The sequence below is a fragment of the Janthinobacterium sp. LPB2021202312-11-4 genome, from assembly GCF_037049705.1.
In the GTDB taxonomy this organism is placed as follows: Bacteria; Pseudomonadota; Gammaproteobacteria; order Pseudomonadales; family Pseudomonadaceae; genus Aquipseudomonas.
Genome location: NZ_JBAGKV010000002.1, coordinates 346,029 through 449,287 on the forward strand (window position 1 = coordinate 346,029; position 103,259 = coordinate 449,287).

Here is a 103,259-nt window from a genome sequence, read left to right on the forward strand (position 1 = left end):
CATTGACCGAAATCGCCTTGGTCTTGGCTTCGGACAGCGACACCGAGGCGCTGGCCTTCGGCAGGTTGATCTGGATGCCCGAGACTTGGGCCGTGGCGGTGAGGATGAACATCACCAGCACCACCATCAGCACGTCCACCAGGGGCGTGATGTTGATCGTATCCACCGCTGCGTCGTCATCGTCGTCGTGGGAGGCATTTACGGAAGCCATTGTTTTGCTCCTCAGGCCGGGACGGACGCGTTGGTGTGATTGCCACGGCGATGGGCCGCCTCACTGAACTGGCTCTCGCCATGCATCTCCGCCAGACGCGTGATGAACTCGTCGACGAACACCCGCATGTCGGCGCTGACTTCCTTGTTACGGGTGATCAGGCGGTTGTAGCCAAACAGCGCCGGGATCGCGACGAACAGGCCCATGGCCGTGGCCAGCAACGCGGCGGCCATGCCCGGGGCAATGGCGTTGATATTCACGTCGCCGGCCATCGCCGTGCCGAGGAACACCACCATGATCCCCAGCACCGTGCCGAGCAGGCCGATGTAAGGGCCGCCGGCAATGGCGTTGGACAAGGTCGAGAGTTTCGAGCTGAGGGCCTGGTTTTCCCGGGTGCGCACACCGTCCATGGAGCAGCGGATCGCTTCGATGGTTGCCGCCGACACCGAGGACGTATCAGCGCCCTGCTCGCGGCGAGTGCGGATTTCTTTCACCGCGACCATGTACAGGCGCCACAGCGAGGAATACTGCAAACGCTGGGCGAGTTCCTGGTCGTCGGCGAACATTTCCAGGCGTGTGCCGACCGTGGCGAACTGTTCGCGAAAGCCTTCATTGGCGGCGCTGACGCGGCTGACCATGCGGTTCTTGCGGATCATGATCACCCACGATTGCAACATCATCAGCACCAGCACGGCGATGATCACCCAGGCGTCCAGCGGCACGGCATTCAGCAGGAAACCCAGGCTGCCGAAGCCGTAACCCGACTGTTCTTCATCGACACCATAAGCCACCAGTTTCGACTCGGCACCTTGGGAATTGGCGTCGGCCAGCAACAGGGCCGCCGGACGTGCAACTTTGGACAGGCGCAGTTCATCCATGGCCCCGGTGAACGGCAAGTAGGCGCTGGCAGACAAGTCAGCACCGATGGCCATGACCGAGTTGAACGCGGGCATCGCCACCGCCAGGCTCGCGGTTTCCCGGCCGTTGACGTACAGCGAGACTTTGCTGCCCTCGGCGGTGAGCGCCAGGTGCTGCCATTGGCCGGGGTTCAGCGGTTGTGTGGACACGGCGCGCTGACCGTCGATTTCCACAAACGGCAGGCCCTGGTTCAGGCCCAGCAGCAGGCTGTTCGCGCCTTCACGGCGGGCGAGTACAAGTTGCTCGCCATTGGCCTGATCCAGACGCAACCAGGCACTGAAGGTGAACGCGCTGCCGCTGTTGTGTTGCAGCGAAGGACTGCCCGGCAGCAGCAGCGGTTGGCCGTTGAACTGCAACGCCCGACCGATCACGCCGTCGATGCTCGCACCGGTCGCACTTTGCGCGGTGTTGCCGTATGCGGTGGTGTCTTTGGCCGGGGTGCCATTGGCGCCGTCGAAGTGGTAGAGCGCGGTGTAATTCGGGTCGAAGGTCAACTGACCGTTGCCCGTGGCCGGGGCTTTCGGGTTGCCGTAGTACATCCAGATGTCCTGACGCTGGCCGCCCTCCACTTTTGGTACATCGACCCAGATCAGCGCCATGCCCATCAACGGATCGAAGCTTTCGATCTGGTGGTTGAGCACGGTTTTGTCATCGGCGGCGACGAAGCGCAGGTCCGAACCGTCCTCCTTGACCCCGTCGAAGGTGAAGTTGCCGGTGTGCAGGCGCACCAGCAGCGCCGTACGGCCGAGGGCTTCGTTGATCGCCGCGCCTTGGGGCGTGGTGTCCACGGCAATCTGCTTGCGGTAATGCCAGTCGTCCTGCCACCAGGCCTGGGCGGTGGCCGGGAGCACGAAGCCCAGGCAGATCAGGAAAGCGATGAGTAGGCGCTGCATGAAAATGCTCCTTTTAGAATGTGGCCTGAAGATTGAAATGCAGGCGCGAATCGTGTTTTTGCGTGTTCGGCCCATCCAGCAGCGGATAGCCCCAATCCAGGCTGCCGGACAGCCACTTGCTCAGGCTCGCGCGGGTGCCCAGGCCAACACTGGCCAAGGCGTAATCGGCGTCCTGATCGGGCAGTTCGTCGCGCAGGTACAACTGGGCGCCCTCGGCGAAGGCGTAGAAGCGCCAGTCTTGAACGTAAGGGCCGAGGTACTTGGCCAGGGACGGCGTGCGCAGTTCCTGGCTCAGCAGCACACCGTCGTCGCCGGTGCGTTCGGCCGCGAGGTAACCGCGCACCGAGGTCGCGCCGCCGGCAGCGAATTGTTCGTTGGAAACCAGCGGCCCGGACGCCAATTGGAACGCGGCTTTGCTTGCGGCCTGCCAGTCGCTGGCGAAGGTGTAGGTGTAATTCGTGTCGCCCTTGAGCACGGCAAAACTGGGGCTGGCGCGGTAGCGTTTGTAGTCGAAGTCTTCGTCGGAACTGCCGTAGCCAAACAGGCTGCGGGTGCCGGCCACCAGGCTCAGGCCGAGGCCCAACTGGCTGCTTTCGGTGTAGCGAAAACCGTTGTAGGCGAAGGTGAACGGCGCGTATTTGAGCGGGACTTTGTCGCTGTCGCCGCCGAGGCTCAGTTGTTCGTCAAAGTCCTTGAAGTCGATGCCGGCGGACAACGAATTGGACCAATTACCGCTGGACGGCAACGTGTAAATCGCCGAGACCCCATAGGAATGGCCCTTGCCCAACACGTTGCTGCCGCCAATGGTCGCGACGTTGCTGTCGGACTGGTAACCGGAGAACTGCACGCTCCAGCGCTCGTTCAGCGGCGCGGTGTACGAGCCGGACCAGACCTTGGCGTTGTCGGTGTCTTGCGGCGCGGTGAAGAAGGTCAGGGAAATGCTGTGACCCAGTTGCCAGAGGTTGTTGTAACCGAGGCTGGTGACCGTGCGCAGTTTCTCGGTGTCGGCGCTGTAGTCGTTGTTCAGCCCGACACTGGCCTGCCACGGGTTCTGGTCCTCGACCTGCAAATCCACGTCCATGGTGCCGGGGCGCTGGCCTTCGCGTACCAGCGGCATCACTTGGCGGCCGGGGGTTTTGTTCAGTTGTGCCAGTTGCCCCTGGACCTTGCTGAAGTCCGGCACTTCGCCTTCTTTGAGCGCCGGGACGTCTTCCCGGATGTCCAGCGGCGAGTAGTGCTTGGCCCCGACCACCCGCACCCGGCCGACCTTGGTTTCGCTGACTTGCAGGTAGACGATGCCGTCCTCGACCTTCTGCTCCGGCAACTCGACGAACACCGATTGATAGCCCCGCGCCTGATAAGCCTTTTGCAAGGCTTCGCGGGCGCCTTCGATATCGGTCAGGGCTTTTTGCGGACCGAGAAACGGGTACACCGCTTCTTCGATGGCCCGGGCATCCAGCACCGTGTTGCCGCGCACGAAGTACTCGTTCACATCGACCAGTTTGGCCGGCACCGCGTCCTCGGCCCATGCCGATTGCCCGCTCGCGGTCACCAGCAGCCAGCCCCACAGCGCCAGCCGCGTCTTGAAAAGATGCTCCACACCACCCCCTGAATTCGAAATGACCGTCGCCGTTGGCCCGGCGTTTGGCCCACTCAATTGCTTGCTGTCGATGTCGCGGCGTGTTTGCCCAGCCAGGTGTGCAACAGCGCGAAGTTCAAGGAGAACTCGGGCATTTGCAGCAAGGCACCGCAGAACACTTCGCCAATGATTTTCTGGATCAATTGCACCGCCCGCGGGTTGTTCAGCAGGGTGGCGATGTCGCGACTGAGGACGTTGAAGCTCCAGACCTTTTGATTCAGGTCCAGGCCGACGAACCAGCGGAACAGCAGGTTGTAATTGAGTTGCTCGTAGAGTTGCTGCTCGCTGGGCACCGAATAGAGCAGTTGCAGCAGCAGGATGTGCATGACCGTTTGCGGGGCGATGAGCATGCCGGGCTCGGCGTTGAGGCCGGCCAGGATGTCGCGGTGCTCGTCGAGCAGGTCATCGATTTGCGGGCGCAGCGCCACCAGCGAATGCCCCGGCGGAATGTAGCTGGACACTTCTTTGAGCGCGCCCTGCCAATCATCCTGCGACACGATCCAGACCCACGGCGCGCCGTAGCGATACACCGAAACCGGCTTCTTGCGCGCCGCTTCGACGATCTTCGACAAGCGTTGATCGAGCTCTTGCATGCCCACTTTCGAGTAGCGTTCCATAGTCCCCATTGCCTCACTCCCGGCGTCCCGCCTCGGCTTAAAAAAGTGGCCCTTGGGCCCCCTCAAGCGCGTCACATAGGCATGACCGGACTGGCGAAGTGCTACCGAACTTTTGTCATGAAAGCTTCATGTCGGATGATCGCCGCCCCGCAGACCCGGTAGGAGCTGCCGCAGGCTGCGATCTTTTGATCTTGATCTTTTTAAAAGCAAGATCAAAAGATCGCAGCCTTCGGCAGCTCCTACGGGGATCGCGTTAAGTCGAGGGTCGGCGTAGGAGCGGCCGCAAAACCAGACGGCGCGGGATTGATCCCGGCGTTCCGACAAGCCCTCGCGCCACAGAGTTGTAATCACGACCTCACACAGAAAATGAAAACCGAGCCCCCCCCGTAGGAGCTGCCGCAGGCTGCGATCTTTTGACCTTGCCTTTCACAATCAAGATCACAACACCAATCCAGTACCCCTCGACGCCTCTTTTGAACTTGCCCCCCAGAAACTGAAAGAGGCGGCCGACCGCGCGCTCAACTTCTACCTCAACCCCGGGGCCCTGAAAGAGCCGATATCGCCCCGCAGACCCGGCACCAACTTCATCGTTAACCCCGCAGCCGATGATGAAACATTGCTCGTCGACGCCAGCGAGTCGTTGGCATCAGCCCGCGAGAAGCTCCCCCATCCCCCGCGCCTCAATCAACTGTTCCCGATGATGAACTGTGCGGACGTCAGACAGCTGCTAATCGGCGTGACGGAAAAATCGGCTTGCTCAATACATATGGATATCCGTATATTCGGATTTCCACACCTGCAAGGCACCCCGATGCTCAGTCCTCCAGCCGTCTATAAATGCCTGTCCGACGAGACCCGCGCCCGCGCCACCCTGCTGATTACCCGTGAAGGCGAGTTGTGCGTTTGCGAGTTGGTCTGCGCACTGGACGACAGTCAGCCGAAGATCTCTCGTCACCTGGCACAACTTCGGGCGTGCGGTTTGCTGCTTGATCGACGCCAGGGGCAATGGGTGTATTACCGGCTCAATCCGGAACTGCCGGCCTGGGTTCGCGCTGTTCTGGAAACCACGCTGCACGCCAATGCCGACTGGCTTGAAGAGAACAGCGCACGGCTCAAACAAATGGGCGACCGCCCGCTCAATACCGCAGTGTGCTGCTAAGCACCGGCCCAAAAGGAGTTTTTATGCGCGTCCTGTTCATGTGCACCGCCAATAGCTGCCGCAGCATTCTGTCCGAAGCGATGTTCAATCATCTGGCGCCGCAAGGCTTCGAAGCGGTCAGCGCCGGCAGTTTTCCCAAGGGCCAGGTGTTGCCGCGCAGCCTGACCACGCTGCAAGAAGCCGGGATCGCCATTGATGGCTTGAGCAGTAAAGGCAACGACGCCTTCGAGGGCAACCCGCCGGACATCGTCATCACCGTTTGCGACAAGGCCGCCGGTGAAGCCTGCCCCGTGTATTTCGGCCCGGCGCTGAAAGCCCACTGGGGGCTTGAAGATCCGTCGGAGGTCGCGGGGGACGAGGCTGCCGTATCCGGCGCTTTCCATTCGACCCTGGCACGCATCGAAACCCGTTGCCGGGCGTTTCTGGCGCTGCCTTTCGCCGAACTTGATCGCGATGCCTTGAAGCGTGAACTCGACCGCATCAGCACCCTGTAACTGGAGCCCTCCATGACTCATCCCCTGCCCAACCTCGACACGTCATTGATCGCGCACCGCGAAAATGACGAGCAGCACAAACCGCGAATCTTGCTGTTGTACGGCTCGACCCGCGCCCGTTCATTCAGTCGGTTACTGGTCGAGGAGGCGGCGCGTTTGCTTGAGCACTTCGGCGCCGAGACTCGGATTTTCAATCCATCCGGTTTGCCACTGCCCGACGACGCACCGAACGATCACCCGAAAGTCCAGGAACTGCTGGCGCTGATGCAATGGTCCGAAGGCCAGGTCTGGTGTTCGCCGGAACGCCACGGTTCGATGTCGGCGGTGTTCAAGGCGCAAATAGACTGGGTGCCGCTGGCCATCGGCGCGATTCGCCCGACCCAGGGCAAAACCCTGGCGGTGATGCAGGTGTGTGGTGGCTCGCAATCCTTCAACGTGGTCAATCAACTGCGCGTTCTGGGGCGCTGGATGCGGATGTTCACCATCCCCAATCAATCCTCCGTGCCCAAGGCCTTTCTGGAGTTTGACGACGCCAACCGCATGAAACCCTCGGCGCTGTATGACCGGGTCGTGGACGTGATGGAGGAACTGGTGAAGTTCACGCTGTTGCTGCGCGAACGTCCGGACCTGGTAGACCGCTACTCGGAACGCAAGGAGTCGGCCGAAGAACTGACTCGGCGCGTCAATCAGGCTGCCATTTGATCAAGCAACCGTGCAGCCATCGCCTTGGGCTGGTGCAAGCAACGGCGGATCGCAATATAAAAGTGCACGTCACCGCGCACACCTGCGCCCTCACCGGCCTGTAACACCCGACCCAGCCGCGTCCAGCCGGTTCTGGCCCGCTGTTTGCAGACACCTGACACGCAGTCAACGTTGATTGCACATATACGACAAAGGCGCCGTGTAACCCCCGTTTTTTTACGGAGGGTCACATGGCGCCTTTTTTGTTTCCGGGCCGGTCAGGTGCTTGCAAGAGAGTCAGGATGGCAAACAAAACCGTACGCAGTGTTTGTCCCTATTGTGGCGTTGGCTGCGGCATCGTCATGCAGGTCGAAAACAACCGCGTGATCAAGGTCAGCGGCGACAAGAGCCATCCGACCAACGCCGGCCGCCTCTGCACCAAGGGCAACACCTGCGGCCAGGCCATCGCCGATTCGGGCCGGATGGAACACGCTTTCTTGCGTCAGGAGCGCCAGCGCGACCCGGTGCGAGTGGCGATGGACCACGCCATCAGCGAGACCGCCAGGCGCCTGCGCGCCATCCTCGATACCCACGGCCCCGACGCCCTCTCCTTCTACGTGTCCGGGCAAATGTCGCTGGAGGCCCAATACCTGGCCAACAAACTGGCCAAGGGGTTTGTGCGCACCAGTAATATCGAATCCAACTCGCGCCTGTGCATGGCCAGCGCCGGCAGCGGCTACAAACTGTCCCTCGGCTCCGATGGACCGCCGGGGTCCTATGAGGATTTCGATCGGGCCGATCTGTTCTTTGTGATCGGCGCCAACATGGCTGACTGTCACCCGATTTTGTTCCTGCGCATGATGGACCGGGTCAAGGCCGGGGCGAAGCTGATCGTGGTCGATCCACGGCGCAGCGCCACGGCGGACAAGGCCGGTCTGTTCCTGCCGATCAAACCCGGCACTGATTTGGCGTTGCTCAATGGTTTGCTGCACCTGCTGGTGAAAAACGGCCACACCGACCCAGCCTTCATTGCCTCGTTCACTGAAGGCTGGGAGGCCATGCCGGAGTTCCTGGAGGAATACTCCCCGGAAAAAGTCGCCGAACTCACCGGCCTGCCGGAAGCGGATATTCGCCAGGCAGCGGAATGGATCGGCCAAGCCGCCGAATGGATGAGTTGCTGGACCATGGGCCTCAATCAAAGCACCCACGGCACCTGGAATACCAACGCCCTGTGCAATTTGCACCTGGCCACGGGCGCGATCTGCCGGCCGGGCAGCGGGCCGTTTTCCCTGACCGGGCAACCGAATGCCATGGGTGGTCGCGAAATGGGCTACATGGGGCCCGGCCTGCCGGGTCAGCGTTCGGTGCTGGTCGAGGCTGATCGGCTGTTCATCGAAGACTTGTGGGGCATCCCCCACGACAGCCTGCCGCGCGAAGTCGGCGCTGGTACCGTGGCGATGTTCGAGCAGATGAGCGCCGGCCAGATCAAGGCCTGCTGGATCATCTGCACCAACCCGGTCGCCTCGGCCCCCAACCGCCAGAAAGTGATCGAAGGCCTGCAGACCGCCGAGCTGGTGATCACCCAGGACGCCTTCCTCGACACCGAGACCAACCGCTACGCCGACATCCTCCTGCCCGGTGCGCTGTGGGCCGAGGCCGAAGGGGTGATGATCAACTCCGAACGCAATTTGACGCTGATGCAAAAAGCCGTGGAGCCCCCCGGCGAGACGTTGCCCGACTGGCAGATCATCGCCCGGGTTGCCTGCGAAATGGGCTTCGCCGAGGCCTTCACCTACACCTGTGCATCCGAGGTGTTTGAAGAGATCAAACGCGCCTGGAACCCCAAAACTGGCTACGACATTCGCGGTACCAGTTATGCGCGGTTGCGGGGCACCCCATTGCAATGGCCCTGCGCTTCGGACGATGGCGCCGACCGAAATCCGATCCGCTATTTGAACAACGGTGTCAGTCAGACACTCAAGGTCGAGGCCGACGGCAGCCAACCCGCCATCGTGTTCGCCACCGAGCGCGGCAAGGGCATCTTCCTCCCCCGCCCACACCTGCCGCCCGCCGAAATGCCGGATGAAAGCTTCCCCTTCGTGCTCAACACCGGGCGTTTGCAACACCAGTGGCACACCCTGACCAAGACCGGCAAAGTCGCGACGCTGAACAAACTAAATCCCGGGCCGTTCATTGAAATTCATCCCGAAGATGCCGCCCGTTTCAGTATCAAGGACAAAGACCCTGTCGAGATTCGCTCGCGACGCGGCCGTGCCGTGTTGCCCGCCGTCGTGACCGACCGGGTGCGCCAGGGCAATTGCTTTGCGCCCTTTCACTGGAACGATGTCTTTGGCGAAAACCTGGCGATCAATGCCGTCACCCACGACGCCGTTGACCCGATTTCGCTACAGCCCGAATTCAAGTTCTGCGCCGTCGCCCTGCAACGGGTCGAGCTGATCGAGCATGCCTTTCTCGACGTGCCCGCGCCCGCCGTCACCGACCTTCCCCCCGCTTCGCCTTTGAAAGAGGAACTTCCCATGTCGTGCATCGAGGCCTTCGCCGATCTCGCCGGCATCAGTCGCTTGCCTTCTCCGCCCCTGAACGACAATGAACGCACCTACCTCGCCGGTTTTCTCAGTGGCCTGCAGTCCACGGCCGGGCGTCAGGCCGGCGGCGTCCCGACCCTGCCCGCCAACGCGCCGCTGGCCACCGACACACGGTTATGGCTGGACGGTTTGCTGGGCGGGTTGTTCAGTCGCATTCAGTCAGACACGGCGCCCTTGAGCCTCTCGGCCCCCGCGACCGACGACAACACCCCCAGCGTGACCTTGTTGTGGGCCTCGCAAACCGGCAACGCCGAGGCCCTGGCCGAACGGTTTGCCGCGCACTTGCGCGAGGGCGGAATCGACGTGGAGCTGAGCGCGATGGCGGACTTTCCGGCGAGCAAACTGGCCAGCACGCAGAACCTGGCCCTGATCAGCAGCACTTTCGGCGACGGCGATCCGCCGGACAACGGCGAAGGCTTCTGGCACACCCTCAAATCCGCCGAGACTCGCCTGGAATCCCTGCGCTTTGCGGTCCTGGCTTTGGGTGACCCGAATTACGACCAGTTCTGCCAGCACGGCAAGCAACTCGATCAGCGCCTTCAGGAACTGGGCGCCACCCGGTTGCTTGAGCGCGTGGACTGCGACACGGAATTCGAAGAGCGCGCACAGACCTGGCTGACGCACTTCCAGCAAACGCTGAAACCGACCGTCGAGCCGATCAAGAGTGTCGCCGCCAGCCCGGTCGAGGCACCGAGCAAAGCCAAGCCTTATGCCTCACGACTGCTGACCAACCTGCACCTGAACCCGCAGAGTGCCAACAAGGAAACCCGGATGTTTTCCCTCGACCTGGCGGATTCCGGGCTGAGCTACGAGGCCGGCGATGCTTTGGGCGTGCGGCCGCGCAACTGCCCGGAACTGGTCAGCGAATTGCTCGACCTGACGCGCCTCGGTGCCGACACCCCTGTGAACCTGGACAAACTCGGCGACGTCCCGCTGCACCAGGCGCTGACCGAGCACTTTGAAATAGCCCGGCCCAACACTGAAACCCTGGCGTTTATCGCTGAACGCAGCGCTAACCCGGAACTGAAAAGGCTGCTGGGCAGCAAGGCTGAATTGAAAGACTGGTTGTGGGGCCGGCAATTGGCGGATGTGTTGCAGCAATTCCCGGTCGATTGCTCCGCCGGGGAATTGCTGGGCACGCTCAAACGCCTGCAACCGCGTTTGTACTCCATTGCCTCAAGCCCCAAGGCGCATCCGCAGGAAGTGCATCTGACGGTGGCCGCCGTGCGCTACGGTAAACGCAAAGGCGTGTCCTCGACCTTCCTCGCCGACCGCGTGGACAGCGGCGAAGTCCCGATTTTCGTCCAGCCCTCAAAGCACTTCCGCGCACCGGCCGACGGCGATGTGCCGATGATCATGATTGGCCCAGGCACCGGCGTCGCGCCGTTTCGGGGTTTTCTGCAAGAACGTCGAGCTCGGGGGGATGCGGGGCGCAACTGGCTGTTTTTTGGTGAGCAACACGCCGAGACCGATTTCTACTACCGCGATGAGCTGGAGGGGATGCAGCGCGAGGGTCTGTTGACTCAACTCAGCCTGGCTTTTTCTCGCGATCAGGCACAGAAGATCTACGTGCAGGACCGTATCCGCGAACAAGGGGCCGAACTGTGGCGCTGGCTACAGGAAGGCGCGCAGTTGTACATCTGCGGGGATGCCAGCCAGATGGCCAAAGATGTCGACCAGGCCTTGCGCCAGATTGCGCAACGCCATGGCGGACTCAGCCCGGACAACGCCGCCGATTACTGGCGGCAATTGAGCGAGCAGAAACGTTACTTGCGCGATGTCTATTGACGGGCCGGGGCTGGCTGCACGGCGTGCAGCCAGTTGTCTCAGGCCGGCACGCCCAGAATGATGTGGGACGCCTTGATCACGGCGGTGGCGCTGACGCCCGGCGCCAGGCCCAATTCGGCGACGGCATCACGGGTCACGATCGAATACACCTTCGAACCGCCGGGCAGTTCAATCACCACCTCGGCATTGACCGCGCCATCGTTGACGCTCAGCACCTTGCCTTCCAGGCAGTTGCGCGCCGACAGGCGAATGTCGCTGGACTCGGTCATCAGCATCACCCAAGGCGCCTTGATCAGGGCCACGGCTTCTTTGCCGACGGCAATGCCGAGGTTGCGGATGCTTTCCATGGTGACGACAGCCACCAGTTGCTCGCCGCCCGGCAGGGTCAACACCACTTCTGCGTTGACCGCGCCGTCTTGTACCTGGCTGACCTGACCTTTGAATACGTTGCGTGCACTGACTTTCATGAGACGAGCCCTTTTGTTGACTTTAGAGTTAGGAATGCCGCACATCATCAAGGTTAGCGTTGTGTAGAAACAACTATAGCGCTCGATTGCATCGAGACAGGCAGCGCCGGTTGAGCGGCGCTGCCGTTCAACCTCAGGCGCGGGTGGAGAACCCTGGCAGATTCAACACGCGTTCGGCGGCCCAGCCAAAGGCCAGGCCGACGGTGGTCCAGAGCACCCACTGGATACCCAGCGAGGCCACGCGAAACTTCCACAGCAGCACGGCGGAGAAGGTTTGCGGGACTTCATCGATCACCGGAAACAGGTAGCCCGCCACCGCCATGATCACCCCGTACAGCAGCACCGCGAGCGTCGAGCCGCTCCAGATGCCCAGTGCGGGGATCAGTTTGCGCGCAGCGTTGATGGCAATCACCGCCGCGATCACCGACACCAGCAACATCAGGAAAAACAGCTTGGTGCGCTGTTTGATGGTGTCAGGATCGCCAATCGACGGCGGATTGGCCGGGTATTTCAGCCCCGGCACCAGAATCAGCGTGACAAACGCCGCCAAGGCCAACAGCGCCGCCAGACCCCGAGGGCCGATCTTGCCGACGCGGCCCAGCGAGTAGGCAAACACCAGCGCAAAGATCCCGCCCAGCGAAACGCTGTAGGTCACGATGCCGGTGAACAGCCCGAACGTGCTTTGTACCTCGCGGCTGACCAACTCTTCTTCCGGCGCATCGCCATGCATTTGCGCCATTTAATCTTCAAAGGCAATGGCTTTGTCGATCTGCGGCTCACCGAACACTTTTGCGAAACCAAAGGCAAGAATGCCGGCGAGTAAACCCACCAGCATGCCGCGAACCAATAAACGACCGGTCATGTTGCGTTCCTCGAATCAGTGGCAAGGGAAGCCAAGCAAGTGGCGGCCGTCGTGCACGAATTCGTGAACATACATGCCCTTGACCAACGCAGTGGCGCCCTGCTCCGCGCCGACGAAATAGATCGCCAGCATCAATAACAGTCCGCCAAAAATGGCCCAGGGAAGAATGTCGCCCAACGGAATCGTGGGCAGCGAAACATCAGTCTGCGTAGCAGCGCTATAAGCCATGTGAACCTCCAGGGATGACGCGTCCCGGTACGGATTGCAGGTAGGGGGAAACAGGGTCTGGCTGACGGCAAATAGCCGAATACAGTGGCGCGACCGCGCCGGATTTTCACCGGCTGCCTGTTTCAGAAGGCGTTGCAGAATTTCGTGAAACAAAATGATACAACTTGGCGAGTCTACGCCTTCGGCGGGGGGGCGGCAAAGGTACGTGAAGGGTTGGAACTGGCCTGATCACCTGGCGAAAAAACCTTGCTGACGACAAAGATCAGGATCGCGCTTAAGAGCGAAGTACCCCAATCGCCCGCCGATACTTCTCAACCCGCTCCAAATCGTCCCAGGACGGCTGGGCAATCCGCGATAAATCGCTGTTCTCTTCCAGATCCGCGAGTTTGACCACCCGCCCTATCGGATTCAGCGCCGCGCGCTCGACGAACGCCTCATAGGTTTCACCCGGCACCTTGGTGACCGACTCAATCGCCGCCAGCACCGTTTCGCTGAAACCTTCCTGGCGTAGCGCTTCGAGGCTGATACCGGTGTCTTCAACCACGTCGTGCAGCACCGCGACGATGCGCTCCTCCAGGGTCGTCACCCGCAACATGACTTTCAGCGGATGCAGGATGTAAGGCGCGCCGCCCTTGTCGACTTGCCCCGCATGGGCGGTTGCGGCGATGGCAATGGCGCGTTCCAGTGTCTGGCTCATCTTGGTTCTCCAGGGTTAAACGCCGTAGCGGCCGCCCAGCCTACAGCTTGTAAGTCACATACCGCCCGCGCCCGGTTTTCTTGGCTTGGTACATCACCCGGTCGGCGGCCAGCAGCAGGGTATCGGCAGAGCTCTGGCCGTTGCCCAAGGCAATGCCAATCGAAACACCAACGACGCACACCGTGCCGGAAATAAAAAACGGTGTGGTCAGGGCATCGATGCATTGGGTGGCCACGCGGCTCAACGTCTCTTCGGCGTTGTCGCCGAGTTCATTCAGCAGCACGACAAACTCGTCACCGCCGATGCGCGCCAACGTATCGCTCACCCGCACCACCGACGAAAAACGCCGCGCCACCTGGCGCAGCACCTCATCACCGGCCTCGTGTCCCAGGGAGTCGTTGATGTGCTTGAAGCCATCCAGGTCCATAAACAATATGCCCACTTGCGTCTGGGTGCGCTGGGCCTGGGCCAACACTTGCCGAAGCCGCCCGGAGAGGTGATGCCGGTTGGTCAAACCGGTCAACGTGTCGTGATGGGCAATCTTTTTCAGCTCATCCTGCTTGTCATTCAACTTGAGCAGCAGCCGGTTGAACGCCGAGATCAAATGCCCGACTTCATCATTTCGAACCACCGCCAATGGCGCGTGCGGCAGTTCATCCCCGGTCATGCGATCAGCCTGGGCGGCGGCTTGAAAGAGGTGCCGGAAGACAAAGTACAACCCGATGGAGGCGAATGTAGCGAAGAACAAAATCGATAAAATCGCGCCCCGGATCAAAAAGTGCTGGGTTCGATCCACGGTGGCAAACGCCTCGCGGGCCGGCAAACGGGCGACGATGAACCAGCCGGCGCTGGGCACAGACGCCATCGCCGCGACCTCCTCGACACCCTCGGCATTACGCGTCACCCCGGCCCCGCGAAACCCTGCCATGGCCTGATCTTGCAGCGTATTGACGCCAGGAGGCGACGTTGGCTTGAGCTGCACATCCCACTGCGAGGAATCGACGAACAATTGACTGTCCGGGAACACCAGCAGGAAATCACCGGCGGCATCCTCCACGCGGCTCAGCAATAACGAATCCAGCAGCCCGGAAGCGCCGAGGGCCGTGACGCCCACCAGCACAGCCTGAACCTCACCGCTGGCATTTTTGATCGGTACGGACATGGGCAGTATCGGCTTTTTGGTCGCCCCGCTCACCTGCGGCTGACCGATAAACGAACGCCCCGCCAGACCGGCCTGAATCTCATCACGCCCGGCGTAATCGGTATCGCGCGCGGGGTAGCTCGCGATTAAAAGCCCGTGGGTGTTCACGATGAACAAGCCAGCCGTGAACATCGTCTGGTAGTCGTAATGCGCTTTGAGCCACGCTTGCAGCTGCTCGGGTTGAGTCAGGAGCTCAGCGGGGACGCCGGCGGCGAGTTGATCGAGCAAGCGCTGACGTTGAACAACCTTGTGATCGATATCGCGGGCGACATACGTGGCCAGCGTCAATTGCTGGCCCTCCACCACGGCGCTTAAATCTTCACGCAGGAAGTGGGTCAAGACGAAATACCGGATCACCGCGCCGGAAACGACAATGCACAACGCCAAAATCAGCAGTCGCGTGACGATGCTGTTGGCGATCCGGGCGAAATCGATTGAGTGATGATGTTTTGGCATCATCGGAGTGTATCCGAATATGACTGCACGATCCCTGTACGAACTGCCGAAGCCTTCGATCTTTTGATTTGGCCGCCGTTAACCGACAAACCTGGCGAGATCGCGGTTTTTGGCGATACTCCACGCTGCTCGAGGGTAATTCCAACCTTAAACGCAGTGTTAGCCTCTGCCACAACAATAAAAACCGGAGTTGTACATGTCTGAACTGAACCTGCACCCCAACGCCGCCGAGTCTTTGAAGCAGTGGCATCAGATGATCACCACCGGCAACCTGAAGGCCCTGACCGGGTTGCTGGCCCCGCAAGCGGTATTCCGCTCACCCATGGCGCACACGCCTTATCCGGGCGCCAACGTCGTCGCGATGATTCTCAACACGGTGTTCGACGTGTTCGAGGATTTTAAATACCACCGCGAATTGACGACGGCGGATGGGTTGAATGTCGTGCTGGAATTCAGCGCCAAAGTCGGCGGGAAGGACTTGAAAGGGATCGACATGATCCGCTTCGACGAGCAGGGAAAAATCGTTGAGTTTGAAGTGATGGTGCGTCCGCTCAGTGGCTTGCAGGCATTGGGCGCAGAAATGGGACAGCGCCTGGGCGCTTACCTGGCCGCCGCTAAATCCTGACCAGCGGCACCGCCCCTGTAGCTGCTCGCGCAACCAGCGGCTACAGGGTCCGGAAGATGCTTTGGATTTGCGGCGCTGCATCCGTTATTTATGCTCAATCCAAAGCTTAATAATATTTTACCGATACCAGGGTGAACCCTAGTCTTGACCCCAAGCGATGGCAGGCCATAACCGACCTGACTCCCACTTCGAAGGGTAGAGAAATGACCACAGAAACAATAAAAACAGACACGCTGATCGTTGGCGCCGGTCAGGCTGGCGTGGCCATGAGTGAGCATCTGAGCAAACTCGGGGTGCCGCACCTGGTGCTGGAGCGCAATCGCATTGCCGAGCGCTGGCGCACTGGCCGCTGGGATTCGTTGGTGGCCAACGGCCCGGCCTGGCACGACCGGTTTCCCGGTATGGCATTCGACGATCTGAGCCCCGACGGCTTCGCCCCGAAAGAGCGGGTGGCCGATTATTTCGAAGCCTACGCCAAGAAATTCAACGCGCCGATCCGCACCGGCGTGGACGTGTTGAAGGTCGAGCGCAATGTCGGCCGCCCAGGCTTCACCATCGAAACCTCCGAAGGCGTGATCGAGGCCAACCGCGTGGTCGCCGCCACCGGACCGTTCCAGCGCCCGGTGATCCCGCCGATTGCGCCGAAAGACGCGCCGTTCATCCAGATTCATTCCGCTGACTACCGCAATCCGCAACAACTGCCCGAAGGCGCGGTGCTGGTGGTCGGTGCCGGGTCGTCGGGCGTACAGATTGCCGATGAATTGCAGCGCTCCGGCAAGCAGGTGTACCTCTCGGTCGGCGCCCACGACCGCCCTCCTCGCGCCTATCGCAACCGGGATTTCTGCTGGTGGCTGGGGGTGCTCGGCGAATGGGACCAAGCGGCCATGAAACCCGGCCGGGAACACGTGACGATCGCCGTCAGCGGCGCCCATGGCGGCCGCACCGTGGACTTCCGGGGCCTGGCCCATCGCGGCATGACCCTGGTCGGCCTGACCCAATCGTTCAATGGCAGCGTCGCGACGTTCCAGCCAAACCTGGCCGAGAACCTGGCACGTGGCGATGAGAACTACCTGACGCTGCTCAATGCCGCCGACGCCTACATCGAGCGCAATGGCCTGGACCTGCCGGAAGAACCTGAAGCCCGGCAGACCTTCCCCGAGCCTGAATGCGTGAGCCACCCGATTCTGGAACTCGACCTGGCCAAGGCCGGCGTGACCTCGATCATCTGGGCCACCGGGTTTTCTACCGATTACAGCTGGCTGAAGGTCGACGCCTTCGACGACAACGGCAAGCCGAAACATCAGCGCGGTGTGTCGAGCGAGCCGGGTGTGTATTTCCTCGGCCTGCCATGGCAGTCCCGTCGCGGTTCTTCGTTTATCTGGGGGGTCTGGCACGACGCCAAGTACGTGGCAGACCACATCGCCATCCAGCGTTCGTACCTCGAATACCGCGATGCCGAGCAACGCGAAGCCGAAGCCGAAGCCGCCTCCGCCTCCGCCGCGCCTAAAACCAGCGTCAGCGCTTAATTCTTGTTCAGGAGCTTCACATGTCCACGCCTACCCACACCCGTATTCGCATGTTCAACACCAAGGAAACCTACCCGAACCAGAGCCTGGACAACGACCTGTGCCAAGCCGTGCGCGCCGGCAACACGGTGTATGTTCGCGGCCAGGTCGGCACCGATTTCGACGGTAACTTGGTGGGCCTCGGCGACCCGCGTGCGCAAGCCGAGCAAGCCATGCGCAACGTCAAACAGTTGCTGGAAGAAGCCGGCAGTGACCTCAGCCATATTGTGAAAACCACGACTTACCTGATCGATCCGCGTTATCGCGAGCCGGTGTACCAGGAAGTCGGCAAGTGGCTCAAAGGCGTGTTCCCGATCTCCACCGGGTTGGTGGTGTCGGCGCTGGGGCAGCCGCAGTGGTTGATGGAGATTGATGTGATTGCGGTGATTCCTGAGTAAGGAAGTAGACCGAAGTGCGGCCTTCGCGGGCAAGCCTCGCTCCTACATTTGGAATGCGTTCCCCCTGTAGGAGCGAGGCTTGCCCGCGAAGACGCCCGCCCAGACATCCCTTTTGCCAAGGCTGAACAAGGAGCAAAACCCATGACCTTCTCCATCGCCGCCCGCTGCCCCGACACCGGTAAGCTCGGCATCGCCATCAGTTCCTCCAGCATCGCCGTCGGTGCCCGTTGTCCGTGGCTGCTGCCGGGTGTCGGCGCGGTCTCGACGCAAAACATCACCTTGCCGTCCCTCGGCCCGGAAACCCTGGCCCTGATGGAACAGGGCGTTGCCCCCGCCGAGGCGCTGGACAAGGTGCTGACCCGCAACGGCTACAGCCAGTACCGACAGATCACCGCGATTGACCACCTCGGCCGCACCGCGCATTTCAGCGGTTCGCAAACCTTGGGCAACCACAACGCCGTATCCGGCGAACACTGCGTCGCCGCCGGCAACATGCTGGCGGATCGTTTGGTGATCGAGGCCATGGTCCGGGCGTTCGAACATGGCGAAGGCCAATTGGCCGATCGCTTGCTGGCCGCGATGAAAGCCGCGATCGTCGCCGGCGGCGAAGCCGGCCCGGTGCATTCGGCGGCGATGGTGGTGGTCGGCGAACTGACGTGGCCGATCATCAACCTGCGGGTCGATTGGGCCGATGAAAACCCGATTGGCCAGTTAGAACAATTGTGGGACGCCTATCGCCCACAGGTTCAGGACTACATAGACCGCGCCCTGGCCCCGGACAAATCCCCAGGCTACGGCGTGGCCGGAGACGACCGATGAGCAGCAGTCGCGATGTGCTCAAGCAGTTGGTGGCGTTCGACACCACGAGCCGCGAATCCAACCTGCACCTGATCGAGTTTGTCCGCGACTACCTCGCCGGTTTCGATGTGCCCTGCGAACTGGTCTACAACGAGCCGCGCAGCAAAGCCAATCTGTTCGCCACCATTGGCCCGGCGGATGTGCCGGGCATCGTGCTGTCGGGGCACACCGACGTGGTGCCGGTCGATAGCCAGCCCTGGACGGTGCCGCCGTTCGAACTCACGGAGCGCGACGGCAAGCTCTACGGACGCGGCACCGCCGACATGAAAGGCTACATCGCCTGCGTCCTCGCCCTGGTGCCGTCATTGGTGAAGGCTTCGCTGAAACGGCCGGTGCACATCGCCCTGTCCTACGATGAGGAAGTCGGCTGTCTCGGCGTTCGTTCGCTGCTCAAAGCCCTGGAGCTGCGCCCGGTCAAACCGAAACTCTGCATCATCGGCGAGCCGACCGAACTCAAACCGGTGCTCGGCCACAAGGGCAAACTGGCAATGCGTTGCGACATCCACGGTGAAGCCTGCCATTCGGCGTATGCGCCGCTGGGGGTCAACGCCATTGAATACGCCGCCGAACTGATCGGTGAACTGGGGCGCATCGGCCAGCGGCTCAAAGCGCCGGAGCATCACGACGGGCGATTCGATCCACCGTTCAGCACGGTGCAAACCGGCGTGATCAGCGGCGGCAAAGCGTTAAACATCGTCCCCGCCGATTGCCGTTTCGACTTTGAAATCCGCGCCCTGCCCTCACACGATCCCAGCGATGTCGCACAGGAATTGAAAATCTACGCCGAGCAACAGGTGTTGCCGCGCATGCGCGCCGTGAGTGATCAGAGTGACATTCGTTTCAGCGAGTTGTCGGCGTATCCCGGTCTGGCCACCGATGCGCACGGCGAAGCGGCCGAGTTGATCGCGGCGTTCTCGGGTTCTCGGGAGTTCGGCACGGTAGCGTTCGGCACCGAGGGCGGATTGTTTGATGCTGTAGGCATTCCGACGGTGGTGTGCGGTCCGGGCAGCATGGACCAAGGCCACAAGCCGGACGAGTTTGTCAGCCTGGCGCAATTGAATGGCTGCGATGAAATGCTGCAACGGCTGCTGTTATCGATCAGCTAATGAATGGCCCGACGCTCAGGTATAGAGTCGGGCCAGTTCTTCCTGGCAATAATCCACGAACAGCTGCACCGGTTTGGTCAACTGCGACCTTCTCAACCATGCCGCCGATAATCCCGAGCCGGTGACGGTTTCCGCCAGCGGTACGCAAACCACTTTCTGCCCGTCGTAGGTGTAGGGCGAGAACGGTTTGGTCACCAGAATCGAAAAGCCGAAACCGCGCCCGACCATGCCACGCACCATCTCGATCGAAGGCGAACTGAACACGATGTTTGGGGTCAATCCGCGCTCTTCGAAAATACTCACGAAGTAGGTTCGGCTGGGCACCACGTCGAGCAAAATCATCGGTTCCAGCACCAGGTCATCCAGCGAGACTCTGGCTTGTTGCGCGAAGCGATGGTCCGCCGGCAACAACGCATAAGGTTGCTGCGGCGGCATCAGCGGCACGGTTTCAATCGTGCTGTCCAGATCGTGTTCGAACAGCATCGCCACATCGATGCTACCGGCGGTCAGGGCCTGCACCAGTTCTTGCTGCTCACCGTCGCGGATGCGAATTTCCACCCCCGGCCAGCGCTCCTTGAAACCGGCGATCAGGCGCGGCAGGTACAGCGGCGCCACCGTTTCAAAGCAGCCGATGTCGATCTGCCCGGCGACCACGTCATTGTCCGCCAACGCGTTCTGCTCGAACTCGTGGGCCACCCGCAGCAACTCCAGCGCCTTGCGGTAAAACCGCGAACCGCTCGGCGTCAGCGACACGCCCTGGGCGTGATGGCGGATGAACAACTGCACGCCAAAGCTTTCTTCCAGGTGTTTGATCGCCGTCGAGACTGACGGCTGGGCGATGTAGAGCTTGCGCGACGCCTCCGCCACGCTGCCGCACTCGGCGGTGGTGACGAAATAGCGAAGCTGACGCAAGTTGTAAGCGGCCATGCAGTCCTCCAGAAAAACACACCATCAGGATCAAAACGCAATTGCCGGAGCCACACACAATCCCCGTAGGAGCTGCCGAAGGCTGCGATCTTTTGACTTTGTTTTTTAAGATCAAGATCAAAAGATCGCAGCCTTCGGCAGCTCCTACGGGGATCGGGGTGCGCCGTTTACGGGATATCGGAGAGGCCCGCGATCAACCTTGAACATACCGGACCCACCCAAACCCCGGGCATATTTTTTTTAAGGCCTGAGGCAACAAACTTACTAATTTATCTATCCCGGTGCTTTGCACATCATCACTCCAACAAGAAAAGCGTCGTTCGCGCGGCGCTCACCGAAGTACGTCCACGTACTCATTTTTGCCTTGGAGTTCGTCATGGTCACCTCTGCAACAACCTCCGCCCCGCTCATCGAAAAGCACACCATCGGATACGTGCCCCCGCAAGATCGCCATGGAAAGGTAAGAGACCTGTTCACCCTCTGGTTCGGCGGTAACATCGCGCCGTTGCCCATCGTCACCGGCGCCCTGGGCGTGCAAATGTTTCACCTGAATCTGGTGTGGGGCATCGTCGCCATTCTCGTCGGGCACCTGGTCGGTGGCATGCTGATGGCGCTGCACTCGGCGCAAGGCCCGCAGATGGGCATTCCGCAAATGATCCAGAGCCGCGCCCAGTTCGGCTCCCTCGGCGCGCTGCTGGTGGTGCTGATCGCCGGCATCATGTACATCGGCTTCTTCGCCTCCAACATCGTGCTCGCCGGCAAATCCTTGCACGGTGTGGTCGACAGCATTCCGGTGCCGGTGGGCATCGTCATCGGTGCGCTCGGTTCGGGGATCATCGGCATCATCGGTTACCGCTTTATCCACGTGCTCAACCGCATCGGCACCTGGGTGCTGGGCGCCGGGATCGTGCTGGGTTTCGGCTATATCTTCACCCATGTGCAAACCGCTGATTTCTTGACTCGCGGCAGCTTCAACATCTCCGGTTGGCTGGCCACCGTATCCCTGGCGGCGCTTTGGCAGATTGCCTTCGCGCCTTACGTCTCCGACTACTCGCGTTACTTGCCGGCGGATGTGCCCGTGGCCTCGACGTTCTGGACCACGTACCTGGGCACCGTGCTCGGTTCCAGCCTTTCGTTCATCTTCGGCGCCGTCGCAGTGCTCGCCACGCCCGTGGGCATGGACACCATGGACGCGGTCAAACTCGCCACCGGCTCCATCGGCCCGTTGATGCTGGTGCTGTTCCTGCTCAGCGTCATCAGCCACAACGCCCTCAACCTCTACGGCGCGGTGCTGTCGCTGATCACTTTGGTGCAGACCTTCGCGTATCGCTGGATTCCGACGGCCAAGAGCCGCGCCGTACTGTCGATCATCGTCCTCGGCGCGTGCTGCTTTGCGGCAGTCGGCGCCTCGGCAGACTTTATCGGCCACTTCGTCGATATGGTGCTGGTGCTGCTGGTGGTCCTGGTGCCGTGGACCGCGATCAACCTCATCGACTTCTACGCCATTCACAAAGGTCAGTACGACATCGATTCGATCTTCCACGTCGATGGCGGGATCTACGGGCGCTACAACCCCCAGGCGCTGCTGGCCTACGCGATTGGCATCGCGGTGCAGATTCCGTTCATGAATACGCCGCTGTATGTCGGGCCGATCTCGGCACACATTGATGGCGCGGACTTGTCCTGGGTCGTGGGTTTGCTGATTACGACGCCGCTGTACTGGTGGCTGGCGAGTCGGGACAGTGCTTACAAACGTCGGTTGTCGAGCGGGAAACTGGTGGGCGCCGTCTAAAAGCGAAAAAACCCGCAGCGATGCGGGTTTTTCTATACCTGTAGGGAGTGTTAAAACATCCACACCCAAGCCGCGAGCACGACCATCAGAGTGTTGAGGCAAACCAGGCCGAAACCGAATCGCACCAGTTCACCTTCTTCCTGCGCGCTCGTTTTGGCCAGCCCGAGCACCAGCATCACAATCGACAAAGAGCCGAGCGCCGCATGGCCGGCGGCGCTGTTCTGCACCGCCGCCAGCAACAACCGTGACGTTTCAGGCAACAGCGCAATCGCGGGCATGAAGATCGCGTTGCCGCCAACATTGGAACCGGTCATGTAGCCCGAGAGCGCGCCAAACCCGGCAATCAACGGCATCACCGCCGAGGGCGCCAACCCTGTCAGCATCTGCACCAGCCCTGCCAGAAAACCGGCCTTGACCATGAGTTGCGACATGGCGAGAAAAAAGAAGATCGTCAGCAACGGGCGCTTCACCCGAAGGGCCAAGCCGAGAAGCAAACCGCTGTCACTCGGTTCACTGTGACGGGTGCCCAGCAGCAGGCCGATCAAGACCAGCGTCAGCGCCACGCCCGGCGACGCCAGCGGTTTCCAGAGCACTTGTGCGCCTTGAACCACCCAAAGATTCTCCCAATGGGTGACCGCGCTCAACAGCTTCAAGGCGACGATGCAGACGATCAGCGCCAGATACGGCCATGCCTCCCTCGGCCATTGCAGACCGGTGCTCTGCCGCCCCCGCAACAACGCCCACAGCAACACCAAAAACGCGACCACAAACCCCGACGCCACACCGGCCACTTCCGGCCCGAGCCAGCGACTCGCGCCATACAGCACGCCGATGAAGACCAGCCAGAAAGTCCCCAGTACGCCCAACGCCTTGATCTCGCGCACACCGGCCAGATACAGCGCCACGGCACCGAGCGCCAGAAACACAAACGAGCTGGTCAGCGCCGACATCGACGCCAACGCGGCAGCATCCAGATGAGCCAACGAAGCACCGATAACCGTGGCGAGCCCCAACGTGCCCCAAGGCATGATCGCCATCCCGGTCAACGCCATGCGCAGGGCCACGCGGCGCTCGAACAGGCTTAGCAGCAGCGGCACCGTGGCGATCAGCGACACGCCAAAACCGGTCATCGCTTCCAGCAACGGCGCTAGTCCCAGCACGATAAACACCACTTGCTGAGTGCGGTCCAGCCCGAGGGACTGCACCCATCGACTCAGCACCAGATTGACACCCAAGCGTTCGATGAGGATCACGAACGCCATGCCCGGCACGATGACAAACGCGGTGCTGAGAAACAGCACGGCAGTGTCCTGGCCTGCGGCGATCAACGTACCGGCCTGCCAGGCATCCGCCGCACCGGCCAGCCACAGCACGACGACCAACGCCGTCCCGGCAATCGCCGCTTGCACCGGCGGACGGCGCAACACCATCAGCGTAAACATCACCAACAATACGGGGGAAAGGTGCACCAGATTCGCCATGCCAACAGTATCCTTTGAAATTTCTCGACCTCTCCTGAGCAGCAAGAGCGAGCGAGATAATATTTCTTTCGCCGGGATAATTTTTCGCTGAATCATGCTAGTTTTCGGGAAAATTTCTCACCGAGTCGTCATGCCAAAACCCTCCGCTTACACGCCTTATGTGCTGGATGCCTTTGATCGCGCCATTCTGGACATCGTGCAGTACGACAACACCACGCCCCTGCGCACGCTGGCCGAGCGGGTCAATCTTTCATCGGCTTCGGTGCAACGGCGCATCAAGCGCATGGAAGAAAGCGGCGTTATCACCAGCAATGTGGCGGTCGTCGATCCCGTGCTCGTCGGCAAGCCGATCACCATCGTCGTGGAGGTCATGACCGAGCGCACCAGCATTGACGCGCTGGAGGCCATGAAAAAGCATTTCGCGGTACCGGAAATCCAGCAGTGCTACTACGTCACCGGTGAAGCCGACTTCGTGCTGATCGTCAACGTGGCCACCATGCAGGACTACCAGGCACTGGCGCGGCGCCTGTTCGCCGAGAACCCGAACGTCAAATGGTTCAAGACCATGGTGACGCTGGACAGTGTGAAAGTGAGTCTTGAGGTGCCTTGCTCGGGTCAATAGCGTGTGACTTGCAGTCCTCCGCTGACCAAAGCCCAAATGGGCAAAGGGTGTCGCAGATGATGACTACTTGGGAAACACGCCACACAGTGCATTCCCTTGATAGCCATGAGCGATGGGGCCCAGGATCATAAGAGGGCCGCAGGCATAAAACGGCGATGTCAAAGATTGCCCGACGTGAAGCTTGCACACCGGCAATTTCAGGGGAATCGGCACCACCACCGCCCAAAGCGTTACCCCGCACCACGCCCGTGTGGTCAGGTCGCTGTCGGTTTTCTGATCGGTCAACGGCGTGTAGATCTTGTGCTCTTCCGGCACAGAAACCACTACGCCGACACAACCAGAGAGGAACAGCAACAGCGTGGTGATGGCAGTGATTTGCTTTGCGTGAAGTTGCATCGTTGGTTTCATCCGTAAATCCAATCGTTAGGCAATGACAGTCGGCAAGCCTTGCCGAATCACGTTGAGACCGATGGCACAGCCCTCAGGGCACAAAAATAAAACCATTTGTTTCAGAGTTGCTGCCAAAATCACCTGACGCCAAACACCACGTCAGCCCCCCAAATAATCCGCCCCCTGAAACTTCCGAGGACATTGGCATATGAGTTCACCCCCTGAAGGACTTCCCATCTACCGAGTACTGACGGGACCCGATGATGCCGCATTCTGCCACCGTGTCAGCGATGCCCTGAAAATGGGCTACGTGCTTCATGGTTCACCCGCCGTCACGTTTAACGGGGAACGTGTGATCGTCGCGCAGGCCATCATCTGGCCGGCAAGCGTTGCCTTGCCTGAGTAAACAGCGGTGGCGGCAAGTGCTTCAAAAGTCAGGATTCCAGGGAAGGGCAACGATGAAAAATCATGCGACGCGCTACGTGCTATTGGTTTTGCCCCTCTCGGTACTGTGCGAACCCGTGCGAGCATCAGCGTGGCAAATTTGCAATATGGCGCTGCAGATCACTGAAGTCGTGAGACAACCCGTTACGCAGCTTCAGGCGCGGGTACTGAAAGTCAGTCCGGCCTCGACCACAACCGAATGTCCAGAGGTCGGGGCGACTATCACCTTCACCCCGGAAACGCCTGACTACCAAGCCCCGCTCCCGCGCCGACAGTGGCCCGGGAAAGGACAGTCAGTTCAGATTAACTACCGATACCTGGATGGCATCTGTAAAGGCGATGGCAATGACTATGCGTGTCGTATCCAGCATTACCCAGTGGTCGGTCGATAGACAATCCAGCCGGTTCTTTAAACCACCCATCTGCTGCCGAGGTAACGGTGCCCCACTCCTCCGATCAAAGCACTGACGAAAAAAGCCTGCCTCGATTACTGCTCGATCTGCTTTGGCAAATCGCGGTGCTGTTGATCCCGATTTTCCTCGTCACGGTCATCCCGTTGCTGTGGGCGCTTGGTGTCGTGCTGGTTTGTGCAGCCTCGATGTGGCTGGCGGCACGGGCCGGTTGGCTCAAAACCGGGCGTGGGGTCGCCAGGCTGATGACCTCCGCCGCGATAGGCCTGGGTTTTAACCTGGGCCGGGCGTTGCCGCCGTACTGGGACATCGCGGGGGCAGCGGTCGTGATGTTTTTCGGGCTGGCGTGCGTCAGTCATCTGGAGCGACGTTTTGGCCTGGTCGATAAAACGCAGACCAAGTCGTCACCGCGATCGGGCGGTCAGTCCTCGGGTGGCGCCAGCGCCTGGGGTGGGGACGAACCCCGACAGACACCCGAGGGCGAGCCGATCCGGGTGTTCAACTACAGCGAAATAGCCATGGGCGGGCCGGTCCTGTGCGATTACCTGTTCACTGATGGAGTGCTGCTCCAGAGCCTTGGGTCGTCGGCCCGGTTCTCGAATGACGGGCGTTACTTCGCCGCGCCTTTACCCTCGCGCCAGGCGTGGGGCTTGGTGATTCTGGATCGACAGCTGCATCAGCTCTACCAGTGTCCGCGCGATGAATTTTGGGAACTGGATGCCTTTAATGACGGCACATTGAGTGGACGTTACAGCCCGCTGGTCGACAACGGCGTGCGGGAAATCAGCCTGGAGCATTTGCTGACGACGGCTGAAAAAATCAGCCTGGTGCCCATCGTTGATCTTTGGCTTGAGCCCGGTCACTGGCAAAAAAACCTTGAACTCGAAACGCTTCGGCATACATCCCCCGATGGCCAGCAACGCCTGGACGCCAGCCTGGCGCTGCCGGCCAGCCTGCGCGAATTGCCCCAGCCTTGCGCGCCGCTGATGAACCCGGAATACCGCGTAAACATTAACGGTGAACCCACTTCATTACTGATCACGGCTGATACCGCCATCCTCTGGAATCCCGATGGCCGCTCTTTCGCTTGCCGCGCACGGATGGCTGCCGAGCCGCCGCAAGCCCTCGACTACTGGCTCTGGCATATCAACCGAGGCTGGCAAGCATTGCCGTGCCCGTGGCTACCCGCTGACGGCGAACCTTCGATGGGTTGGAGCGAACCGCTGGCGCTGGATGATCACTGCCTGCGGATATCGTCCTACTTCGACTACCCGCAGCCGGATCACGGTCGCTATGGTTACGGCTTGCACAGCGTCCACAGCGACTGTGATTCCCAGATCGGCCACGACTCGAACGGTCGAATTCAGGTCGCGGAGCGGTTGCTGACGCGCGTGCAATTGGCCGTGCCACTGGCCGGTGATGGACAGCGCGGCGCAACGATAGTCGAGTCGGCCCCCATAAGCGGTAAAAACCGGGCTCAATTCAGCTGGCAGCAAGACAACAACCTGGGGCTCGGCGGTTATACCTGCCAGATTGGCGACTGGGATTTACCGGGGGTATGGCTGCTCGATCATCGCGTGTCAGACACCGGGCGTTTCATCGCGTTGATACCGTTCACCCTGCCGCCCGCCGCCGCAGGTTATGTGGCGGTGGCCGACGCACAGGAACGACGATTGATCAAAAGCCCGCCGCTGCTGGTCGCCCGATTGCTGGATTTTCGTGGGTCGAGACTGAGCGTCGCCGTGATTCGCGGCCGCCAGGCTCAGGATCGCCAAAGCACCCCGTTGCAACGTTTCAATCAAGCGCCGCCCGAGGCCGTCGAGGCCGCTGAGTTTTGCCAATATCGCCAGGACTCGCGGCTTTACTACGAGTGGTGTGAGCTGAACGTTGGCCAACACAACCTGACCACCCTCCCCGACTGGCGCCTGGTCAAACAGCCACAATCCGCGACGGCCGATGGAAACTTCATCCAGCCTGCCCCGCAGGACAAAGACGCCGCCTGGCTGTTCGGTTGTGAAACTGAATACGCCGACAGTTGGATACGTGTCCAAAGCCCACGTCTGGGCGGGTATTTGCTGACAGCGTCCGGCTGCGCCATCGGCAATCTCGCGCCCTCGATGATCTGGTCCGAGGACGCCCGTTATCTCGCGCTGACTCGACTGCACAGCGACATCGACGATGACCATGGAAGTCGAACGGCATGGCAAATCTTGCTGTTGGATGTCCAGGAGCGAACCTTGAGGCCTTCACCCCAATGGCTGCGCAACCGACCGCAGTTTGCAGGATTTAACGCCGGGGTTTTGAAGGTGCGCCTGTTTCAGCGCGACTGGGAAGCTGAAGATGACAGGGATCGCGGCTCCATCACCGTGATGACGTTGAGCGACTTGCTGAAACTCCCCGCCGAGGCCTTGAGCCCGAGCGCAGGGCTGTGGCTGGAGAACGATCAACGGGGCAATGCCCACGCATGGCAAGCGCTGGATGCATCGGCGTTGAGTGACTGGCGCCGCTAGGCATTGATCCAGACTGCGAAAATCAGCCCCAAACGCTTACAATCGCCGTCACTCTTCGCCAATCAGACAGGCCCGTCAGGAAATGCCGCTCGACCCGCTCACGATGTTGACACTCTCGGTCGCCCTTGCCGCGGCCGCAGCGCTGTACCTGGCGATCGAATGGCGCAGCGTTCGCGAGCCTTCGCTGCTGTTCTGGAGCGCGGGGTTTGCGACGATCACCGTGGGCTCCACCCTCGCGTTGCTGCGCAGCAACGGCTTTTTGCTGATCGGCATCTGGTTCGCCAACGGCCTGCTGGTGATCGCCCACTTCCTGTTCCTGCTGGGTGTCGCGCGCTTCACACAGACGCGCCTGTCCCGTGGCTGGTCGCTGATCTTCATCGTGTGGCTGGCCCTGCTGCTGTTGCCGGACGGGCCGACCTGGTCAAAGGTCATGTTTCTGGCCAACTCGCTGTTGGTCGCGCTGGCGACGCTCAGGGCCAGTTTTCTCCTGCGCCCCCATGGCAAGTCGTTGAGCGTTGGCGCGGTGCAGTTGCGTTATGTGCTGCTGGTCCACGGCGTCTTCTATGTGGCCAAGGCACTGACGGCGGTGATTCCGGGCACGTTGATCGATCTGGCGACGTTGCGTGGCGAGATTATTCAGATTTCCCTGGTCGAAGGCGCGATGGCGATCATGCTGATTGCCTTGTCGATGACCGGCACCGAACGCTACCGGCGCGAGCAGCAGATCGCCCGACTGGCCGCACGGGACCCGTTGACCGCCCTCTACAACCGTCGCGCCCTCGAAGTGCGGGCACCGCGTCTGCTGGAAAGTGTTTCACCGACTCGCCCCGGCGCCCTGCTGCTGATCGATATCGACCACTTCAAACCGGTCAACGACCTGTACGGCCATACCGCCGGCGACCGCTTGCTCGTGGCACTGAGCGAGATGATTCGCGCGGTGTTGCCCAGCGATGCGCTGGCGGCGCGACTGGGCGGTGACGAGTTCGTGATCCTGCTGAACAACGCCACGAACGAGCGAGTCATCAGCCTGGGCAACGCCTTGCGCGTGCAATTTCAACAGATCGCCTCACAAACGTTCGCCACGCCCGAACCGGTGACGCTGAGCATCGGCGCCAGCCTCTTCGACCAGCCACCCGCCAGCCTTGCGACATTGATCGAACAAGGCGATGCCGCGCTCTACGCCTCCAAACGTGGCGGCCGCGACAGCCTTCGTCTGATTGACCGGACAGCGGCCAGTGGCGAACCCATTCCCGACCGCGTTCAGCGCTAAAATCCGCCAACGTCTGGCTCACATTGTTCAGGAAGCCCCGTCATGCCTAATCTCGAAATGCCCCTGCAAGACATCGCCGCGCCCGAAGGCGTGTGTTACGGCTGCGGCGGGCGCAATCCCCATGGGCTGCACATCAAGAGTGTCTGGGATGAGGACGGCGTACATGTGGTCGCCGAGCACATTCCCGACGCCAAATACTGCGGCTGGCCGGACCTGGTCTACGGCGGTTTGATCGCAATGCTGGTCGATTGCCATTCGAACTGGACGGCGATGGCCTATCACTACCGGGCCGAACAGCGTGAACCGGGAAGCCTGCCGCGCATCGATTGCGTCACCGGCAACCTCGGCATCAAGTTCATCAAACCGACGCCCATGGGTGTCACGCTGACCCTGCGGGCGAAAGTCGAGGGCGAGGTCGGACGCAAATCCCGGGTGGTCTGCGAAATCTACGCGGGTGACGTGCTCACCGCGATTGGCGACTCGATTTTCGTTCGGGTCGATACCGGGCAATTGGCCGATGCGGCCCATGGCCGATAAGCCGTTTCAACGATGCCCCGACTTTGCGCTTGGTGTTAAATAGCGACCATTTGCGCAATACCGCACAACGAGAACAACCATGAACAGCCATTTTGAGAGAACAGCATGATCGAGGTCACCGAGGTTTCCATTGCCGAGCTGCGCGCTGCGCTCGAATCGGGCCAGACCACATCGGTTGAGTTGGTCCAGGCGTATCTCGCCCGAATCGAAGCTTACGACGGCGCCGACACGCCCACCGCGCTCAACGCGGTCGTGGTGCGCAACCCCGAGGCGCTGAACGAGGCGCAGGCGTCCGATGCCCGTCGGGCCAAGGGCGAAACCCTCGGCCCGCTCGATGGCATCCCCTACACGGCCAAGGACAGCTATCTGGTGAAGGGCCTGACCGCTGCGTCCGGCAGTCCCGCGTTCGCCCACCTCGTCGCCTATCGCGATGCGTTCACCATCGAACGGCTGCGCGGCGCCGGGGCCATCTGCCTGGGCAAAACCAACATGCCGCCGATGGCCAATGGCGGCATGCAGCGCGGGGTCTATGGCCGGGCCGAGAGCCCGTACAACGCCGACTACCTCACCGCGCCTTTCGCCTCTGGTTCGTCCAATGGCGCGGGCACAGCCACTGCGGCCAGTTTCGCCGCATTCGGTCTGGCGGAAGAAACCTGGTCCAGTGGTCGCGGCCCGGCCTCGAACAATGGCCTGTGCGCCTACACGCCGTCGCGCGGCGTCATCTCGGTGCGCGGCAACTGGCCGCTGACCCCGACCATGGATGTGGTCGTGCCATTCGCCCGGACCATGGCCGACCTGCTTGAAGTGCTCGACATCGTGGTCGCCGAAGACCCCGACACCCGTGGCGACCTGTGGCGCATGCAACCCTGGGTGCCAATTCCGAGCGTCGCCTCGGTGCGCCCGGCGTCCTACGCCGATCTGGCCGCCACCCCCGCCGCCCTTGCTGGCAAACGACTTGGTGTTCCTCGCATGTACATCAATGCCGATGCCGAAGCCGGCACCTGCGAAGCACCGGGCATCGGTGGCCCGACCGGGCAACGGATCAACACCCGCGATTCGGTGATCGAGCTTTGGAAGCAGGCGCGCCAGGCACTCGATGCGGCCGGCGCCGAAGTGATCGAAGTCGATTTCCCGCTGGTCTCCAATTGCGAAGGTGATCGCCCCGGTGCACCGACCGTGTTCAATCGCGGCATCGTCTCTAAAGAGTTTCTGCACCACGAGTTGTGGGACCTGACGGCTTGGGCGTTCGATGATTTCCTGCAAGCCAACGGCGATCCGAAATTGAATCGCCTCGCGGATGTCGACGGCCCGCTGATCTTCCCCCACGACCCCGGCACCCTGCCCAACCGCGAGGGCGACCTCGCCGCCGGCATGGACGAATACGTGCGCATGGCCGAGCGCGGCATCACCCCGTGGGACCAGATCCCTACCGTGCCCGACGGCCTGCGCGGACTTGAGCAGACTCGTCGACTCGACCTTGAGCACTGGATGGATCGGCTTGGGCTCGATGCCGTACTGTTCCCGACCGTCGCCGACGTTGGGCCGGCGGATGCGGATGTGAACCCTGCGTCGGCGGACATCGCCTGGAGCAATGGGGTTTGGGTGGCTAACGGCAACCTCGCCATCCGGCATTTGGGTGTGCCGACGGTGACGGTGCCGATGGGGGTGATGGCGGATATCGGCATGCCGGTCGGGCTGACGTTTGCCGGTCGCGCCTATGACGATTCGACGTTACTGCGGTTAGCGTCGGCGTTTGAGTCCACCGGGAACAAGCGGATGATTCCGCCGCGTACGCCGGCGCTGACTGGCCGCTAACAAAGATCTCAAGTCACACAAACACCTTGTGGCGAAGGGGCTTGCCCCCTCGCCACAGGTTAATGCTCTGCCCAACTTCAAATTAAATGAACCCTCCCCACAACCACCCCCCTAAAGAAATGACTTTCAGGAGGTGGCTAATGCAAATCGAATACATCTGGATCGCACTCGCGGCAGTACTGGTGGTGATTGAATTGTGGGCGATCAACAAAGTGATCAAAAGCGCCAGCAAGGTCGACAACAAAGGCGTGTGGATCGTCGTCATCGTGTTCGTGCCCCTGATCGGCCTGATCGCCTGGGCACTGGCCGGTCCGAAACACAGCACCCACAGCGCGCAATAACCGCAGGCCTCCCAAAAACCCCGGGGCCTGGGGCCCTTATCATTCCCGAACGCCCCAACCCACGTAGGAGCTGCCGAAGGCTGCGATCTTTAAAAAGCAACATCAAAAGATCGCAGCCTTCGGCAGCTCCTACGGAGATCGGCGTCAAGCCAACACCGAGCACATCCCCAGCGCCGAGCAATCCACCTGGAACGGTCCGAAGAAACCGGCCCGGGCCTTCAATGGTGGATTACCCACCAACAGCCCCGCGCCCTTGGCGGTCTGGATGCTGTGGGCGATGCTGTGATTGCATTCGATGGCCCGCGCCACCGACCCGGCCGAGCCCTGCCCGATCCCCAACAGCGAAGCACCATTGGTCATGAACGCCAGAAAGGCGATGACCCAGAGTCTGTGTCCTTTCATGCGCCGACGGCTCCCAATACGTCGCCATGCTCAACCACCACACTCTGCTGAGCGCGATGTTCGAACTGGACGGCGGGATAGGCGACTTGAATCGGCGCTTGAAGGTCATGTTGCGATTGAGCCGAGAGGCTCACCACCAGCACCAAGGCCACGTAAAGACCAATGGCCAGGTAGGCGCCGTGTTTGGCGGAAGTGAGGATTGCGCGGGCCATGGTGTTCTCCGTGGGCATGTTTCAGTGCCCACAGGATCAATCAAAAAATCCGGAGCAACCACTCAGGGTTTCCCATAGTAACCATCAGCCTGGTTGATCATTAAACCCGCCTATAAACCCTTAGAAACACCAGTAGGAGCTGCCGAAGGCTGCGATCTTTTGACTTTGATTTTTAAGATCAAGATCAAAAGATCGCAGCCTTCGGCAGCTCCTACGGGGAGCGCGATGAAGTTCGCGGATTTCAGGCTTGGGTTTTGTGATCCAGTGCGGCGTAGAAGTTGGCGCTTTGTTGCAGGTATTTCTGGGTGTAGCTCTGGGTGTGGGATTTTTTGCTGTTGATTTCAACGTTGGCGCTGGCTGGCAGGGCAACGGTGGCAGAGATAGCGGATGCAGCGATGATGGAGAAGATATTGAAGTTCATGGCGGTGTTCCTCGGAGTCAGTTGGCTTGCTTGCCTGGTTAGGCCGTGAAGCAAACTTACTCCCCGAGGGTTGGCGCCTTGAAATGCTTTGTAGCATTAGCCGATATCAGTCTCATTAATACAAGGATGCAGGCCCCATCAACCGGGGCCTGCGGCCTATTGACGCACCAGGAACTTGAGGTCGCTGGGGGCATCCATCGGCAGTTTCTGCACGGTTTTGCCCAGCAGACCGGTCTTGGCATCGCGCTCGACGACGACAATCTCGTTACTTTTCTGATTGGCGATCAGCAGGAACTTGCCACTCGGGTCGAGGCTGAACTCGCGAGGGTGATCCCCTTCCACTGATCGGCGTTGCAGCTCCTTGAGCTGGCCGCTGGCCGGATCAATCGTAAACACCAGCAACTGATTGGCGGTACCACGGTTGCTGACGTAGAGGAACTTGCCATCCTTTGACGCGTGAAGCGCAGCGCCAGCCTTGTCGGACGTGGGTTGTCCCGCCGCCAGATCGACCATCTGGGTTTGCTTGAGCGTGCCGTCCTGGTAATCGAACACCGCGACCTGGGCGCTCATTTCCATGGTCAGCCAGGCGTGCTTGCCATCGGCGCTGAACAGCAAATGACGCGGTCCGCTGCCTGCTGGCAGTTGCACCGACGCCGGGGTGGCGGGCGTCAGCGGCAGTTGCGGGTTGGCCTTGGGGTTGAAGTGGTAGACAAAAATCTTGTCCGCCCCCAGGTCATTGGAGAACACGTAGTTGCCATCCGGCGAGGAAATCGTCGAATGCACATGCGCCGACATCTGCCGCTCCGGATTGACCCGGCTCGACGGATGACTGCTCATCTGCACCACGGGCTTGAGCTTGCCATCAGCGCCCACCGGCAACACCGCCAGGGTGCCGCCCGGATCTTCGACCACCGAGTAGTTGCTGACAAACAAGTGGCTGCCATCGCCACTCAGGCTCGAATGGGTCGGCTCGTTGCCCAGGCTCTGGACCTGGCTGATCAGCTTCAACTCAAAGGTCTTGGGGTCGATCGCGTAGCTGCTGACCTTGCCGACCGGGTCGACTTGCCCTGGGCCATTTTCATTAACCACGAACAGTCGATGCTGATCCTTGGAAATCGTCAGCCAGGACGGGTTTTCGCTCTTGACCACTTGCAGCGGCTTGGCGGCGATCTGCCCGGTAGCGCTGTCGAAGTTCAGGCGATAAATCCCCTGGCTTTGACCGGCGGTGTAAGAGCCGACCAGCAACTGGTAGTCGTCGGCAGCGGCGGCTTGAACGCCCATGGCGCCGACGCTGCCGGCCATCAGCAGGGGCCAGAAATTACGCATCTTCATGCTCTTGTTCCTCGTCGTCCGCACCGCCGAAGGCACTCATGCACACCAGCCGGTGCTCGCCGCTATCACCGGTAACCAGCCAGCTCTGCAGGGTTGGATCGAAGGTGGCGGCTTCAATTTGCGCCTTGCTGAATTCCCAATGCTTCAGCGCGCGGCCGTCCATGCATTCGATGTTCAGGCTGTCGTCCTCTTCACCGAGGTAGAAATCAGAGGCGTGCAAGCCGTCGATTTCCAGCATGTCGCAGGTTTCGAGGGCGTTGAGCAAAGTAGTGGTTACGGCAGTCATGGCGATCAGTCATTCAATTGGAAAGACGCAATGATAGCTGCTCTTCCCCGTAGGAGCTGCCGAAGGCTGCGATCTTTTGACTTTGATTTTTAAGATCAAGATCAAAAGATCGCAGCCTCCGGCAGCTCCTACGGGGGGATTGTGGTCGGTCGTTAGAGCGCGTCGCGGGAAGGTTTGCCGTCCACCAGGCGCTGGATTCGCAGCGGGTTGCCGTTCTTCAACGGTTCCGGCAGCAAATGGTCGGGATAGTTCTGGAAGCACACCGGGCGCAGGAAGCGGTCGATGGCCAAGGTGCCCACCGAGGTGCCGCGCGTATCCGAGGTCGCCGGATACGGCCCGCCATGCACCATTGAATCGCAGACTTCCACACCCGTCGGATAGCCGTTGAGCAAGATTCGCCCAACCTTCTGTTCCAGCAACGCCGTCAGCTCGCCAAACTGTTCAAAGTCCGCCGGCTCGCCAATGATCGTCGCCGTCAACTGACCGTGCAGGCCGTTCAATGCAGCGCTGAGTTGCGCCTGATCCGCGACTTCGACGAACACCGTGGTCGGGCCGAACACTTCTTCCTGCAAGACTTCATCACCTTCGATCAACAGGCTGACATCGGCCTTGAACAACTGCGGCTGGGCCTGATGGCCCTGTTGCTCACGTCCGGCCAGATGTTCGATACCAGGGTGCGCCAGCAGCTTTTGCAGCCCCTTGCCATAGCTGCCCAACGTTCCGGCATTGAGCATGGTTTGCGCCGGTTGATCCGCAATCAGCGCGGCGACCTGCTGCACAAACCCGCTGAACTGCGGCGAACGAATCCCGATCACCAGCCCCGGGTTGGTACAGAACTGACCACAGCCCTGCACCACCGACGCCGTCAGTTCACGGGCGACGGTTTCGGCCCGCGCCGCCAGCGCCCCGGGCAACACGATCACCGGGTTGATGCTCGACATTTCGGCGAACACCGGAATCGGCTGCGGCCGCGCGGCGGCCATGTCACACAAGGCCCGGCCGCCCTTGAGCGAACCGGTAAAACCGACCGCCTGAATCGCCGGGTGCTTAACCAGTGCTTCGCCGACTCCGCCGCCGTAAATCATGTTGAACACCCCGGCCGGCATCGCGGTTTTTTCCGCCGCACGGATTATCGCCTCAGCAACGTGTTCCGCTGTCGCCATGTGACCGCTGTGAGCCTTGAACACCACCGGGCATCCGGCGGCCAGTGCCGAGGCGGTATCGCCACCCGCGGTGGAGAACGCCAATGGAAAGTTGCTGGCGCCAAACACCGCCACCGGGCCGAGACCGATGCGGTACTGCCGCAGGTCCGGGCGTGGTAACGGTTGGCGTTCGGGCAAGGCCTGATCAATCCGCGCGCCATAGAAATCACCGCGCCGCAGGACTTTGGCGAACAAGCGCATCTGGCCGCTGGTGCGACCGCGCTCGCCCTGGATACGGCCGGCGGGCAACGCGGTTTCGCGACAGACCACGGCAACGAAGTCGTCGCCGAGCGCGTCCAGCTCGTCGGCGATGGCGTCCAGAAACTGCGCCCGTCGCTCGGCACTCAGGCTTCGATAAGCCGGGTAAGCGGACGCGGCAGCCTTCGCGGCGGCATCCACTTCTTCCGGGGTCGCCTGGTAGAAATCGCCGGGCAATTGCTCGCCAGTCGTGGCGTCGACGCTCTGCAATTTGACGATGCCGCCAGCGCTGCGCCGGCCGCCGATGTAGTTGTGACCAAGGATCTGGGTCATGCGTTTCTCCTTAAAGGGTGCCGACGGTGCCGGGTTCGAACGCCGCTTCTACCGGCGCAATACCATTGATCAACGGCGCGCCGAATTCGGCCAGGCTGAGTTCAAACACGTCACCCGGTTGAGTGCGGATGCCATCGGCGAAGGACAGCGTCGCGGTGCCGAAGAAGTGAATGTGCACGTCCCCCGGCCGCAGGAACTGGCTGTATTTGAAATGGTGGTATTCGAGGTTTTCCAGGCTGTGGCACATGTTGGCCTCGCCGCTGAGGAACTCGTTCTGCCACAACACTTCACCGTCGCGCAGGATGCGGCTGGTGCCGGCCAGGTGTTGCGGCAATTCACCGACCCGAAGTTCCGGGCCGTAGCTGCAACTGCGCAATTTCGAGTGGGCCAGGTAGAGGTAATTCTTGCGTTCCATCACATGATCGGAGAACTCGTTGCCCAGCGCATAACCGAGGCGATACGGCTTGCCATCGTGGCCGATGACGTAGAGGCCGCTGAGCTCCGGTTCTTCCCCGGCGTCTTCAGCAAACGGCGGCAACGGGAACGGCTGCCCCGGTCGAACGACAATGCTGCCGTCGCCCTTGTAGAACCATTCCGGTTGCACGCCGGCCACGCCGCTGGCCGGTTTGCCGCCCTCCACGCCCCACTTGAAGATGCGCAGGGTGTCAGTCATCGCCGCGTCGTCGCCGACCTGCTGGTGCATTTTGTCCCGGGCCGAGGCGCTGCCCAGGTGGGTCAGGCCGGTGCCGCTGACCAGCATGTGCGCCGGGTCCGGGTGGTCCAGTGGCGGCAGGATGCGCAGGTTGGCCAGCAGCTCTGAATAATCGTGGCTGATGCCCAGGCCAAGGGTTTGCACTTGCTGCTCAAGATTGACGCCTGCCTCAATCGCCGCCAGCGCCAGGTCGCGGACCGTGCGCGCATCCTGGACTTCACGGATCAGCCCCTCTTCGACCACGCCAACCCGGCGCTCGCCGTTAATCAATTCGAACTGAACTAAACGCATGATTTTCTCCTGTAAACAAATCTTGAATACACCGTCCCCCCTGTGGGAGCGGGCTCGCTCGCGAAAGCGGTGGTTCAGTTGCCATAGTTGTTGAATGTGCTGGCCCCTTCGCGAGCAAGCCCGCGCCCACAGGGGATTTGTGTGGTGACTCAGCTCCGGGTTGCGCCACGGGCACTGGCGGCGAACTGGTCGGCGGGCAGCACGTGCTTGCGCTCCAGCAGGCGATAAACCACGCCGGTCAGCACCAGTCCAAACACCATCACACCGGACAGGAAGTACAACCCCGACGCCAGGTTGCCGGTGTATTCCTTCAGCGCGCCAATCACGAATGGGCCGATGTAGCCGCCGAGGTTGCCCACCGAGTTGATCAACGCAATCCCCGCCGCCGCACTGGCGCCGGCAAAGAATCGCCCCGGCAAGGTCCAGAACACCGCCGTGCAGGAAAACAGCGCGAACGCCACCAGGCACAACGCCGCCAGTTGCGCCACCGGCAGCGTCAGCCAGGCGCTGAGGAACAGGCCAATCGCCCCCAATACATAGAGCACCGCCAAATGGCCGTAGCGATCATTCAAGCGGTCGGAACTGCGCGGCACGATCAACAAACCGATGATCCCGAAGATGTACGGCACCGAGGACACGAAACCGGTCACCAGATCCGTCCCGCCGAATTGTTTGATCAGTGTCGGCAACCACAAACCCAGGCCATAGATGCTCAACGTCACCGGCAGGTAGAACAGCGCCAGCAGCAACACGCGTTTGTCTTTGAGCGCATGCAACGGGTTGCCGTGGCGGGTCTGGCCATATTCGGCGAGGTCTTTTTTCAGCTCGCCGGTCAGCCAGTCCTTCTCGGCCTGGTCCATCCATTTCACTTGCTGCGGGCCGTCCGGCAGGTAACGCAGCACCGGCCAGGTGAGCAGGATCGCCGGGGTGCCGATGACGATGAACAACCACTGCCAGCCGTGCAGGCCGAGCGTGCCGTCCATGCCGAGCAAACCGCCGGACACCGGGCCGGTGATCATCATCGCGATGGGTTGGGAAAGGATGAACAGCCCAAGGATCTTGCCGCGATGGCGCACCGGAAACCATTGGGTGATGTAGTACAGAACCCCCGGGAAGAACCCGGCTTCGGCGGCACCGAGCAGGAAGCGCATTACATAGAAACTGTGCGGGCCCTGGACGAACGCCATGCCGATGGTGATCGCGCCCCAGGTGATCATGATCCGCGCGAACCAGCGCCGGGCGCCGAAGCGTTCGAGCATCAGGTTGCTGGGGATTTCCAACAGAAAGTAGCCAATGAAGAACAGCCCGGCACCGAGACCGTACGCTGCGTCGCCGATGCCAATGTCGGCGCCCATGTGCAGCTTGGCAAAGCCGACGGCGGAGCGATCCACATAGGCGATCAGGTACAGCAGGATCAGGAAGGGAATCAGTTTCAGCGTGATACGGCGAATAAGCCGCAGTTCCTGGCTCATGAGATCGGTCTCCGATTGTTGTTATAGAACCTCGGGGGACGCCTCTCGCGGAAAACCGCCAGGGCCAATCCCTCCGTTGAAACCGACTATATAGTAATACTAATTAAGCAACAACGCTTCCAAAGCGTCGATTTTGCGCTTATGTTATTCCGAAGATTGAACAATATAGTCATACAATAAGAGAATCGATCATGTCTGATAAAAAACCCACCCTGCGCTCCGCCCAATGGTTTGGCACCGCCGACAAAAACGGCTTTATGTACCGCAGCTGGATGAAGAATCAGGGCATCGCCGACCACCAGTTCCACGGCAAGCCGATCATCGGCATCTGCAACACCTGGTCGGAACTGACCCCGTGCAACGCGCACTTCCGGCAGATTGCCGAGCACGTCAAACGCGGGGTGATCGAGGCTGGCGGCTGGCCGGTTGAGTTTCCGGTGTTCTCCAACGGCGAATCGAACCTGCGCCCGACCGCCATGTTTACCCGTAACCTGACCAGCATGGACGTTGAAGAAGCCATTCGCGGCAACCCGATCGATGGCGTGGTGCTGCTGACCGGTTGCGACAAAACCACCCCGGCACTGTTGATGGGCGCGGCCAGTTGCGACGTGCCGGCCATCGTCGTCACCGGCGGGCCGATGCTCAACGGCAAGCACAAGGGCCAGGACATTGGCTCCGGCACGGTGGTCTGGCAGCTCAGCGAACAGGTCAAGGCAGGCACGATTACCCTCGATGATTTCCTTGCGGCCGAGGGCGGCATGTCCCGCTCGGCCGGCACCTGCAACACCATGGGCACTGCGTCGACCATGGCCTGCATGGCCGAAGCACTGGGCACGTCCCTGCCCCACAACGCAGCGATTCCGGCGGTGGACGCGCGGCGTTATGTGTTGGCGCACATGTCCGGCATGCGTGCGGTGGAAATGGTGCGTGAAGACTTGCGGCTGTCGAAGATCCTCACTAAAGAAGCCTTTGAAAATGCCATTCGGGTCAACGCCGCCATCGGTGGTTCGACCAACGCGGTAATCCACCTGAAAGCCATCGCCGGGCGCATTGGCGTCGAACTGGATCTGGACGACTGGACCCGCATGGGCCGTGGCATGCCGACCATCGTCGACCTGCAACCCTCCGGGCGTTTCCTGATGGAAGAGTTTTATTACGCCGGTGGTTTGCCGGCGGTGTTGCGTCGTCTCGGCGAAGCCAACCTGATCCCGCACCCGAACGCCCTGACCGTCAACGGCAAGACCCTGGGCGAGAACACCAAGGACGCGCCGATCTACGGCCAGGACGAAGTGATCCGCACCCTCGACAACCCGATCCGCGCCGACGGCGGCATCTGCGTGTTGCGCGGCAACCTGGCGCCACTGGGTGCGGTGCTCAAGCCGTCCGCCGCCAGTGCCGAACTGATGCAGCATCGTGGTCGCGCCGTGGTGTTCGAGAACTTCGACATGTACAAGGCGCGGATCAACGACCCGGAACTGGACGTGGACGCGAACTCGATTATGGTGATGAAAAACTGCGGGCCGAAGGGTTATCCGGGCATGGCCGAAGTCGGCAACATGGGCTTGCCGGCCAAGCTGCTGGCTCAGGGCGTGACCGACATGGTGCGGATTTCCGATGCGCGCATGAGCGGCACGGCGTATGGCACGGTGGTTTTGCACGTAGCGCCGGAAGCGGCGGCTGGCGGGCCGTTGGCGGTGGTTAAGGAAGGTGACTTTATTGAGCTGGATTGCGCCAGCGGGCGTCTGCACCTGGACATCCCGGAGGCGGAACTGGCGGCGCGGATGGCGGATCTGCAACCACCGGAGAAGTTGATCGTTGGCGGTTATCGTCAGCTGTACATCGACCATGTGCTGCAAGCGGATCAGGGGTGTGACTTTGACTTTCTGGTTGGCTGCCGAGGCTCCGAAGTGCCGCGTCACTCTCATTAAAAGCAAACGATCGCAGCCTTCGGCAGCTCCTACAGAGTACGACCCGCAATTACTCGGTCGGTGTAGGAGCTGCCGAAGGCTGCGATCTTTTCAAGGGCCGGATCGCCCATCGTCCACGCCTGCTATCATGCGCCCCATCCCCCTCGCCCAGGATCGCGCCGTTCCCCATGGATTACCGCAAACCCTCCGACCGCAAAAGCATGCACTCGCGCATCGTCCAGGAACTGGGCATGCAGATCGTCTCCGGTCGCTTCAAACCCGACGACAAACTGCCCGCCGAAGCCCTGTTGTGCGAAGAGTACGCGGTCAGCCGCCCGGTGCTGCGCGAAGCCACCCGGGTGTTGGTCGCCAAGGGCCTGGTGTATTCCCGTCCGCGAGTCGGCACGGTGGTCAAGGCGCGCAAAGAATGGCACATGCTCGACCCGGACGTGTTGCACTGGTTGATGCAAAGCAGCCCACAGAATGAATTCTTCAGCCTGTTGACCAGCGTGCGCAGCATCATCGAACCAGCCGCCGCTGCACTCGCCGCCCAGCACGCCACTGACGCCGACATCGCCTCCATCGGCGAAGCCTACCAACGGATGGAAGCCGCGCCGACCCCGGAAGCCCTGTTGCAACCGGACCTGGATTTCCACAGCCGCATCGCCGACGCCACCCACAACGATTTGCTGGCCAACCTGTGCAACATGTTGTCGGTGGCGATTGCCGAGGCGTTGAAGCATTCCAACCAGCGGCCGAACCTGCATGAACTGGCCCTGCCCCGGCACAAGGCGATTCTGACCGCTATCGAAAACCGTGATGCGCTGGGGGCGCGCCACGCGACGCTGGTGCAACTGGATGATGCGCGCAGTGCCTTGAACGTGGTGCTCGGCACCGATTTGTCATAACAGAAACGATCGCAGGCTGCGCCACCGACTACCTGGAATGTAATCCCTGTAGGAGCTGCCGCAGGCTGCGATCTTTTGATTCGTTCGAACCTGAAAGCCGCAACCACAAGGTCGCGGCTTTTTCGTTTCTGCCCTGCACTCGCCATACCCCCATAAATCGATGACCGTGCGGTAACTATGTACCGCACACCTTTTTCGCCAACGCTTTATGTTCAAGGCCTCAAACATGCAAAGGACTGCATCATGCCTACCGCTCCCTCGCCGACCGACACGGCCGGATACACCGACATCATTGCCCGGACCCTCCGCGCCCAATTCAGCACCCGCCCGACCCTGCGCTCCGTAACAGCCAGCCTGCTCAAGGACAACCTGCTGGAAAAATACCCGCCACTGGCTTTCGACCCCGAGCGCACCCGCCTCGCACAACCGCTGCCGGAGGGCGGCTGGCGTATGACTTTGCTGCTGGATGTGGTGCTCACCTATCTGGCGAACGGCAAACCACCGCGACTGAACGACCAGTTTGGCCGCGCGTGTTTCCTGACCAACAAAGCCCCAACTCACCTGACACTGGACAGCACCACCCAACGCGAGCCGGACATGCAGGTCATCGCTGACGTCATCCGGGAGTTGCCGGGCATCGTGTTCGTGGCGTATCAGGAAGCGTTGAGCGACTACTGGGATGAGCCCGTCGAGGCCGGCGTCAGCCGCTGGCAATGGTTGGGGGACCTGCTGAACGGCGTGCTGAAAACGGCGGCGATACGCCTCTCCACGGTCAGCCGCCCGCAGGCCGACATCCTCACCGAACTGACGCTCCACCCCGACAAACAGGAACGCCTCCAGACACCTGGGTCGAAAGACGCCCTCCACGCCTACATCATCGAAACCACCCTGAACAAAGACCAGCAATCGGTCAGCCTGCAAAGCCCCGACATCCTGGTGGCCTGCGGTGAAACCCTGTTGCTGTGCAGCGTGACCGGCGACGTTCAAAGCTTTGCGTCGATGGCGGCGTTCAGTCAGGCCTGGGGCGCGCGGTTTGAGCAGACGTTCCTGGCCGACACAATCACCTGGAAACGCTATGAACCGGACGGCAATATCTTCGACACCCAGGCCGCCCTGCTACTGAACCAGCAACTGGACGATTTGGCCGCGCTCAAGCTACCGACCGGCCAGCGCCTGGCGGACCTGGAAAAGCGCTTCGCTGCGATCACCGATGTGGCGGCGCTGTTCGTCGCGCAGCCCCCCGCCCAGACGCCGAACCCGATGCTCTTTCAGCACATCGAATCAACCCTTCCCGAGTGGCTGCACAGCGCTAACGCGGTCGATCGCATGGCGTACCGCAAGCATGTGCTGGAACATGCCCGCATCAAGCAACAAAACCTGGGCAACACCTTTCAGGCCGGCGTTGACGACCTGCACACCTTCGCCAAAAAAGCCCTGCATCAACAGATGCTGCTGGACCAGCCCCAAGCACCCGGTTACAACCCCGACGAACTGGAGCTGACCTTTCATGTGCCCGTCGGTGACCTGGCAGTGGCTACATCGAGCGGGTTGTCCTGTCGCTGACCGAACTGGCCATCAAAAACCTGGCCGGCAAACCCAAGGGCCGGATGAGCATCCGTCACACCGGCGGGCAACTTATCCAGGACTGGACCACCGAGGCCTACCTGCTGGATCTGGTGAGCCGGGTCGACATTGGCAAACACTATCCCGAACTGATCCGCACTGCGTTGCTGACCGACACCCCCGAGGCCCGGGAACGCGGACGTTTGTTCGGTCTGGAGCTGGCCGTCAACTTGCCATTGCTGGCGCTGGAATATTCGCTCAAGGCCGAGCACGGTTTCACTCGCCAGGGTTATCGCTGCGTCGAAGCGCTGATGCACAACAGCGCCGCCGAGCGCTTCGTCGACCACCAGGAAATCGTCCTGCGACCTCTGGCCTTTCAACGAAAAACCGATGCCGAGTGCGACGTGGCCAGCAACATGTTCATCATCGAGCCCCGGGACCTGACGGCCGACGGCCCGCACATTCTCTACCGACCGATGTATTCACCGACGCTGCTGCAATACCCGAGCCGGCAAGCCTTGCTGAGCGCCATCGCACAAGCGGGGCCGGTCCAGTCCAGCGTGCTGACCTGGTTGACGGATCGCGCACGTGCGATTTACGACAACAATGGTTTAAATGAACCGCACATTGTCCATTTTCATCCCGATGACGAGTTCGCGCGCCCGGAACAACCGAAACCGGCCATTCTGGTGGGTAACGAAGCCGCCGCCGATTGGCTATTGGCGCTGCAAAATGGCGACTTGCTGACCCGGCTTTTCGAGAGCAATGCCCGCGCGTTGGTGGAACGAGGTGATCAACAATCGGTGTCCAATGCCGAAAGCCGCTGGGCGATCATCCTCGAGGGCGGCTGGCTGGTGTTCAACAACCTGATGCTGCCGATGCTGCGCGGCCCGGCCATGTTGGTGGGCTGGATGCTGCAAATCACCCACAGCCTGATCCAGGACCTTCCCGCCCTGGACAGTGAAGATGCCAGCGCCCGGGAACAGGCCTGGGTCGATGTGCTGCTGAACCTGGGGTTGCTTCTGTTGCATGTGGCACAAAACAAAAGTGCGGTCGACGACCCGGAGCTTTCCAGCGCCCCCCAGGAACCCCCGGTGGCCCTCGCCCCACTGCGCCGGTCGGCGGAACCCTTGCAGATGAATACCGAAAGTGTGGTGACCCAGGCAACGCCTGGCCTGCCGTCCGAACCACCGGGCGGTGGCCACACCTTGCTGGACTTCAACCTGTCCGCCGCACGGGATTCGGCCACTGCAAGGCTGATCGAGCAACTCAAGACCGCGCGGGTTCCATGGCCCGCGCCGCTACCGGAACCGGTGTCCATGGGCCCTTTCCAAGGCTTGTACCGGATCAACAACAAATGGCACGCCAGCATTGCCGGGTTGTTGTTTCGCGTGCGTATCGTGCCCGGCTTCGGTGACGTATTCCTGGTACCACCAGAACATCCTGACCACCCTGGCATCAAGCTCAAAGCCTATGGTCGTGGCCAATGGACCCTGGATCAGGGCCTGCAACTGGTGGGTGGTGGCCCCAAAAGAAGAATCGCCGCCGAACGTGAAGAACGCCGCCAGCGCATCGCCGAGCTGAGCCTGATCAGTCAGGAATTCCTGGCGCAGCAGGATCGGGTACAAAAACGTGTCGATATTGCAGAGAACCTGATGGTGCTCAAAGACGCCACGCCCACCAGCACGCCTCAGGAGCGCGCGACCTTCAGCGAGCGCTTTGTCGCGGAACTGGACAAGCAGACCGAGAGCTACGTCACGCTGCTTGACGGGCTCAAGGAGATGAGCCGGTTGACGGATACCCCCATGGACTACTCGATGCTTTGCAATGTGCTGGGCAACATCATTAAAAATGTTCGCAAGCGGATTGTTAAAGCCGACGACGCAAGAATGGCGGCCAACGACAGTTACAGCGAGTTCACCGGCGGCGTGCAGCAACTCTACGACGCCCTGTCTGTCGAGGGCGAGGCGGTGGTGAAGCGATACTTCGACTTCATGCGCAAAACCGACACCATCAACGAAACCATGATCGCGTCGTACGAAGAGATCGATAGACGAATAGAGGAACTTAAAGAGATTCCGCTGCTGGGTGCCAAGACCTTGGAGGAATTGAACACAGACCGGCCGGAAAATGAACTGACAGCCCTGCGGGTCAAGGCCTACCAACTGATTATCTTGCGGGTCCTCTGTGTCAAGACTCTGGGAACCGAGACCACCAAAGCCCTGGAAAGAACCATTGAACCGTTGCTGATGCTGTCCCGGTCCCACGCCGAGCTACAGACCGACCACGTGTATGAACGCAGCGATCGCATTGCCGTGCTGGACAGCCTGGCCACTCATTACAGCGCCGCGCAAGACGCCTTGGGGAGCATCGGGATCTTCAGTGCCGATGAATTGGAGATGCCAGCCTTCCATCGTCTGCGAATGATCATTCATCAATTGCACCTCGACGCCGAGCAGCGTCTGGCTGAGGAGATTCAACAGCTTCCCTCGGAACCGCAACAACCTTCCGGGGAAGCGGAACCGGCAGGCTCGTCGCAAACGGCCGGGACCTCCAAAGGTGCGGGTACGATCAAGAAAAAGACTAAAACGCCGTCCGGTTCCACCAGCCGCAAAAGAGTCATCAAAACCGCCAAAGGCATTCTGATTGGAGACCTTCGCCCGCGCGTTGACGATCAGGACGGTGACATCGTCGACATCAACGGCCCCATGGAAGACAAGCCACTGCTTTCGTTCCATCAACACGACAATGTCTGGGTGGAAATCGTCAAGACCCGGGAGCCGACGCCCAAGGCCTCGTCAGCCCCTTACCCGCTGCTCAAGGGCGAGGCCCGCAAGGCGCTGGCCAAGGTCGATGAGCAGGTGATCAAAATCGAGGGCTACGCAGAAGGGGCGAGTTCACCCAAGGAAATCGAAGAGCAACTGCAACGCGAAGCACAAAAACTCACCGGGTATGCCGACAAGCTGGAAAAACACGAGGACGCCCCGTCGGGCAGCGAACGAGATACCGCCCTTATCCATGCGCTGCGGGACAAGGCACACCTGCTGGAAAACGAGGCCATCCAACTGCGCACCCGCATGACACTGGCCCAGGCCCCCACCAACGAGGGCGTGGAATACCTGCTGCAACACAATGAGCTCTACGTCAGGGCCATCGGTCGCCGGGTCCAGTTAAAAACCGGACGCCAGGACTTCCTGCAGGAATACGCCCTGCTCAACCAGCAGGATCAACCCTGGTGGTACGCCCACTTCCACTATGCCGACCTGATGGACGACAAAGGCAAATCCACCGTGGCGCACTTCAAAACCAAGGAGCAGCGTTTCGACACTTACGAATCGATGCTGGCCAAGGCAAAAGACCCGAAACAGAAAATCGAGATCTACCATGCGGCTATCAGCGAGTCGCTGGCCAAGCAGCACTTTCTGCCATTGGAACCGCGCTGAATCCCCGATAAACGCCCATGAAAAAGCCGCAACCTGAGGTTGCGGCTTTTAGGGTGCTGCGCGCTTTTAGTGAGCGAACAGCGAGTTGCCTTTCTGCCCCGCCAGTTTTTCCGGTTTGATCAGGAACCGCGCCAGCGCCGGCAACAGCCACAGCGCACCGAACATGTTCCACAGCAGCATGAAGGTCAGCATCAGGCCCATGTCGGCCTGGAACTTGATCGCCGAGAAGATCCAGGTGCATACGCCGATGGCCAGGCACAAACCGGTGAACAGCACGGCTTTACCGGTGGACTTCAGTGTCTGGTAATACGCCTCTTGCAGTGGCAAACCAGCACGCAGGAAGCTTTCCAGTCGGCTGTAGATGTAGATGCCGTAGTCCACGCCAATCCCCACACCCAGCGCCACCACCGGCAGGGTCGCGACTTTCACGCCAATCCCCATGAACGCCATCAGAGCGTTGCCGAGTACCGAGGTCAACACCAGCGGCAACACAATGCACAGGGTCGCCGCCCAGGAGCGGAAGGTGATCATGCACATGGTCGCGACGCAGATGTACACCAGGATCAGGATCGTCAGTTCCGACTCCTTGATCACTTCGTTGGTCGCCGCTTCGATCCCGGCGTTACCGGCGGCGAGGATGAATTCCAGGCCGTCCTTGTTGTTCTCCTTGGCAAAGTCCTGCACCGCATGCACCGCACGGTCGAGGGTCGCGGCCTTGTGATCGTTGAGGAACACCAGCACCGGCGCCAGGGAGCAACTGTTGTTGTACAAACCGTCAGCACGGGCAATAGAGTTGTTCAGCACATCAGGGTTGCGCGACAGGGTTTCCCATTTCAGGTTGCCCTCGTTCATGCCCTTGATCATCTGCTTGGACACGGTCACCAGCGAGATCGCCGACTGCACGCCCTCGGTGTTCTGCATCTTCCACATCAGCTCATCAATTGGCGCCATGGCTTCATAGCGTGAGCAGCCTTCAGCCTTGGTCTTGACCATCACCACCAACACGTCGGAGCTGGTGGAATAGTTGCTGATGATGAAGTTGTTGTCCTTGTTGTAGCGCGAGTCCGGACGCAGCTCCGGCGCGCCCTGGTCGAGGTCGCCGATTTTCAGGTTCTGGCTGTACCAGAGGCCGCCGCCGAAGGCGATCAGCGCCAGGGCAATCGAGATCGGTGCGACTTTCGGGCTCGCGAAGTTCGACAGCATGCGCCAGAACGGGTGTTCGCGATGCGCATCTTTCTTGCTGCGCTCGACCGCACGCTTGCTGATGCCGACATAGGAAATCGCCACTGGCAGCAGGATCAGGTTGGTGAACACGATCACCGCCACGCCGATGGACGCGCCGATGGCCAGTTCACGAATCACGCCAATGTCGATGATCAGCAGCGTAATAAAGCCCACCGCATCCGCGAGGATCGCGATCATCCCCGGCAGGAACAGTTGACGGAAGGTCCGTCGTGCAGCGGTCAGGGCGTTATCGGCCTCGCTGGACTGCAGGGCGATCCCGTTGATTTTCTGCACGCCGTGGGAAATACCGATGGCGAAAATCAGGAACGGCACCAGCATTGAGTACGGATCAAGCCCGAAGCCGAACGCATGCATCAACCCGAGTTGCCAGACCACTGCCACCAGCGTCGTACTCAACACCGCCACGGTGCTGCGCATGCAGTTGGTGAACCAGTACAACAGGATCAGGGTGATGACAAAGGCGATACCGAAGAACATCACTACCATGACCAGACCATCAATCAGATCGCCGACTTTCTTGGCGAAACCGACGATGTGAATCTTCACGTTGGGGTTCTGGGCTTCGAACTTGTTGCGGATCTTGTCTTCGAGTTCGTGGGAGAACTTGCGATAGTCCAGGGCCAGCAACTTGCCCTGGTCTTGCGGGTCCGGGTAGGACTCCAGCAGCGGGATATCGACGATGCTCGACTTGAAGTCGTTGGACACCAGACGCCCGACCTGGCCGGACTTGAGCACGTTGTTGCGCAGCAGGTCGAGGCTTTGCTGGGAGCCGTTATAGCTCTGCGGAATCACCTCGCCACCGGCGAACCCCTCCTCCGTCACCTCGGTCCAGCGCACGCTCGGACTCCACAGCGACTTGAGGCCGGAACGGTCGACACCGGAGATGTAGAACACTTCGTCGTTGATCTGACGCAGGGTCTCCATGTATTCCTTGGAGAAGATGTCGCCGTCAGTGGCTTCCACCGAGATCCGCACGGTGTTGCCCAGGTTCGCCAGATCGTTGCGGTGCTCCATCATCTTTTGAATGAACGGATGCTCGAGCGGGATCATTTTTTCGAAACTGGTGGACGGCCGGATCAGCGTCGCCTGCCAGAACAGGAAGATACTCACCAGCAGGCAGATGAGGATCACTGCCGGGCGGTTGTTGAAAATCAGGCGCTCGAGAAACGTTGCCTTGTCTTGGTGATGGCTTGTCATGGATGTCATAGCTCCGCCCTTCTTATTATTTGCCCAGCTCGGCGCCGGTTGGCGAAGTGGCGCGAACGCCGCCCTGTCCTGCCAGAATCAGATTGCCGTTACCCGCTGCGGTGACCGACGACACGGAAATCCGGTCCGGGCGGTTGAACACCGTGAAGGTTTCGCCGTTGTCGCTGCTGCTGACCACCGAACCGCCGTTGCCGACAATCACGATGGAGCCGTCATCGAGCAACGTGGCGCCGGACAAACCGAACTCCAGCGTGCCACGGGCAGCCTTCAACTCGATCGGTTCCCAAGTAGTGCCGAAATCGGTGGAACGAAACAGATTCCCGCGCAAGCCGTAGGCCAGCAAGGTATTGGGCTGGGCCGTACCGATCACGCCAAATAGCGAACCTTCGTACGGGCCTTCGAGTTTTTCCCAGGTCTGGCCCCAGTCGGCGGAGCGGAACATGCTGCCCTGCTCACCGACGATGAACAGCCCGGCATCCTTGACCGCCGCGATGGCGTTGAGGTGGAACTGGTCTTCGTTGTCGAGACGATCGCTGGCGTCTTCCCAGTTTTTGCCGCCGTCAGTGGTTTCCAGCAAGGCGCCGTAAGCCCCCACGGCAAAGCCGCTGTTGACGTCCTTGAACCAGACGTCGAGCAGCGGCGATTCACGTTTCAGGTCTTCGAATTGTTTGGTCCAGGTGACGCCGCCGTCGCCGCTGGCGAGGATTTGCGCGTCATGCCCGACCGCCCAGCCATGTTTGTCATCGACAAAAAACACCGCTGTCAGCAGTTGCCGGGTCGGAACCTTGGCTTGGGTCCAGGTCGCGCCCTGATCATCGGAATACAGAATGTGCCCACGATCCCCGACCGCCACCAGGCGTTTGCCGGCGTGGACCACATCGAGCATCAGGCTTTTGGCAGCCTTGGCGGACTCAACGGAATAAACCGCATCGGCGGCCGGCGCGTCGGCGGCGAGCACCGGTGCAGACAACACGGCACAGCCCAACAGCGAGAGCGCTGTAGCCAGCAACGCGAACTTGCGTAATGCCGGCGGGCGGCAGATACCCACACCCATGACAGGCTCACTCATAGACCTTCCCCCATTATTATTGTTAGGTCGTTCAACCTTTCAGGGCGCCGTAAGGGGTGCTCGTGGTGATTGACGGGTTGGAGCATAGTCCTGAAACCTGCAATCTAGAGCCCCTTCGGAAGCTGGCTTATCCTATCGGGCTTTGGAAAGGTCTGACAATCGACGCCACGTTATGTTTTGTTAACCTGGGGGCGTTGGGGGCTGGGTGAATGATTGGGTATCAGGTGGGGTGATTTTTGTTTTTGTGTACATATCCGTTGCTGCGGTGACGGCGGATATTGGTTCCGCTCTTACAGCGAGTCACTTTGGAAGAGCGCCAAAGTAACCAAAACGCTTTTGCCCCCTGTCGTTCGGTGCCTCGCCTCGCTCCGGTCCTGCTCCGTGGGCCTGCCAAGCCTCAAACGGATGCGTACACCCGTAGGAGCTGCCGAAGGCTGCGATCTTTTGGCGTCGTCAGGCCCAACGAAGAGCAAGATCAAAAGATCGCAGCCTTCGGCAGCTCCTACGGGGGGATGCGTATAGATTGGGCGGTTTAGGCCGCCATCGCGGGCAAGCCTTGCTCCTACAGGATTCGGGGAACCCTGCGGGAGCAACACCAGACTCAGGCCAGGCTTTTGCTGACCACCTCAAACACATCACTGGACAGCTGACCCGAAGCGCGAATTCGCTCCAGCTCACCTTTCATCAACGCCTGACGAGCGTCGTCGTATTTGCGCCAGCGGGTCAGCGGCGCCAACTGCCGGGATGCAATCTGCGGATTAAACCCGTTCAGTTCGATCACCAGATCGGCGAGGAAGCGATACCCGGAACCATCCGCCGCATGGAAGTTGATCAGGTTCTGCCCGGCAAATGCTCCCACCAGTGCCCGCACCTTGTTCGGGTTCTTCATATTGAACGCCGGATGCGCCATCAACTGACGAACCCGGGCCAACCCGCCCGGCAAGGTGCTGCCCGCCTGGACACTGAACCACTGATCCATAACCAGCGGATTGTCCTTGAAGTGCTCGGCGAAACTGGCCAGGGCCTTGGCTTTCTCATCTTCAAACGACGAATTGACCAGCACCGCCAATGCCGTCAGACGCTCAGTCATGTTGTCAGCGAACTCGAACTGCTCCAGCGTCGCCGCCAACACTTGCGGTTTGCCGCTAAGCATCAAGTACGACAGCGCAATGTTCTGCAAGGCACGACGGGCGAAATGTTCGGCCTCGGCCACGTAAGGGGTTTTCTTCGACAGGTCGCGGTTGGCCTGATAACGCAGCCACAGCGCTTCGAACAAACCCTCAGCCAATTGCTTGCGGGCAAATTCACGGGCGATGTGAATCGCGTCAACGTCCGCCACTTCGCTGATTTCAGTCAGGTAGGCTTCGCCCGGCAGTGAAAGCATTTCCGCGACCATGGCCTGATCCAGCGTCTCGTCCGACAGCACGGTACGCAGCGCCGACACCAGACGCTGATCCAGCACCAGCGTCTCGCCCTTCTGCTGCTGGGCGATCAGTTCTTGCAGTACCTGAACCGACAGTTGCTGGCCGGCATCCCAGCGGTTGAAGCCATCGCTGTCGTGCTGCATCAGGAACATCAGTTGATCGCGGTTGTACGGGAAGCTCAGTTTCACCGGCGCCGAGAAACCACGCAGCAGCGAGGGCAACGGCTGTTCCGCGATGTCGACGAACGTGAAGGTCTGCTCTGCTTCAGTCACCGAGATGACCCGCGAAGTGCCTTGCTCCGAAGCTTCGCCAGACAGACGCAAGGCAATCGCCGCGCCCTTAGAGTCCAGCAGACCCAACTCCACAGGAATCACGAATGGCAGTTTCTCAACCTTGTCCGGTGTCGCCGGGCAGCTCTGGCGGAAGGTCAGGCTGTAGGTTTTCGCCGCCGCGTCGTAGGACTCGCTCACTGCCAAACGCGGGGTGCCGGCCTGGCTGTACCAGCGCTTGAACTGGGTCAGGTCGACACCGTTGGCGTCTTCCATGGCTTTGATGAAGTCGTCGCAGGTCACGGCCTGGCCGTCATGGCGATCGAAATACAGGTCGCTGCCCTTACGGAAGCCTTCGGCGCCGAGCAAGGTGTGGATCATGCCGACCACTTCCGAGCCCTTTTCATACACGGTCAGGGTGTAGAAGTTGGAAATCTCGATGAAGCTGTCCGGGCGCACGGCGTGGGCCATCGGGCCGGCGTCTTCGGCGAACTGGTGGGTACGCAGGTACGCCACGTCCTGGATGCGTTTCACGGTGGCCGAGTTCATGTCGGCGGAGAAGCCAGAATCGCGGAACACGGTGAAGCCTTCCTTCAGCGACAACTGGAACCAGTCGCGGCAGGTCACGCGGTTACCCGACCAGTTGTGGAAGTATTCGTGGGCAACGATCGCCTCGACCCGCTGGTGCGCGGCGTCGGTGGCGGTTTCGGCCCGGGCCAGCACGGCACTGGAGTTGAAGATGTTGAGGCCCTTGTTCTCCATGGCGCCCATGTTGAAGTCATTGACGGCGACGATCATGAAGATGTCCAGATCGTATTCGCGACCGTAGACCTCTTCGTCCCAGCGCATCGACTTCTTCAAGCTGTTCATGGCGTGCTGGCACTTGTCGATGTTTTCCGGCTCGACATAAATGCGCAGCGCCACGGTGCGCTCGGTCATGGTGGTGAAACTGTCTTCGACACACCACAGGTCACCGGCCACCAAGGCAAACAGGTAAGCCGGTTTCTTGAACGGGTCTTCCCAGGTGGCCCAGTGCCGGCCGTCTTCGCCAGGGCCGCTGGCAATCGGGTTGCCGTTGGACAGCAGCACCGGATAGCTGTGCTGCTCAGCGACCACGGTGGTGGTGAACGTGCTCATCACGTCCGGGCGGTCGAGGTAATAGGTGATCTTGCGAAAGCCTTCGGCCTCGCACTGGGTGCAGAACATCGTGCCGGACTTGTACAGGCCTTCCAGCGCAGTGTTGGTTTCCGGGTGAATACGCACCGTGGTGTCAACCGTGAAGCGTTCACTCTGAGGATGCAGCGTCAGGTGATTCTCGGTCAGCACATAGTCGTCGGCGCTCAGTTCACTATCGGCCAGGTTCACCGACAGCAATTCAAGCTGCTGGCCATCCAGCACCAGTGGCGGCAGGCCCGGGCCCCGCTCGGGATTGCGGCGCATCACCAGTTGCGCATGGACCAGGCTGTGGTCCTCGAACAACTCGAAGGTCAGGTGCGTCTCGTCGATCAGGTACTCGGGCGCCTGATAGTCCTTCAGGTAGATCATCTTCGGTTGTTCGGTGCGCATGCTGGAGTCCTTAACTATGCACGGCGAGCTGATAGGCCGTGTATTTACGAATATTGATCACGCCGGTGTCGAAGATCAGGTACTGGCCCTTGATCCCCAGCAGCGTGCCTTCGGCAATCGGGTTCTTGTCCAGGTTGAAGCTGACGATTTTGGCCGGGTATTGCTCGATCGGATAGCGGATTTCGAGGACGTCTACATCGGCAATAGTCTGGATCGCCTGTAGTCCAAATCGTTCCTGCAAACCCTGCAAACCTTCAGCGCAGCTATCAAACAGTTGATCGCGAACCTCGGCCAGATCCACCGACACCGCATCGCCCTTGAGTAAAGCACGCCAATTGGTCTTGTCCGCCACCTGGCTGCGGAACAGGTCTTCGACGAAGCCCGACTGCTGGCGGGTCGAGACGCGCATGATCGGCAAGGCCTGACGTGCGCCCTGATCGATCCAGCGGGTCGGTATCTGGTTGGCGCGGGTAATCCCGACTTTGACTCCCGAGGAGTTGGACAGATAGACGATGTGATCGGTCATGCAGAACGTCTGGCCCCACTCCGGTTCACGGCAGGTGCCGGCGTCGAAGTGGCAACGCTCCGGGCTCATGATGCAGATATCGCACTGGGCCAGTTTGGTCATGCACGGGTAGCAGTAACCCTGGCTGAAACTGGTTTTGGTCTTGCGTCCGCAATGGGAGCAGAAAATCGCTCCCAGGTACTCAAGGCGCACCGTCGTGCCGATCATGGGATTGACCGGCACCTCGGTGTCGCCCAGACGAAAAGCGTACTGCACGTTCGGCCCGTCCAGGCGCGCCGACATTTTGCTGATTGCACCGCGGCCAATCTCAATCAATGGATGGCATCCGACTTGAACAGGATGTTCGGCACGGTGATCGACTTGGAGCCGCACTCCTGCGGGCCCATGTAGCCAGTACGTTCTTCCTCGGGCAGGTTCTGGATTTCCCAGGCGATCATCGCTTGCAGGGACAGTTCACGCTGCTCGGCGGTGAGCTTGCCACCGTCAGGCCATTTACCGATTTCCACCGCCAGTTTCAGGCTCTGGTAGATATCCGGGGTGATGTTTTTGATCATTTCGTTAAAAGAGGACATCAGGGTCTCCGTGCTCTTTATGGACAGAACTAGTTGGCGGCCAGTTTACGGCGGTTGTACAAACCACCCAACAAACCGGTGAAGCATCCGATGAGCAACCCGCCGACATGCGCCGCGTTGGCAATTTCACCGAAGCCGATCATCGAGATCAGGCCGGACATGCACAACACCAGCCACACCAGCATCATCACCAGCACGCCACGCGGCAGGCGATAAGCCGGGTTGGGCGACAGCAACTGGAAGATCCAGCAATGCCCAAGCAGGCCGTACAGGACGCCGGACAAGCCGCCGAACAGGTTCGCCCCGCTGTAGTAATACTGGGCGTAATTGGACACCAGGCTGAACAACAAAGTCAGGCCGATCAGGTTGATGCTGCCCTGCCGGGCCTCGATGCGCCGCCCCAGTTCCCAGTACCACATGCCGTTCATGGCCAGGTGCAGGAAGCCGAAGTGGATCAGCATCGGCGTCACCAGACGCCACCACTGCCCCGCCGCGAGGCTGTCGGTCAGCGGGGTGAACTGGATGTAATCGCCGACCACGCGGAAATCGAGGAAGGTGAACCAGTGCATCGTGTCGAGGTTTTCCCCCAGCAGCGTCACCGCGCCCACCAGGATGCTCAGCAGCAGGACAACCGCGGTTGCCTTGCTGTAGCGCAACTGTTCGACAAACCCCGGACGCCGCGTGGTGTGCGCCACCGGGATGTCCAGTTGCTGATCGGGATCACCGGCCGGGAAACGCTCATACAACGAACGCACGTCTTCGCTGATATTGGCCGGCACCCACAACACCTGCTCGCCCGCCTCTTCGCTGACGCGATGGGGCACTTGCATGCGTTGCAGCAGCTTGACGAAGCCGCTCAAGTCCACCGCCAGCGGCAGACGCAAAACCGCCACCGTACTCATTGCAGCACCTCCGGCCGTTCAACATCGACCCAGACAAATTTGTGCGGATCGAGACGGGTTTCCTGGTCCAGACGATAGGCGACGAGTTTTCCGTAGAGCACCGCGCTGTAATCCAGACACGCGAGGTTCGGCCGGATCGGCGCCGGTTTGCCGCTGCGCCAGTAGTGGCCGACGAACAACAAAGGCTCGTCGACGCCGTAGCGCAGCAAGGTATTTTTCTCGGTGGACGACAGCGGCGTGCGAGCCACCGGTTCAGGCAAGGCGTCGGGCTGGAACACAATGTCTCCGTAGGTTTGCGGGTCGTCTTCCCAGAATTTGGTGCGGAAGAACGAGCGCGTCAGGCCATCGCCGCTGGTCATGGTCTGGCCATCGGGCAGGCGCATGTCGGTGCCGCGCAGCAAGCGATCGAACACGGTGCAGGCAAAACTGCCCGGCACGGCCGAAGCCTGGAGGAAATGCTCATCGACGCAGCCATCGGGGAACAACGCCCGCAACGGTTCGATCAGGCCCGCATCCCAGCAGGCATGCACCACCCGGAACCGCCCGGCATCGACGAACAGGGGCATTTCGTAGAACCATTGCTGGAAGTCATGCCAGTCGCCGGGATGATCTTCAAATTGGGTCAGGGTTTCCCCCAGCAAACGGGCGTGGCGCGGGGTGTGTTCGCGTACGAACTGCTTGCCGCTGCCGGGCGGCGCCGGGGTGCTCCAGCCCAGGGCGTTGAATTCATGGTTGCCCATGATGCACAGCGCCTGGCCAGCCTCGACCATGTCGTGGACGATGTGCAGCGCTTCGCGAATCCGCGGGCCGCGGTCGATGATGTCACCGACAAACACCACCATGCGCGACGGATGCCGCCAGACACCACCTTGTTTGTGATAACCGAGCCGGTCGAGCAAGTGCTCAAGGGTCAGAGCGCAACCGTGCACGTCACCGATCAGGTCGTAGCTACGCGCGGGATCGAGCATCACTCGCCTCCCCCCCCCAAGCGGCTGCCCCAGCCGAGCTTGGTGCGGCACACTTCGTAATAGTTGTGGTCCAGTGGATGGATCAGGCGCAGCTTCTGCGCTTTTTTGCTCACGGTAATGGTGTCACCGGGCGCGCAGGTGAAATGGTTCTGCCCGTCGCACGACACTTGCGGGTAAATCTGCATGTCCTTGGAGACCACGATTTTCAACTCACTGTTGCCGTCGACCACGATGGGCCTGCTGGACAACATATGGGGGTACATCGGCACGATCACAATGGCGTCGAGTTTGGGGTGCATGATCGGGCCACCCGCAGACAGCGCGTAGGCCGTAGAGCCCGTCGGCGTGGCGACGATCAGGCCGTCGGCCTTCTGACTGCAGACGAACTGGCCGTCGATATACAGTTCGAACTCGATCATTCGCGTGGATTTGCCGGGGTGTAGCACGACGTCGTTCAGCGCGTCGCCCTGGCCGATGGCCTCGCCATGGCGGCGAACTTCGGCTTGCAGCAGAAAGCGGTTTTCCACGAGGTAATGGCCGTCGAGGACCTTGGCGACTTCGACTTCCAGCTCATCAGGGCGGATATCGGTCAGGAACCCCAGGCTGCCCCGGTTGATCCCCAGCACCGGAATATTGTGTCGGGCCAGGGCCCGCGCGGCGCCAAGCAGGCTGCCGTCACCGCCGACCACAATCACCATGTCACACACTTCGCCGAGCATCTTGCGCGACGAGGTTTGCAGGCCGTGCCCCGGCAGGACTTCGGCGATGGTGTCTTCGAGGATCACGTGCAGGTGACGATCGAGCAGAAACCGTTTCAGTCGGCGGACGGTATCCAGCACCTGCGAACTGCCCAGGCGACCGATGATGCCGATATTACGAAATTGCTCCATGGGGCTCCTGCGGGGCAGCGAAAAAACACGATTATGGGCGAAAGCGCGGGATAGACAAAATCCTTTCAGCCGTCAGGGCGCACTCACGTTTAGGGCTATGCTCGCAAGATGATCCTATTTCCCGATTTGCTCCAGTTGCCCCACCAGTTGCGCCACCCCGAGGTGCGCGACCTGGCGTGGGTCATCCTCGCGCCGCCGATGCTCGACGAGGCCCCGTGGCCGCAGCGTCATCCGCTGGCCGGCAGCGAATGGGTGCAGGCCCCGGAACTGCTGGAGCGCTGGTTGCGGCAATTGGACAAGGACAGTTATGACCTGCTGCACTGGCTGGCCCAGGCCCGAACCCGGCGGCTGGGCCTGTATTACGAGCGTTTGTGGCAATACGCCGTGCGCCATGCGCCGGGCATCGAGTTGATTGCCGCCAACCTGCCGATCCGCCGCGAGGGTCACACCTTGGGCGAGCTGGACATGTTGCTGCGCGACCGCGACGGCGTGCATCACCTGGAACTGGCGATCAAGCTCTACCTCGGCCCGCAAAATGGCGATGGGCGTGACACGGCAAAGTGGCTGGGCCCCGGCTGCCATGATCGGCTGGACCGCAAACTGGCGCACCTGAGCCAGCATCAACTGCCGATTTCCGCCTGCCCGGAAAGCCGCGAAGTGCTGGCGGCGCTGGATATTCAACAGTTCAGTGCGCATTTGTGGCTGGGCGGCTATCTGTTGTATCCGTGGCCGGGGCTGTCCGAATCGCCGAGTGGTGCGCACCCGCAGCATTTGCGCGGCAGTTGGTTGCATCAAAAAGACTGGGCGGATTTCGTCGTGCAGCGGCCGTTCGGGCGCTGGCAACCCCTGCCCCGCCACGCCTGGCTGGCCCCGGCGCACTACCCGGCGGACCAGACCTGGAACACTGAACAGTTGAACGTCTGGCTTGGCGATCTGGAACCGTTGGCGCCGGCGCAATTGATGGTGCGGCTGACCGAAAACGCCAATGGCGAATGGGAAGAGGCAGAACGGTTGTTTCTGGTGGCGGATCTTTGGCCGAATGTGCCGGGGAGCGGCTGAACGTGATACCCCTCCAGGTAGGAGCTGCCGAAGGCTGCGATCTTTTGATCTTGATCTTTAAAATCAAAAGATCGCAGCCTTCGGCAGCTCCTACTCAGGCGAGGCGATTCAGAGGGATAACCGCAACGCCAACGCCGCCAACGTCACCAACAACACCGGCACCGTCAGCACGATCCCGACCTTGAAGTAGTAACCCCAGCCAATCGTGATGTTCTTGCGCTCCAGCACATGCAGCCACAACAACGTCGCCAGACTGCCAATCGGGGTGATTTTCGGCCCCAAATCGCTGCCGATGACGTTGGCGTAGATCATTGCTTCCTTCACCACACCCGTGGCCTGGCTGGCATCAATCGACAGCAGCCCGATCAACACCGTCGGTAAATTGTTCATGATCGACGACAGCAGCGCCGTCAGCACCCCGGTGCCCATCGCCGCGCCCCAGACCCCGTAACCGGCAAAGCCGTTCAGCCAACCGGCCAGATAATCAGTGAGCCCGGCGTTACGCAGGCCGTAGACCACCAGGTACATGCCCAGAGAGAAAATCACGATCTGCCACGGCGCTTCTTTCATGACCTTGCGCGTGGAAATCTTGTGGCCGCGCGCGGCAATCCCCAGCAGCAATGCCGCGCACACCGCCGAAATCGCGCTGATCGGAATGCCCAGCGGTTCCAGGGCGAAGCAACCGAGCAACAGGATCACCAACACCACCCAACCGGCATAAAACGTGGCTTTGTCGTGGATCGCCGTGGCCGGGTCTTCGAGTTGCGCGGGGTCGTAGGCCTTGGGAATGTCCTTGCGGAAGAACCACATCAACATCCCCAGCGTGGCGGCGACGCTGACGAAGTTGACCGGAATCATCACCGCTGCATAACGGTTGAAGGTGATGTGGAAAAAGTCGGCGGACACGATGTTCACCAGGTTCGACACCACCAGCGGCAAGCTCGCGGTGTCGGCGATAAACCCGGCGCCCATCACGAAGGCCAGGGTCGCGGCCGGCGAGAAGCGCAGCGCCAGCAACATGGAAATCACGATCGGCGTGAGGATCAACGCCGCGCCGTCATTGGCAAACAACGCCGACACCAACGCCCCGAGCAACACCATGAAGGCAAACAGCTTGCGCCCGCTGCCCTTGCCCCAGCGCGCCACGTGCAACGCCGCCCAGGCAAAGAACCCCGCCTCGTCCAGCAACAAACTGATGATGATCAGCGCGACGAAGGTGCCGGTGGCGTTCCAGATAATTTGCCACACCAGCGGGATGTCACTCAGGTGCACCACCCCGAACAGCAGCGCCAACACCGCGCCGAATACCGCGCTCCAGCCAACGCCCAGGCCTTTGGGTTGCCAGATCACCAGGGTGATGGTCAGCAGGAAAATCAACGACGCAATGAGCATGCACAGCAGCCTTGAGCAAACAATCGGATTAGTGAACTGCAACAGAGTGGATGGCCGGCGCGATAATTCCGTGGCGGTATACAAAAATCCCCACCACACCAGAATCCCCTGTGGGAGCGGGCTTGCTCGCGAAGGCGTCGTGTCAGCCAACATCAACGTTGGATGTCACACCGCCTTCGCGAGCAAGCCCGCTCCCACAGGGGTTGTCGTGGTGTCAGCCAATTACAACGTGATGACATGCCCTTCGACCGGCGCAACCTGTCCATGAAACAGCCGCGATATTACACGTTGCGCCGCTTCATAGCCTTCGCTCTCGACCACCTCAAGCAACGGCGCGGGTGTCGCTGTCAGCAGACCATAAAACCGCTGCAACCCTTCGCCGATATGTTGGCTGACCTTTTCCGCTCCCCATTCCGTATTGCGTTTACGAATCTGGATCGGCGCAAAAAAGAACACTGGTTGAGGCCCTTCGATCGCGCTCAGTTGCGCTTGATCGGTGCTCTGGGCCGAGCCGGCGAAACAGCTATAAACCAATTGACCGGCGAAATGCTGATGCACTTGATCGCGCAGCCCCAGGTTGCCGGAAAAGTCCACATACAGCGTCGGACGATCACTGGCCAACGTCGCCAGCTCCTCGTAGGACACGGTGCGCTCATAACAACCCAGCGACTCGACAAACGCTTTGTTACCGGCCGAGGTCAGGGCGACCCGCTCCAGATCCGGGTTATTTTCAAGGCACACCGCCGTGCCATAAGCGGTTTTGCTCGATGCGCTGGAAAACACCAGCCGAGTGGCGCCGAAAAATTCGTTGTCTTGCAGGAAGTCCGCCAGCATCGATGACGTCAGAAACAGCGGCTTAAGCAAAATCTGCAGGTTTTCGGTTTCAGGCGTGTAGTACGAATCCCAACTGCAGCGCGTGTATTGGTTGTAAGCCGACGTCAGCGCCTGTCTGTGCTCGGCCACATCGTAGAAGCCCCGCTCAGTGATCCGGTCCGGGCGCATCCACAGATGGCTGGCAATCGGGAAATAACCGTAGAAGCGCTCCCCGACCTTGATGCCGGTGACATCTGACGCCACGACATCAGCGAACCCCCAGGCCGGGATATGCCCCCAATCCGCCAACCCTGTAGGAAAGAAGCCCCAGTAGTTCATCGAATCGCCATAAGCGGCGTAGGTAATGTTGTTGGTGGTCAGCGCGCAGCGGTCGATTTTCAGAATGATCTCGCCGGGTGCGGGAATCAGGCTGCGTTGCTCTTGCTCGACCCGGCTCTGGTCGAGGGCATTTTTGCGGGTGATCAGCCGTGTTACCGTGCTCGGGCTTTGCATCTTTCAGACTCCTGCTGCGAGTGAGTGGCGGGTAGCACCAGAGTAATGGCAGCCGATGAAGAGCGGGGTCGGAAACACCAAGGGGCGCGCGCCAACCCTCAGCCCCCGCGCCAAACCGCTGAAACGGCCGAGTCAGGCGCGGGCGATTTTCACTGTCGAGGCGATTTACCAGGCGTTTGTTCGGATTTGGCAGCGCGACGGCTGGGCAGGCTTGACCACCCGCGAGGTGGCACTGGAAGCGGGCGTGGCCATTGGCACCTTGTACGACTATTTCCCGAGCAAGGAAGCCTTGTTATCGGGCTACATCCGTCATTCTCTGGATGACTTGTTACAACATCTGGACGAACAGGTCGTGCGGGCCAACGACCTCGACTGGCTGACCCGGATCAAACGCCTGATCCGCCTGACCTGCGAGCCGGACGTCGTGCGCCAACCGCTGTTCAACCATGAAGTGTTGGCGATTGAACACCAGTTCAGCGAGCCCAAGCACCATCGGCGGCTGTTTCAGGAATTATCGAAAAAATGGCGTGAAGCCTTTGCGGCGTGTGGCGACTTGCCTGCACAGCCGACAGAAATGTCCGTCGACGCCTGGGTGATCATGGCGTGGGGTGGGCGGCGTTATTGCGTGGCGGCGCAACCAACGGCGGAGCAAACCGACACCTGGCTCGCGGAAATCGAAGCAATGATTTGCAGCAGACTCTCAAGCATCCCCCACTCCCTGTAGGAGCAAAGCTTGCTCGCGATGACGACTTTACATTCAACATCGCTGTTGGCTGACACACCGTCATCGCAAGCAAGCTTTGCGCCTACAAGAGGTCTGTCAGGCTTTCTTGTGTTGTTCAACCCATTGGCCATACGCATTGATGAAACTCTGCAAAAACGGCTTCACCGACTCATTCAGCTTGCCCGCCTCATCGAACGCCGTACCCGCGCCGCCCAGATAGGCTTCCGGTTGCTGCATGCACGGCACATTGAGGAACACCATGGACTGGCGCAAGTGATGGTTGGCGCCGAAACCGCCGATCGCACCCGGTGAAACGCTGATCACCGCCCCCGGCTTCCCACCCCAGGCACTTTTGCCATAAGGACGCGACCCGACATCGATGGCATTCTTCAACGGCGCCGGCACCGAACGGTTGTATTCAGGGGTTACAAACAGCACTGCGTCGGATGAACTCACTTGTTGCCGGAAAGTGCTGTAGGCTGCCGGCGGTGAAACGCCATCGATGTCTTCGTTGTAGAGTGGCAAGTCGCCAATTTCGACGATATTCAATTTCAGATTGGCAGGCGCCAGATCAGCCAGGGCCAACGCGACCTTGCGATTGATCGATTCTTTTCTCAAGCTGCCGACAATGACGGCGATCGTGTAGACGTTGCTCATGGAAGATTCTCGACTATCGATGGAAAGAGCCTGTAGTTATAGATGACGATTCAATCAGCGGGCGAGCGAAAATCGCCGCCCCTGACTATTTTTTTCCTGTAGGAAAACTTACCTCGCCCAACCACGGTCTACAGAACCGCAAATTGAGTGATTTATCTCCAGAGGTTCTAAGCAGATGGCAGCAGTACTCGTCGGTCAGTTCCATGCAAGAGACGCGGAAGGCCGCGTTTATTCCGTGCATGAGTTCCAGGAATCCATCCCGTCGGCAGACGGTCTCGGCAGCACAGAGCCTGTCACCACCTACAAGCTGGCCATTGGCGATCGCGTCAAGAAGCTCGATGACAACCAGTTCCTGTTGATTCAATCGGACGTCACCATCGTTCGCGAACCCGACACCTACGTCGGCAGCCTGCCGGAAACCACCGTCGCCTCATAACCCTGTGTTATGAGCAGAAGTCATATGCGCGCACTTGAGTTAGGATTCAGCCACTGACTCCCTCACCTGCTGAACATGGACTTCACGCATGCGTTTACGTCATATCGAAGTGATCCAGGCGCTCTTGCAGACCGGTCACCTGGGCACCGCCGCCGAATGGCTGCAGTTGCCGGTGGCCGAGGTCGAAGGGATTTTGCGTGACGCCGAGGGTCAGTTGGGCTTCATGCTGTTTTCCAGCGTGCGCGGCCGCTTGCAGGCCACGCGCGAGGCGCGGGAGTTGCAGGTCGAGATCGCTCACGTTTACGAAGCCCTCGAACCGGTGCAGCGCCTGGCTAACAGCCTCAAGCAATACCTGGCGCCACCGCTGCGCATCATCGGCACCCCGCCGCTCGCCCAACAATTACTCCCGCACAGCATCGCGGCCCTGCGCCGACGTTTTCCCGATGCACCGTGCACCCTCCTGAGCCAGCCCACCCGCGAGATCGTCCGCAGCCTGCTGCTGCGCGAAAGCGATCTGGGCCTGAGCCTGCACGACCCCGACCACGCCGATATCCATTGCCAGGTGATTGCCCAGGGCAAGCTCCAGTTGCTGGCGCCCCATGGCTGGCTGCAACCCAAGCAGAAATATGTGTCGGTGCAAGACCTGGCCGGTCAGGCGATGGTCGGCCTCGACGGGCATGACCCGCTGAGCCCGGCGCTGGAAACCAAGTTGCAAGCGTTGCGCCCTGCCCCGGTGATCCAGACCCGGGTCCAGACCCATCAGATGATGCGCAGCATGGTCGAGGCCGGTGAAGGCCTGGCCATCGTCGACCCGTTCACCGCCCTCGGCGCCAAGTCATCCGGGCTGGACGTTTGCCCCTTGGCGCCCGCCGTGCCGATCAGCCTCTACGCCTTGACCCTGAACAACGCCGAACCCTCTTCAGCGGTTCAGGCGCTGCTGGCGATCATTACGGAACAAGCCGTGGCGATGCTGGCGAGCTGACCGGGTTTTCCAGCGGGTTATCGAACAGTCGATACCAGAACAACGCCACTTCGGCGGTGTTCGGGTCGATGCCGCGATAACGCAAATGATCAATCCCGCCGATCACATACCCGCAGCGCTCATAGAGGCGGCAGGCACCGAGGTTATTGTTCTGGGTTTCGAGCATGATGCCCGGCAGTTTCTTCTTGCGGCTCCAGAACTGCGCCACATCCAGCAACGATTTGGCCACGCCATGACGCCGGGCCGGGGCATGCACCGCCAGTTCGTCGATGTGCGCGAAACCGTTCCAATTGGTGCTGATCACCAGATGACCCACCGGCTCATCGTCCAGATACGCCATGAAAATCGCACTGTCGGCGGCATCGCGAAAACTGCTGAACTCCTCCGGATCGATGCCGTAACACTTGCGATAAGGAGTGATCGGCGTCACCGGCCACTGCGCCACAGGTTTGCCAATTTCGGCAGCCCCGTAGGCGGCGACTTCAAAACTGAAATCGCTGCCCCAGATATAAGCCGCAAAGCCATCATCGGCGACGCGTACCGACAGCCCTGGGTATTTCGGATTCATGACCGGTTGCATGCTGGGAAAAGTCCTCATTCCTTGATGCAATCGACGGTGTACTGCCGCCCATTGCCCTCGTCTTCGTGTTGCAAACCGTGCACATCGGCGACAAACCCGGGGAAGCTGCTGTCAAAGGTGCGGGCAAATGCAAGGTAGTCGATGATCGAACGCGTCGATTCGGTAAAACGCTCGCCGGGCATGATCAACGGAATGCCGGGTGGGTACGGCACCAGCATCACCGCCGCGATTCGTCCGTCCAGGGCATCGATGGAAACCGCCTCGACGTCACCTCTTACCAATTGATCATAGGCATCGGCCGGCTTCATGGCGATTTCCGGCAGCACCGTGTACATGCGCTTGAGGTGTTTGGCCGTGGCATTGCTGCGGTAGCAGGCGTGCAATTGATCGCACAGATCCCGCAGGCCCATGCCCCGATAACGGGCCGGATTTTCCTGCGCGACACACGGCAGGCAGTTGCTCAGGCTGACGTTGGCGTCGTAACTGCGCTTGAACTCCAGCAATTCGGTGAGCAGCGTGCTCCACTTGCCCTTGGTGATGCCCATGGAGAACAGCACCAGAAACGAATACAACCCGGTCTTCTCCACCACCAACCCGCGTTCCCAGAGAAATTTGCTGACCACCGCCGCCGGAATTCCGCGCTCGCTGAGTGCGCCGCCAGCGGTCAGGCCCGGCATGACCAGGGTGACCTTGATCGGGTCCAGCAACACATAGTCATCGGTCACTTCGCCAAAGCCATGCCAATCGGCGTCGGGTTGCAGCAGCCAGTCTTCGGTCGCAACCTGGCTGATCCCCTCCACCGACGGCGGTTGCCAGATCGAGAACCACCAGTCATCCGCCGCAATGTGCTGACGCAGATTGGCCAGGGCCCGGCGAAAGCTCAGGGCTTCATCGAACATTTCCTGCAACAGCGAACGCCCGGCCGGGCCTTCCATCATGGCCGACGCCACGTCGAGCGAGGCGATGATGCTGTACTGCGGCGACGTGGAGATATGCATCATGAACGCTTCGTTGAAACGGTCGCGATCCAGCTGTCGCGCGCCACCGTCCTGCACATGAATCATCGACGCCTGACTGAAAGCCGCCAGCAATTTGTGGGTGGAATGGGTGGTAAACACCAAGGGGCTGTCTTCACTGCGCGAGGTGCCCATGCCATAACGCCCGGCAAAGAACTCGTGAAACGCCGCGTAGGCGTACCAGGCCTCGTCGAAGTGCAAGACCTCGACGCTGTTACCCAGGCTCTGCTTGATCAGCTCGGCGTTGTAGCAGAGGCCGTCGTAGGTCGAATTGGTGATGACGGCCAGCTTGACCTTGGGCGCGCGGCCCTTGGTCAACGGGCTGGCGTCGATCTTGGCCTGGATCGATTCGCGGCTGAATTCGCTCAACGGAATCGGGCCGATGATCCCGAGTTCATTGCGCTCCGGGCACAGGTACAGAGGAATGGCGCCGGTCATGATGATCGAGTGCAGCACCGACTTGTGGCAGTTGCGATCCACCAGCACCAGGTCATCCCGGGCGACCATGGAGTGCCAGACGATCTTGTTCGCAGTGGAGGTGCCATTGATCACGAAAAAGGTGTGATCGGCGCCGAAGTTGCGCGCGGCGCGGGCCTCGGCTTCGGCCAGTGGCCCGGTGTGATCAAGCAGCGAACCGAGCTCGGGGACGGAAACGGACAAATCCGAACGCAGGGTGTTTTCCCCAAAAAACTGGTGAAACGCCTGCCCCACCGGGCTCTTGTGATACGCCACACCACCGCCGTGTCCCGGGGTGTGCCAGGAATAATTGGAATCGGCGGTGTGCTGCACCAAGGCTTTGAAGAACGGCGGCAGCAGCCCATCCAGGTACTTGCGCGCCGCCCGTGCGACTTGACGGGCGAGGAATGGCACGGTGTCTTCGAACAGGTAAAGAATGCCGCGCAGCTGATTGAGCTCGGCCATGGCGTCGGCCGGGGCGTTTTCCAGGGTTACCTGTTCGCCCAGGGCAAAGATCGGCAGGTCCGGTGCCCGCACCCGCGCCAGGCTGATCAACTCGGCCATATTGTGTAACAAATGCGCCTTCGCGCTGGCGTCTTCGGCGGCGATCAACATGCACGAGAGGGCGTGATGGGTCGAGGCCACCAGCCGCCCCTCGGTGTAGTCCACCGCGCCGAGAATACTGAAACCTTCCTGCTCCAGCTCCCGGGCAATGCCACGCACGCGGTCACCGGCGACCGTGTCGGCCTTGAAGTCGCGATGGACGATGAGGACCGGGAATTTCAAATCTTTGTACATGAGGCTCAGTGTCCTGAGGCGGCGAACCGTGGTGCGCCAATCACCTCAGGGTAGAGGGTTGAAGCGGATGTGGCGAGTGCCGATGCCCCGAAGCGGGTCAGCGGCCGCACCATCATGTGGCCAGCAGTTTAAATTTGAAACGATGGGTTGGTGGATGGGTGATGACCTGTGGCGAGGGGGTTTACCCCCGTTCGGCTGCGCAGCAGTCGTAAAACCTGCGAGTGCGGTTTATCTGAAAGGACGCTGGGGGCCGCTTCGCGACCCAACGGGGGCAAGCCCCCTCGCCACAAAAGGCCTTTCAACCTCAGGCCTGAGCCTCGGCCTCTACCAACTGCTGCCACAACGATGGTGCACCGGCGGATTTGGCCACGGCTTCCAGGCGAACCAGGTGCTGAGCCAAATCATCTTCACTCGCGCGGATGATCCGGGTCGGCTTACGATCGGCCGGCAGGCGACGAATCTCGGTGGCGGAATTATCTGCACCTTCGCCCGAACCGTTGCCATCAGACGCATTACCCGCCAGGGACAGACTCGTCTGGCCGCCGGTCATGGTCAGGTAAACGTCGGCGAGAATCTCGGAGTCGAGCAAGGCGCCGTGCAGTTCACGGCCGGAGTTGTCGACGCCATAGCGTTTGCACAAGGCGTCGAGGCTGTTCCGCTGCCCCGGGTGACGTTCCCGGGCCATCATCAGGGTATCGAGGATCGAGCAGTGCTGGGTGATGTCAGCGCGATCGTGCTGGCCCATCAGCGCGAATTCGTTGTTGATGAAGCCAACGTCGAACGCCGCGTTATGAATGATCAGCTGTGCGCCCTTGATGAATTCGAAAAATTCATCGGCCACTTCGGTGAAGCGCGGTTTGCCGACCAGGAATTCGTTGGTGATGCCGTGAACGCCAATGGCGCCTTCATCACTTTCGCGGTCCGGTTGCAGGTAAACGTGAAAGTGCCGGCCCGTGAGGCGCCGACCGATCAACTCGACACAACCGATTTCGATAATCCGGTGGCCGTCGGTCACCGGCATGCCGGTGGTTTCGGTATCGAGTACAACGGATCTGGTGGCCATCAGTGCTCAGCTCTCAACGGGTCAATCGTGCAAAAGCGGCGATCTTATCATGCTCGCGCATCGAGTCGCCCACCGCGGCACCTCGTAGGAGCTGCCGAAGGCTGCGATCTTTTGATCTTTTTTTTTCGGCGGACTCCAAAATCAAAACCAAGATCAAAAGATCGCAGCCTGCGGCAGCTCCTACGGGGCGCTCGTCGTTAGTCCTGCTTGTAACCGCGCACATCATCCACGCCACGGTTGGCCAACTGGTCGGCTCGCTCGTTGCCATGGTGGCCGATGTGGCCGCGCACCCATTTCCAGGTCACGTTGTGGCGGTTGACCTGTTCGTCCAGCAGTTTCCACAGGTCGGCATTTTTGACCGGTTCTTTCGCCGCTGTTTTCCAGCCGCGCTTCTTCCAGTTGGCCATCCACTCGTTGATGCCCTTCATCACGTACTGGGAGTCGGTCACCAGCAGCACGTCGCAGGAGCGCTTGAGTTCTTCCAGGCCTTTGATCGCGCCCATCAGCTCCATGCGGTTGTTGGTGGTATTGGCTTCGCCGCCCCACAGTTCCTTCTCGACGCCCTTGCACACCAGCAGTGCACCCCAGCCGCCGGGGCCAGGGTTGCCTTTGCAGGCGCCATCGGTGAACAGTTCTACGCTATCGCTCATGCCAATCTATCCAGAAAATTGCGGTGGCTCGCCGATCGAGGATCGACGATGCCCGAGGCCGGGCGAACCCGGCCGGGAAAATAAAAGAGTGTTTACGGCTCGATATGACGACGATTGACCTTGGCCATCGGCAACGGAATCAGCTTGCCCATCGGCTCGCGCCGGGCCTGACGCACCGGTCGCAGCCCGACCGCGATCTTGCGCGCCACTAATAAATAGAAGCCGCCGCCCGACAATTGCCAGTCACCAGCCTTGCGCTCCCAACCCGCCAGGCGAGCTTGCCATTTGGGTGACGCAAGCGGCGGACGATAGCACCCGAAGCGGCGTTTCTCCAGCGCGAAGCCCAGCAGGTTCAGCCAGTCACCAACCCGCGACGGCGAAATGCAACGGGCCTTGCGCAGGGCGTCGTGGGCAAACACGTGGCGCAGGCCCCAGGCGCTCCAGGGATTGATGCCGATGATCAGCAAATGCCCGCCGGGCCGTACGCTGCTCGCCGCTTCGCGCAGCAAACCGTGGGGCGACAGGCAGAAATCCAGCCCATGTTGCAACACCACCACGTCGGCGGCGTGCTCGCTCAAGGGCCAGGCTTGTTCTTCGCAGACGATCTCGACCCCGGGCAGTGGCGCACCGAGTCGCACATTACGCTGCACCTGGGGCGCGGCCGGCGGCGTTTCGGCCGAAGGACCGTAGTGCACCAGATAGCCACCGAAAAACCGACCCAACTCGTCTTCGAGCATGCGCCGTTCTTCGTCCAGCAGAAATTGCCCGATCGGGCCGGCCAGCCATTCACGGGCGGCGCTGATCAATGTCAGCCACTCAGGATCGGCCTGAGCGAACGCTTTATCGGTCATTGCATTCTCCAAAGCGCCAGGAAGTTCTAAGATGCGCCATTGTTTTCTGCTTGGCGAATCCGACGATGATACAGATCAGTGCCCTGCCCGCCTTCACCGACAACTACATCTGGTTGTTACAAGATCACCGCACACAACGTTGCGCCGTGGTCGATCCGGGCGATGCCGCGCCGGTGCAAGCCTGGCTGGCTGCGCATCCGGGCTGGGTGCTCAGCGATATCCTGATCACCCACCATCATCATGACCACGTCGGCGGCGTCGAGCAGTTGAAAAAGCTCAGTGACGCCAACGTCTACGGCCCCGCCAGTGAGAACATCCCGGCGCGGGACGTCGCCCTCAAGGACAACGACCGCATCAGCGTGCTCGGCTGGGAGTTCGAGGTCTTCGCCGTGCCCGGCCACACCCTGGGACATATCGCCTTTTATCACCACGGCCTGCTGTTTTGCGGTGACACCCTGTTCGCCGCCGGTTGCGGCCGGTTGTTCGAAGGCACCCCGGAGCAAATGCACACCTCGCTGACGCGCCTGGCCTCGTTGCCTGAGGATACGCTGGTTTACTGCACCCACGAATACACCCTGAGCAACCTGAAGTTCGCCGTGGCGGTAGAACCGGGCAATCCGCACACCGTTGAACGCCTGGCCAAAGTCACCGCGCAACGGGAAGCCGGGATCATGACCCTGCCCTCGACACTGGCGCTGGAAAAACTCACCAACCCGTTTTTACGGGTCGAAGAAACATCCGTTAAAGAAAAAGTGGACGAACGGAATGGCACCCAAAACCGGGTTCCGAGTGCGGTTTTTGCTGCCTTGCGGGCTTGGAAAGATAAGTTCTAAGCAGGCTACCTATTGGTACAAAAATTCTGAATGGTTGACCGCAGGGGGTACGCTTTCTAGAATCCCCCGACATTTTTGCCCGGAACTTACTTCCAGCCAATGTCGTCATCTATTCGTAAAGCCATCAATTCAGACGCATTGACCCGCTTGGCTCAAGCCATCGCGGTGGCTGTGTCCGCCACTTTGGCGGGCTGTTCAAGCCATGTGCCGCAGACCGAAGCGGCCCACACTCCGAATATTGCCGCGCGAGCCAAGCAGAAACCTATCTGGCTCAGCGAAAAACCGACACCGCAAGTACCGCAAGACGTCTGGGAGCGCATGCGCCAGGGCTTCCAGTTGCAGGATGGCCTGGGCGTCAACCCGCGTATCGAGCAGCAACGACTGTGGTTCGCCAGTAACCCGTCGTTCCTCGAAAACGCCGGCGAACGCGGCAGCCTGTACATCCACTACATCATCGAACGCCTTGAAGAACGCAACATGCCGCTGGAACTGGCGCTGCTGCCAGTGATTGAAAGCGCCTACAACCCGATGGCCTATTCCCGGGCCGACGCGGTGGGTCTTTGGCAATTCATCCCTTCCACCGGGCGTTACTACAACCTGCGTCAAACCCGTTTCTACGATGGCCGCCGCGACATTACCGCCTCGACCACCGCCGCGATGGACTACCTGACCCGTCTGCACGACATGTTCAACGGTGACTGGTTGCTGGCCCTGGCCGCTTACAACGCCGGTGAAGGCACCGTCAGCCGGGCCATCGAGCGTAACGAGAAGCTCGGCCTGCCGACCGACTACTGGAACCTGCCGCTGCCGGCCGAAACCCAGGCCTATGTGCCGAAGTTGCTGGCCCTGTCGCAAGTGGTATTGGCGCCGGAAGCCTACGGCGTGAACCTCAACCCGATTGCCAACGAACCGTATTTCCAGGTCGTCGAAATCAACCAGCGCATGGACCTGTCCAAGGTTGCCGCGGTGGCCAACATCGACGAAGACGAACTGTTCCAGCTCAACCCGGCCTTCAAGCAACGCACCACCATCGACGGTCCCCAGCATTTGCTGGTGCCGACGTCCAAGGCGCAACTGCTGACCACCAGCCTCTCGACCATGCGCCCGGAAGAGCTGATCAGCTCGCGACCGCTCAAAGCCGTATTCGAGGGCGCTGACGACATCGAAGTCGCCAAGCTCAAGCGCGCCTATCGTGTGAAACGTGGCGATAACCTCGGCACCATTGCCAAGGCCAACAAGGTTGACGTGAAGGACCTGCAACGCTGGAACAAGCTGACCGGCAAAGACCTCAAGGTCGGTCAGACCCTGGTGATGCAGGACACCAGCAAACGCAGCGCCGGGCGCACCACGACCCTGGTCGCCGCGAACAGCAAGTCCAAGTCCCAGAAGACGCAGACCCAGTACAAGGTCAAGCAAGGCGACTCACTGTACATGGTGGCCAAGCGTTTCAACGTTGAAATGCAACACCTCAAGCGCTGGAATCCGCGGGTTGGCCAGGCGCTGAAGCCGGGGCAAATGCTGACGGTGTCTTCACCACGTTAATGTGATGCAAGGCCGAAAAGATCGCAGCCTTCGGCAGCTCCTACAGGTAACGCATTCACTCTTGCAGGTGTAGGCGATCGGTGTAGGAACTGCCGCAGGCTGCGATCTTTTTTTATGCCCAAAACACCGCTTTAGAGCCCTGTCTTTTTCCTGTCGATACAAGCTGTTACTGTACGGCCCACAAAGCCCAAGCCGCCTGGATCGGATCTCTGACTTGAAGCGTCCCCTCCTCCTTCTCCTGATCAGCCTGGCCTTGAGCCCCTGCGCCAGCGCGACGATCAGCGAAAGCCATGGTTACGCGCAGTTCGGCACGCTCAAGTACCCGGTCAGATTTACCCACTTCGACTGGGTCAACCCGCAAGCGCCCAAGGGCGGTACGTTGCGGGTGATGGCGTTTGGCACCTTCGATACGCTCAACCCTTACACCTTCAAGGGTTCAAGCCCGGTTTCCACACCGAATTTCCTCCAGTACGGCATCAACGAGCTCAACGAACCGCTGATGGTCGGCACCGGCCAGTACGCGCCGTCCGGCGACGAGCCGACCTCAAGCTACGGCCTGATCGCCCAATCAGTGGAGTACAGCGAGGATCGCAGTTGGGTGGTGTTCAACCTGCGCCCGGAAGCGCGTTTCCACGATGGCACGCCGATCACCGCGTATGACGTGGCGTTTTCCTATCGCCTGTTGCTCAAGGAAGGCCACCCGCAGTACCGCACCGCCCTTCAGGAAGTGCTGCGGGTCGACATCCTCAACCCGCAACGCATCCGTTTTGTCTTCAAGCGCGCCGGCAATCCATTGCAGATCCTGCGCCTGGGCGAGTTGCCGGTACTGCCCCAGCATTACTGGAAAGACCGCGACTTCAAAGCCACCACCTTCGAACCGCCCCTGGGCAGCGGACCGTATCGCATCACCTCGGTGCAACCGGGCCGGCAGGTCGTGTTCGAACGGGTCAAGGATTACTGGGGCAAGGACCTGGCGGTCAATCGCGGCAAGTACAACTTCGATCGCATGGAAGTCGAGTTCTACCGCGACAGCGACGTGGCGTTCGAAGCCTTCAAGGCCGGCGAGTTCGACATCTACATCGAACACCAGGCCAAGAACTGGGATAACGGTTACAACTTCCCGGCGGTCAAGCGTGGCGACGTGATCAAGGCGCAGATCCCGCACCAGATTCCGACCCAGAGCCAGGGCCTGTTCATGAACACCCGGCGCCCGACCTTTGCCGAGGTCAAGGTCCGTGAAGCCCTGGGGTTGATGTTCGATTTCGAGTGGACCAATCGCACCCTGTTCAGCGGCGCCTACAAGCGCGCCATGAGTTATTACCCCAACAGCGAGTTCGAAGCCACCGGCCTGCCGGTCGGTCATGAATGGCTGATGCTCAAGCCCTATCGAGACCAGTTGCCCGCCAAGCTCTTCACCGAGCCCTTCAGCTTGCCGCAGACCGATGGCCGCGGCATCCCCCGGGAAACCTTGCGCAAGGCCCTGGGCCTGCTTGCCGAGGCCAGCTGGAAGCTCAATGGTCAACGGGTGCAGAACGCGACAGGACAACCGCTGCGTTTCGAGATTTTGCTGGTCAACCCGAACCTGGAGCGCATCCTCCAGCCTTACGTCGAAAACCTCGCCAGCATCGGCATCGACGCGCGGCTGCGCACGGTGGATCGCGCCCAGTACAAACAACGCCTGGATCAATTCGATTTCGACATGATCCTGATGACACTCAACCAGACCCTCAGCCCGGGTCTGGAGCAATGGCAGTACTTCCATTCCAGCCAGGTCGGGGTCAAGGGCAGTAAAAACTACGCCGGCATCGCCAACCCGGTGGTCGATCATTTGCTTGAACAACTGCTCGGCGCCCAGACCCGCGATGAACAGGTCGCCGCCGGCAAAGCCCTCGACCGGGTGTTGCTGTGGCAGCACTACAGCATTCCCAACTGGTACCTCAATTATCACCGTTTGGCCTACCGCAACCGGTTGGCCTTCGTCACCACGCCGCCCTACACCCTGGGCATTAGCGCGTGGTGGCTGAAATCTTCGGAGAAAGGTCAATGAAGCCCCTAAGCGCCCTGCTCTTGCAGGCCAGTGGTCTGTTGTTCGCCGGGCTGGCCTGCGCCGCCCCGCAACATGCCTTGACCCTGTACAACGAGCCGCCGAAGTACCCGGCCGATTTCAAACACTTCGATTACGTCAACCCCGACGCGCCCAAGGGCGGGATCTTCCGCCAGGCCGGTTTCGGCGGCTTCGACAGCCTCAACCCGTTTATCAGCAAAGGCGTGGCGGCCGATGACGTCGGGATGATCTACGACACCCTGGCCAAACAGGGCCTGGACGAACCGTTCACCGAATACGGCCTGATCGCCGGCAAGATCGAAAAAGCCCCGGACAACAGCTGGGTGCGTTTCTACTTGCGCCCCGAAGCGCGGTTTCACGACGGTCATCCGGTACGCGCCGAAGACGTGGTGTTCAGTTTCCAGACCCTGATCAAGGACGGCGCGCCGCTCTATCGCGGTTACTACAGCGACGTCTCCGAGGCGGTCGCCGAAGACCCGCTCACCGTACTGTTCAAGTTCAAGCACACCAACAACCGCGAGTTGCCGCTGATCCTCGGCCAGTTGCCGGTGCTGCCCAAACACTGGTGGGCAACCCGGGATTTCAACAAGGGCAACCTGGAAATCCCGCTGGGCAGCGGCCCCTACAAAGTCAGTGAAGTGAAGGCCGGACGTTCGGTGCGCTATGAGCGGGTCAAGGATTACTGGGGCAAGGACCTGCCGGCGAACCGGGGTTTCTACAACTTCGATGTGATGACCACCGACTATTACCGCGACAACACCGTGGCCCTGGAAGCGCTCAAGGCCGGGCAGTTCGATTACTGGCTGGAAATGACCGCGAAGAACTGGGCCAACGCCTACAACATTCCAGCCGTCACCGAAGGTCGGCTGATCAAGGAACAGATCCCCAACGGCAACCCGACCGGCATGCAGGGCTTCGTGTTCAACCTGCGTCACCCGGTGTTCCAGGACATCCGCGTGCGTCAGGCCCTGACCTTGCTGCTGGATTTTGAATGGACCAACAAGCAACTGTTCAACAGCGCCTACGCCCGGACCCGCAGCTTCTTCGAGAACTCGGAAATGGCCGCCACCGGCCTGCCGGACGCCGATCAACTGGCGATCCTCGACCCGTTCCGCAGCCAGCTCCCGGCGCAAGTATTCAGCGAGGCGTTCGAGAACCCGACCACCGACGCCAGCGGCATGATCCGCACCCAGCAACGCAAAGCCTATCAACTGCTGCAAGAGGCCGGCTGGCGGATCGTCGACGACAAAATGGTCGACGCCACCGGCAAACCGGTGACCATCGAGTTTCTGCTGGCCCAGACCGAATTCGAACGAGTACTGCTGCCGTTCAAGCGTAACCTCAGCGACCTGGGCATTGATCTGGTGATTCGCCGGGTCGACGTCTCGCAGTACATCAACCGCGTGCGCTCCCGGGACTTCGACATGATCGTCGGCAGCTTCCCGCAGTCCAATTCGCCGGGTAACGAACAGCGTGAATTCTGGATGTCAGCCGCCGCTGACAAACCCGGTAGCCGCAACTCCATGGGCTTGAAAGACCCGGTGGTGGACCAGTTGGTCGAGCAACTGATCAACGCCGATTCGCGCAAAAGCCTGGTGGCCCACGCCCGGGCGCTGGACCGCGTGCTGCAATGGGGCTATTACGTGATCCCCAACTGGCACATCAAGACCTGGCGCGTGGCGTATTGGAACCACATCGGCCATCCGAAAATCTCACCCAAGTACGATGTCGGCATTGCCACCTGGTGGGTCAAGCCTGACGCCAAACCGGCGGTAGAAGTCGAAACCAAACTGCAAGCCGACCCTGCGGGCACGGAGTAATCAGATGCTGGCGTATATTTTTCGGCGACTGCTGCTGATCATTCCGACCTTGTTCGGCATTTTGCTGATCAACTTCGTGATCATCCAGGCCGCCCCCGGTGGCCCCGTAGAACAGATGATCGCCAAGCTCGAAGGCTTCGAAGGCGCCACCAGCCGCATCGCCGGTGGCGGCGCCGAAGTCTCGGTGGCCGGTTCCGCCTATCGCGGCGCCCAAGGCCTGGACCCGGCGCTGGTCAAGGAAATCGAGCACATGTACGGCTTCGATAAATCGGCGCCGGAACGCTTGTGGATCATGGTCAAGAACTACGCGACCCTGGATTTCGGTGACAGCTTTTTCCGCGACGCCAAGGTCATCGACCTGATCAAGGAAAAGATGCCGGTGTCGATCTCCCTCGGGCTGTGGAGCACGCTGATCATGTACCTGGTGTCGATCCCGCTGGGCATCGCCAAAGCCACGCGACACGGCAGCCACTTCGATGTCTGGACCAGTTCGCTGATCATCGTCGGCTACGCGATCCCGGCGTTCCTGTTCGCCATCCTGCTGATCGTGCTGTTTGCCGGGGGCAGCTATTTCGACTGGTTCCCGTTACGAGGCCTGACCTCGAACAACTTCGCCGAGCTGAGCATGGGCGGCAAGATCCTTGATTACTTCTGGCACCTGGCCTTGCCGGTGACCGCGCTGGTGATCGGCAACTTCGCGACCATGACCCTGCTGACCAAAAACAGCTTCCTCGATGAAATCAACAAGCAGTACGTGGTCACCGCCAAAGCCAAAGGGCTGACTAATCACCGGGTGCTTTACGGTCACGTGTTCCGCAACGCCATGCTGTTGGTGATCGCCGGGTTCCCGTCGGCGTTCATCGGGATTTTCTTTACCGGCTCGCTGCTGGTGGAAGTGATTTTCTCCCTCGACGGCTTGGGCCTGATGAGTTTTGAAGCGGCGATCAACCGTGATTACCCGGTGGTGTTCGGCACGCTGTTTATCTTCACGTTATTGGGGCTGGTGGTGAAACTGATCGGCGACCTCACCTACACCCTGGTCGATCCGCGCATTGACTTCGAACACCGGGAGCATTGAGATGAACCTGTCCCCGCTCAATCGCCGACGTTTCGAACTGTTCAAGGCCAACAAGCGAGGCTGGTGGTCGCTGTGGCTGTTCCTGATCCTGTTCGGCGCCAGCCTCGGTGCAGAATTGATCGCCAACGACAAACCGCTGGTGGTGCATTACGACAACAGTTGGTATTTCCCGGCGCTCAAGCGTTATCCGGAAACCACCTTCGGCGGCGAATTCCCGCTGGAAGCCAACTACAAGAGCCCGTACATCCGCGAACTGCTCAAGGCCAAGGATGCCTGGATTCTCTGGGCGCCGATCCCCTACAGCTACCAGAGCATCAACTACGACCTGAAAGTCCCGGCCCCGGCGCCGCCCTCGGCGGACAACCTGCTGGGCACCGATGACCAGGGCCGCGATGTGTTGGCGCGAGTGATTTACGGCTTCCGGATTTCGGTGTTGTTTGCCCTGACGTTGACCATTCTCAGCTCGATCATCGGCGTGATTGCCGGAGCCTTACAGGGGTTCTATGGCGGCTGGGTCGATCTGGCCGGGCAGCGTTTCCTGGAGATCTGGTCCGGGCTGCCGGTGCTGTATTTGCTGATCATCCTCGCCAGTTTCGTCCAGCCGAACTTCTGGTGGCTGCTGGGGATCATGCTGCTGTTTTCGTGGATGAGCCTGGTGGACGTGGTGCGCGCCGAGTTCCTGCGTGGGCGTAACCTCGAATACGTGCGCGCGGCCCGGGCGCTGGGTATGCAGAATGGCGCGATCATGTTCCGCCACATTTTGCCCAACGCCATGGTCTCGACCATGACCTTTATGCCGTTCATCCTGACCGGCGCCATCGGCACCCTGACCGCCCTGGATTTCCTGGGCTTTGGTTTGCCGGCGGGTAGCCCGTCCCTGGGTGAACTGGTGGCCCAGGGCAAATCCAACCTGCAAGCGCCGTGGCTCGGCATGAGCGCGTTTGCGGTGCTCGCATTGATGTTGAGTTTGCTGGTGTTTATCGGCGAGTCCGCTCGCGATGCGTTCGACCCGAGGAAGTGAAATGAATCAGGACAATCTGATCGAAGTGCGCGACCTCGCCGTCGAATTTGTCGTCGGCGAGCGCGTGCAGCGGGTGGTCGAAGGCGTGAGCTTCGACATCAAGCGCGGCGAAACCCTCGCGCTGGTGGGTGAAAGCGGTTCCGGCAAATCGGTGACGGCGCACTCGATCCTGCGCCTGCTGCCCTACCCGCTGGCCCGGCACCCATCCGGCACCATCGAGTATTCCGGGCAAAACCTGCTGAGCCTGAAAGAGAAAACCATCCGCCATATCCGTGGAAACCGGATCGCGATGATTTTTCAGGAGCCGATGACCTCGCTCAATCCGCTGCATTCGATTGAAAAGCAGATCAACGAAGTGCTGGGCATCCACAAGGGCCTGACCGGCAAAGTCGCGACCAAGCGCACGCTGGAATTGCTGGAGATGGTCGGCATTCCCGAGCCGCACAAGCGTCTAAAGGCGTTACCTCATGAACTGTCCGGCGGCCAACGCCAGCGGGTGATGATCGCCATGGCCCTGGCCAATGAGCCGGAGTTGCTGATCGCCGACGAACCGACCACCGCGCTGGACGTGACTGTTCAGTTGAAAATCCTCGAATTGCTCAAGGAGCTGCAGGCCCGCCTGGGCATGGCGTTGTTACTGATCAGTCACGATTTGAACCTGGTGCGAAGAATTGCCCATCGCGTATGTGTCATGCAGCGCGGTTGCATCGTCGAACAGGCTTCGTGCGCAGAGTTGTTCCGCGCGCCGCAGCATCCCTACACCCGGGAACTGCTGGCAGCGGAGCCCAGCGGCAAGCCGGCGACCAATGCCATCGGCCCGCCGCTGCTGCAAGTCGAGGACTTGAAAGTCTGGTTCCCGATCAAGAAAGGCTTTTTGAAAACCACGGTGGATTACGTCAAAGCGGTGGACGGCATCAATTTCAGCCTGCCCCAGGGCCAGACCCTGGGGATTGTGGGCGAAAGCGGTTCCGGCAAATCGACGCTGGGCCTGGCAATCTTGCGGCTGATCGGCAGCCAGGGCGGCATTCGCTTTGAAGGCAAGCAACTGGACTGCCTGACGCAAAACGAGGTTCGGCCACTGCGCCGGGAAATGCAGGTGGTGTTCCAGGACCCGTTCGGCAGCCTGAGCCCGCGAATGTGCGTGAGCCAGATCGTCGGCGAAGGCCTGCGTATCCACAAGATGGGCACCGAGGCGGAGCAGGAACAAGCGATTATTGCGGCACTGAAAGAGGTAGGCCTGGACCCGGAAACCCGGAACCGCTACCCCCACGAATTTTCCGGTGGGCAACGGCAGAGAATCGCCATTGCGCGGGCGCTGGTGCTCAAACCGGCGCTGATTCTGCTGGACGAGCCGACGTCGGCCCTCGACCGGACCGTCCAGCGCCAAGTGGTGGAGCTTTTGCGCTCACTGCAAACCAAATACAACCTGACGTATCTGTTTATCAGCCATGACCTGGCGGTCGTCAAAGCGCTGAGCCACCAACTGATGGTGGTCAAGCATGGCCAAGTGGTCGAACAGGGCGACGCGCAACGTATTTTCGCCGCCCCCCAACATCCGTATACACAGCAGTTGCTGGAAGCCGCTTTCCTGGCACCGGCCGCTGCGCAATAACCTGAAAAGAGGAGCAACACATGGGTTTTCTCGCCGGTAAGCGCGTACTGATCGTCGGTGTCGCCAGCAAGCTGTCCATCGCATCCGGTATTGCTGCCGCCATGCATCGCGAGGGCGCTGAGCTTGCCTTCACTTATCAGAACGACAAACTCAAGGGTCGCGTCGAAGAATTCGCCCAAGGCTGGGGTTCGAGCCCTGAGCTGTGCTTCCCGTGCGACGTGGCCAGCGATGAAGAAATCGCCAAGGTCTTCGAAGCACTGAGCAAAAAATGGGATGGCCTCGACGTGATCGTTCACTCCGTCGGCTTCGCACCGGGCGACCAACTGGACGGCGACTTCACCGACGCCACCACCCGTGAAGGTTTCCGCATCGCTCACGACATCAGCGCCTACAGCTTCGTGGCCCTGGCCAAGGCTGGCCGCGAAATGATGAAAGGCCGCAATGGCAGCCTGCTGACCCTGTCGTACCTGGGCGCCGAACGCACCATGCCGAACTACAACGTCATGGGCATGGCCAAGGCTTCCCTGGAAGCGGGCGTGCGTTACCTGGCCGGTTCCCTGGGCCCGGAAGGTACTCGCGTCAACGCTGTATCGGCAGGCCCGATCCGCACACTCGCGGCGTCCGGCATCAAGAACTTCCGCAAGATGTTGGCCGCCAACGAAGCGCAAACCCCGCTGCGTCGCAACGTCACCATTGACGAAGTCGGCAACGCTGGCGCCTTCCTGTGCTCGGACCTCGCGTCCGGTATCAGCGGCGAAATCATGTACGTGGACGGTGGTTTCAACACCACTGCCATGGGCAATCTCGAAGAGTGATCCTCGGTTAGCCCATAAGAAACCCGCCGAGTCTGGCGGGTTTTTTTATGGGGGCAGGATCAAAAGATCGCAGCCTTCGGCAGCTCCTACGGGGCCATTTTCTATGCCAGCCCGATCCCTGTAGGAGCTGCCGAAGGCTGCGATCTTTTGATCTTCAAACCAAACACCGCGCAAACAGCTGCTGAATCGGCTGCGTCCGCTGGCTATAGCGCTGCAACAGCACAATCTCGCGGTAGAAAGTCAATTCACCCAACCGAATGACCCGCACCTTAGCCCCATGCTCCACCCACAAACCCGCCTCGGGCAGCAGCGAAACCCCCAGCCCGCATTCGACCATTTTCACGATGGCTTCCAGCTCGTCCAGCTCCAGCCCGACCTGCACATCAATTTGCTGCTCGCGCAGAAACTTCGTCACCAGGCGCCCGCCGAACGAGTTGCGGTCGTAGCGCACATGGGGATGCTCAGTGAGGAGCTGCAAGGGATCGTCCCCCTCAAGGTCCGCCGGTACGATCAGCACAAATGGCTCTTTGCGGATGACCTGCGCCGACAGTTCCTTGGGCAGTTCAAACGGCGGCTTGATCAGGATCGCCAGGTCCACTTCGCCGGTGTCCACTTGGCTGAGCAGGTTCAGCGACACGCCCGGTACCAGTTTCGGCTCCAGCAGCGGAGCCTGTTGCCGTAACCGCAGCAACGCCTGAGGCAGCAAACCGGTCTGCACCGTGGCCACGGCGCCAATCTTCAGTTCGCCGCGATATTCACTGACATCGTCGCTGACGGCCATGCGCGCAAAGGTGTCCAGCATCTCCCGGGCCATCGGCAATGCGCGTAGGCCCGCCGCGTTGAGCAGCGCCTGGCGCCCGGTGCGATCAAACAGCCGAATGCCCAAGGCCTGTTCCAGATTGCGGATCTGCGCGCTGACCGCCGATTGCGTCAGGCCAATGTGCATGCCGGCCGCCGCGAAGGTGCCGTAGCGGGTCACGGCGATAAAGGTTTTCAGTTCTCGCAACATAGGGTCGCCATTGATCGAAATAATTTGAGCTCGACGCAAAAATTATCGTCTTTTAATCAAAAAGCACAGGACTAAACTCAGCTTCAACTTTCGACCGTTGAGGATCACCCGATGCAGCTCTCCCCTTTTCACCTGGCCATTCCGGTGTACGACCTGACGGCCGCACGCAACTTCTATGGCGAAGTGTTCGGACTGGAAGAAGGCCGCTCCAGCGATCATTGGGTGGATTTCAACTTTTTCGGCCATCAGTTTGTCATTCACCTGGCGCCGAAAAACGTCTCTCAAGAAGCCGCCCACACCAATGCCGTGGATGGCCACAACGTGCCGGTGCCGCATTTCGGCGTGGTGCTGGGTATGCCGGAATGGGAAGCCCTGGCCGAACGCTTGAAGGCGCTGAACACCCAATTTGTGATTGAACCGTGCATCCGCTTTCAGGGCTTGGTCGGCGAACAAGCGACGATGTTTCTCTTCGACCCGTGCGGTAATGCCCTGGAGTTCAAGGCGTTCAAGGACATCAGCCAGTTGTTCGCCAAATGATCCGCTCTGCTGCGGACGCCACCGCCCTCAGCGAGTCGGTCCTAAACGGCGAAACCACCGTCGCCGCGATTGCCGACGCCTTTCTAGAGCGCATTCAAACCCTGGAACCGCAGGTCCAGGCCTTCGTCTCGCTCAAACCCATGCAGGTGCGCCTGCAAGCCGCGCTCAACGAGGGCCGTGGTCTGTTGGCGGGCGTGCCGGTGGGCGTGAAGGATATTTTCGACAGCGAAGACCATCCCACGCAGTTCTTCTCGCCGATCTATGCGCACCACCAACCGTCCCGGGACGCTCATGTGGTGAGCCTGTTACGCCAGGCTGGCGCGTTGATCATGGGCAAGACCCACACCACCGAATTTGCCTACATGCACACCGGCCCGACCCGTAACCCCCATGACCTGGACCGCACACCGGGCAGTTCCAGTGCCGGTTCGGCAGCGGGGATGGCGGCGGATTTCTTTGCCGTGGCGCTGGGCACCCAAACGGCGGGCTCGCTGCTGAAACCGGCGGCGTACTGCGGTCTGTTTGCCTTTAAGCCGTCGTTTGGATTGGTGTCGCTGGAAGGGGTAAAACCGCTGGCGCCGAGCTTCGACACCGTGGGTTGGTAAGGGCGCTCAGTGCGGGATCTGAGCCTTGTGGCGCGGGTGTTGATACCCGGTTTTGCCCTGCCGCAACCCCAACAACGACCACTGCGATTGGGCTTCTGCCGCACACCGCGCTGGGATCAGGTAGACCCTGAAGTCGCCCGCGCGCTGGAACAGGCCGTGGAACAGTTGCGCAGCGCCGGCCATCACGTCAGCGAAGTGCTCCTGCCGGATGAGTTTGCCCAGGTGTTCGACGATCACCAGGTCATCAACGATTGCGAAGGTGCACGTTCACTGGCCAAGGAGTTTCAGCAACATCGGGCACTGTTGAGCCCTTCGATGCTGGCAATGTTCGAGCGCGCGGCGGCCACCAGTTGGGATCAGGAATCCGCAGCCAAGGCCCGACTGGCGGCGCTTGCACCGCGCCTGGATGATCTTTGCCAGCCTTTCGACGCCATGCTCTCGCCCAATTGCGCAATGGTCGCGCCACTGGCCGTGAACAGCGCCGAAAACACCGGGCCATCGGATTTCATCAAATTCTGGGGCGCGTTCGGCTTACCGCAGGTCAACATCCCCCTGGCTCGCGCCGAAGGATTGTTGCCAATCGGACTACAGCTAATCGGCCGGTTCAGACACGACGGCTCGCTGTTACGAGTGGCCGAACGGGTGGCCGCCGACTTGCACGCTGATCGCCGCCAATAGCCCTTCTACCGTCAGGTGAAGCGCCGGATGAAACTCGATCTGGCAGACACTGAAGCGAATGTCATACCCGCGATGCACCGTGGCGTTGCGCTCGTCGAGCATTTCTTCGAGCCGCGCCCGGATCGCCGTGATCTCCACGGCGTTGGCACCGGTCAGCAGCGCGGCGAACTCGTCGCTGCCCATGCGGCCAATCACATCGCTTTCGCGAAAGGCGATCCGCAGCACGTCGGCGAAGGTCTTCAAGGCATCGTCGCCTTCGGCGCGGCCATACGCTTGATTGATGAGTTTGAAATGATCGAGGTCGAAAAACAGCAACGTCGCCGGTTTACCCAAGTGCAAGCACGCGTCCAGGCCCCGTTGAGCCAGTGCCTCGAAGCCATGACGATTGGGCAGCAACGTCAATGCATCCATGCTCGCCACTTGCACCGCCGTCAGTTCTTGCTCGGCCTGGCGCGCGAGGTCACGCAGCCATTCACGTTCCTGTGAAGCGATATCCGGCCCGCGCAGGGTGTCTGCGCAAGCGCCGGGGTTGACCGGTTTGCCTGGAACCAACATGTGTCACTCCTGTGAAGGGTCTATACGTTAGAGGCGTACAGATCCGCTTTGACTCCTGATAAATCCGCCGTTGGTCAGATGCCCGCGACCGGGCACGGTCCTCCGGCGTCGGCCCAGAGTTTGAACTGGGTGACGAAAATGTCGTGGGGCACCGGAACCGGCGCGCGGTTGCCGCCCGGATTCCAGCCCCAGAGCACCAGTTTGTCGTCGCTGACGTGCTTGATCAGCGCGGCGAAATCCCGGTCGCCATTGCTGGAGCGGTCCTTGATCAACGCGCAGAGTTTGTCCGCCGGCAGGCCGATCCAGGCCATTTTGTGCGCGGCGGGCGGCAGGCTCCAGTGCGGCGCCCCGGGTGGTGCGTGGGGACCGTAACTGGCGGGCGGGTTGTTGTCGGCATGGCAGGTGGCGCACGGCAAACCGGCCGCGCCCTTCCCGTCCATCCCACGCACGACGTTCATCGCGTGGGGGATACCGGCGTCGAACTGCAACGGTGAATCGCCGGGGATGTGGCAGTTCTGGCAACGCGGGCTCTGGAAGACTTTTTGCACGGTATCGAAGGCTTTTAGCGCCGCCTGATTGTCAGCCGCAAACAGGTCCGAGGCGTAGCCGCCCAAGCCAATCAGCGCGATGGCGCCGAGAATCAAATGTCGTTTCATCTCACACCCCCGACAGTTGCAGCGGCAGTTCCCGCAGACGTTGCCCGGTCAAGGCAAACACCGCGTTAGCCACCGCCGGCGCCATGGGCGGCACACCCGCCTCGCCGATGCCGCCGGGTTTGTCGGTGCTGGGCACGATGTGCACCTCCACCACCGGCATTTCGTTGAGCCGCAGCACCTGATAATCGTGGTAATTGGACTGCACCACCTGGCCTTCCTTGAAGGTCAGCTTGCTGTGCAGCGCAAACCCCAGGCCGAAGGTGACGCAGGACTCCATTTGCGCGGCGATGCTTTGCGGGTTGACCGCAATGCCGCAATCCACCGCACACACCACCCGGTGCACACGGATTTTCAGGTTGTCCCCGGACACCTCGGCGACATGCGCCACATAGCTGCCGAACGATTCATGCACCGCCACACCCAACGCATGGCCGTCGGGCAACGGCGCGGTCCAGTTGGCTTTCTCCACCGCCAGGTTCAGCACGCCGAGGTGTCGCGGATGGTCCTTGAGCAGGGTTCGTCGGTATTCCACCGGGTCCTTGCCCGCCGCCGTGGCCAGTTCGTCGATCAACGATTCCATGACAAAGGCGTTGTGGCTGTGCCCGACCGAACGCAGCCATAGCACGCTGATACCGGTTTTGGGTGAATGCAGTTCCACTTGGTGATTGGCCAGGCCTTCAAGGTAAGGGCTGTCCGCCACGCCTTCGACCGACGTCTTGTCGACCCCATCCTTGACCATCGTCGCCGCAAACGCCGTACCGTCCATGATCGACTGCCCGACCATCACATGCTTCCACGCCACCGGCATGCCTTGGGCATCCAGACCAATGTTCGCCTGATGCAAAAACATCGAGCGGTAGTAACCACCGCGAATGTCGTCCTCCCGCGACCAAACGGTTTTCACCGGCATACCGGCGGCTTTCGCAACTTGCACCGCTTCAGCGACAAAATCCGAGGTCGGATTGGCCCGACGTCCAAAACCGCCGCCGAGGAATTCGGTGTGGATTTCCACCTGCTCGGGTTTGAGTCCGGTGATCTTGCCGGCAATCATTTGATCGAGGGTCTGGAACTGGGTGCCGGTCCAGATTTCGCATTTGTCGGCGGTGATTTTCACCGTGCAATTGAGCGGTTCCATTGGCGCATGGGCCAGGTACGGCACGCTGTATTCGACGTCGATGGTTTTCGCCGCTTTCTTTAGCGTGGCGGCGGTATCACCCGCCTGGCTGGCCGGCATGCCGGGGGTGGTCGCCAGTTGGCGGAAGCTTTCGAGCAATTTCACACTGTCGAGCCCGGTGTTCGGCCCCAGGTCCCAGTCGACTTTCAGCGCATCGCGGCCCAGTTTCGCCGCCCAGTAATGATCGGCAATCACCGCCACGCCGGTGGGCACTTGCACCACTTTGTGCACACCTGGCACTGCCAGGGCCTCGGCGCCTTCGAACGATTTGACGCTGCCGCCGAACACCGGTGGCCGAGCGACCAGCGCAGTCATCAGACCTTCAAACTGCACGTCCATGCCGAACTTGGCCCGACCGGTGATCTTCTCCGGGGTGTCGAGGCGCGGGGTCGGTTTGCCAATGATCTTCCAGTCCTTGGCGGCCTTGAACGTGATCGACGCCGGATCGGGCACCGGCAGCTTGCCGGCATCATCGGCCAGTTCGCCGTAGGTGGCGCGATGCTCACCGGCAATCACCACACCCGGTTCGGTGCGGATTTCCGACGGTGCAACGTTGAAGCGCTTGGCCGCTGCGTCGATCAACATCAAGCGTGCGGCGGCGCCGGCCTGGCGATAGCGGTCAAACTCCATCCAGGTCGAGGTCGAGCCGCCGGTGATCTGCATGCCGCCAAACCCGGCCAAACCGTAATCCTTGGCCGAGGCCGGGGAATGTTCGACGCGGATTTTCGACCAGTCGGCGTCCAGTTCTTCGGCGATCAGCATGGTCAGGCCGGTCCAGATCCCCTGGCCCATTTCCGAATGGCCGAGCAGCATGGTGACGCTGTTGTCGTTGGCGATTCGCAGGAAGGCATTCGGTGCGAAGACGTTGCCCTGATTGTCGGCGCCCATGGCAAACCGATGACCGCCGGGGATGACAAACGCCACCACCAGCCCGCCGCCAAGCACCGCGCTGCCCTTGAGAAAACCGCGACGTGATACGGGATTGATGATGCTGTTCATGACATGGCCTCAACCGATCTCGGCAGCGCGTTTGACCGCCGCACGAATCCGTGGGTAGGTGCCGCAGCGGCAAATATTGCCGGACAGCGCCTGATCGATGTCGCTGTCGGTGGGGTTGGGGATCTTTGCCAGTAACGCAGCGGCCGACATGATCTGCCCCGACTGGCAATAACCGCACTGCACCACGTCGAGTTCGGCCCAGGCTTGCTGCACCGGATGCGAACCGTCGGTGGACAGGCCTTCGATGGTGAGGATTTTTTGCCCGTTGGCCACGGCGGTGGCCGGGGTGATGCAGGAACGCAGCGGCGCGCCATCGACGTGCACAGTGCAGGCACCGCACTGGGCCATGCCGCAACCGAATTTGGTCCCGGTCAGGTGCGCAACATCGCGCAACACCCACAGCAGCGGCATGTCCGCGGGGACATCCAGCGCCTGGTCCTTGCCATTAATGTTCAAGGTCAGCATGCGAACTTCCTCAGACTCACGGTGTTCTGAAGGGGCGTCGCTGTGGCCAGTGCAGACCTACGCGCGCCTCGGGTTATCCATACAGCTAAGCGCAGATTGACCGGGCGGCCAGCTTCTGCGACCGCCGGTCACCTTCCAGACCGATTGAACAATCCCGTAGGAGCGAAGCTTGCTCGCGAAGGCGATCGTCCAGTCGATAGAGATGTCGACTGACACGACGCCTTCGCGAGCAAGCTTCGCTCCTACAGGGATTAGAGGTGTTGGGTTAGAAATCGGTCGACTCGGACAGTGCGCGCCAGTCGCTCAGCTCATGGGTGACGAAGGCAGTTTTGGCCTCGATGTAACGCACCGAATCCGTCCCCAGCGGCAGCCGCAGCGGCGGATTGGCGGACTCGACCAGGGTGATCATCGCCTGGGCCAGTTTTTCTGGGTCGCCGGGTTGTTGCTGATTGACGGCTTTGGCCAGTTTGCGCACTTCGCCAGCGGTCGGGGCGTAGTCGGCAATCGATTCCGGGGATTCGACCAGGGAATTGGTGTCGAGGAAGTCGGTGCGGAAGTAACCCGGTTCGACCACCGTCACCTTCACCCCCAGCGGCGCCAGTTCGCCGTGCAAGGCTTCGCTCAACGCTTCGACGGCAAACTTGGTCGAGCAATAAACGCCGTAGCCGGGCGCCGACTGAAAACCACCCACCGAGGAAATGTTGATCACATGACCGCTGCGGGCGGCGCGCATGTGCGGCAAGACTGCGCGTGTGACGTTCAGCAAGCCGAAGACGTTGGTTTCATAGAGTCGCTTGATCTCATCGCTGCTCGCCTCTTCCACTGCGCCGAGCAAACCGAAACCGGCGTTGTTGACCAGCACGTCGATACGCCCGAAACGCTTGATGGCCGCTTGAGCCACGGCGGCGCCCTGGGCTTCGTGGGTGACATCAAGGGTGGCGGCCAGCAAGCCCGGTTGATCGCCGAAGCGTGCAATCAGCGTGCTCGCATCACGGGCGGTAGCGACTACGGCGTCACCATTGGCCAGGGCTGCTGCGACGATTTTTGCGCCGATCCCGCGAGAAGCGCCGGTGACGAGCCAGACACGTTTGAAAGAATGGGAAGTGCTCATGGTCGATACCTTGTGTGGGTTGGAGTAGGCACAAGGTACGCAGGAAGATTGGTCGGAAAAATGCCCTCGTGCTACAAGCACTATGAAACGCTCTTTCATAATGGCGCAAACATGAACCACGACCCTTTCGACGGCTTGACCGAGTTCCTGGCGGTGGCCGAGCACAAAAGCTTCACCCTCGCCGCCACCCGGCTGGCGGTCACGCCCACCGCCGTCAGCCATGCCATCAAGCTGCTGGAGCGGCGCACCGGCGTGCTGTTGTTCCAGCGCACTACCCGCCGTGTGGCGTTGACCGAAGCCGGCGCCAGCCTGTTCGCCCGTTTGCGCCCGGCCGCCAGTGAAATCGATGAGGCCCTGGCGGTGCTCAGCGGTTTCCGCGATCAACCCATGGGCACGTTGCGCATCACCGCGCCACGGCTCTCCGGTGCGTTGTTGATCGAGCCGTTGATTCCGTTGTTTCGCCAGGCTCACCCGCAAGTCACCCTCGATATTTCCCTGGACGACGCCACCGTGGACCTGATGGCTGGCGGCTTCGATGCCGGGATTCGCTTGGGCGAGTCGATCGAGAAAGACATGGTCGCCGTGCGCCTGACGCCGGACTTGCAATGGTCAGTGGTCGGCTCTCCCGCCTACTTCGCCAAGGCCGGCCAACCGGCCAGCCCTGAAGAATTGACCGGGCATGACTGCATCGGTTTTCGCTTCTCGACCTCGGGCAACGCCCATCGCTGGGAATTTAACCGTGACGGTCGGGACTTTACCGTGGGTGTTTCGGGTGGGGTGATCGTCAACGACCGCAAGCTGCTGATAGGCGCCGCCCTGGAGGGGATGGGCCTGGCGTATGCCTGTGATCTGGAGATCATCGACGAGTTGGCGGATGGGCGCCTGCAACGGGTGCTGCAGCCGTTTGTGCCGCTCAGTTCGGGGTTGTACCTGTACTTCCCGAGTCGCACCCAGACGCAGCCGAAATTGCGGGCGTTTATTGATTTGGCTACGCGCTGGATCGCCGAACGCGGTGGTCTCGGACGCTGACCCCTGTAGGAGCAAGGCTTGCCCGCGAAGACGGTGTGTCAGCCTGCATTGATGTCGACTGACACGACCTCTTCGCGGGCAAGCCTTGCTCCTACAGGGGTCAGCATCATGCCAGCACCGCAACCGGGCGAACGCCCAGCCGATGCTGTGCCAGCAGGCGCATCACATAGCCGATTTTCAGCAGGGTCGGGCCAATGATGGTCATGGCATGCATCGATACCAGCGCCACGATAGGCAAGTGGCCGCTGTACAGGTATGCGCCGTAGATGCCGAGCAACAGCAGTGTCAGGCCCAGGCCCAGCACTTTGCTCGACAGGTGCAAAACGTTCTGAGGGTTATTGAAGAAATCGAACATTTTTCCGTACTCCTGAAGCTGACCTGTTGTGCGCTTGTTAATCCAAGACCCGTGCCAGATTTTATAGCGTTTAAAATCAATGGCTTGCTAGCAAGCAAGTCAATATGACACGGCACAAAAATGGTCGTTATGACTCAATAAAAAGTCATATCGACTACAACCCTCCACATCCTTGCCCCAGCCCGCCTAAAAGCAAACCAATATCATTTGCGCACTCAGAGACCATTTGGTTTAATCGCGACCCATTCTTATTTGCACTGAAGGCGCACGTCGCCCATGGACATGTGCTCACAATGACGGTCGCCGATTCCTCCAGCGTTCAGAACCTCTACCTCGCGCATCACCGCTGGTTGCACGAACTGCTGCGCCGACGCTTGAGCAACGCCTTCGATGCCGCGGACCTGGCGCATGACACCTTTCTTCGTGTGCTCAAACGGCCGCCGGCCTTCGACTGTGAAACCCGTGAGCGTTCCTACCTGGCGACCATCGCCCGGGGCCTGTGCATCGATCACTGGCGCCGTCGGCAGCTCGAACACGCCTGGCTCGAGACCCTGGCTGCGCGCCCGCAAGCCGTGCAGCCGTCCCCGGAGCAACGGGCGATCATCGTCGAAACCCTCTACGAAGTGGACGCCATGCTGCAGCGGCTGCCGGCGCGGGTGCGCGATGCGTTCATCCTCGCCCAGTTGCATGGCCTGCCCTACCGCGCCATCGCCGAAGAGCTCGGCGTATGCGAACGGATGGTCAAGAAGTACCTGGCCCAGGCGTTGATGCACTGCGCGATCCTTGAGGCCGAACTCGACGGCCTGCTGATCGAGTAAGCCATGTCCCGTACTCCCGCAAACAGCATCAGCCACGCCAGCCTCGAACAGGCGGCCCAATGGTATGTGCAATTGCACGACCAGCAGGTCGGCGAACAGGAGCGCCAGCAATGGCAGGCCTGGCTGGCGCAAAGCGGCGAGCATCAGCAAGCCTGGCGCTACGTCGAACGCGTCGGCCAACGTTTCGCAGCCCTGCAAGAGGACCAGCCGCAGGCCGCCGGCTATGTGCTTCGCAACACCGCGCGCTCGCCGATCACCCGCCGCCAGACCCTCAAGAGCCTGCTGATCCTGGCCTCCGGCAGCCTGCTCGGCTGGGGCGCCTGGCGCCAGACGTCGCTGCCGGAGAGCGTGGGGCGCTGGGCCGCCGATCTTTCCACCGGCACCGGCGAAACCCGGGAAAGCCTGCTCAGCGACGGCAGCCGAATCTGGCTCAATGCCTTGAGCGCACTGAATGTGCGTTTCGACGCCACGCAACGGCTGTTGCAACTGCGTTGCGGCGAAGTGTTGATCGACACCGCCAAGGACAGCCATCGACCGTTCCTGGTGCAAACCGCCCACGGCCGGATGCGTGCGCTGGGTACGCGGTTCAGCGTGCGCCAGGACGAGCATCAAACCCTGCTGAACGTCTACGAAGGCGCGGTTGAAGTCCGCACCTTGAACGGTCAGCTCCAGATCGTCGAAGCCGGACGGCAACTGGCGTTCAGCGAACAGCAAATCTCACCCGCGACACCGGCCAATGCCGGACGGGAAGCCTGGCGTCGCGGGGTATTGCTGGCGGACAACCTGCCGTTGGGGCAATTGATCGAGGAATTGAGCCGCTACCGACCGGGGCATCTGGGTTGCGATCCGGCCATCGCCGGGCTGCCGGTGATGGGTTCGTTTCCGCTCAAGGACACCGACCAAGCGTTGCGCCTGCTGGAAGCGGCGTTGCCAATCCGGGTGCAAAAGACCTCGGCGTGGTGGGTCAGCGTCGGCCCGAAAGCGTGAACTGGCGTCCGTTGGCGCTGACGGCGGCGTTGCTGAACCTGGCGGCGCCCCTCGCCCAAGCCGATACACCCGCCGTCAGCGAACAGCCCTCCGGTCCAAAACGTCATTACACAATCGCTGCCGGCCCACTGGTCAGCGTGCTCAATCGTTTTGCCGAACAGGCCGGGATTTTCCTCGCGGGCCATAACGATCTGGCGGACGGTAAACGCAGCGCCGGGCTCAACGGCGACTTCACCGAACAGCAAGCCTTGCAGCGTCTGTTGCAAGGCAGTGGCCTGCGCGCCCTGCCACAGGCCGGCGGCGGTTATGTGTTACGCGTCGCGCCAGAAAACAGTGGTCCACTGGAACTGGACCCGACAAACATCGGCGCCCTGGCCTTGGGCGCCATCACCGAAGACACCCACGCCTACACCACCGGCTCGACGTCGTCCGCCACCGGCCTGCCGTTGTCCTTGCGTGAGACTCCGCAATCGGTGACGGTCATCACCCGCCAGCAAATGGATGATCAGGGCGGCACCAGCATCGCCGACGTCCTGCGCCGCGCCCCCGGCATCAGCGTGCAGAACTACGACAGCGAGCGCTGGGAGTTCTCCAGCCGTGGCCTGCCGATCACCAATTTCCAGTACGACGGGGTCAATACCGACTACGACGGCGTCTACGATTACGGCACCACCAGCACCGACATGGCGACCTACGACCGCGTCGACATCATCAAGGGTGCGGCCGGGCTGATGACCGGTTCGGGCGATCCGTCGGCCACCGTCAACCTGATCCGCAAGCGCCCGACCAAAACCTTCAAGGCCTCGGTCAGCGGCGCCGTCGGTTCCTGGGACAACCTGCGCAGCGAAGGCGACATTTCCGGCCCGCTGACCGATAGCGGTAATGTGCGCGGGCGTTTTGTCGAGGTTTATCAGGATCGCAGCGCCCACGCCGACCATTATCAAAACACCAAGGACATCGCCTACGGCATCCTCGAAGCCGACCTGAGCGCGGACACGTTGCTGAGCTTCGGCATCGACCAGCAAAACACCCGCTCCCGGGGCGCCAGTTGGACCGGTTTTCCGATGTTCAACAGCGACGGTTCGCCCACGCATTTTTCGCGTTCGTTCAACCCGGCCACTGACTGGAGCCGTCGCGACTTCAATAACCAGACGCTGTTCGCCGCGCTGCAACAGCAACTGGCCAACGACTGGACGCTGAAGGTCAGCTACGACCGCAAACACCGTCAGCACGACACCTTTCTCGCCTCCGCCAGCGGCGGCAACCCGGACCCGCTCACCGGGGACGGCATGTTCATGTACATGGGCAAGTTCAAGGGCGATGAGGTGCAGGACAACCTCGATATCAACCTCAGCGGTCCGTTCAGCCTGTTCGGCCGCGAGCATGAATTGATCGCCGGATTCATGGCCATGAACACCCGCCAGGACATCCCGGTGCACGGCTCGGTCTACCCGGCGCTGGACGGCAGCATCTTCGACTGGCGCGGCGAGTTCCCGAAACCGGATATTCCAAAGATAGGCAGCGACGACATTCTCCAGCGCCAGACCGGCGCCTACCTGGCTACGCGATTGAAACCGACCGACGATCTGGCGCTGATCCTCGGCGGGCGAGTCAGCGATTTCAAGGGCAGCGATCACCTCGACTACACCGATCCAAACACCGCCGACATGCGCGACGGTTACCGCCAAACCGGCGTGATAACGCCGTACGCCGGGCTGATCTACGACCTCAATGACACCTACTCGGTGTACACCAGCTACACCAACATCTATCAGCCGCAAATGAGCAAGGATGCCCATCGGCAGTTGCTCGACCCGGTAGAAGGTGATGCTTACGAAGCGGGGATCAAGGCTGAATACTTCGGTGGGCGGCTGAACGCGAGTTTCGCGATCTTCCGCATAGAACAGGACAACGTCGCCAAGTACGTCAGCGGCGTCGACACCGAATCGGTGTATCGCCCGGTACAAGGCGCGACCACCAAAGGTTTCGAATTCGAGGTGGCCGGTGAAGTGCTGGACGGCTGGAAGCTCTCGGCCGGCTACACCTACAACCACACCCGCGACGCCAAGGGCGATTACGTCTACGGCTCGGTGCTGCAAACCACGGCGCCCGAGCAAGTGGTGCGGGTGTTCAGCACCTATCGCCTGCCCGGTGCCTGGGAAAATCTGACCGTTGGCGGCGGGGTGAACTGGCAAAGCGAGTTCTTCGGCAACGTGTTCCAGCCCGACCCCGGCGATAGCGTCAACTTCGGCCAGTACGCGCGCATTACTCAGGACAGTTACTACCTGGTGGACGCGATGGCGCGGTATCGCTTCAACGCGCATTGGAGCACCACGCTCAATGTGAAGAACGTGTTCGACAAGACCTACTACACCGGGCTGGGGAATTTCGGGACGGGGTTTTATGGGGAGCCGCGCAGTGTGCAGCTCACCAATAGGTGGGATTTCTAGAGGGCCGCCTCAGGGCGCTTTGACGTAGCTGCCGCTGTATTTCCGGTACTCGCCATAACCAGTCACCTTGGCTGCACCGTTAAGTAGCTGCACGCGAAAAATCGGCCCGCCCTGGGCATCCAGCACGATGGCCAGATTGCCGGCCAATAATGGCGACTGATAATTGATTTCGCTCAAAGGATCCTTGAGCTGAGAGTAGCTCAGGGAGATATCTGCGGTTTCCGGGCCGTTGTCGATCCCCGGCAGTATCTTCAAGACCATCTCCCCCACTCGGCGCTGTGCAAAATTGCCGACCAAGTAGTGCCCCTCACGTTGATTGTCGGCAACCGGCTCAAGTTTTTGCGAAGCAATTTTGAAATCGACAGCGAGCATTTTGACCTTGAACTCACGCTTGCCGCTGCGCCAGACGCCGATGAGTTCACCCTGCTCATTTCGCTCTTCTTTCAGGTACCAGTCGCCAGTCGTCACACCATCGTCAGTCAATTCATGCAACAACACACGACCATCGTCGAGGGACTCGCCCATCAGTCGAATCGGCTTGCCGCTGCCCGTTTTGCCGTAACGAACCTCACCAATGTAGATTTCGCCTTTACGCTGCCACCAGAGTTCCACCGCGATCTTGTCGTTAAGCGTACCGCGCAACGTCATGGGCGGCTCAGTGTAGGGGCCCGCAAGAGTATGACGCTCGACCCATTGGCGATCCTTGAGTGCTCGTTCGGTGACGTCCATATAGCCCAGCGGCATGTAAGGCTTTGCCTCAGATGGCATCTGCGCCGCCACGATCTTTTCAGCGACCATTACCGGCTCATTGTTCTCGATCTGCCACGTCGCGTACTGATGCCAGCAACAGCCGCTTTTCGAGCTGGTGTGCAAGCGCTTGGCAACCGGATCGACGGCGAACATGCCCAATTGTTCGTCGCGGGTCAGTGAGGAGAAGGACGGATTGAAGACCAGCAGCGAGCTTTTCGGATCGGACAGGTAGATGTCATAGGAAGGCCCGCCATAGCCACCTTCACTACCGTTGCGTACAGCCAAATCCTGCCGGCCGTCGAAATTGAAGTCCTCGAAGAACAACAAACTCTGATCGCCATAGGTCGGGGCGTGGTTGATTTCCAGCTCTTGGCCATCCGGTTTGAATACGGCAAACGCTTCGGGCGAATCGATGCGCTGCAGCACCTTGCCACTGGTTTTGTCACGCAAAGTGATCTGCGCGGGGGCGCCTTCGTAACTTTTGGCCGGCGGCGTCGCAAACAACACCTCGATGGCGTACTTCTGCGCCGGATCATTAAGGTGATAAGTCAACGGCTCAGCCCAAACGCCAGCGCTGACAAGCAAACAAACAACAGCCAATAAACGAGGGGCAACCATGATGCTGAGCGTCCTTGCGGCAAAATCGGGGCGGCAAGTCTATCGGTAAACCGGTCTGGCGGACATCGGTTCCCGACTTGTCGATCTACGGCACCGCCAAGCGACTACAGACTGACTACGCTGATAGTCCAGCGTGATTAACCCGCAGAGGAAGACCGCCATGCAACGCGTGCAAAAACTCACACCCTGCCTGTGGTTCGACGATCAGGCCGAAGAAGCCGCCAAGTTTTATTGCTCGATCTTCGATCACTCGAAAATCACCGCCATTACCCATTACGGCAAGGCCGGTTTCGAACACCACGGTCGCCCGGAAGGCTCGGTGCTGACCGTCAGTTTCGAACTCGATGGCCAGGGCTTCACCGGGCTCAATGCCGGGCCTGTTTTCAAGTTCAACGAAGCGGTTTCATTCCAGGTCAACTGCCAGACCCAGGAAGAAGTCGACCATTACTGGGGCGCGCTGTCCGCCGTGCCGCAAGCCGAACAGTGTGGCTGGGTGAAGGACAAGTTCGGGCTGTCCTGGCAAATCGTACCGATTGCCATGATGGACATGCTCAAAGACCCCGACACGGTCAAATCCCAACGGGCGATGCAAGCAATGATGCAGATGAAAAAACTCGACATCGCCGAACTGCAACGGGCGTTTAACGGCCAGAGCTAATACACTCGGGCGCTGACCTGCCAAGGACGCCGACGATGAAGCATGCCGTTGCCAAAAATGCCGACCAGGCCCCGCGCTTCTGGCGCGACGATGCCCTGCCCTTCATCGAGGCCCGGGGTATCGCCGACGGGCGCGAGGTCTGCTATGCGCGGCATTCCCATGCGCATTTTTCCATCGGTGCGATCACTGCCGGGCGCAGTACGTATGTCCACGAGCAATCGGCCTTCGAGGTCAGCGCCGGCACCGTGGTGCTGATGAACCCCGGTGATGTTCACGCCTGCAACCCCATCGACGACCAGCCCTGGTCATACCTGATGCTCTACGTCGAAACACCGTGGCTGACCGACTTGCAGCACCAGCTCGGGCTCGCCCCGGATCAGGCATTTCGCCGCTTTGCCATCACCCACACCCGTGACACCAGCCTGTTTACGGGCCTCAAAAACCTGTACGACGTGTTGCTCGATGAGCAGCAGGACGTGCTGGTTAAACACAGCGCCGCCGTGGAGTTTTTCAGCGACGTGCAGCAACGGCTCAACCCCGCCGATCAACCGTTGCGCGAGCCCAATTTCAAACTGGAACGGGCCGCCGACTACATCCGCGACAACTGCACCCGCCTGCTCAAGCTTGAGGACATTTGCGAAGCAGCCCAGCTGTCGCCGTCCTACCTGATCCGTGCGTTCAAACAGCATTTCGGCATGACGCCCCACGCGTTCCTGGTCAACCGGCGCATCCAGTTCGCCCAGGACCGGTTACGCAGCGGCAAGCTGATTGCCGATGTGGCGCTGGAAGCCGGATTTGCCGACCAGGCGCATTTTCAACGGGCGTTCAAACAACATCTGGCGGCGACGCCGGGGCAGTATCGGGGCTAAGTTAATTCCACAACGTTGAAACAGTTGTTTCCCTGCAACGACATATATCCACACATATAAGCGCACCCCCTCCTTTAATACATCGCAGCACTTCCCTGCCTGAAATTCGACATGGCCAGTCACATAACGGCCATTAACTTTGCGCTTCACCACCCCTACTCTCTCGGTCGCTTTACCCCCATTAAATGCCGCTGCGGAATATCGCCTAAACCATCACGGAAGATGAAATTCAACCATGCACACTCAATCCGCCAGTTCTGTTCATTCGCGCCAAATACAAGCGATCAGCGAAGCTATCAATCACTTTCTCGGTAACGAGAACATCAAAAAAGAGCTGGGATGGTCATGGAACAGCATCGCTGTCGCGCACGTGACGGGCACCGCGTTTGATCAGGCTCATCGTGCCGCCAGTGTTTACCTGTCGAACCTGACCAGACACCCGGCGTTCCTGAACATCCGAGCCTCACAGGCTTTACCCCAGACCGCCGTGTTCCTGGTCGATGACCGTGGCCGGCTGTATTACTCCTGGACCAACTTAAGCAGCCTTGTGGACATCACCACGGCCTGGTTTTCCCCCAAGGACATCACGCCTCTTGTCAGTGGTCTCGCCACGTTTGATGAAGACTTGAAGGTGCTGGCCAACATGGCCAAAACGACCGGTGGGTGGGTCATCACCGGGGACCAGATCATCGTCGGTCAATGGCTGCGTTTTCATGGGCTGCCGGCCCCTGCCAACGAGCAGGACGCCACAGGGCTGATTGACCTGCTCAACTTCGCCACATTGCCGGAGGCGCCCCGGCTGGGTCACTACTGGCAACTTCTGGAGTCTCCGAAAGGTTCGCCGTTCGAACTGACCAAAGACAATCGGGCAATCATTCGTCAGGTCACTCAGCAATTGACCGGTGGCTACACCTCGTTAGTCGCGCATTTTGGCGAACACTTGCGCCTGGAAAGCACTTCGGCAGATCGGCTGCCTTCGCGTCTGGGTCACCGTTTGCAACGATTGCTTGAGATTGCCCTATGGGCCTCCGAGCAAGGGCAAGCGTATATCGATGCCCTCGGCTGGTTCAGCGACGCGAAACCGTCCCCAGCGTTTATCGAGCAGTTGCTGATCGCCGCGATGCTGCTTGACCTTGACCCCGCCATCGACATGGCCAACACCGCGTTTGCCGGTTTCAACCTGTATTCAACCGAGTACTTCCTGCGGCATCCGTCCACGGTGCGCACACGCCTGGAACAGCACCTGATCGACCACCTCAAGCTCGACAAGCTCTTCGCCTCGCTGGTGGTGGAGCTGGTACTGGGCGGCATGGCGCCGCAGTACCTGATTGCCGACTGGCCTGCCGAACTGCGGATCGGGACGCCGGCCTGGGTGGTCGCCACTCAATCGGTGCAGTTTGCCGAGGCGCTGGTCCCGGGGATTTCGCGCCGGTTACCCCACGAACACTTGCTCGGCCTGAGCCAATCGTCCCACGCGACTTCGCAATTGGCTTCGTTGTATGCCAGCCAATCGATGGACCCCATCGTGACGTGGGCGCTGATGAATAAGCTGATCATCCGGGACACCGACGGCAGCCTCAGCCCCAGCGCGATCACTCAGGCGATCCGGGAATACGAACAGTACCTCGGCAAAATCCTGAGGGCCGCCGACAGCCTGGGTAAAGCCCTGCCCCACCGCAAGCCTCTGGCCTTGAAAGAACTGAAGGCCAATGTACCGGGCTGCGACCCCGACGAACTATTGGTCAAACACCGTGGCAGCGGTGGTGGCGCCGGGCGCAAAGTGTCGGTGCTGGATCTTTATATGGGTGATGAACTTCACCGCCAGGAATGGGATCGCGTTAAAGGCAGCAGTATTTATCAGTCATTCCCCGACTTGACCCGGTTATACCCGGTAACCGAGTTATATAACGACGCCATCCACCAACATCACAATGCAATAACAGAAGCACTGGCCAGTAACATCGAAGTAACGCTTTCGCAATTACCGCCGAATGAAGCCCTGTTCATTGAAAACGGCGCGGTGGGTATTTATTGCGTCGAGCAATACACCACAACTCGCTTTCCAACGCTGCCGACCCCGGGCGGTGTCATTCGCCCCGCGACACCCCTTGCGGGAGACACCGGCCGTTTCGGTGTGATTTTGTGTGCGCACCTGAACTCGCAGGTTCGTTGTTATGAGCTGTTTCCTTTACGCCTGGAATGCCGAGTCAATCCAAAGCTTGAGTCGGTGTTTCGCTCGTTGGTCCAGCCAGAGCAGAACGGCCACACCGTTAAATTTTCCAGTGATGAACGGTTCGAAAGAGTCGATCTGGACGTCGGCGCTTACTCGAAAAACCAGGCCCCCCGCGACAATGTCCAGTCCCGACTGTTTGTCCGCAAGATCGGCGAATTCCAGGCCTCGGCGGACACCGCCGCACCGATCTCGCCGACCCCGTTCTTCCGCTCACCCCGTAAACAAGCGATCAGCCAGCTGATTGCCGAGAACAATCCGTATTTCACCGTCGACGAGCTGAAGCAACTGGGCCTTGACCAGACCCAACGAGAACGCGCCATCGAGAAGACCGAGGCTATTTTCAATGCCGTCCTCAATATGATCATCCCGTTCAAGGGCTGCGTCGAAGAGATGTCCTCGGGCAACCCGGCGCGGCAGCAAAACGCAATCCTGGGTTGTGTCATGGACGTGGCAGCCATTGCGCTGGCCGTGGCCATCCTGCCCGGGCGGATCATCAGCGCCAGCGCCAAAGCCGCGAACCTGGTCACCCGGCTGCTGTCTGCCTCGCGCATCGGCGCCCGTGCTGCGGTGACGTTGATCAACCCCTTGGACGGCGTCCCGCAATTGCTCATCGGTGGCGCAAAACTGATTGGCAAAAGTGCGTTGAAAGTCGGCCATTACGCCACCTCCACCGCCCATATCGCCCGCGCCCAGTTGCAGCATTTGACCGGCGCCAATGCCTATGACCTGGTCAAGGCCATCAACCACACCGGCGCGGCGTCGCAGATCCGCATGAGCCTGGACACCGTGGCCCACGCCCGGGCGCTGTTCAAAAGCGACGCGCTGCAAACCCCTGAGCACGTCCTCAAGCACCTGCACGCCAATGACGCGAAGCTACTCAAACAGGTGCCGCCAGAAGAGTTGGAGCGCTTACTGGAAAACGCGTTGATCGAAATGGCGCGCACCTCTGACGAGGCTCGCTCGCTGACCAAAGTACTGGGCATGGACGTGGTCGATTCGCTGATCCGCCAGCAAGCGCAAAAATACTCCCTGGCCAATGTTCATCAGTTCAAGGAACACACCGCGTTGCCGGAAATCTTCAACGACACACTGAAGGTGGAACATAAAAACCTGATCGCCATGAATCAGCACCAATCCGCTGTGCGCGCGTCGGACCTTGGACAAGCGCCGTACAACAGGATTCTCGACGATGTGTCCTATAACCCGCAGCGCCTGACGGACAACGCCGATCGCGCCACCGCGTGGATTCTCAACGCCTCGAGTTCGCGTAACGAGACGGACAACATCAGGGCCGTGCTGCGCGAGTACGCCAGCAACGGCAAACCGCTGAACGACCCGGCGGTTTACCGGGAACTGCATCGACGCCTGGTGCCCGAGGCGCCCAACGCGTTGCGCAGCCCCACGACTCAGGCACGATATCCGTCCAACGTTTCAGGCGCGGCCATGCTGGAGCAGCATTTGGCAACCCTGGACCCGGCCCATGAACACTTCGGCAAACAGCTGTTCGGCGCCTTTCTCGGCTACCACAGTTTTGTCGATGGCAATGGTCGTGTTTCCCGTGCCATTTATGCGATCACGGAACTGCGGGCCCAGCGATTCAACGCTTTGCACAGGTCAACGGAGGACGCCCTCAGCGGTCTGAACTGACACCCACAGCCTAGGCCCACACCAGATACCCGGCACACAGCACCAACAGCAACGCCATGCTCCGGTTAAACAGCCGCATGCCCCTGGCGTTGCTCAAATACCCGCGCAAAAACGTCCCGGCGTAGGCCCAGCACGCCACCGACAGGTAGCAGACCACCAGATAAATCGCCGCGAATTGCCAGACCAGCCCCGCGTCGCCATCGGCGACAAACGCGCCCATCCCGGCGACACACGCCAGCCACGCCTTGGGATTGAGCCACTGCATCAACGCGCCATAGAACATCGACGGCGCCTTGTGCGCGTTGCCCTCCCCGACCCCGCCATCGTCCATGGCCAACTTCCAGGCCATAAACAGCAGAAACGCTACGCCGGCCAATTGCACCCCACGGGTCAAGAACGGCCAGGTCACCAACAGTTCATGCAACCCCAGCCCCATCAACACCAACAGCAACACAAACCCCAACGTGGCGCCCAGCACATGGCGCAACGTCGCCCGAAAACCGTATCGTGCACCGGAACCCAACGCCACGATATTCACCGGCCCCGGCGTTATCGAGGCAACCAGCGCAAACGCCGCCATGGACATCATCAGACTCATCACAGACCTTCTTCAATTCAGTTGAACCGGGCCTCAAGGTAGAGCGCACGCCGATGGCTGTATTGAACAAAATACCCCTCACCTGTACCGCGATGGCTGCGCACCACTGTATGGGTCGGGCCTGCCCACACCTGTGATAAGTATGGGAGATCACTCAAAGCAAGTGGCTGGCCGCAAGGACTGAAGTTTGAACTTATCCCCTACGAAAATAGAGACAACCCCATTCTCCCTATCAAAAATATAAGCAGAACCAGGAAAAATATCCTGATAAAGCCACTTCCGTAACGAAGTGCCAAGAAAACACCGGTGAGAGAACCCGCCATATTGCACAGAGCAGTTACACCGCCAACAGTCCATAAGACGTTGCCAGACGGAACAAAAAACATAAGCGCTGCGCTAAAGGTACCCAAATTAACCAGCTTTGCAGAGGCTGATGCGTTTAAAAAATCGAAGCCAAAAAATTTGACAAATATAAAAAGTAGAAGGCTACCGCTACCAGGGCCAAAAACACCATCATAGAAACCAATGAGGCCACCAAAAAAAACACCTAATGCAATCTCCTTTGATCCGCAATGTTTATTAAAACCCACCAAACCTAATTTTTTTTCCTTAAACGTATAGATAGCCATGGCTATCAGAATGAAAAAAACAACAAACTCCATCAGCTTTTTTGGCACGATAGATACTGAGAAGGCACCAAGAAAAGCAAATATAAATGCGGAAAGCATAGTGGGAAGCATTAACCTCCACATGATTTTTATTCGTTTTACATAGCTGAATATGGAGGATAAATTTCCCGCCAAAACAGCCAGTTTATTAGTCCCAAAAACAGTAGCTAGGCTTTGCTGAGGGAGGGCATGTAAAAGTGCCGGCAGTTGTACAAGTCCGCCACCACCGACTGCAGCATCTATCAAGCCGCCGCAAAAGGCAAAAAAACCTAGCGCGATCAAAGCTTGTTCAAAATACATATTATGGATCCTTTGGGAATTTAAATTACCTACGAAAAACCATGACATTTCGCTTTGCTGAGTTCGACGCTTTTTGAGATATACCGATCAGTCTACAGCTCGTTTGAAGAAACTATAATCGGTATATTCTTCTGGTTATAGAACCTGACTCTATGAGATCAGGGCTTGGTGCATAGCCGCAAAAGCGTTTCCTACCCTTTCATTGTAATTGAGCATAATCCCTTTAAGCCTCCCCAGCTTGAAACTTATATCAGCCGTTCTACCAAATTCTTGTGCCGCGGCTAAAGCATGCAAGCCATGCTTATTTTCCACTTCACCAGAATGCCCCATAATATATCCTTTAGCGTTACGAAAACTCCCAGCATTCATACTCAGAGAAGGATTAATGGCGAGTAATTTTTCCTCTATGTGTTGGGCAATGAAGTTGTACTCCCGACCATTCCAAAGCTCTGAAGCAATAGAAACCATCATCGCCTCCATGATTGAGTCTTTATGCTCGGCTGAATTAAAAGCCGCCTTATGTTCTGCTACGCCAGTGTTATACAGAAACTCTGAAAACTCGTTACATTCGCGTATTTTATATTTATCTTCAACCCAGGCAGTAGCACCAAACGCCGCGATCATGTAGTCGTACATACCGTCGTGGCCTGGATGGCCAAGCCCAAAATCATCCTTCGCGACTTCATGCATATGTGCCATGACGTGATGATAGCCAACTAGTTTTTCGGCAGGCACTGAGATCGCATCTGCTGATAGCCGCATGATAATTTTAGCCGAGACCAAACTGGTAGTTTTATGGGTTTCATTCCACCCATTAAAAAATTTTAGAACAGCCGAGTCTACTGTTGGTTTTTCCAGAAAAACCCGAAAGGTATTTTCACTATGGAACTGAGCTTCTTGCGTAATCGGATGACTAAGCACCTCAAACATCGCGTCCTGAAATTCGGCTATTTGCGTGATATGCGCTAACACAGGTTGCCTCCGGTCATTTTCAAATACAACTCGACCGGGGATTTTTAAATTCCGTATATGCTTTGGTAGCGCGTCAATAAAAACCTCACCAAACTCCTGCATGGACTTATAATTAAACGTCTCGTAACGAGTTCGCGGCGATGCTGAGTTCATGATTTGTCTCTCTCCATAAAGACTGATCGGATTATTTAATTGAAAAATACTGAATAAAATCAGAACTTTTAAAATTAAACTAGTTGAACGCCTGCAACAAGTAACTTATAATTATTCGACTATTCACTTTTGATGAGCAATGACATGGAGTTATCTCAATTAAAGATGTTCAAAACAGTGGCCGACCAAGGAAGCATTATTCGCGCCTCTGAACTGTTGCACTGCGTTCCGTCAAACATTACAAACAGAATTAAGCTTTTAG

90 protein-coding genes and 1 pseudogene (1 of these 91 only partly in view) are annotated in these 103,259 nt (G+C 60.2%); 44 read left to right on the forward strand and 47 right to left on the reverse strand.

The features are described from left to right. The 4 genes in view from V5E99_RS03520 to V5E99_RS03535 are tightly spaced (at most 53 nt apart) and all read right to left on the reverse strand, a layout consistent with a single transcriptional unit that may run on beyond the window. On the reverse strand, positions 1-211 hold the start of the coding sequence (locus V5E99_RS03520; protein ID WP_499800957.1) for an ExbD/TolR family protein. It extends 215 nt beyond the left edge of the window; 211 of the gene's 426 nt are visible here — the first part of the coding sequence; its start codon is at positions 209-211; the stop codon falls past the left edge of the window. Between the two features lie 11 nt (positions 212-222). Then, positions 223-2,022, reverse strand: a complete 1,800-nt coding sequence (locus tag V5E99_RS03525) for a DUF2341 domain-containing protein (protein ID WP_499800959.1) — start codon at positions 2,020-2,022, stop codon at positions 223-225. A 13-nt stretch (positions 2,023-2,035) separates the two neighbouring features. Then, positions 2,036-3,622 carry a ShlB/FhaC/HecB family hemolysin secretion/activation protein gene (locus tag V5E99_RS03530; protein ID WP_499800960.1) on the reverse strand — a complete coding sequence of 529 codons (1,587 nt, stop codon included), beginning with the start codon at positions 3,620-3,622 and terminating at the stop codon, positions 2,036-2,038. 53 nt (positions 3,623-3,675) lie between these two features. Continuing rightward, complete coding sequence (locus V5E99_RS03535) at positions 3,676-4,287, reverse strand: transposase (protein WP_499800962.1); 612 nt, start codon at positions 4,285-4,287, stop codon at positions 3,676-3,678. Between the two features lie 802 nt (positions 4,288-5,089). Here V5E99_RS03535 and V5E99_RS03540 point away from each other — a divergent pair. The 4 genes from V5E99_RS03540 to V5E99_RS03555 all read left to right on the forward strand — a co-directional run bounded on the left by V5E99_RS03540 (position 5,090) and on the right by V5E99_RS03555 (position 11,006). Then, positions 5,090-5,437 (forward strand): metalloregulator ArsR/SmtB family transcription factor, encoded by a 348-nt coding sequence (locus tag V5E99_RS03540; protein WP_499800964.1) that lies wholly within the window; start codon positions 5,090-5,092, stop codon positions 5,435-5,437. Between the two features lie 23 nt (positions 5,438-5,460). Further along, on the forward strand, positions 5,461-5,931 hold the full coding sequence (locus V5E99_RS03545; RefSeq protein WP_499800965.1) for an arsenate reductase ArsC: 471 nt from the start codon (positions 5,461-5,463) through the stop codon (positions 5,929-5,931). Between the two features lie 12 nt (positions 5,932-5,943). Then, entirely contained in the window at positions 5,944-6,633 is a 690-nt protein-coding gene (gene arsH, locus V5E99_RS03550; protein ID WP_499800966.1) for an arsenical resistance protein ArsH, read from the forward strand. Between the two features lie 281 nt (positions 6,634-6,914). After that, positions 6,915-11,006 carry a bifunctional nitrate reductase/sulfite reductase flavoprotein subunit alpha gene (locus V5E99_RS03555; RefSeq protein WP_499800967.1) on the forward strand — a complete coding sequence of 1,364 codons (4,092 nt, stop codon included), beginning with the start codon at positions 6,915-6,917 and terminating at the stop codon, positions 11,004-11,006. 38 nt (positions 11,007-11,044) lie between these two features. On the opposite strand, the gene V5E99_RS03560 is transcribed toward V5E99_RS03555, so the two are convergent. From V5E99_RS03560 to V5E99_RS03580, 5 genes and pseudogenes are all read right to left on the reverse strand, one after another. Next, a complete protein-coding gene (locus tag V5E99_RS03560) occupies positions 11,045-11,473 on the reverse strand; it encodes a TOBE domain-containing protein (protein WP_499800969.1) in 429 nt (142 codons plus the stop codon). Positions 11,474-11,606: 133 nt separating this feature from the next. After that, positions 11,607-12,335: pseudogene (locus V5E99_RS03565) on the reverse strand (CbtA family protein). A 15-nt stretch (positions 12,336-12,350) separates the two neighbouring features. After that, entirely contained in the window at positions 12,351-12,563 is a 213-nt protein-coding gene (locus tag V5E99_RS03570; RefSeq protein ID WP_499800971.1) for a CbtB domain-containing protein, read from the reverse strand. A 274-nt stretch (positions 12,564-12,837) separates the two neighbouring features. Beyond that, a complete protein-coding gene (locus V5E99_RS03575) occupies positions 12,838-13,260 on the reverse strand; it encodes an HD domain-containing protein (RefSeq protein ID WP_499800973.1) in 423 nt (140 codons plus the stop codon). A 40-nt stretch (positions 13,261-13,300) separates the two neighbouring features. Continuing rightward, positions 13,301-14,920 carry a sensor domain-containing diguanylate cyclase gene (locus tag V5E99_RS03580; RefSeq protein ID WP_499800975.1) on the reverse strand — a complete coding sequence of 540 codons (1,620 nt, stop codon included), beginning with the start codon at positions 14,918-14,920 and terminating at the stop codon, positions 13,301-13,303. 193 nt (positions 14,921-15,113) lie between these two features. On the opposite strand from V5E99_RS03580, the gene V5E99_RS03585 reads away from it, so the two are divergent. The 5 genes from V5E99_RS03585 to argE all read left to right on the forward strand — a co-directional run bounded on the left by V5E99_RS03585 (position 15,114) and on the right by argE (position 19,469). Beyond that, positions 15,114-15,542, forward strand: coding sequence for a nuclear transport factor 2 family protein (locus tag V5E99_RS03585; protein WP_499800977.1), 429 nt, complete (start codon positions 15,114-15,116; stop codon positions 15,540-15,542). A gap of 203 nt (positions 15,543-15,745) precedes the next feature. Then, complete coding sequence (locus V5E99_RS03590) at positions 15,746-17,068, forward strand: flavin-containing monooxygenase (protein ID WP_499800978.1); 1,323 nt, start codon at positions 15,746-15,748, stop codon at positions 17,066-17,068. A 20-nt stretch (positions 17,069-17,088) separates the two neighbouring features. After that, entirely contained in the window at positions 17,089-17,505 is a 417-nt protein-coding gene (locus tag V5E99_RS03595; protein WP_429530304.1) for a RidA family protein, read from the forward strand. Positions 17,506-17,646: 141 nt separating this feature from the next. Beyond that, positions 17,647-18,324, forward strand: a complete 678-nt coding sequence (locus tag V5E99_RS03600; protein ID WP_499800979.1) for a DUF1028 domain-containing protein — start codon at positions 17,647-17,649, stop codon at positions 18,322-18,324. Next, positions 18,321-19,469, forward strand: a complete 1,149-nt coding sequence (gene argE, locus V5E99_RS03605; protein ID WP_499800981.1) for an acetylornithine deacetylase — start codon at positions 18,321-18,323, stop codon at positions 19,467-19,469. The genes V5E99_RS03600 and argE overlap by 4 nt, the downstream gene beginning before the upstream one ends. Positions 19,470-19,484: 15 nt before the next feature. Here argE and V5E99_RS03610 read toward each other — a convergent pair whose 3' ends face one another. Further along, positions 19,485-20,396 carry a LysR family transcriptional regulator gene (locus tag V5E99_RS03610; RefSeq protein WP_499800983.1) on the reverse strand — a complete coding sequence of 304 codons (912 nt, stop codon included), beginning with the start codon at positions 20,394-20,396 and terminating at the stop codon, positions 19,485-19,487. Positions 20,397-20,772: 376 nt separating this feature from the next. On the opposite strand from V5E99_RS03610, the gene V5E99_RS03615 reads away from it, so the two are divergent. Then, a complete protein-coding gene (locus V5E99_RS03615) occupies positions 20,773-22,188 on the forward strand; it encodes a purine-cytosine permease family protein (protein ID WP_499800985.1) in 1,416 nt (471 codons plus the stop codon). Between the two features lie 50 nt (positions 22,189-22,238). Here the strand turns inward: V5E99_RS03615 and V5E99_RS03620 are convergent, their stop codons facing one another. Further along, positions 22,239-23,669 carry an L-lactate permease gene (locus V5E99_RS03620; RefSeq protein WP_499800986.1) on the reverse strand — a complete coding sequence of 477 codons (1,431 nt, stop codon included), beginning with the start codon at positions 23,667-23,669 and terminating at the stop codon, positions 22,239-22,241. A 130-nt stretch (positions 23,670-23,799) separates the two neighbouring features. Between V5E99_RS03620 and V5E99_RS03625 the strand changes: the two genes are divergently transcribed. Then, the gene (locus V5E99_RS03625) at positions 23,800-24,291 is read left to right on the forward strand and encodes an Lrp/AsnC family transcriptional regulator (RefSeq protein ID WP_499800988.1); all 492 of its coding nucleotides are present in this window, start codon (positions 23,800-23,802) and stop codon (positions 24,289-24,291) included. 63 nt (positions 24,292-24,354) lie between these two features. Here the strand turns inward: V5E99_RS03625 and V5E99_RS03630 are convergent, their stop codons facing one another. Continuing rightward, complete coding sequence (locus V5E99_RS03630) at positions 24,355-24,699, reverse strand: hypothetical protein (protein WP_499800990.1); 345 nt, start codon at positions 24,697-24,699, stop codon at positions 24,355-24,357. 190 nt (positions 24,700-24,889) lie between these two features. Between V5E99_RS03630 and V5E99_RS03635 the strand changes: the two genes are divergently transcribed. From V5E99_RS03635 to V5E99_RS03660, 6 genes are all read left to right on the forward strand, one after another. Then, positions 24,890-25,087, forward strand: coding sequence for a DUF1737 domain-containing protein (locus V5E99_RS03635; RefSeq protein WP_499800992.1), 198 nt, complete (start codon positions 24,890-24,892; stop codon positions 25,085-25,087). A gap of 477 nt (positions 25,088-25,564) precedes the next feature. After that, positions 25,565-28,045 (forward strand): hypothetical protein, encoded by a 2,481-nt coding sequence (locus V5E99_RS03640; RefSeq protein WP_499800993.1) that lies wholly within the window; start codon positions 25,565-25,567, stop codon positions 28,043-28,045. A gap of 82 nt (positions 28,046-28,127) precedes the next feature. Then, positions 28,128-29,315, forward strand: a complete 1,188-nt coding sequence (locus V5E99_RS03645; RefSeq protein ID WP_499800994.1) for a GGDEF domain-containing protein — start codon at positions 28,128-28,130, stop codon at positions 29,313-29,315. A gap of 42 nt (positions 29,316-29,357) precedes the next feature. After that, positions 29,358-29,852, forward strand: coding sequence for a PaaI family thioesterase (locus V5E99_RS03650; protein WP_499800996.1), 495 nt, complete (start codon positions 29,358-29,360; stop codon positions 29,850-29,852). 105 nt (positions 29,853-29,957) lie between these two features. Continuing rightward, positions 29,958-31,667, forward strand: a complete 1,710-nt coding sequence (locus V5E99_RS03655; protein WP_499800997.1) for an amidase — start codon at positions 29,958-29,960, stop codon at positions 31,665-31,667. Positions 31,668-31,807: 140 nt separating this feature from the next. Beyond that, positions 31,808-32,008 carry a PLD nuclease N-terminal domain-containing protein gene (locus tag V5E99_RS03660; protein WP_499800999.1) on the forward strand — a complete coding sequence of 67 codons (201 nt, stop codon included), beginning with the start codon at positions 31,808-31,810 and terminating at the stop codon, positions 32,006-32,008. 144 nt (positions 32,009-32,152) lie between these two features. Here V5E99_RS03660 and V5E99_RS03665 read toward each other — a convergent pair whose 3' ends face one another. From V5E99_RS03665 to V5E99_RS03700, 8 genes are all read right to left on the reverse strand, one after another. Further along, complete coding sequence (locus tag V5E99_RS03665) at positions 32,153-32,410, reverse strand: hypothetical protein (protein ID WP_499801000.1); 258 nt, start codon at positions 32,408-32,410, stop codon at positions 32,153-32,155. Continuing rightward, on the reverse strand, positions 32,407-32,622 hold the full coding sequence (locus V5E99_RS03670) for a hypothetical protein (RefSeq protein ID WP_499801001.1): 216 nt from the start codon (positions 32,620-32,622) through the stop codon (positions 32,407-32,409). Before V5E99_RS03670 ends, V5E99_RS03665 begins: the two co-directional genes overlap by 4 nt. 241 nt (positions 32,623-32,863) lie before the next feature. Next, the gene (locus V5E99_RS03675) at positions 32,864-33,043 is read right to left on the reverse strand and encodes a hypothetical protein (protein WP_054047590.1); all 180 of its coding nucleotides are present in this window, start codon (positions 33,041-33,043) and stop codon (positions 32,864-32,866) included. 156 nt (positions 33,044-33,199) lie between these two features. Further along, entirely contained in the window at positions 33,200-34,375 is a 1,176-nt protein-coding gene (locus V5E99_RS03680; protein WP_499801003.1) for a lactonase family protein, read from the reverse strand. After that, positions 34,362-34,661 (reverse strand): DUF5629 family protein, encoded by a 300-nt coding sequence (locus tag V5E99_RS03685; protein ID WP_499801005.1) that lies wholly within the window; start codon positions 34,659-34,661, stop codon positions 34,362-34,364. The genes V5E99_RS03680 and V5E99_RS03685 overlap by 14 nt, the downstream gene beginning before the upstream one ends. Before the next feature lie 152 nt (positions 34,662-34,813). Then, complete coding sequence (locus tag V5E99_RS03690; protein ID WP_499801006.1) at positions 34,814-36,394, reverse strand: aldehyde dehydrogenase (NADP(+)); 1,581 nt, start codon at positions 36,392-36,394, stop codon at positions 34,814-34,816. A gap of 10 nt (positions 36,395-36,404) precedes the next feature. Then, positions 36,405-37,397 carry an AraD1 family protein gene (gene araD1 / locus V5E99_RS03695; RefSeq protein ID WP_499801008.1) on the reverse strand — a complete coding sequence of 331 codons (993 nt, stop codon included), beginning with the start codon at positions 37,395-37,397 and terminating at the stop codon, positions 36,405-36,407. A gap of 149 nt (positions 37,398-37,546) precedes the next feature. Continuing rightward, entirely contained in the window at positions 37,547-38,869 is a 1,323-nt protein-coding gene (locus V5E99_RS03700; RefSeq protein WP_499801010.1) for an MFS transporter, read from the reverse strand. A 191-nt stretch (positions 38,870-39,060) separates the two neighbouring features. Here V5E99_RS03700 and V5E99_RS03705 point away from each other — a divergent pair, with 191 nt between their 5' ends. The 4 genes from V5E99_RS03705 (at position 39,061) to V5E99_RS03720 (ending at position 46,690) form a co-directional block, all read left to right on the forward strand. Then, positions 39,061-40,797 (forward strand): IlvD/Edd family dehydratase, encoded by a 1,737-nt coding sequence (locus tag V5E99_RS03705; protein ID WP_499801012.1) that lies wholly within the window; start codon positions 39,061-39,063, stop codon positions 40,795-40,797. A gap of 167 nt (positions 40,798-40,964) precedes the next feature. Further along, a complete protein-coding gene (locus tag V5E99_RS03710; protein ID WP_499801013.1) occupies positions 40,965-41,684 on the forward strand; it encodes a FadR/GntR family transcriptional regulator in 720 nt (239 codons plus the stop codon). A gap of 243 nt (positions 41,685-41,927) precedes the next feature. Beyond that, the gene (locus V5E99_RS03715) at positions 41,928-43,247 is read left to right on the forward strand and encodes a hypothetical protein (RefSeq protein WP_499801015.1); all 1,320 of its coding nucleotides are present in this window, start codon (positions 41,928-41,930) and stop codon (positions 43,245-43,247) included. A 44-nt stretch (positions 43,248-43,291) separates the two neighbouring features. Then, on the forward strand, positions 43,292-46,690 hold the full coding sequence (locus V5E99_RS03720) for a dermonecrotic toxin domain-containing protein (RefSeq protein ID WP_499801016.1): 3,399 nt from the start codon (positions 43,292-43,294) through the stop codon (positions 46,688-46,690). A gap of 66 nt (positions 46,691-46,756) precedes the next feature. Here V5E99_RS03720 and V5E99_RS03725 read toward each other — a convergent pair whose 3' ends face one another. The 8 genes from V5E99_RS03725 to V5E99_RS03760 form a co-directional block, all read right to left on the reverse strand. After that, on the reverse strand, positions 46,757-49,132 hold the full coding sequence (locus V5E99_RS03725) for an efflux RND transporter permease subunit (RefSeq protein ID WP_499801017.1): 2,376 nt from the start codon (positions 49,130-49,132) through the stop codon (positions 46,757-46,759). A gap of 25 nt (positions 49,133-49,157) precedes the next feature. Continuing rightward, complete coding sequence (locus tag V5E99_RS03730) at positions 49,158-50,210, reverse strand: WD40/YVTN/BNR-like repeat-containing protein (protein ID WP_499801018.1); 1,053 nt, start codon at positions 50,208-50,210, stop codon at positions 49,158-49,160. Between the two features lie 601 nt (positions 50,211-50,811). Beyond that, positions 50,812-53,469 carry an aminopeptidase N gene (gene pepN, locus V5E99_RS03735; protein ID WP_499801020.1) on the reverse strand — a complete coding sequence of 886 codons (2,658 nt, stop codon included), beginning with the start codon at positions 53,467-53,469 and terminating at the stop codon, positions 50,812-50,814. 10 nt (positions 53,470-53,479) lie between these two features. Next, the gene (locus V5E99_RS03740) at positions 53,480-54,277 is read right to left on the reverse strand and encodes a DUF2797 domain-containing protein (RefSeq protein ID WP_499801022.1); all 798 of its coding nucleotides are present in this window, start codon (positions 54,275-54,277) and stop codon (positions 53,480-53,482) included. A gap of 29 nt (positions 54,278-54,306) precedes the next feature. Further along, positions 54,307-54,567 (reverse strand): YeaC family protein, encoded by a 261-nt coding sequence (locus V5E99_RS03745; protein ID WP_499801024.1) that lies wholly within the window; start codon positions 54,565-54,567, stop codon positions 54,307-54,309. 29 nt (positions 54,568-54,596) lie between these two features. Continuing rightward, positions 54,597-55,469 (reverse strand): rhomboid family intramembrane serine protease, encoded by an 873-nt coding sequence (locus tag V5E99_RS03750; protein ID WP_499801026.1) that lies wholly within the window; start codon positions 55,467-55,469, stop codon positions 54,597-54,599. Next, positions 55,466-56,437: a metallophosphoesterase gene (locus tag V5E99_RS03755; RefSeq protein ID WP_499801028.1), complete on the reverse strand. Its 972-nt coding sequence runs from the start codon at positions 56,435-56,437 to the stop codon at positions 55,466-55,468. The genes V5E99_RS03750 and V5E99_RS03755 overlap by 4 nt, the downstream gene beginning before the upstream one ends. Further along, positions 56,437-57,327, reverse strand: a complete 891-nt coding sequence (locus V5E99_RS03760; protein ID WP_427636310.1) for an NAD(+) kinase — start codon at positions 57,325-57,327, stop codon at positions 56,437-56,439. Before V5E99_RS03760 ends, V5E99_RS03755 begins: the two co-directional genes overlap by 1 nt. A gap of 108 nt (positions 57,328-57,435) precedes the next feature. On the opposite strand from V5E99_RS03760, the gene V5E99_RS03765 reads away from it, so the two are divergent. After that, positions 57,436-58,386, forward strand: a complete 951-nt coding sequence (locus tag V5E99_RS03765; RefSeq protein ID WP_499801030.1) for a DUF1853 family protein — start codon at positions 57,436-57,438, stop codon at positions 58,384-58,386. 108 nt (positions 58,387-58,494) lie between these two features. On the opposite strand, the gene V5E99_RS03770 is transcribed toward V5E99_RS03765, so the two are convergent. Further along, a complete protein-coding gene (locus V5E99_RS03770; RefSeq protein WP_499801031.1) occupies positions 58,495-59,778 on the reverse strand; it encodes an arsenic transporter in 1,284 nt (427 codons plus the stop codon). 222 nt (positions 59,779-60,000) lie between these two features. Then, the gene (locus V5E99_RS03775; protein ID WP_499801032.1) at positions 60,001-61,104 is read right to left on the reverse strand and encodes a DUF2855 family protein; all 1,104 of its coding nucleotides are present in this window, start codon (positions 61,102-61,104) and stop codon (positions 60,001-60,003) included. Positions 61,105-61,159: 55 nt separating this feature from the next. Between V5E99_RS03775 and V5E99_RS03780 the strand changes: the two genes are divergently transcribed. Then, positions 61,160-61,828: a TetR/AcrR family transcriptional regulator gene (locus tag V5E99_RS03780; RefSeq protein WP_499801033.1), complete on the forward strand. Its 669-nt coding sequence runs from the start codon at positions 61,160-61,162 to the stop codon at positions 61,826-61,828. A gap of 96 nt (positions 61,829-61,924) precedes the next feature. On the opposite strand, the gene V5E99_RS03785 is transcribed toward V5E99_RS03780, so the two are convergent. Next, positions 61,925-62,485, reverse strand: coding sequence for an NADPH-dependent FMN reductase (locus V5E99_RS03785; RefSeq protein ID WP_499801034.1), 561 nt, complete (start codon positions 62,483-62,485; stop codon positions 61,925-61,927). 175 nt (positions 62,486-62,660) lie between these two features. Here V5E99_RS03785 and V5E99_RS03790 point away from each other — a divergent pair, with 175 nt between their 5' ends. Then, positions 62,661-62,921, forward strand: coding sequence for a hypothetical protein (locus V5E99_RS03790; RefSeq protein ID WP_499801035.1), 261 nt, complete (start codon positions 62,661-62,663; stop codon positions 62,919-62,921). Positions 62,922-63,009: 88 nt separating this feature from the next. Continuing rightward, complete coding sequence (locus V5E99_RS03795; protein WP_499801037.1) at positions 63,010-63,903, forward strand: LysR substrate-binding domain-containing protein; 894 nt, start codon at positions 63,010-63,012, stop codon at positions 63,901-63,903. Here the strand turns inward: V5E99_RS03795 and V5E99_RS03800 are convergent. From V5E99_RS03800 to V5E99_RS03820, 5 genes are all read right to left on the reverse strand, one after another. Continuing rightward, positions 63,869-64,483, reverse strand: a complete 615-nt coding sequence (locus tag V5E99_RS03800; protein ID WP_123514442.1) for a GNAT family N-acetyltransferase — start codon at positions 64,481-64,483, stop codon at positions 63,869-63,871. The two genes, V5E99_RS03795 and V5E99_RS03800, sit on opposite strands and share 35 nt — an antisense overlap. Positions 64,484-64,497: 14 nt before the next feature. Beyond that, positions 64,498-66,753: an Orn/Lys/Arg family decarboxylase gene (locus V5E99_RS03805; protein WP_499801039.1), complete on the reverse strand. Its 2,256-nt coding sequence runs from the start codon at positions 66,751-66,753 to the stop codon at positions 64,498-64,500. A 304-nt stretch (positions 66,754-67,057) separates the two neighbouring features. Continuing rightward, positions 67,058-67,816, reverse strand: coding sequence for a DNA polymerase III subunit epsilon (dnaQ, locus tag V5E99_RS03810; protein ID WP_499801040.1), 759 nt, complete (start codon positions 67,814-67,816; stop codon positions 67,058-67,060). A gap of 197 nt (positions 67,817-68,013) precedes the next feature. Continuing rightward, positions 68,014-68,466: a ribonuclease HI gene (gene rnhA / locus V5E99_RS03815; protein WP_499801042.1), complete on the reverse strand. Its 453-nt coding sequence runs from the start codon at positions 68,464-68,466 to the stop codon at positions 68,014-68,016. Between the two features lie 92 nt (positions 68,467-68,558). Then, positions 68,559-69,317: a methyltransferase domain-containing protein gene (locus V5E99_RS03820; RefSeq protein WP_499801044.1), complete on the reverse strand. Its 759-nt coding sequence runs from the start codon at positions 69,315-69,317 to the stop codon at positions 68,559-68,561. Positions 69,318-69,385: 68 nt separating this feature from the next. Between V5E99_RS03820 and gloB the strand changes: the two genes are divergently transcribed. The 8 genes from gloB (at position 69,386) to fabI (ending at position 80,103) form a co-directional block, all read left to right on the forward strand. Continuing rightward, complete coding sequence (gloB, locus tag V5E99_RS03825; protein ID WP_499801099.1) at positions 69,386-70,150, forward strand: hydroxyacylglutathione hydrolase; 765 nt, start codon at positions 69,386-69,388, stop codon at positions 70,148-70,150. A 99-nt stretch (positions 70,151-70,249) separates the two neighbouring features. Beyond that, complete coding sequence (locus V5E99_RS03830) at positions 70,250-71,692, forward strand: transglycosylase SLT domain-containing protein (RefSeq protein WP_499801045.1); 1,443 nt, start codon at positions 70,250-70,252, stop codon at positions 71,690-71,692. 214 nt (positions 71,693-71,906) lie between these two features. After that, the gene (locus V5E99_RS03835; protein WP_499801047.1) at positions 71,907-73,739 is read left to right on the forward strand and encodes an extracellular solute-binding protein; all 1,833 of its coding nucleotides are present in this window, start codon (positions 71,907-71,909) and stop codon (positions 73,737-73,739) included. After that, the gene (locus V5E99_RS03840; protein WP_499801048.1) at positions 73,736-75,577 is read left to right on the forward strand and encodes an extracellular solute-binding protein; all 1,842 of its coding nucleotides are present in this window, start codon (positions 73,736-73,738) and stop codon (positions 75,575-75,577) included. The genes V5E99_RS03835 and V5E99_RS03840 overlap by 4 nt, the downstream gene beginning before the upstream one ends. Positions 75,578-75,581: 4 nt before the next feature. After that, complete coding sequence (locus V5E99_RS03845) at positions 75,582-76,655, forward strand: microcin C ABC transporter permease YejB (RefSeq protein ID WP_499801049.1); 1,074 nt, start codon at positions 75,582-75,584, stop codon at positions 76,653-76,655. Between the two features lies 1 nt (position 76,656). Then, complete coding sequence (locus tag V5E99_RS03850) at positions 76,657-77,676, forward strand: ABC transporter permease (RefSeq protein WP_499801051.1); 1,020 nt, start codon at positions 76,657-76,659, stop codon at positions 77,674-77,676. A 1-nt stretch (position 77,677) separates the two neighbouring features. Beyond that, positions 77,678-79,288 (forward strand): ABC transporter ATP-binding protein, encoded by a 1,611-nt coding sequence (locus V5E99_RS03855; protein WP_499801052.1) that lies wholly within the window; start codon positions 77,678-77,680, stop codon positions 79,286-79,288. A 20-nt stretch (positions 79,289-79,308) separates the two neighbouring features. Next, on the forward strand, positions 79,309-80,103 hold the full coding sequence (gene fabI / locus V5E99_RS03860) for an enoyl-ACP reductase FabI (RefSeq protein WP_499801053.1): 795 nt from the start codon (positions 79,309-79,311) through the stop codon (positions 80,101-80,103). Positions 80,104-80,257: 154 nt separating this feature from the next. Here the strand turns inward: fabI and V5E99_RS03865 are convergent, their stop codons facing one another. Continuing rightward, entirely contained in the window at positions 80,258-81,112 is an 855-nt protein-coding gene (locus tag V5E99_RS03865; protein ID WP_499801055.1) for a LysR family transcriptional regulator, read from the reverse strand. 111 nt (positions 81,113-81,223) lie between these two features. Between V5E99_RS03865 and V5E99_RS03870 the strand changes: the two genes are divergently transcribed. From V5E99_RS03870 to V5E99_RS03880, 3 genes are read left to right on the forward strand one after another with little or no spacing between them, the layout of a single operon-like run. Next, a complete protein-coding gene (locus V5E99_RS03870) occupies positions 81,224-81,649 on the forward strand; it encodes a VOC family protein (protein WP_499801056.1) in 426 nt (141 codons plus the stop codon). Then, complete coding sequence (locus V5E99_RS03875) at positions 81,646-82,254, forward strand: amidase family protein (RefSeq protein WP_499801058.1); 609 nt, start codon at positions 81,646-81,648, stop codon at positions 82,252-82,254. Before V5E99_RS03870 ends, V5E99_RS03875 begins: the two co-directional genes overlap by 4 nt. A 9-nt stretch (positions 82,255-82,263) precedes the next feature. Next, positions 82,264-82,932, forward strand: a complete 669-nt coding sequence (locus V5E99_RS03880; protein WP_499801059.1) for an amidase family protein — start codon at positions 82,264-82,266, stop codon at positions 82,930-82,932. Here the strand turns inward: V5E99_RS03880 and V5E99_RS03885 are convergent. From V5E99_RS03885 to V5E99_RS03905, 5 genes are all read right to left on the reverse strand, one after another. Then, the gene (locus tag V5E99_RS03885; protein WP_499801061.1) at positions 82,879-83,487 is read right to left on the reverse strand and encodes a GGDEF domain-containing protein; all 609 of its coding nucleotides are present in this window, start codon (positions 83,485-83,487) and stop codon (positions 82,879-82,881) included. The genes V5E99_RS03880 and V5E99_RS03885 overlap by 54 nt on opposite strands. A gap of 74 nt (positions 83,488-83,561) precedes the next feature. Beyond that, positions 83,562-84,143, reverse strand: a complete 582-nt coding sequence (locus V5E99_RS03890; protein ID WP_499801063.1) for a hypothetical protein — start codon at positions 84,141-84,143, stop codon at positions 83,562-83,564. 1 nt (position 84,144) lies between these two features. Next, a complete protein-coding gene (locus V5E99_RS03895; RefSeq protein ID WP_499801064.1) occupies positions 84,145-86,316 on the reverse strand; it encodes a xanthine dehydrogenase family protein molybdopterin-binding subunit in 2,172 nt (723 codons plus the stop codon). A 9-nt stretch (positions 86,317-86,325) separates the two neighbouring features. Further along, complete coding sequence (locus tag V5E99_RS03900; protein WP_499801066.1) at positions 86,326-86,781, reverse strand: (2Fe-2S)-binding protein; 456 nt, start codon at positions 86,779-86,781, stop codon at positions 86,326-86,328. Positions 86,782-87,046: 265 nt separating this feature from the next. After that, a complete protein-coding gene (locus tag V5E99_RS03905; RefSeq protein ID WP_499801067.1) occupies positions 87,047-87,892 on the reverse strand; it encodes an oxidoreductase in 846 nt (281 codons plus the stop codon). A gap of 111 nt (positions 87,893-88,003) precedes the next feature. Between V5E99_RS03905 and V5E99_RS03910 the strand changes: the two genes are divergently transcribed. Next, positions 88,004-88,921: a LysR family transcriptional regulator gene (locus V5E99_RS03910; RefSeq protein ID WP_499801069.1), complete on the forward strand. Its 918-nt coding sequence runs from the start codon at positions 88,004-88,006 to the stop codon at positions 88,919-88,921. Between the two features lie 106 nt (positions 88,922-89,027). Here V5E99_RS03910 and V5E99_RS03915 read toward each other — a convergent pair whose 3' ends face one another. Then, entirely contained in the window at positions 89,028-89,276 is a 249-nt protein-coding gene (locus V5E99_RS03915) for a hypothetical protein (RefSeq protein WP_499801071.1), read from the reverse strand. Positions 89,277-89,569: 293 nt separating this feature from the next. Here V5E99_RS03915 and V5E99_RS03920 point away from each other — a divergent pair, with 293 nt between their 5' ends. Genes V5E99_RS03920 through V5E99_RS03930 form a run of 3 tightly spaced genes read left to right on the forward strand, consistent with a single transcriptional unit; the run spans position 89,570 to position 93,531 of the window. Continuing rightward, the gene (locus V5E99_RS03920; RefSeq protein WP_499801073.1) at positions 89,570-90,094 is read left to right on the forward strand and encodes a sigma-70 family RNA polymerase sigma factor; all 525 of its coding nucleotides are present in this window, start codon (positions 89,570-89,572) and stop codon (positions 90,092-90,094) included. 3 nt (positions 90,095-90,097) lie between these two features. After that, a complete protein-coding gene (locus V5E99_RS03925) occupies positions 90,098-91,081 on the forward strand; it encodes a FecR domain-containing protein (protein ID WP_499801075.1) in 984 nt (327 codons plus the stop codon). Then, positions 91,054-93,531: a TonB-dependent siderophore receptor gene (locus tag V5E99_RS03930; protein ID WP_499801076.1), complete on the forward strand. Its 2,478-nt coding sequence runs from the start codon at positions 91,054-91,056 to the stop codon at positions 93,529-93,531. The genes V5E99_RS03925 and V5E99_RS03930 overlap by 28 nt, the downstream gene beginning before the upstream one ends. A 9-nt stretch (positions 93,532-93,540) precedes the next feature. Here V5E99_RS03930 and V5E99_RS03935 read toward each other — a convergent pair whose 3' ends face one another. Beyond that, the gene (locus V5E99_RS03935) at positions 93,541-94,899 is read right to left on the reverse strand and encodes an XAC2610-related protein (RefSeq protein ID WP_499801078.1); all 1,359 of its coding nucleotides are present in this window, start codon (positions 94,897-94,899) and stop codon (positions 93,541-93,543) included. 160 nt (positions 94,900-95,059) lie between these two features. Between V5E99_RS03935 and V5E99_RS03940 the strand changes: the two genes are divergently transcribed. From V5E99_RS03940 to V5E99_RS03950, 3 genes are all read left to right on the forward strand, one after another. Continuing rightward, on the forward strand, positions 95,060-95,557 hold the full coding sequence (locus V5E99_RS03940; RefSeq protein ID WP_499801080.1) for a VOC family protein: 498 nt from the start codon (positions 95,060-95,062) through the stop codon (positions 95,555-95,557). Positions 95,558-95,592: 35 nt separating this feature from the next. Continuing rightward, a complete protein-coding gene (locus V5E99_RS03945) occupies positions 95,593-96,426 on the forward strand; it encodes an AraC family ligand binding domain-containing protein (RefSeq protein WP_499801082.1) in 834 nt (277 codons plus the stop codon). Between the two features lie 235 nt (positions 96,427-96,661). Further along, a complete protein-coding gene (locus V5E99_RS03950) occupies positions 96,662-100,306 on the forward strand; it encodes a hypothetical protein (protein WP_499801083.1) in 3,645 nt (1,214 codons plus the stop codon). 10 nt (positions 100,307-100,316) lie between these two features. Here the strand turns inward: V5E99_RS03950 and V5E99_RS03955 are convergent, their stop codons facing one another. The 3 genes from V5E99_RS03955 to V5E99_RS03965 all read right to left on the reverse strand — a co-directional run bounded on the left by V5E99_RS03955 (position 100,317) and on the right by V5E99_RS03965 (position 102,997). After that, positions 100,317-100,904 carry a LysE family translocator gene (locus V5E99_RS03955; protein ID WP_499801084.1) on the reverse strand — a complete coding sequence of 196 codons (588 nt, stop codon included), beginning with the start codon at positions 100,902-100,904 and terminating at the stop codon, positions 100,317-100,319. 200 nt (positions 100,905-101,104) lie between these two features. Beyond that, on the reverse strand, positions 101,105-101,872 hold the full coding sequence (locus V5E99_RS03960; RefSeq protein WP_499801085.1) for a sulfite exporter TauE/SafE family protein: 768 nt from the start codon (positions 101,870-101,872) through the stop codon (positions 101,105-101,107). 150 nt (positions 101,873-102,022) lie between these two features. Further along, on the reverse strand, positions 102,023-102,997 hold the full coding sequence (locus V5E99_RS03965; RefSeq protein ID WP_499801087.1) for a hypothetical protein: 975 nt from the start codon (positions 102,995-102,997) through the stop codon (positions 102,023-102,025). Positions 102,998-103,141: 144 nt separating this feature from the next. Between V5E99_RS03965 and V5E99_RS03970 the strand changes: the two genes are divergently transcribed. Further along, positions 103,142-103,259: LysR family transcriptional regulator (locus tag V5E99_RS03970; protein WP_499801101.1), on the forward strand; the 118-nt coding region annotated here is incomplete at its 3' end.

Coding starts and splice junctions, on each gene's coding strand:
- V5E99_RS03525 (WP_499800959.1), bottom strand. CDS start 2,022: ATGCAGCGCCTACTCATCGCTTTCCTGATCTGCCTGGGCTTCGTGCTC.
- V5E99_RS03535 (WP_499800962.1), bottom strand. CDS start 4,287: ATGGGGACTATGGAACGCTACTCGAAAGTGGGCATGCAAGAGCTCGAT.
- V5E99_RS03540 (WP_499800964.1), top strand. CDS start 5,090: ATGCTCAGTCCTCCAGCCGTCTATAAATGCCTGTCCGACGAGACCCGC.
- V5E99_RS03545 (WP_499800965.1), top strand. CDS start 5,461: ATGCGCGTCCTGTTCATGTGCACCGCCAATAGCTGCCGCAGCATTCTG.
- arsH (WP_499800966.1), top strand. CDS start 5,944: ATGACTCATCCCCTGCCCAACCTCGACACGTCATTGATCGCGCACCGC.
- V5E99_RS03555 (WP_499800967.1), top strand. CDS start 6,915: ATGGCAAACAAAACCGTACGCAGTGTTTGTCCCTATTGTGGCGTTGGC.
- V5E99_RS03560 (WP_499800969.1), bottom strand. CDS start 11,473: ATGAAAGTCAGTGCACGCAACGTATTCAAAGGTCAGGTCAGCCAGGTA.
- V5E99_RS03570 (WP_499800971.1), bottom strand. CDS start 12,563: ATGGCTTATAGCGCTGCTACGCAGACTGATGTTTCGCTGCCCACGATT.
- V5E99_RS03575 (WP_499800973.1), bottom strand. CDS start 13,260: ATGAGCCAGACACTGGAACGCGCCATTGCCATCGCCGCAACCGCCCAT.
- V5E99_RS03580 (WP_499800975.1), bottom strand. CDS start 14,920: ATGATGCCAAAACATCATCACTCAATCGATTTCGCCCGGATCGCCAAC.
- V5E99_RS03585 (WP_499800977.1), top strand. CDS start 15,114: ATGTCTGAACTGAACCTGCACCCCAACGCCGCCGAGTCTTTGAAGCAG.
- V5E99_RS03590 (WP_499800978.1), top strand. CDS start 15,746: ATGACCACAGAAACAATAAAAACAGACACGCTGATCGTTGGCGCCGGT.
- V5E99_RS03595 (WP_429530304.1), top strand. CDS start 17,089: ATGTCCACGCCTACCCACACCCGTATTCGCATGTTCAACACCAAGGAA.
- V5E99_RS03600 (WP_499800979.1), top strand. CDS start 17,647: ATGACCTTCTCCATCGCCGCCCGCTGCCCCGACACCGGTAAGCTCGGC.
- argE (WP_499800981.1), top strand. CDS start 18,321: ATGAGCAGCAGTCGCGATGTGCTCAAGCAGTTGGTGGCGTTCGACACC.
- V5E99_RS03610 (WP_499800983.1), bottom strand. CDS start 20,396: ATGGCCGCTTACAACTTGCGTCAGCTTCGCTATTTCGTCACCACCGCC.
- V5E99_RS03615 (WP_499800985.1), top strand. CDS start 20,773: ATGGTCACCTCTGCAACAACCTCCGCCCCGCTCATCGAAAAGCACACC.
- V5E99_RS03620 (WP_499800986.1), bottom strand. CDS start 23,669: ATGGCGAATCTGGTGCACCTTTCCCCCGTATTGTTGGTGATGTTTACG.
- V5E99_RS03625 (WP_499800988.1), top strand. CDS start 23,800: ATGCCAAAACCCTCCGCTTACACGCCTTATGTGCTGGATGCCTTTGAT.
- V5E99_RS03630 (WP_499800990.1), bottom strand. CDS start 24,699: ATGAAACCAACGATGCAACTTCACGCAAAGCAAATCACTGCCATCACC.
- V5E99_RS03635 (WP_499800992.1), top strand. CDS start 24,890: ATGAGTTCACCCCCTGAAGGACTTCCCATCTACCGAGTACTGACGGGA.
- V5E99_RS03645 (WP_499800994.1), top strand. CDS start 28,128: ATGCCGCTCGACCCGCTCACGATGTTGACACTCTCGGTCGCCCTTGCC.
- V5E99_RS03650 (WP_499800996.1), top strand. CDS start 29,358: ATGCCTAATCTCGAAATGCCCCTGCAAGACATCGCCGCGCCCGAAGGC.
- V5E99_RS03655 (WP_499800997.1), top strand. CDS start 29,958: ATGATCGAGGTCACCGAGGTTTCCATTGCCGAGCTGCGCGCTGCGCTC.
- V5E99_RS03660 (WP_499800999.1), top strand. CDS start 31,808: ATGCAAATCGAATACATCTGGATCGCACTCGCGGCAGTACTGGTGGTG.
- V5E99_RS03665 (WP_499801000.1), bottom strand. CDS start 32,410: ATGAAAGGACACAGACTCTGGGTCATCGCCTTTCTGGCGTTCATGACC.
- V5E99_RS03670 (WP_499801001.1), bottom strand. CDS start 32,622: ATGGCCCGCGCAATCCTCACTTCCGCCAAACACGGCGCCTACCTGGCC.
- V5E99_RS03675 (WP_054047590.1), bottom strand. CDS start 33,043: ATGAACTTCAATATCTTCTCCATCATCGCTGCATCCGCTATCTCTGCC.
- V5E99_RS03680 (WP_499801003.1), bottom strand. CDS start 34,375: ATGAAGATGCGTAATTTCTGGCCCCTGCTGATGGCCGGCAGCGTCGGC.
- V5E99_RS03685 (WP_499801005.1), bottom strand. CDS start 34,661: ATGACTGCCGTAACCACTACTTTGCTCAACGCCCTCGAAACCTGCGAC.
- V5E99_RS03690 (WP_499801006.1), bottom strand. CDS start 36,394: ATGACCCAGATCCTTGGTCACAACTACATCGGCGGCCGGCGCAGCGCT.
- araD1 (WP_499801008.1), bottom strand. CDS start 37,397: ATGCGTTTAGTTCAGTTCGAATTGATTAACGGCGAGCGCCGGGTTGGC.
- V5E99_RS03700 (WP_499801010.1), bottom strand. CDS start 38,869: ATGAGCCAGGAACTGCGGCTTATTCGCCGTATCACGCTGAAACTGATT.
- V5E99_RS03705 (WP_499801012.1), top strand. CDS start 39,061: ATGTCTGATAAAAAACCCACCCTGCGCTCCGCCCAATGGTTTGGCACC.
- V5E99_RS03710 (WP_499801013.1), top strand. CDS start 40,965: ATGGATTACCGCAAACCCTCCGACCGCAAAAGCATGCACTCGCGCATC.
- V5E99_RS03715 (WP_499801015.1), top strand. CDS start 41,928: ATGCCTACCGCTCCCTCGCCGACCGACACGGCCGGATACACCGACATC.
- V5E99_RS03720 (WP_499801016.1), top strand. CDS start 43,292: ATGAGCATCCGTCACACCGGCGGGCAACTTATCCAGGACTGGACCACC.
- V5E99_RS03725 (WP_499801017.1), bottom strand. CDS start 49,132: ATGACAAGCCATCACCAAGACAAGGCAACGTTTCTCGAGCGCCTGATT.
- V5E99_RS03730 (WP_499801018.1), bottom strand. CDS start 50,210: ATGAGTGAGCCTGTCATGGGTGTGGGTATCTGCCGCCCGCCGGCATTA.
- pepN (WP_499801020.1), bottom strand. CDS start 53,469: ATGCGCACCGAACAACCGAAGATGATCTACCTGAAGGACTATCAGGCG.
- V5E99_RS03740 (WP_499801022.1), bottom strand. CDS start 54,277: ATGTCGGCGCGCCTGGACGGGCCGAACGTGCAGTACGCTTTTCGTCTG.
- V5E99_RS03745 (WP_499801024.1), bottom strand. CDS start 54,567: ATGTCCTCTTTTAACGAAATGATCAAAAACATCACCCCGGATATCTAC.
- V5E99_RS03750 (WP_499801026.1), bottom strand. CDS start 55,469: ATGAGTACGGTGGCGGTTTTGCGTCTGCCGCTGGCGGTGGACTTGAGC.
- V5E99_RS03755 (WP_499801028.1), bottom strand. CDS start 56,437: ATGCTCGATCCCGCGCGTAGCTACGACCTGATCGGTGACGTGCACGGT.
- V5E99_RS03760 (WP_427636310.1), bottom strand. CDS start 57,327: ATGGAGCAATTTCGTAATATCGGCATCATCGGTCGCCTGGGCAGTTCG.
- V5E99_RS03765 (WP_499801030.1), top strand. CDS start 57,436: ATGATCCTATTTCCCGATTTGCTCCAGTTGCCCCACCAGTTGCGCCAC.
- V5E99_RS03770 (WP_499801031.1), bottom strand. CDS start 59,778: ATGCTCATTGCGTCGTTGATTTTCCTGCTGACCATCACCCTGGTGATC.
- V5E99_RS03775 (WP_499801032.1), bottom strand. CDS start 61,104: ATGCAAAGCCCGAGCACGGTAACACGGCTGATCACCCGCAAAAATGCC.
- V5E99_RS03780 (WP_499801033.1), top strand. CDS start 61,160: ATGAAGAGCGGGGTCGGAAACACCAAGGGGCGCGCGCCAACCCTCAGC.
- V5E99_RS03785 (WP_499801034.1), bottom strand. CDS start 62,485: ATGAGCAACGTCTACACGATCGCCGTCATTGTCGGCAGCTTGAGAAAA.
- V5E99_RS03790 (WP_499801035.1), top strand. CDS start 62,661: ATGGCAGCAGTACTCGTCGGTCAGTTCCATGCAAGAGACGCGGAAGGC.
- V5E99_RS03795 (WP_499801037.1), top strand. CDS start 63,010: ATGCGTTTACGTCATATCGAAGTGATCCAGGCGCTCTTGCAGACCGGT.
- V5E99_RS03800 (WP_123514442.1), bottom strand. CDS start 64,483: ATGCAACCGGTCATGAATCCGAAATACCCAGGGCTGTCGGTACGCGTC.
- V5E99_RS03805 (WP_499801039.1), bottom strand. CDS start 66,753: ATGTACAAAGATTTGAAATTCCCGGTCCTCATCGTCCATCGCGACTTC.
- dnaQ (WP_499801040.1), bottom strand. CDS start 67,816: ATGGCCACCAGATCCGTTGTACTCGATACCGAAACCACCGGCATGCCG.
- rnhA (WP_499801042.1), bottom strand. CDS start 68,466: ATGAGCGATAGCGTAGAACTGTTCACCGATGGCGCCTGCAAAGGCAAC.
- V5E99_RS03820 (WP_499801044.1), bottom strand. CDS start 69,317: ATGACCGATAAAGCGTTCGCTCAGGCCGATCCTGAGTGGCTGACATTG.
- V5E99_RS03830 (WP_499801045.1), top strand. CDS start 70,250: ATGTCGTCATCTATTCGTAAAGCCATCAATTCAGACGCATTGACCCGC.
- V5E99_RS03840 (WP_499801048.1), top strand. CDS start 73,736: ATGAAGCCCCTAAGCGCCCTGCTCTTGCAGGCCAGTGGTCTGTTGTTC.
- V5E99_RS03845 (WP_499801049.1), top strand. CDS start 75,582: ATGCTGGCGTATATTTTTCGGCGACTGCTGCTGATCATTCCGACCTTG.
- V5E99_RS03850 (WP_499801051.1), top strand. CDS start 76,657: ATGAACCTGTCCCCGCTCAATCGCCGACGTTTCGAACTGTTCAAGGCC.
- V5E99_RS03855 (WP_499801052.1), top strand. CDS start 77,678: ATGAATCAGGACAATCTGATCGAAGTGCGCGACCTCGCCGTCGAATTT.
- fabI (WP_499801053.1), top strand. CDS start 79,309: ATGGGTTTTCTCGCCGGTAAGCGCGTACTGATCGTCGGTGTCGCCAGC.
- V5E99_RS03865 (WP_499801055.1), bottom strand. CDS start 81,112: ATGTTGCGAGAACTGAAAACCTTTATCGCCGTGACCCGCTACGGCACC.
- V5E99_RS03870 (WP_499801056.1), top strand. CDS start 81,224: ATGCAGCTCTCCCCTTTTCACCTGGCCATTCCGGTGTACGACCTGACG.
- V5E99_RS03875 (WP_499801058.1), top strand. CDS start 81,646: ATGATCCGCTCTGCTGCGGACGCCACCGCCCTCAGCGAGTCGGTCCTA.
- V5E99_RS03885 (WP_499801061.1), bottom strand. CDS start 83,487: ATGTTGGTTCCAGGCAAACCGGTCAACCCCGGCGCTTGCGCAGACACC.
- V5E99_RS03890 (WP_499801063.1), bottom strand. CDS start 84,143: ATGAAACGACATTTGATTCTCGGCGCCATCGCGCTGATTGGCTTGGGC.
- V5E99_RS03895 (WP_499801064.1), bottom strand. CDS start 86,316: ATGAACAGCATCATCAATCCCGTATCACGTCGCGGTTTTCTCAAGGGC.
- V5E99_RS03900 (WP_499801066.1), bottom strand. CDS start 86,781: ATGCTGACCTTGAACATTAATGGCAAGGACCAGGCGCTGGATGTCCCC.
- V5E99_RS03905 (WP_499801067.1), bottom strand. CDS start 87,892: ATGAGCACTTCCCATTCTTTCAAACGTGTCTGGCTCGTCACCGGCGCT.
- V5E99_RS03910 (WP_499801069.1), top strand. CDS start 88,004: ATGAACCACGACCCTTTCGACGGCTTGACCGAGTTCCTGGCGGTGGCC.
- V5E99_RS03915 (WP_499801071.1), bottom strand. CDS start 89,276: ATGTTCGATTTCTTCAATAACCCTCAGAACGTTTTGCACCTGTCGAGC.
- V5E99_RS03920 (WP_499801073.1), top strand. CDS start 89,570: ATGACGGTCGCCGATTCCTCCAGCGTTCAGAACCTCTACCTCGCGCAT.
- V5E99_RS03925 (WP_499801075.1), top strand. CDS start 90,098: ATGTCCCGTACTCCCGCAAACAGCATCAGCCACGCCAGCCTCGAACAG.
- V5E99_RS03935 (WP_499801078.1), bottom strand. CDS start 94,899: ATGGTTGCCCCTCGTTTATTGGCTGTTGTTTGTTTGCTTGTCAGCGCT.
- V5E99_RS03940 (WP_499801080.1), top strand. CDS start 95,060: ATGCAACGCGTGCAAAAACTCACACCCTGCCTGTGGTTCGACGATCAG.
- V5E99_RS03945 (WP_499801082.1), top strand. CDS start 95,593: ATGAAGCATGCCGTTGCCAAAAATGCCGACCAGGCCCCGCGCTTCTGG.
- V5E99_RS03950 (WP_499801083.1), top strand. CDS start 96,662: ATGCACACTCAATCCGCCAGTTCTGTTCATTCGCGCCAAATACAAGCG.
- V5E99_RS03955 (WP_499801084.1), bottom strand. CDS start 100,904: ATGAGTCTGATGATGTCCATGGCGGCGTTTGCGCTGGTTGCCTCGATA.
- V5E99_RS03960 (WP_499801085.1), bottom strand. CDS start 101,872: ATGTATTTTGAACAAGCTTTGATCGCGCTAGGTTTTTTTGCCTTTTGC.
- V5E99_RS03965 (WP_499801087.1), bottom strand. CDS start 102,997: ATGAACTCAGCATCGCCGCGAACTCGTTACGAGACGTTTAATTATAAG.